Below are 115,343 nucleotides of genomic sequence, written 5' to 3' on the forward strand. Positions count from 1 at the left end.
TTACGTGCTATATAGAGGAAGAACGGAACTCCAACAAGAGCTACCATAATCCCTATCGCAAGTTCCTTAGGAGGATTTACTGTTCTTGCTCCTAGGTCAGCTACAACTAATAACATAGCTCCTAATAATGCTGACATAGGAATAATGAGTCTATAATTCACACCAACTAATTTTCTAGCAATGTGCGGGATAACTAATCCTACAAATCCAATAGAACCAACAGCTGAAACAGAAACACCTGCCAGAATAACTACTATAATCATCCCTAGTATTCTCGTTCGGTTCGTTTTCACTCCTAAATTTGTAGCAACATCATCCCCCATTGATATGAGTGAAATAGATCGCCCTAACACTATTGCAAAAATAATCGTTATAAGAATAATAGGGACTAAAAATTTCAAGTGTTCCCACTTAACCCCTGCAACACCACCAGCATACCAAAACGCTAAATCCTGGCTTAAATCATAATAAATCGCAACACCTGAACTTAATGAATGTAAAAGCGCTGCCATAACCGCTCCAGCAATCGTTAACCTCATTGGTGTTACCCCGCCTGATGTTGCTGATCCAATAACAAAAATAAGTACTGTACTTAAGACTGCTCCAATAAAGGAAACAATCATTAAATAGGAATACGGCATATGCGGAAAAAAAGCAAAACTAAGTGCTACTACAAACATCGCTCCTGCATTTATGCCAAGTACACCTGCATCAGCTAAAGGATTTCGTGTTACTCCTTGCATAACCGCTCCAGCGACCGCAAAAGCTGCCCCTACAACTGCTGCTCCAATTACTCTCGGGAGCCTTAATTCATAAATAATTTGGTGCTGCGTTAATTTCGGATTGTAATCCAAAACCGCAGTCCACACCGTTTGTAAATGAATATCCTTTGCACCAAATGAAATGGCTAAAAATATAGATCCAATTAAACATAAAATTGTTAAGCTCATGAAACATATGAACTTAATATGTATCCAGCGGTTATTACCAGCATGTACAGTAGACTTATGTAACATGTTTCATTTCATCCTTTATATTCAGTTGTTTTTTGTAATTATTTTTTATTTATAATTATTATTGATAATAATTATCATTTTCATTTAGATATTATATCCCCACTTTTTTTAAATAGCAAACTATTTTTTCACTTTTCTACAATATTAAAATACTCATTACAATTCCCTTCTAAAACTTACAAATACATGCAAAATAGACTACTGGATTATTTTTTAAATTGTAGTATACTTATTGATTATTTTGATTTTCCCAATAAAAACATCGAAGGTGACACAATGTTCTATATAAAACAACTACTACATTTCACTTACGAACAAGCATTATCTTGCTTATTCCCAGTCATTATTTTCTTAACACTAGCCCTTTCAAAAATTGTTTCAATCCCAGGGTTATACCGCTATGATTTCATACTCATCGTATGCCTTCTTATGCAGTGGATTATGTACAAGACGGGTCTTGAAACAAAAGACGAACTAAAAGTAATTACCATCTTCCACCTCATCGGCCTTTTACTAGAAATATATAAAGTACATTTCGGTTCATGGAGTTATCCCGAAGAGGCATATTCGAAGGTTTTTGGAGTTCCGCTTTACAGCGGTTTTATGTATGCGAGTGTCGCGAGTTACATATGTCAAGCGTGGAGAAGGTTGCATTTAAAAATGCATCATTGGCCGAAAGCTATTTTTGCCGTGCCGTTAGGAGCTATGATTTACTTCAATTTTTTCACACACCACTTTACATACGATTTTAGATGGATATTAACTTTACTACTATTCATTGTTTTCTCTCGCACATTTGTACAATTTTCATTACAAGGCGTTACATATAAAATGCCACTCGTTCTCTCCTTTTTCCTTATCGGATTTTTCATTTGGATTGCAGAGAACATCGCAACATTTTTCGGAGCATGGCAATATCCAAATCAACGGGAAGCATGGAGTCTCGTTCACTTAAGCAAAATTAGTTCATGGTTTTTACTCGTTGTTATTAGCATTATGATTGTCACGCAGCTCAAACATTTGAAGGAATCAAAAAGATAATGCTGATTATGTAAAAACAGTTAGCCCATCATTCATTAGAGAGTGATGGGCTAACTGTTTTTAGTAATATTTTTTAAACCTTCCTTATCAAGGGAGTTATAATTTACAAGAGTATAAGCAATTAAACATTATGAACTGCTACTAGCAGAAGATGTTGCTGCAGATGAAGCGGCAATCGTTGCCATCATGGCTGCCTGTTGTGCTTGTATGAGGACTTCTATCATTGTTTGTAAACCTGTGTTAGTAGCTTTACTTTCCTCACCTTTCTGACTTACGAACAGTTGAATAGCAATAAGAATATTTGTATCTGTATGCCAACGGAACAATTTATCCCCCTGCAATTTTTCAATAAATGCTCGAATAGAATGAATCTCTTTTTCTCCGTCCTCGAGTAACGCTAGTAGCCCGATAGCTGGGTAATGCATCTGTTTTACTTTTACCTTTTCTTGCTTTAACAAATTCCATATATTTGTACATTTTGCAACTAATAGTTCTTCCCTGACATCCTTCTTTAGTGAAAGAATATGACTCAAAAATTGAAGATCATTCCCTTTACGCAAACCAGCTGTCGCTAGTTTCTGATAAAGACGTTCCACTCGATCCATAAGTGTTTCTACATGCTCTGATTGTCCTGCTAATAAAACTGCGAGCGGATAATCATTTGTACTTGTAAGAAAGAGGTGATCCTTTTTCATGCGTTTATATACTTGCATCGAACGCTGAATATGTGTGCCATGCTGTTCATTTTCTTCTGTTAAAAGCACAGCTGCTGCGAGATAAGTAAATATACTCCGGCTAAAGCCACCAGTGACCAATTGTTCATATAAATCTAAAAACGTCCGAAAAGCTTCGTTGTAATCTGTAAAGTGAATATCTAATGTTGCAGCCACTACAAAACGATGATAAGACTTTAAGTATGAAAACATCCCTACCTGATTCTTAATATAACTACTAATTTCTAAAAAACGTCCGAGATCAAACAATTTATCACTACCTGCATACATAGCAGCAATCATCATTCCTGTTCGAGAATCACTCGTTTTCCATTTTAGTTCTCCCTTTAACTGTACATATGTATGTTTATATTGCTCCAACTTTTGTTCTAATGTAATCATAGTATTCACCCCTATTTCTAGTTCTTCTCTATTATTATACGTATATTCCATATTTAGGAATACTATAATTAATAATCACACCATAAAAATTATAAAATTCTCTTATCCTTCTTCATCAGCACCACGATGATAATCCCTAATCCTTCAAGAAGTTATACAAAAAAGGTAGATAATAATTTATCTACCTTTTTTGTATATATTATTTAACATTACAACTGTATTGCTTGTTATATGCAATTAAGACTAAAGAGCTTTAATAATACGTTCCATCGCTTTCATTTGCCCAATATGATCAGCTTCATGATAAAGCATCATACCGTAAAGCTCCCCTACTGTTTCCAATCCTAGGAATGGCTCTGGCAGTTTATTTTCAAATGCTTCTACTGGAATTTCGTTAATACGTTTTGCTTGTTCTTTTAATTGAGCCGTTAACACTTCTAACGATGGTCCTTCTGTTTTCCATTTAGATGGTCGTGATCCATACCCAAACATACCTGGATATTCAGTTGGTAATTGTTTAAATTCTTTTCCAAACATGAAAACTTCTGCTGCTGTTAACACGTGTCCAATATGCCAACGAATTGTATTGTTAAAACCCTCTGGCTGCGTATCCACAGTTTTATCATCTAACGTTTCCATAAATTTAAGTAACGCCCCGCGCGTTATTTCAAATTGTTTTAAACCCACTAGTCTATTCATTTTATCGTTCCCCTTCTTGATGTACAATTTATTATGAACTAATAATGTTCAATTTATTAAAGTTTCACCTTGTTTAATCTATCAGAAACAAATAAGAAATACATCTAATATGCTTATTAAAAATAATAAAAAGGTTCACTCCTCGTAAATATAGAATTACTTACTATGTAAATAAAAGAGGAGTGTACTTGCATGTTACATATTTTAAAACAGCAATATAATCTTATTAGCTCTACAAGAGAAACTCTATTCACATTTTTAGAAGAAATCCCATTAGAAAAATTACATAGCACTGTTCCGAATTTCGGGAGCGGTAGCATTATAAAGACACATATTCATGTAGCCGATTGCTATCGATACTGGCTTGGATCATTTGCATTCAAGCAAAAAAGAGCAGATTTTTCATTTGCTAGCGATTACGAAATTGAGCATGCAGATGTCGCGAAAGTCCGTGCTAGATTTAAATTAGTAGATGAGACTGTACAAAGTTTTTTAAATGAATACAATGATCGTTGGCTTGAAAACATAGCAAATGAAGTGAAATGGCAAAGAGAACCTTGGAGCACAACTCCGCTATGGCTTTTAACTCATACAGAGACTCATGAGTTTCATCATAAAGGACAAATTGTATCAATGGCTCGTCACCTTGGATACAATCCTCCTGATACAGACCTTAGTTAATTCAATGGTCCATGATTACCGAAAAAATTAGAATGAATACAAAACGAGCATGTTTTGAAATCCAATCAAAACATGCTCTTAAAATATTCTATCTTACAATCTCCATATCCTCATCAATACCAAATAGTCTCCGCATAATTATAAGCATCACTATTTGGTATTGCATGTTTCCCCTGTGCTTGCGCCTTTCTTGGATCTAAGTCATATACCATTGGCGTATAGCATGATGTTTGCCCTTTATTTACAACACCATTTCCTCCAGCGCTTCCACAAGTGTATGCCTTTCCATCTGTTTTTCTAACAATCCTTGCATCAGCTTCGTTATTATAAACTGCCAGGCGAGTTACAGTAACTTTTGCCCACGCTGTCTTACACGTCGTGCTAAATTTTAATTCCACATAAGAATTTGAATCAATCCACTTCTTTTCTTTCGTTACTGCAGATTGATCACAGCTGTTATAATAAGGACTTTTCCCATCATATGAATGGTCTTCTGCGTATGCTTTATCGCTATTAGTCGTGCTAAACATACTAGTTACAACGAGTAAAGATAGCAATAAACATGCACTCGTCTTTTTTAAAAGTTTCATATCATTTCACTCCTTTATTAATAACGTGCTGTTTTCCCGTAACCGTTATTAAACGTAACTGCTTCAGCATCTGCTGTGTATCCGAAATCAGCAGTTAAATCAAATACCATTCCTGTATAAGTGCTCGTTTGACCTGTTTTTATTGTGCCGTTCCCCTGATTAGAAGTAACTGATTTTTGGAATACACCATTTTTATATTTATTCACAACAGCGTACGCGTACACTCCTCCTGAAACAGCTGGTGCTGGTTGATCTAAAACAAACTTAGCCCATGCTGCATGACATTTATTACTGTAACGTAAATACACTGTCCCTACTTTTTTACTACCTTCATATACAGCTGTAGATTTTGCATTAAATCCATCTGCATCACACGTCGTACTTCCCCCGTATACTTTCGTTGTTGCTGGATTTTTCCCGTCATAATAACTACTTAAATCAGTAGCTGCAAATGTACTTCCTTGAAAACTAAATAATACACCTATACTTGCCGCACTTAACACGCATACTTTCATTAACTTTTTAAACATTTTAAATTTCTCCTCACAATAAGTACGTATACTAAAGACAAGCTATACTGCTATGTAAGTCCTCCTTTCACGCTTCCTAGAGGCATCTTACAGAAACGAATAAACGTTGTAAATTCCCTTATAATTATTGGAATATACGAAGAAATTTACGTATCCGTCTAAGAAAAAAAGTTGAGAAATACACATTTTATAGCATCCTTTATTTAAAACATAAAAGAACCGATACTTGTTATATTCAAGCATCGGTTCTTTATACAAAATTGCCATTTTTTCTTTTATATAAAATAAATATTTCTCCACTTAATCCGTTACAAAAAACTCCCTCGTTACATCAATAAATTGTCGCAGTGGCACTGTCATCCATTTGTCTTTATGCCAAGCGATTTGCGTATAAATCGGAGAGATTGTATTTTCTAAATGTAACTCTTTTATCGTCCCCTCTCGTATATCTTTTTCTACTACTATTGCTGGTAAAACGGCTATGCCTAAATCTGCAATAACACATTGTTTAATTGCTTCAACACTAACAAACTCAATTTTATTTGCTGGATATACATCTTCCCAGCGAAATAGCTCTTCAAATAAAGTCCGATACGAGCAGCCTAATTCTGTTAGTAAAAGTGTTTCACTCTCTAAATCTTTTATAGAAACTGAAGGTTGTTCAAGTAAACGATGCGTAGGAGCAGCTACTACTTTTAATTCTTCTTTCATAAGTGGTTCCACATGTAAAACATCTTCTGTTTTACATTCGTCCAAAATAAATGCAAGATCTACTTTCCCCTCCATCAATTGTTCCTTCGCATCTTTATTGGAATGTGCTGGTTTAAATATAAGTTTTATTTTTGGGAATTTTATTTTAAACCGCTTTAATATAGAAGGCAGTCTGTATGTACATTGACTTTCTTGTGCACCAATTATTAACGTACCTGCTATTTCTTCATCATCTTTCACAGCCATTTTCGCTTCGTTACTGAGTGCAATCATCTTGTCGGCATATAGTTGAAACTTCCTACCTGCTTCAGTTAAGAAAAGACGTTTTCCTAATCTTTCAAATAACGGTGTACCGAGCTCAGCTTCTAACGTTTTAATTTGCGCTGTCACGCTCGATTGAGCAAAGTTTAATTTCTTCGCAGTTTGTGTAAAGTTCAAAGTATGTGCCGCTACTTTAAATGTAATTAACTGTTTTATTTCCATTTATCATCCCTCTTTTCAATCGATATTTCCGATTGATTCCATCGAAATAATCCTCTTTGTCTATTGATATTTGTATTGTATGATAAAGAACATCTATAAACAATATAAATGGAGGTATTCCATATGAAAGCACTTTGTTTCGAAACATTCGGAGACGCTAATGTTCTACACTATAAAGAAATACACGATCCAATCATAAGTCCAAATGAAATTCTTGTCCGCACGAAAGCAATCGGATTAAACTTCGCTGATATTTATAGACGCCGCGGCGATTATCATCTTGCTGGCAATCCGCCTTATGTATTAGGTTATGAAGGAGCTGGAATTGTTGAAAAAGTAGGAGCTGACGTTACTACTATCAACCTAGGAGACCGTATTGCATTTGCGGACGTCCCATTTGCAAATGCAGAACTAGTTGCCGTTCCATCTGAAAAAGTAATCCCACTACCAGATTCTATTTCTTTTGAAACAGCCGCTTCTGTCTTATTACAAGGATTAACTGCACATTATTTAACGCACGATAGCTATCAACTAAAACAAGGTGATATAGCTTTAGTACACGCTGCAGCTGGTGGCGTCGGTCAACTTCTTATTCAAATGATTAAACTACAGGGCGGAACAGTAATTGGTCTTACATCATCAAAAGAAAAAGCAAAGATAGCTACATTAGCTGGTGCCGATCACGTATTTTTATATAACGAAGAATGGCATACGAAAGTACTTGAAATGACTAATGGAACTGGAGTAAATCTTGTATATGAATCAGTAGGTTCTACATTAGAGGAAAGTTTTAACGCTACTAAAATTGGCGGTACTGTCGTATTTTACGGAATGGCTGGTGGTAATCCTGCTCCAGTTGATCCACGTATGCTTATGGATACTTCAAAAACTTTAACTGGCGGAGACCTTTGGAACGTTCTTACCACTTATGAAGAACGTAAAAAACGATCTACTCAATTATTCGATTGGATCGCAACTGGAAAATTAAACATTTCAAATCCTACTACATTCTCTTTACAAGACGGTGCTCTTGCTCATGAATTATTAGAGAGCCGTAAAAGCACAGGGAAGATTTTATTAATCCCATAATTCACAAAATGAAAAGGAAGCTAGATTTCTCTACCTTCCTTTTCTTATTTCTATTTGAGATTTAATTATATTTCCACACTTTCTTTCCCTTTTGCAACATAACTCATATCTCCAACCGACTCGACTGTATATGTTCCATCTTGATATACAATCTTCGTCACACTAGCATTTTCCACCCCAAGTTTTGTTTTGCTACTGTCTAACATTTCTATTAAGGTAGTAATCAAAAGCCCATGAACGACAACTAAAACGTTACCGCCACCATTTCCAGCAGCTTCTTCACTAATTTTATCTATCTCAGCTTTTATACGAGTAGAAAATAATTCCCAATCTTCCGCCTGTTTTGTAGGATCTGCTACTCTAATAAGATTAATCACTTCTTGAATAGAAAACTTCATAAGTTCTTCTGGTGATGCAACGCCTGCAGCTTTTCCAACCACATCCCACATATTCTCAAGTTTTTCACCTTCAAAAATACCGAAATTTAATTCTCGCAAATCTTTTCTTTGCTCAAGTTTTAATTTTGATTGCTCACTATATTTTAATACTAAATTAGCAGTTTCAATCGCTCGGCCGCTATCACTACTATACGCATTCATAAAATGAATATCTTTTAATCCTGTTCCTAAATTTGTGGCAACTTCAACACCTTTTTCTACTAATGGAGAATCAGCCCAACCTTGCGCGCGATGATTCGTATTTAATATTGTTTTACCGTGTCTTGTAACATATAACGTAACTGCATTCTCATTGCTATCTGTTTCTCGCTTATTCATTTCATTCTCTCCCTTTACGTTTCTATATCAATTTTACCACCTCAATTATTCATTGAGCAAAATATACGTCAGTAGATCCGCTTAATAAAAAAAGCTATCTTTCTGTATATCCATACAAAAAGATAGCATCTTTTATGATTACATTTCTTAACCGTTACTCCTACTCAGCAAAAGCACTCGAATATTGTACAATTCCTTCTACACCTCGAAGAGAATTTTCTGTTAATTCCATTATCATAAATACCTCTTCAGGCACTTCAAACGGTGCTTTTATATTCCACTCACTTGCTTTCTTAAAACCAAATTTCGGGTAGTACTCTGGATGTCCCAATACTACAACTGATCCGTATCCAAGTTCTTTCGCTTTTTCTAATGCAGCTACAATCAGGTTTCCACCAATTCCTTTTTTCTGATGACCCCTAGCAACTGAAACTGGTGCAAGTGCTAACGATTCTACAGAAGTTCCATCTTGTTCTATTGTAATTTTCGATAACATAATGTGACCAACTATATCTTCATCTACCGCAACAATTGATAACTCTGGAACAAACGCGTCACATTCTCTAATACGTTTTACAAGTTCATGTTCTGTTTTATCACTAAATTCTTCCTTTAAAAATGCTTCTTTTATGACTTCTTCTGTTTTTCTATAATCATTTTTTTGTTCTTGTCTAATCGTTACCATTTTAACTTATCCTCTATTCTTTCTTATTTCTTTTTGAATTTTACGCAGTGCTTTTTTCGATCCGCGCTCAATATCGTGTTGCATTTTTCTTTCTTTATAATCAACAAATAGTGTATTTAAATCGTATCCTTCTGGATATAACTCCTTCGCTGCTACTTCTAAAGTAATACGTTTTACATTTACTTCAACGAATTCACCGTTATAATATACAACAACGTTATAAAAATTATCTTTTTCCTTATAGATGATACCAAAATCATCATGATCCAATAAATTCACACGATCGCCGATTTTGTACTCATAATGAGATTCTCTTTTTTCTTGTACAAATTTCGGTTTTCTAATTTTACTTTCATTCACTTTTTCTAAAGCGTACTCTTTATTTCCCATATACTCTTTCGCTCTTTTCAGTACATGTTCTTTTACGCTCATTTTATTCGCAATCCAAAGTGCATTACTTTCTCCTGATTTTCCGATAACTAATTTATAAAGCGGCTCTAGCGTTTCACTATTAAACTGCATCGCTGCATTCATAAAGTCATCATGCATTTCTGAGAATCGTTTAATTTCTCCGTAATGCGTACTCGCAACGGTAATACATCCCGCAAGATAAAACTCCTCTAAAATAGAAATTGCAAGTGCTGCCCCTTCATTCGGTTCAGTCCCGCTCCCTATTTCATCAAATAAAAGTAACGTATTATTATTTGACATCCTCATAATCTCAGACAGATTTTTCATATGAGACGAAAATGTACTTAGTGCATTTTCAATACTTTGATTATCACCAATATCTACGAATACATTTTCGAAAATAGCGATTTCTGTACCTTTATCTCCTGCAATATGAAGACCTGACATTGTAGCTAATGTTAACAATCCAATCGTTTTTAACACAATTGTCTTTCCGCCCGCATTCGGCCCTGTAATAATTAAACTACGATACTCTTGACCAATTTTAAAATGTAACGGTACAACTTGCCCTGTTAAAAGCGGATGCTTACAATTCACTAAATGAATGTAGCCATGATCGTTTAACTTCGGTTCTATTCCATCAATCGATTTACTAAACTTCGCTTTCGCAAATACCATATCATACTGACTAATTAGCTCCATGTTAATCTTTATATTATAAATGTTTTCTAACACCATTCCTGATAAAGTCGCTAAAATCTGATACTCTTCAACCGCTTCTTCTGCTTTCAAACCTGCTAATTCTGCATTCAATTTCGTAACCGTATGCGGTTCTATAAATACAGTAGAACCTTTTGCCGAGGCTTCAATAATACTTCCAGCAACTTGATTTTTATAGGAAGATTTAATTGGAATCGTATAACGGTCATCCTTTTTACTAATAAAGAATTCCTGAATGAATTTCTTATTTGCACTACTATTTAAAAACTTCGTTAAACGTTCTTTTATTTTCCCATCTACAGAATCGATATTATTTCGAATTCGTTTTAACTCTTTACTTGCAGCTACATCAATACTATTTCCTTTAATTGAAAAGTTAATTTCCTCTTCAATACTTTTATATTCAGTCATTGAATTTGCATAAGAAGCTAATACTGGTGCAAAAAATTCTTTATCTAACATAAACTTTTTAATCTTTCTACACCCACGTAAAAAGTCTGAAACACTTACTAATTCTTCTGGATCTAAAATCATCCCTTTTTCTAATTTTTGAATTGTACTAGCAATATTAGAAATGCCGAAGAAAGGAACATGCCCTTCTGCATCTAATATAGCTCGTGCTTCTGTCGTTTCATTCAAGCGATTTCTCACTACTTTTATACTCGTACTCGGCTCTAATTTGTTTACTAATTCCTTACCTAATCCACTTACACAATAAGATTTCACTATATCCTTTAATTCGTTATATTGTAACTTTTCAAAAGTCATCGTATTCATTTTGTTTCTCCTCACTATGATTGATTTTTATCATAAATGAAGATACCTACTCATTAGATTCCAATGAGCTCTACATTATTTAATTACCATTTTTATACATTAAAAATATATACAAAAAAGCTGCGGGGATACCGCAGCTTTTACATTTACAAGGCATGTGTAATAACGTATGAGGAAATAAGCCATAAAAATAGATGGCAGTCCCTTATTACACGCTTTATAAAGTATTGTAGGTATCTTCATAGGTTTTGAAATAAATGCATGACAAAATTAGGGGTATGATGTACATAAAAATCCCCTGGTCTTATCCGATTTATTTCATTAAATTTTTCCTATTTAATACCTACCGCACTCACAAAAAGCACCTCTCATTAATTTATATTATAGTCATTGAAATCTAATTTATTGAAATCATCATACTATATGTTACGTGAGAAGTAAAGGTGTCATACTTTAGTAGTACGTAACTATAGATTTCAATATTGCTTAAATTAGGTCTATATTCACTGAAGAGAAATTATAAGAAGCGCCTCCGCTATTGCGAATGTCATTTACTTCCCCTAATACATTTAATAATTATGACAAGCAATGATAGGAGGTTTACTATATGAGTGAAGAATATAATATTTTACATGGACCTGCTCTGGAACCAAATTTAATCGGTCCCACACTACCATCAATTCCACCATTTACATTCCCCACCGGACCTACTGGAATCACAGGACCTACCGGCGCGACAGGTTTTACCGGAATTGGAATAACTGGTCCTACCGGGGTTACAGGTCCTACCGGAATCGGAATAACTGGTCCTACTGGGGTTACAGGTTCTACCGGAATCGGAATAACTGGTCCTACTGGCGCAACCGGTTTGGGGATTCTTCCCATATTTGGAACAATAACTTCTGAAGTAGGAATCGGTTTTTCAGCAGTAGTTAATACAAATATTAATTTTACCATTCCAGGACCTGCTAGTGGAACTACCCTAAATCCATTAAATAATTCTATTACAATTGATACCACTGGCGTGTACTCTGTATCCTTTTCAATTGTATTTGTAATACAAGCTATATCGTCTAGTATATTAAATCTTACAATAAACGATTCCATTCAATTCGCAATTGAAACGCGAGTTGGTGGTGCTTCTGGGGTGAGAGCTACATCCGCCAGAACTGATTTACTACCTTTAAATCAAGGGGATGTTCTTCGAGTACGAATAAGAGAAGCCACGGGTGACATTATATATTCCAATGCCTCTCTTGTTGTTATAAAGGTCGACTAACTCTTTTATTACAATAAAGATTCAGGAAAAATAAAGTGAAACTTTAATAAGCCCTCACCAATCGGACTGACCACAAATAGCGGGATAAATATGCACAATATAAAAAGAAGAGGTAGACTTATATTTCAGTCTACCTCTTCTTTTTCATCACCAAATTACTGCTGAACATATATGGAAACTGATCCTCCACTTACTTGGAATTGTCCCCAACCATCCTTATTAATTGTTACAGTATTTGTTTGATTACCCGTAATATCGTACCATACTTCCCCTGCGTTATTCTTCCCAACATCCATCCACTTTGACCCTCCTGGTCCATCAGAGATTAATGTTGCTAAACCAGAATTAGCATGTACACTATCACCTTCTCTTGTCCAGCCAATTACATCTGGATGATCAAAATAATCCCGCTGCGTACCATATGCAAAGTTTTTTCGTGCCGTCAAAATCGGATCAATTTTGTCCTTTAACGCTGGAATTTCATAGTTACTATTTCCTTTTGTACCATAGTAATCACCATAGAAAACAGAAGGATATCCCTCTGCACGCGTTAAAATAAATGCATATGCCAACGGTTTGAACCAAGGGCTCACTACAGATTCCAATGACTGACCAGGCTGTGAATCATGATTTTCAACTAGAGTAACCGCAAGTGTAGGATGATTCGCAACTACCGTTCCTTTTAAAATATTTCTCATATCATAATTCCCATTTCCTGTTGAAGCATAGTGAAAATTATAATGAAGTGGTGCATCGAACACAGATTGATTATAATTGACCTTCGCTAAATAATTATTTAAAGTCTGGATATCATTTTGCCAATATTCAGCTACTGTAAACATTTCTTTCCCCGTTTGCTGTCTAACATGATTTACCCAATCGCGCAAATATTCATGATCAATATGTTTAACAGCATCTAAACGAAAGCCATCTAAATTTAATTCCTTCGCATACCACGTTCCCCATTTTTTCATTTCATTCGCAACATCTGGATGATCAAAATCAAGATCCGCGTACATCAAATAATCATAATTCCCATTCTCGCTAGACACTTCCCAGTCCCACGCTTTACCTATGCCCCTAAATTTATAAATTCGGTTTAATTTCTTTCCTTCATCCCAATCTGTTCCGTCAAAATGATACCATTTCCATTTGAAATTAGAATAAGAATCTCCACGCCCTGGAAAGTTAAACCCTGTCCACGCACTAATTTCATAATCACCTGATACTTCAACATTTCGATTGCTCGGGTCTACTTCAACTGCTGTGACAGTTTCCGTATAATCAGCCCCACCTTTATGATTCATAACTACATCACCGTATACATCGATGTTTTTCTTATGTAAAGCGTCAATTGCAGACTTCAATTGTGCTTTCGTCCCATATTTCGTCCGCACTGTTCCCTTTTGATTGAATTCCCCCAAATCATATAAATCATACGCTCCATATCCTACGTCATTTTGCGTAGTTCCTTTATATGCAGGTGGTATCCAAACAGATGTAATTCCTTTTTGCGCTAAATTTTCAGCATCAGTACGCAAACGATTCCAATGATCCCCATCATTCGGAGCGTACCACTCAAAATACTGCATTAACGTTCCATTGTTAACTGTATCTGCATATGCCTTACTCTCCCCATATATACTAGGTAAAAACAAAACAACTGACAATCCGACTATTGTTATTCTTTTAAACATCTGTAGACCATCCCCTTCCAAGAAAACGTTTGCATAGTTTATCAGAATTATTATAATATTCGTTCCACCGTTAGTAAAGTAGCAATCTCTCACTCTCCCACATTATTTTTAATCTCACTTCAAATATTCAACGTAGTTTTAATTTCACATCCTATTCAAGATTGTTTACAATTTACCTATAAAAACATAACGGAGGGATTTCTATGACAGACTTTCAAAAACAATTTTTCGCACGATTACATATAGAAGAAAAAGACACAGTTTCATTTGAAGATTTATCTAACATTATGTACGCAATGGCACAAACTGTTCCTTTTGAAAACTTAAATATTCTCGAAAAGAATTTTAAAGAAATATCAAAAGAAAATTTGAAAGAGAAAATTTTAGTAAATAACCGTGGCGGTCTTTGTTATGAACTCAATCCTACTATGTATTACTTCCTGAAAGATTCTGGATTCGATGTTCATCTCTTTTCAGGAACAGTTTATAACGCTGCAAACTCCATATGGGCTGTTGATTCTGGCCATATGGCAACCGTTTTAACACATCATAATGAACTTTATTTAATTGAAGTAGGATTCGGATCATACTTACCTCTTGCCCCTGTCCCTTTCTCAGGTGAAGTCATTCACTCTGTTACAGGAGATTATCGTATTCGTAAAGAAATGACCGAAAAGGGAAACTACATTTTAGAGATGCGGAAAAACAATGAGTTCTTGGATCAATCTTCTGCTGATGATTGGACGTTAGGCTATGCATTTTATATAGAAGAAGTGGATGAAGAAAAAGCAAATACAGCACAAAAAATTATCGTTGAACATGAAGGGTCACCCTTTAATAAACTACCTCTTATTGTAAAACTAACTGAAGATGGGCATGCCTCTTTAACGAAAGATAGCCTTACAGTAGCGAAAAATGGTAAAAAAACGAAAGAAACCGTTACAGACATGCAATTTACAAACCTTTTACATTCAAAATTTGGAATTATACTATAAGTATGTAAGCCTTGTTATTTTAGCAAGGCTTTTCAATTTTCAGCAGGGATTTTTTGCAATTTGTTGTATTTCATAGTTATATAGAAATATAACTACATGTTTAGAAAGGAAATGATTATGACAGAACTTAAAGATCGATTACAAGTAGCTGATATAGAAAAATGGGATTTAACAGACATTTACCATACAATTGAAGATTGGGAAAGTGATTTTCATAAAATTGAAGTATTAACGAAGGAATTACACGAGTTTAATGGCAATATTCACGATGGCAATAGTTTATTAGCTTATTTAACGAAGAGTGAAGAAATTTCTAGCATAATATCTTTAATGTTCGCTTATGCACGATTACAATCTGACCTTGATACACGCGATACTGACGCGCAATCTCTTGTCGATAAAGTATCACAATTACACGTAAAAGTAAGTGCAGCTAAATCTTTCTTTTCCCCCTTCTTACTTAGCATAGACGAAAGCACATTACATTCTTACATAGAAGAAACAGAAGGCTTACAATATTATAAAGAAGACTTATTTGAATTATATCGTTATAAAAAACACGTATTGAATAAGGACCAAGAAGCAATTTTATCACAGATGGGTGAAGCTCTTTCTTCTCCACAGCACACATTTGGTATGTTAAACAATGCAGATATATTATTTGGTGAAGTGACGACTGACGATGGAGAAAAAGTGAACTTAACACGCGGAATGTATGCAAAGTTAATAGAAGATACGAATCGTGAAAAGCGTAAAGAAGCTTATAAAGCATATTACAAACCATATGTTCAGTTAAAGAATTCCATCGCATCTACTTTATCCGCTGCTATTAAAAATAATGTTACCGTTTCGAAGCTAAGAAACTATCCATCAGCGCTAGAGAAATCATTATTTGGCGATATGGTTCCGAAAGAAGTATATGAAAACCTTATTGATACAACGAAAAAAAACATTCAAACATTACATACATACAATGAAATTCGAAAAGAAAAATTAAACGTAGATGAACTAAGACAATACGACTTAGGCGTCGATTTAGTAGAAGGTGCAAAACAAGACATCCCATATAGTGAAGCATTTGACATTATGATTGCATCACTAGCTCCTTTAGGAGAAGAATATATTGAGACATTAAAAAGTTTTAAAGATAAACGATATATAGACGTAAGAGAAACACCAGGAAAACGTTCTGGTGCTTATAACTTTGGTGTATATGGTGTTCATCCTTTCATTCTTTTAAATCATCACGATGATTTAAATAGCCTGTTCACTCTTACTCATGAATGCGGGCACGGTATGCATACGCACTATTCACATGGATACCAACCAAGAATTTCTGCACATTATTCTATCTTTGTGGCAGAAGTCGCTTCTACAGTAAATGAAGTGTTATTAATTCACTATTTATTAAAAGAAGCAAAAGAAACGAACGTGCGTAACCATTTAGTTAACCATTTTATTGAAAAATTCAAAGGTACTTTCTTTACACAAATTATGTTTGCAGAATTTGAAAAAATCACACATGAAATGGCGGAACAAGGTAAACCATTAAATGCACAAGTCTTCAGTGAAATTTATGAAAAACTATTTAAAGAATATAACGGTGATTCACTTGTATTTGATGAAGAAGTAAAATACGGATGGGCTAGAATCCCTCATTTCTACCGCCCGTTTTACGTATACAAATATGCAACTGGATTCGCATCTGCCATTCAAATCGCTGATAAACTATTAAGCGGTGATCCGAATGCTCAGAAAAATTATATTGAATTCCTGAAAGGTGGAAGTTCTGATTATCCACTAAACCTATTGAAAAAAGCTGGTGTTGATTTAACTACGCCAGAACCGATTGAAAGTGCATTGAAACAATTCACTCAACTTGTTGAGGAGTTTTCAGCATTATAAAAAGCATGCAGAGTATATGCTCTGCATGCTTTTTCATTTGAATTACTCTATTCTATATGCTGCTGCGTCACACAGTGAATCATACCACCATACGCATACAATTCATTCACATAAATACCGACAATTCTTCTTCCTGGAAACTGACCTTCAATAATTTGCAGCCCTAACTTGTCATGTTCATCACCATATACAGGAACTAATACGACTTCATTACCAATATAAAAATTCAAATATGAACCCTTACAGTCTGCTTCTTTTACCACTTTTCTTGTTACTGGTACTGGAATGAGCTGAAATGGCTTTCCATCTATATTTTTCGCTTGTCGCAATTCTTGATAATGCTTTTCGTACGCCTCCAAAAGGTATGGCTCTCCTTCACCGAAAGGATCATATTCATACAGTATCGTATTTTCATTTACAAACCGTGCCGCGCCATCAATATGATAATCCGTATCTTCATCATAATTATCTTCTCCGCGTATACCAGTTATCCATATAAAATTCGTTACTCCTAAATATTTCGTTAACTCCATTTCAATTTCTTTCTGACTTAGTGTGGGATTTCGATTTTCATTTATAATAGACGTTTTCGCCGCCATTAAGGTCCCGTTTCCGTTTATCTCAATTCCCCCGCCCTCTAGACAGACACTAGATTCAACTTTTGGAATGCGATACATTTCACTTATTTTATTCGGAATATTAGCGTCTTTTTCGTACGGATATTTATTTCCCCAACCATTAAATATCCAGTGCGTTAGGCAGCGATTCCCTTCCTTATCCGTTACAAAGATTGGTCCGTTATCTCTTATCCAAATATCATCAGTTTCTTGAATTAAGAAATCAATTTTATCCATATTTACATTAGCTTCCATTAACTTCGATTGGACATGTATTTTCTCTTCTTCATCACATACAACAATATGGACATTTTCTCCATAGTGAAGCTCCTTTGCCATCGATATCCAAATATCATCTAACTTAGCTCTATAACCTTCACCTCTATGTGCTTTATCATGTGGCCATTGGAGCCATGTACCTTCATGTTTCTCCCATTCCGCAGGCATATAAAACAAACTATTTTCTATATTTCTCATACGTGTTCACCCCTTATATGAATGTACGTACAGTCTATACTTTGACATCGTGTTAAGGTCAACAGGAATATCTTCATTTACTTGTAGCAACTTTATAAGGTGACTCTTTATTTCGCCTTTTTATTATGATAAATTGCTTTCGTACATAGAATAAGGATTGACATAATGTTAATGTCAATCCTTATTCTCATTCTATTTTCGTAACTAAAAAACAAATTTGTGTCACATACTCTTCTGCTAAACAATCACATTCAGGTCCCTTTATATAAACCTCATATGGCGAATTAACTATTACACACCCATTTTTTTCAACCCATTCTTCTAACGCTATATAAGCGTAACCTATATAGTCATAACTTCCATAATGCATAGTAGTAACGATATGATGTGGACTTAGTTGTTTCATTTCATACTTTGGTGCTACGTCTTCATCATTCCCCTGCATAACCGGAATTCTTAACTCAATATCACTGTTACTTGGAATATATTCTTCATCATAAAAGACTGCAGATGGAGAACCGACTATTTGAAAGTTATTTTTTTGTACCTCTTCATATAAGTCATAAAAATAATCATCTATATCATCTATATCTATTTTTACTCTTTGAGTAATTAGCGTTACTTCGTTCCTCATTCCCATTAATATATCGTAACTTCTATGGCGAGCAATATTTAGACTACTATTCACCATTACCATTTCATTCATTTCTGAAATAACCTGTAAATTTTGCTTCACTTCATGAGACAACTCGATAATTTGTGATTGTATATGTTGAACAAACGAATCTTGATCCGATGACTGCAAAACAATTTTAATTTTTGGAAGAGGAAATTTATACTCCCTTAGCTTTTTTATTTTCAATGCTACTTCCAGCTGCTCTTGTTCATAATACCTATACCCATTAACCGGATTCACATATGCCGGTTTTAATATCTCCTCTTTGTCATAATGTCTTAACATCCGCGTACTCATTTTACAAATCCGAGAAAACTCAGCGATGGTATACATATCAATACTCCTTGAATATATTTTCTTTTCATTACTTATTTATTAAAACCAATCAAAAATCTTCTTCATTGAAAAATCTTCATTCTGATTTTTCAATCTTCTCATTTTCGAAGGTAACAAATGGCTTGGACAATACCACGTTAAACAATTCATTGCGCCTCCCATTGTTGATATTTCTCCTACATGAATTTGAATAACTTGCTTCTCCGTATACTGTTGAATATATCGTAAAACTTCCTCATCTTTGGCTAGTCCAAACTTAGGAACATAAAGAGCATCACATGATTCTAACATATTTATATACAACCCTTTTGCTGATGCTATCTCTTGATCATATTGTCCTTTCTCTGTATATGATGAAGGAACAACTATAAATTCAGCTTCTGGCATTTGTTCTTGAATAATCTCTTGAACACTATATCTAAATTCATGATCTCCTAAAAAATCACTAATAAACATTGTATGTTCATCAATAAATTTAACCATTCCGTCTGCGTGTGCTAGTACATCCCCTTCTTCAGCAGGAATAATAATAACTCGACTCACCTCTAAATCCCATTCTAACTGCTCAATAATTTCCTCTTCTGTCCAATCATCGTTATCATCAAATATACGTTCTGTTAATATTACGGTATCTTTTTTATTCCAAATAAGATTACCACCATCTAATATTAATGGGGATTTCACATATTCAAAGTCATTCTTTTTCAACCATTTATTAAACTGTTGATCTAAATATCGCCCTTGATCATCTGGCAAATAATTTGGTCGATATTTAAATTTAACTAGATGATTTGTGACAACCGGTGCAACATCTCTTAGCCAAATATCATCATACTCAAAACAGCTCGTATGAAAGTCTTGTTCTTCAACAGATAAAGATATAAGTTGATCCGCAATTGATTTCTTTTCATTTAAACATTCATTAAAGTAAATCAAGTCTTCATAAAATGGTTGATAATATTCATTCGATTCGTCTGGTATTGCAGTAAAAATAATCCCATTATGTTTTTGTTCCATATTATTTACCTCGCTTTTTAATAGTAGTTACATAACTGATTTCACAAAGCCAACTATTCCTCAATTCATTTCTCTTTTCATTACAACTCATGAACCGCGTATATTTCATGAATGGATTATAGCATGGAGAAATATTATATATTTATATAAAAAATATAAAGCTGACGTTAAGCCTTAAATTGACTCTTGACAAGTTTTTTAAATAACCTATTTTAAAACAACAATAAATGATTAAATGATTTTTGTATCAAGATTCAAACCCATTACTTCTAATAGATCGTTTTGATTATATAAATTCACTAAATGCGCTTCTACTCCTATACAAATTCCTTCTAGCGGAAGATCATTTGGATCCTGACCAAAGGGATCTTCAATTTCAACCCCTATTGCTTCAATACCTATGAATGCAAAACTTATAAACGTAGTCGCAAGTACTGTAAACCATCCGAGACTATCAACAAGACCAATCGGTAAAGTCGCACAAAATATAATCAATAAAATTTTTATATGAGCAAAATATGCAAAAGGAATAGGTGTTGTTTTGATACGATCACATCCACCCACAGATGTAAGTAACGTATTCAAATCCATTTCCATACTAATTATCGCATTTGGATGAATTTGCCCCGTTTTCAAACCTTTTGATAGTATAGTTTTCAACATAAAAACTATACTAATCGGTAAATGATTGGACTCAACCAAAAGTGCTTTTTCCTTCTCAGAACAGACAGCGAGCAATGATTTCACTTCAGATAGATTTTTTTCCTCTCTCAAGTGTCCTTTCGCTAACTTTGGAAATGCAATTAATAAATGTAAAAATTTTATTTTTTCCTGCTCCATACTCTTCCCTTTAGAATCCCAATGACATAAAAAACTAATTGCTAAATTTCTAGTACAAGCACCAATCGTGCCAAAGAGCTTTCTACCTTCCCAGTACCGATCATAGGCAGTATTCGTACGAAACACTAATAGTAATCCTAAAGCTCCTCCGACGATTACCCAAGGAGTCTGATTTATATTTATTTCTGTATAGTAATAATTAATCACAGCTACTATCGTTGAAATACACGTATATAATACGATTTGCGGGAAAATATCTCTTATAATTGTCCCTTTTAATGTAAATATTTGATGTAAACTATTTTGATTATTGTAATGAATCATATTTACAAAAACCTCTTTCTCTATTAACCTTTTATTCTTTTAAATTATGAAAGTATACAATTAAATAATAGAATCATAAACCCTATCATTATGAGGCTGGTTAAGATTATTTCTTTCAATACCGTTACTCCTTTTTTCAAAAAGATAAAATATCTTATTTAATTCAACAACAAATGTCCACTATTCTAAATCACGACGCATCATTTTAGAATTCGCAATGAACAACGCACTAATTAATACAAAGATTGCACAGGCATATAACAATAAATCTAACGGACTATCGTGATCTATAATAATGAGACGCACAATAGCTGTTATACCTATATATATAAAATATCGTAATGGAAAATGAAAATTCATTTGAAAATACTTTATAATCATTACGATGAATTCAAAGTACAAAAAGAATACGACGATACTATCAATTAAATGATAACTAGATTCATTACCATCCAATTTCAGTTCTTGTATAAACTGAATGACTTCTTTCATAAGAAACACACTTAGAACAACTCCTAAGCAAATTAAAGCTACATTTAAAATGTACTGTAAAACGATAGGGAAATACGAAAACACTATTTTAAAATTCTTTAACACAAACATTTTTCTCCTTTACCATATAAAACGAAAAGCGAACATACACTACAATTCAATTATCATTATATTTAAATTTTATTTTTACAAATAATAAGGAACGACAAAATAGATAAAGATAAGATTTCACCTATTTTGTCTATATAAGCAGCACAACGAAATTACAATCAATTACTTCAATGCAATTGGTTGTTGTTGTGTCACACAATGTATCATACCGCCGTTTTTATACAACTCCCTCACATCAATACCGACTACTTTACGATCTGGGTATAACTTCTGAATCGTATCGTTTGCGATTTTATCATTCGGATCATTATAATTAGGCACTAATACAACTGTATTCCCAATATAATAATTGATATACGATCCCTTATAATCGAGAGTTTTTCCATTCTCTAAAGCAACCTTTTCTTTACTAAGCGGCAAGTATTCATACTTATATTTCTGTCCTGAAGCATTTTTGGCATCTAACAATGTATCCATATCTTTATTAGATAAACCCCATTCAGCTAGGTCATCTTCTTTCATCGTTACAATGGTAGATTTATTATGGAATTTAGCAAATCCATCGATATGAAAGTCCGTAATATCTAAATTAGGTACTCCGTCTAACCAAATAAAGTTTGATACCCCAAGGTCACTTATATATTTTTCAATTTCCTTTTCTGATAAATCAGGATTTCTATTTTTATTCGTTACCGCACTTCGAGTTAATAAAGCAGTCCCATTGCTGTCTAATTCAATTGCGCCGCCTTCAAGGACAAATTTCCCCCAATCAATTCTTTCAATTCCTGATTGTTTACTAACATTCTTACGTATTTGAGCATCATTTTTATAAGGTGTCTTCTTCCCCCAACCATTAAATGCTGGATCTAATATTTTGAGATTTTTGTTGCTGTCATAAACAAAAATTGGTCCACTATCCCTTGCCCATACATCATCAGTAGGCGCGATAAAGAAATCAATCTTCTCCATATTTAACCCTTCATCTGTTAAAAGGTTATTGATTCTTTCTTTTTCTTCCTGGTCATATGCAACAATGTGGACTTTCTCACCCTCAGTTAAAGCACTTGCCATCTTAACCCAAATAGGTTCAACTTCCTGCTTATACTCTTCACCATATGTGTATTCATGTGGCCATTGCAGCCATGTACCTTCATGTTTATCTTTTTCATCTGGCATCGTATATTTCCCAGCATTTTTCTGTACCTCTACTTTTTCTCCTTCTTTCCCTTTAACATTTTCATTGTTACCCTCAAAAGAGCATCCACTAATAATCGTTGTAGATAATGTAGCTATTAAACAAAACTTTATTGCTTTTTTCATTTTTCCAACCTCCTGTTCTTGTCTCCAATACTGTAAAGCTTCACATAGTGTGAAGCTCAAGCTTTTTTATCAATGTAAAAATTACCAATTGTTCTTTGCATTACTTAGCATTTAACGACCTATTTAGATTTATTCAAATGCCAATCACCTTTTTCACCTATTTATCCCGCTATTTGTGGGCAGTAAGACCCCCACCTCAAAATTCAGCGAAAGCAAAGAAGTTAGGTCGGGCCCTGCTGATTAAAGTTTCACTTTATTCAGTAAGTAAAACTTTACAAAATAAAAAAATCGGTATTGATAATTACATATCAATACCGATTTTTTTATAATTACTTTCCTTCTATTAAATCATTCGCCATTTTCCTAAATTCTTGATTAAATGCATCATTCATACCATTTTGGACGTTAGAAAATAATATGACAAACGTTCGTTTATCCCAGTTAAAATTATTAAAAGTGTTCCAGCCAGCTAATACACCGTGGTTATGATAATAATCTGGGTAAATATAGAAACTAAATCCATATTTTCTTGCAGGTGATGCAGAAAACATATCTGATACACTTTGTTTGGAAAGTAGTTTACCATCCATAATAGCTTCATCTAACTTTTTCATATCTTCAACAGTCGTATACATTTCACCACAACCATACAGCCAGTTCATTTTTAAGCGAGGCGTGGCTATTAACTTATTATCTTTTTTCGTATACCCTTCTGCTAAGAAAATATCTTCTGGGAGTGTTGCGCCCATTCCAGATTCATTCATTTCAACAGGAGTCAAAATATTTTCTTTCACATATTCAGCAAGTGGTTTATTCGATATTTTTTCTACAATATATGCAAGCACCATATAATTATAATCTGTATATTTCCATCCTGTCCCTGCTGGAAATTGTAACGTTTGTGCCCCAATCCACGTTACTAATTTTAACCGTGATGCTGCGTCAACACTACCTTGTCCCTGTTCTGGTAATCCAGACGTATGTGTTAACAAGTTTCGTAACGTAATATTTTTATCTGCTGGAAACGATGGGATATATTTATTTACATTGTCTTCAATGTTCAACTTCCCTTTTTCTTTTAGTTGCATAATAGATATTGCAACTACTGTTTTCGTAATAGACCCAATGCGATATTTCGTTCTTGGCGTTGTTAATACTTGATCTTTCACATTCGCATAACCGTAGCCTTTTCGTAAAATGACATGATCTTTACTTGCTACAAGAACACTCCCATTAAATCCTTTATCTTTTAAGTACTGATCTAGTTTTCCAGCTGCAATTTCATAACGCTTTTTCTCATTCGCATCAACTTCCTGCTTAACATCTTTTTGCTTACTATTTACATTAGAAAATGCCTTTGTATCATATTTTTTTCCTTTATTTGCATGTATTAGTGTAACAACACTTCCACAAAAAACAGCAAAAATAAAGAAAACGATTAACCATTTCTTTAACATACTAGGAACCCTCTTTTATCTAGTTTCACTTAACGTACATCCATTCTATTTTATATCTTTTAATTATCAAGTATATTATAATATTATTTAATATTCACTCTGTTAAAACTAGATTCCTTTTTCTCATTTTCAATTTTTACTACTCTCTATTGTATTTCTTTCTTGCAAAATTTCCAACATACAATCGGATGCATTAAACTATAATTTCAAATTCTTTTGTAACATTTGTTACATACTAAAAAGAATGGAGATGTAATATGAAAAACACCGATAAACGCAATCGTTTAGATGATAAGATGTTTCATTATCGGATAATAAAAAATAACATGGCATTAATTGAATATTACGAAAAACAGATTATTGTATTAAAAGGAAATGATGCTGAAAAATTTTTAAATAAAATAAATCATGCAAATAACGATAAAGAAAAACAGCTAATTATGGCTAAAATTACAGGTAATTTCAAAAGAGGTAATGAACGAAATTGAAAACGAATTTCATTTACATTTTGATTATACAACAAATAAAAAAAGAAATGTCGCTCATTCAACATTTCTTTAGACTTTCTTCATAAAAAATTTACATTGCTAACATTCCTTCATTTTCTATACTTCCTATATAAGCTAACCGCTGAAATAGTTAGTAATACAACTATGCATAACCACGCGTACGTATATCCCTTCTTATCTACAATATAACCAAATAAAGCAGGCGCAACAATAATGGCAATTTGATTTAATGTAAGTGCAAAACTTACTGTCATCCCTACCGATTCTTCACTTGCTGATTCTGAAACTTCAGCTATAAAAAGACTAAACCATCCAATTGAAAAGAACCCTAACAATGCACTCACACCATACAATACATTCGTTATTGTATGTATGCTCATTACTAATATTAGAATGAAGAAAATAGAAATACAAACAGTTATAAATAAAGGGGTCCGCCGATTCCCCTTATAAAACAAATCACTAGTAGCTGCTAATATAACCCTACCAACCATTCCAGAAAAGAACATAACGGAAAATACTTTTCCGGCTAAAATTGGTGTAATTGATTGTTCTGTTACTAAAAATTTTATAAAATGTCCAACTAACACCATTTGCAATGAAATCATACAAATACCAGTTATATAAATTGCATACAACTCTTTTTTACACATCACTTCTTTTAACTGCATCCAAAAAGAAAGTTTAATACGTTCTTGTTTAACTTTCTCCTGAATATATGGTTCCTTATAAAATATAAAAAATAAAAACCCTCCAATTATACAAATGCATGCAATACTATTTACCGCATAAGCCATATTATATTTTATTGTAAGAAACGGGATTAATACTCCCGCTAACGTGCCACCAATCGGTATACCAGCTTGTCTAATCCCTATCGCTAACCCACGATTTTCTTTTCGGAACCACTTCATTATCACCTTACTTCCTCCTGGCTGCGAAACACTATAAAATGTTCCTACTAATAAAAGTACAAAGAGTAACCCATTAAATCCGTTGACCATATTAGTCAGTAAAAACGAACCTCCTAGTAAAAATGAACTTATCGAAATTAACAACTTTTCATTGTATTGATCAAGTAGCCGCCCAACAAAAAGCATACAAAATAGCGGTCCTATATTTACAACACTTACTAACAATCCACCCTCCGTATTCGTAAGTGCATATTCTTCTTTCCAAAATAAAGCAAATGCTCCAACACCATACGTTATAAGGGTCGCTGTTGTTTGAGCAACTGTCGCAAAAATTAACATAACCCACTTATAAGTACCATTTATCCTTTCTTCCATTAACACAATAATCCCTCCATCCCCTTCCATTGTATGAAAGTTCTGATATCATATAAAATAAAGATTTATCATGTAATCCATCAAAAAAAATGATACCTTTTATGGAGGGATGATACTTGGATATAAAAGATTTAACTGTATTTTACGAAGTTGCGAAAGAAAAAAACATATCTCACGCAGCTAAAAATTTAAACTATGTACAGTCTGGCGTAACAATGCGTATGAAACAACTAGAAAACGAACTAGGTGTACCTTTATTTTACCGAAACGGAAAAGGTGTAACTTTAACTTCTAACGGTGAGATTTTATTAACATACGCTAAACAAATTATCCACTTAATGGATGAATCTGTTAAAGCAGTTCAAAGTAATGGGATCGAACCAAGGGGCACTTTAAAAATTGGATGTACAGAATCTACAACCGCTGTAAGACTTCCATCTATATTAACGGCCTATTATGAGAAATACCCAAAAGTCGAATTGATTTTAGAATCAAATACGACGGAACAATTGATTAGGCTTGTATTGGAACGAAAACTGGATGGAGCGTTTATAGCTGGCTCTACTCAGCATGCTGAACTTCATACAAATATATTTCGTGAAGAAGAATTAGTTCTCACTAGCAAAAAGCCTTTATCTTCCTTTAAAGACATAGGAGACATGAATTTACTTGCATTTAGTCACGGGTGCTATTATAGAAATTTATTAGAAAATTGGCTTCAAGAAGAAGGAATTTCACCTAAACGAGTATTAGAGTTTGGAACAATTGAAGCGATACTCGCATGTGTAAAATCAGGTATGGGCGTAGCAATTATGATGAAGTCTATTTTAAATAGTCATCAACATGACATATCATTCAATCCTTTGCCAAATAGCTTCAAAAAAGTTCCTACTACTTTTATTACTAGAAAAGATATATATCACTCTGCTGCATTACAAAAATTTATGGAGATGACTCTCAATGCGTGAAAAGAAAATACGTGGTATGAAACGAAAAACAAACACTATGATAAAGCGAATTGAGGAACATACAAAAACATTCCCTTCTACTTTCTATAACGATGAATATTGGAATATGCTATTGCCAGTTTCGCAAGCTTTTATTGCCTCTCGTAAAACACCTAGAAAAGTAAAACGATTGTGTATTCAAACCTTATTAAATCAAGCAAATCATTTAATAAATATGAAACCGAGCGATACACATACATATCGAGTTGTTGTTTTGATTTCTATAAATAATTTGTGGGATTCGCAAATCATTATATTTAAAAATGAGGACTATTTTCATAATTTCTTTAATAGAAATAGTGAATGTCAAAAATGGATCCTTCTTTCAAATGAAATTGATTTTTGGGAGACATGGGAAATTTCAGTTTATCATTCCTTCCAAACACTTCGCTTTCAAGAAATTATTTATGATGAAGATGAATGCTATGAAAAAGAGATTCTGTTTATCGGGGAGTTAAATTAAAAAGGGTATACCTAAAACACTGGTATACCCTTTTCCACTTATTTTTCCTTCAATACACTATGTAATCGATCCGGATAATTTGTAAACATTCCTGTAGCACCCCATTTGATTAACAGTCTCATATCTGGTTTCTCATTAATTGTATAAGGATGAATTAACAGTCCATTTTTCCTAGCCAGTTTCATATATGACTCATCAATAATTAGTTCTCCGTTATTATTACGTAAGTTTGGTCCAATACCAGCTGCATACTTTTTAATTTCTTGAAAATCATCATTTGTTACACTTTTCGGTTCATGTGTAATGCCAGACCATTCAACAATTTCATTGTTTTCATTTGGATAATACCAAAGCAATTGAACTAACGGAATATTTTCATTCATACTATGAATCTTTTTCAAACTATCTTTACTAAATGATTGAATCATAACACGGCTAGAAGACATGTTTTGGCCTACTAAATTATATTTTTGTAACAACGCCAACAATTTCTCTTCCATTCCTGGATACACATCTGGTGATTTTGTTTCAATATAATACTTCATACTTCTTCCATACTTTTGAAAAATTTCTTCAAGAGTTGGAACTTTTTGCCCAACATACTCTTGCTTAGCCTTTTCTGGATACGCTTTATTAAACCATGATCCTGCATCTAAACTCTTTATTTCGCTTAACGTTTTATCACGTACTTCGCCTGTTCCATTTGTAGTGCGATCAACTGCTGTATCATGCATTGCAATTAATTGGCCATCCTTTGTTAATTGGATATCTAACTCTAAATAATCCGCTTTCATTTTTTTCACTAGATTATAAGAAGCAAAAGTATGCTCAGGTGCATGTCCACTTGCTCCGCGATGTGCAATATTTAAAAACTTATTCGCATTCCCCTCATGCTTTCCTTCTGTCTTTGCATGAACAGCTCCCCCAGCAAAGATACTTCCCGTCATAAAGAAAATAACTAAAACGCTAATAATTTTTCTCATCCTTCTAACCCTTCCTACGTTGCAAATTTCAACAAGCTAATAAGATTTACACGAAATAGAAGACACACTTTCATTATTTTTATAAACCTATATTAAAATTCCAATCTTAAAAATGTTTTCTATATTATTAATATAGAAAACTAATATTATCCTATTTAATTTCCATAGCCCTCCTTTTCACATGTAACTCCCTATTATGCACGGTTCATTCAATAAAAAAAGCCATAAATTATTTAGGCTACACTCCTGTATCCCTAAATAAATTTATGGCTTTTCTCAAATATCTCCGGCCTCTATTAACTTGTCGAATTTAATAATATCAAACCTATTGAAATTTGTGAATATTTTTTTCAGTACAGTGAAGCACATAAAACAATATTTCCGTAGTTACTTAAAAATCACATAATAAATTTCTCATTACCTCTTCCAATACTATATCTGGATTTACTACCGTTTTTTCCGAACGCCATCCGATAAAGCCATCTGGTCTAATTAATACAGCACCTCCATTCCCTATACCATATAATTTGCTAAAAATATCTTCTGGAGCAACAAAGTCTCCACTTAAGCCAACACGATACCCTTTTATATTTATTCCTAATTTAGCTGAAACAGTATGTGCTGCCTCAGCCCAAGAACTATTTTTTACTCCTGTAAGTAATACAAAACTGTTACCGAATAAGTCTAATATAGAAACTTCCTTTCCTTCATACGTTCCCCATACATGTGGCGCTCGCGTTCCAGGTCTTCCGTTCAACTCTATGCTATCCATTCTATGTGGAGTGACTGAATTATCTATAATCGCCTCTGAACAATACTGATATCCAGCTGTAACAGCTAAACCATCCATATTATTCAAACTGCCTTTCTCTCTCTTCGCAGCACGAAACAGTAAACTACTTGCATAAGCTGTCGTTAATTTTGCAACAGAGTGTCTCTCTTCATGATATGTTTCTAACAATTTTGGTTTTGCCTTCCCTTTTATAACAGCCGCTAATTTCCAAGCTAAGTTATGCGCATCTTGTATTCCTGTATTTGAACCAAATCCGCCTGTTGGCGGCATAATATGTGCTGAATCTCCAACTAGAAAGACTCGATTTCCTTGAAATTTCACCGCTGTACTTTCGGCCGCTTCCCACGGTAAAACACTTAATATTTCTGACTCAATATTTGTACTTCCAATTGCTATTTGAATAATTTGTTTACAACGTTCCATCGTGAAATCCTCTGGTCCCTCTCCTTTTAATGGATCGTAGGCTACATGGTAAATCCATTTTTTTACGTTATCTACTGGGATCAGTGCACCAAGAACCTCTGGATGAAGTACCATAGAAAAACCGAATGCGTCTCCTTGTATAAACTCACTTAAGTCTGCTTCAAAATAAATATTCATATAATAGCCACCAATGGTTCCACGCCCCTCAGTTTTAATCCCTAACTGCTCACGTATTTTACTTTTCGCTCCATCTGCTGCAATTACATAGTCACAATGTATGACACTTTCTTTTTCTGTTTCACGATTTCGAATCTTTGCTTTTACCCCGTTTTCATTTTGTTCAAATGAAACTAATTCATGATAAAAAGATAGTTGCCCGCCTAGCATTTTCGCTTCTTGTAACATCACCTCTTCTAAAATAATTTGATAACACGCAGTTTGTTTTGATGGACTAATCTTTTCTATTTTTTGAAGTAACTCTTCATCGTTTCCGTATTGTGTCGCTCTCATTTGTTCCAATTCTTCTTTATTCGCCTCAGCTATTGTATGAACTGCTATTCTTCCTCGGCAGTTCTCTAATGCTTTACCTGCCAATTTAATTCTTTTTTCCAAACCTAATTCTCGAAATAACTCCATTGTACGTAAAGTAAGACCGCCTGCTTTCGGATGAATGGCAGTAGACGGATGCCTTTCAATAAGTAAGTACTCAATGTTATGTTTTGCAAGAAATAACGCAGACGCTAACCCAGATAATCCCCCTCCAACAATTAAAACTGGTACATTCATATATTTACCCTCCACATCATTGTTCTGAGCTCAGTGACATAAATATAATCAAAAAAAACATTAAAATATAGACTTATATTTCATTTTAAATTATCATATAGATAGATTACGCCCCAAAATTCCTTTTACCTTTTCATACATCTATAATCCACCTGAATTGTGTCTGTATGAAAGTGTAAAACAAAAGAATGTACTTTACGTTGAACCATGTTCTATCGTAAAAATCAAAAATAATACAAACATTATAAGCGGTCGTAACCTTATGGATTATACAAGGTTACGACCGCTTATTTTATTGTTACATCATTTTTTGTTTTTAAAACTTCATCTATTGTGTTATGTAATCCTTCCAATCCCTTTTCTATCTCCCTATAATTTTCAACAATAAAAAATTCATTCGTCTCGATTTTCTTTCTCAATATTGCACCTCGTACAACAATCATGTAGCATTACCGTATCGAAGTAATGGTTCATCATCTTAAACCTTTCGACTAATTACCTGGAGGCAAAGTGATTGAAATGAATAAACAAGAACAATTAAATATTATAAAAAAAGATTTTATTGATTCTCAAAAAGTATTATTGGCAATTGGTGATGAAACACGTCAAGCTATTTTATTAGTGCTAATGGAAACAGAATGTCAAACAGGATTACGTGTAGGAGAAATCACGAAGCAAACACACCTTTCCCGTCCAGCCGTATCACATCACCTTAAGATTTTACGAGAAGCTGGCATTATTTTAATGAGAAAAGAAGGTACAAAGAATTTTTATTATATTGATATACGTACAAAATTAGGTTTATTAAAAAATCTTGTATTAGATATTGAGAAGCTATTGCAAAACTTTTATTAAAACTTGGAGGTATAAGAAATGAAAGCAATGATAATTGATAAGTACGGAAAAGTCCCAATGCGTATGGCAGAGGTACCTACTCCTGAAATTAATGAGTATGAAGTGCTCGCAGAAATTCATGCAGCTAGTATTAATCCAATTGATTTTAAAATACGCGATGGAAAAGTGAAGATGTTGCTTAAATATGAGATGCCCCTAATCCTTGGTAATGACTTTTCCGGTGTCATCGTAAAGGTTGGGGCAAAAGTGACTAACTTTAAAGTCGATGATGAAATATATGCACGCCCAAGAAAAAATAAGATTGGTACTTTCGCGGAGTATATAGCCATTCATGAAGATGATATAGCTTTAAAACCGAAAAATTTAAATTTTGAGGAAGCTGCTTCGATTCCACTCGTTGGCTTAACATCATATCAAGCATTACATGACATCATGCAATTACAAAAAGGACAAAAGATTTTAATTCACGCTGGATCCGGTGGTGTTGGTACTTTCGCTATTCAGCTAGCAAAAATAATGGGTGCCATTGTTACAACGACTGCTAGTGAAGCTGGTGCGAATTTAGTAACGTCTCTTGGCGCAGATGAAATTATTAATTACAAAACAGAGAAATTTGAAGATATACTAAAAAATTATGATGCGGTATTTGATACAATCGGCGGTGCAACACTTGAAAAATCATTCAATATTATAAAAAGCGGAGGAAACATTGTTTCAGTTTCAGGTATGCCGAATGCTCGCTTCGGTAAAGAATTTGGTTCAGGATTCTTTAAAACTCTCTTATTTTCATTAGCCAGCAAAAAACTTACTGCACTTGAAGAAAAGCATAATGCTCAATATTCATTTTTATTTATGAAGCCAAGCGGGGATCAATTACGTACTATCGCAAACTATATTGAAGCCGGAAAAATTAAACCGGTAATCGATCGAGTTTTCCCTTTTGAAGATGCGCAAAAAGCAATGGAATATTCAGAGTCTGGAAGAGCAAAAGGAAAATTAATTGTAAAAATTAAATAATAATAAAACCTCCATTTTTAAAAATGGAGGTTTTAAATTTGCTGTTAAATAGACATAGTACAATGAAGTCCTTACAATAGATTGCAAGGGGAAATATTGTATTATACTTTTAGTTAACTTTACAAAGAATACATACGTACAAATACATAATTTAAAATACAAAAAGGAGGAGATACAATGACTAAAAATAATGAAACAGGTTGGAATTTAGATAATAGTTATATGACTTTACCACAATCATTTTATACAGAAATCCCCCCTACTCCCGTAAGTTCACCGGAGTTAGTTAAACTAAACCATTCATTAGCGATATCTCTTGGCTTGACCCCTGAAGAACTGAAAAAGGAAGCTGAAATTGCTATTTTCGCTGGTAATGCACTCCCAGAAGGAGCTCATCCATTAGCTCAAGCATATGCTGGCCATCAATTCGGACATTTTAATATGTTAGGCGACGGTCGTGCTCTTTTAATTGGCGAACAAATTACTCCTTCAGGTGAGCGTTTCGATATTCAACTGAAAGGTTCTGGCCCTACTCCCTATTCACGCCGAGGAGATGGCCGTGCTGCACTCGGTCCGATGCTACGTGAATATATTATTAGCGAAGCAATGTATGCACTCGATATTCCAACTACCCGCAGTTTAGCAGTTGTCACAACCGGTGAACCAACCTATCGTGAAACAAAGTTACCTGGAGCAATTTTAACTAGAGTAGCTAGTAGCCATATTCGCGTCGGTACATTTCAATATGCTGCAGCTCGTGGTTCAATAGAGGACCTGAAATCACTAGCTGACTATACGATAAAAAGGCATTACCCAGAAATTGAATCTCATGAAAACCGATATACTGCATTACTACAAGAAGTCATTAAAAGACAAGCCAGTCTTATCGCAAAATGGCAACTTGTTGGATTTATTCACGGCGTAATGAACACTGACAATATAACGATCAGTGGCGAAACAATTGATTACGGTCCTTGTGCATTTATGGACAATTACGACCAAGGAACTGTATTTAGCTCTATTGACACACAAGGTCGTTATGCATATGGAAATCAACCATATATGGCCGCATGGGATCTCGCACGACTAGCTGAATCTTTAATACCAATTCTGCACGAAGATGAAGAAGAAGCATTAAAAATCGCTCAAGACGAAATTTCGAAATTTAGCGTACAGTATGAAAAACAGTGGTTCCTTGGAATGAAAAAGAAATTAGGACTATTTAGCAACGAAGAACAAGATCACTCACTTATTGAGCAACTTTTAAAAATGATGGAGAAATATAAAGCGGATTACACAAATACATTCCGTTCATTAACTCTTGATGCTATCGAAAATACAGCTCTATTTGAAAGTCCTGAATTTAAAGAATGGTACAAACTGTGGCAATCTCGATTAGACAGACAAGAACAATCGAAAGAAAACGCCTACGAGATGATGAAAAATAATAACCCATCAATCATCCCGAGGAACCACCGTGTAGAAGAAGCATTAGAAGCAGCTGTTACAAATGACGACTATAGCGTAATGGAGAAACTTCTTGAAGCTTTATCAAACCCTTATGCGTATTCTACAGATCAAGAAGAATACTGCATTCCACCTGCACCGACGAATCGCCCTTATCGTACTTTTTGTGGCACTTGATTGTTTAATATGTAAAAAGATGCGTTCATATAAATTGTGTGAACGCACCTTTTTTATATCCCCCCACTCAACTAAAACTTTAAAATGCACATCCCCCGATGCCATTTCTTTAGTTCAAAACAAATTCTACACTATTCCAATAGACTTACTCGTAAGCTTGTTAAACAAATATTGAGAAATATAAAACATCATTTCTAAATATTTTTATTTTTGATACTATATTTTATAAGAATATTCAAAAAGCGAGGGGATTTCATGAACGTTCAACTACAAGGTAATGAACAAATTACAAAATTATTTAATGACTGGTATTTAGCTATGTTAAAACAAGATGTGTCCCAAGCGGCAAACTTAAAGCATGAAATTGAGGAAAAGGAACTAAACTTTGAAGAAGATGAAAACTTAGCATTATACTATTCTCTACTAAATTTTCGTTTCAAAGTTTTAACTGATGGTTTAAGTATCACAAAAGACAGTTTTAATAAGATAGATTCTTACGCGATTTCACCTAATCACCAACTTTCTTACTACTATCATTTATTTAAAGCAATTCATGCTACTTTAACAACAAATTATAATTTAGCAAGTGAACATTATGAAAAAGCTGCGAGACTACTGGTAAATGCCATTGATGATCTAGAAAAAGGGGAATTTAATTATCGAATGGCTATTTTCTATTATCATTTTTACCAGCCAATTGAGGCTATTGAATATGCAACCAAAGCGAAAGAATTCTTCATAAAAGCTGTAGGGTATGAAAAGAATGTCGCCTCTTGTGAAAGCGTATTAGGCGCAGCATTTGTATATTTAAAACAATACGAGCAAGCAGAGGAAAAATATAATTCGGCAATCAACATTTTACAGAAACAGGATGAAGAATCATTACTGTTAAGAGTACGTAATAACTTAGGGTGGCTATATGCTAATCAAAACTTATCAACATTAGCTATTCGTCATTTATCTGAAGTGACAACAAAAATGCCTACACATTTTAAAGCAATTTTCTTACAAGCAAGAGAACATTCTAAACTCGGTGAAATAAATATCGCTTCAGAATTTATTAAAAAAGGATTAAAAATTTGTACAGAACTTAACAATGAAGAATATATGCTTCACTTTAAAATTTTAGAGTCCCTTAACAATAACGAGTCAACTGAAGACTTAGAAAAAATTATTCTTGAAGGAATTACGTATTTCGACAAAGAATCTTTATATAACTATACTCAAGAATATTCAGAAAAGTTAGCTATTAAACTTTACGATGAAAATAACCATATAAAAGCAAGTGAGTATTTTCATAAAGCGTTACAAGCAAAAGAAAAAACGTTTGAGAAAGGGGCATTAAAATGATAAAAAAAATTAGTTCTATCGTTTTAGGATTATCTGTACTAAGTATTGTATCTATTGGTCTAAATAGTTCATTTACATATCAAGCAGGTCATGCGGATTTCCCGGCACCCCAAAGACCTGACCTTGTTCAATCTATTGACGTAAGTAAAGACTACAACTCAACAACAACTGAAAAAGCACTTTAAAAAATGAAAGACCTTCAATTAAGAAGGTCTTTTTAAATACGCTTATTTAGAATATTTCCCTTTCATGTAGGCTTTATTTTCTCATCAACTCCGCAATCCTCTTACTCTCCTCACTACCAACTTTCTCAAGTTTCTCCACAACTAAATTCCGTCTCTCTACAGAATGATTTTGACTTAACTTCGCTTTTCCTTCTATTTTATTTATCTTTATTTTGAATCCAACTATTCCCTTACTTAATCCTCCCATATAATTTGGATCTACATCATTAAGTGAGTAGGTGCTCTCTGGATCTTCATATTTATTTACTAAATCTTGAAGAGAATCTACTAATGTCTTCTCATCTTCAACAATTTCTAATTCACCATATACATGCACTGCAACGTAATTCCATGTTGGTACTGCATTGTTTGTTTCATACCATGACGGAGAGATGTAACTATGTGGTCCTTGAAATATAGCTAGTACTTGCTGAGTCCCAATATCTTTCCACTGTTCATTCGGTCGTGCGAAGTGACCATGTAAAGTAAGGGTCTCCCTATTTAGCAACAACGGCAAGTGCGTTGCATATGGTTCTCCGTTATGTTGAGAAAATAATGTCGCAAAGCTATTTTGTTCCATTATTTCGTACTTCATCTCTTCATCTTGTATTGCGAAATATTTTGGTATGTACATAAGCTCCCTCTTTTCCGCTCTTTTCTATTTTATTTCCTATTATATTTAGTAACCGCATCAATCAACAGGGCCAGTTTGTATTTGTTTTATAATGGCAGCTTTCTATTTCAAAACAATAGGCAGCATGTATTCCATGCTGCCTTAGTTTATTTTTTCTAATATATTTGTAATAAATACGGTCTTACCTTCAATATAACTAGATCGATTTTTCGACTCTCTTGCTAACTCTTCCTTCAAGTTTCCATACTCATTAGCTACTTTAGTATGTTCACGAAGGTAATCTCGAAACGCTATATGCCTTCTCAACTCTTCACTATTTTTATCACACACATATAAATGATGCTCCATCCAAACTGTATTTCCCCCGTTCCATGGAACGAACGTATCCTTTCTTCCAAACGCCTCTCTTCCTTTAAAGCTCCATTCTAACTGATGATAGTACCCTATCTTCTCAAGTTTTTTTACTACCTCATGAAAAATTTCGTACTCTTCTATTACAATATCAATATCTAGTATTGGTTTTGATGCAAGCCCTTTAACAGATGTACTCCCAACATGTTCAATAGATACAATGCTGTCTTCCATTACATTGTTAATAAGAGTGTGTAGTTTATTAAATTCACTTTCCCATTTGATATTATATTCTTCGATAGCAATTCTCTGCTTCAACGTTCCCCTCTTCTCAAAACAAATTATAACCGTTGAATATGAGTATCCTTAAAATCCGTCTCATATTTCAATCCATATCCAAACATTCGATCCATTCCAATATGTGCTGTCCATATTAAGCCAATCATTATAACGGTATCTATCTTAAAATAGACACCTATTAGAACAATTAATATGGATATGATATATGTATGACATACGTTATATATTTTCGCACCAACGTGATTATTGATCCCATACGCTAACATGGATAAATCCGGCGCTAAAAGGAATACAAAAAATATAATCCAACTAAACTCATATATTGAATACATATAAATCGTGGCTAAAAATACAACCATTCCTTCAAAATGTACAATACGTTTTTGCATTATTTATCATTCCTATTTTTCTATATTTATTAATACATTTTCATCGCTGAAAGTATTCTTTGCATTTTTTGACCAGATGGTTGCTAATATTGGCCCTGCAATGTTATGCCATACTGCCGCTAATACACTTGGGAGTGCAGCAGCCGGCCCAAAATGCAAAATACTTTCCAGCTATATTACTTATCGCTTCTAGTACTTTCATCCACTCAGCCCCTATCTTTTAATTGAAACACCTTATTCGGATTCAAAATATTTTGCGGATCAAGAGCTTTCTTTATTTTCTCCATTACAAATAATGCCGCCCCATGCTCTTCTTCTTGATACTTTCGTTTTCCGATTCCAACGCCATGTTCTCCTGTACACGTTCCTCCTCGTTTAAGAGCATACTGAACGATACTTTCATTTATTTCGTCTGCCTTCTTCACTTCCTCTTTATCATTTGTATCAATCATTAAAAGTACATGGAAATTCCCATCCCCAACATGACCGAGAATACCGCCAATAAGCCCTACTTTATCTAATACCTCTTTCGCATGTTGAATCGCTCTAGCTAATTCCGAAATTGGCACACATACGTCTGTACTCATTAGCTTTTTACCAGGATAACTATGCACGTAAGAGTACGCTAAGTTATGTCTTGCATCCCACAGTTTATTTCTCGCTGCTGTTTCCATCTCAAACGCAATTTCTATACATTTATGATCAAGAACGATTTCTTTCGTAAATTCAATATCTTGCTTTAACCCTGCTTCATTGCCGTGAAACTCTAAAAACAGTGTCGGTTCTTCTCTGTAACTTGTTTCATTGTAATGATTTACTTGTTTCATAGATAATTCATCAACGAGTTCAATTCTCGCGATTGGAATACCTGCTTGTAATATGTTAATTACAGCTTCTACTGCATCATTTATAGTTGGAAACGATGCCCTCGCAGCCATAACATGTTCTGGTATACCGTATACTTTTAAAGTTAACTCCGTGAAACATCCAAGTGTTCCTTCTGAGCCTACGAAAATACCATTTAAATGATAACCTGATGATGACTTCGCCGCTAAATTCCCGGTATGTATTACTCCTCCATCAGCAAGAACAACTTCTAAATCTCGAACTTGATCACGCATTACCCCATACTTTACCGCTGTCGTTCCGCTCGCATTTGTAGCTGCCATTCCTCCTAACGTTGCATCAGCTCCTGGGTCTACACTAAAAAATAATCCATACTTTTTCAATTCTTTATTAAGCTGAGAGCGCGTCACCCCTGGCTGTACTCTCACAAGAAAATCCTTTTCTCTTATTTCAAGTATTTTATTCATAAGAGAAAAGTCCATTGTAATTCCTTTTTCGTAAGGAATTACATGTCCCTCTAAACTGGACCCTACTCCAAATGGAACGACAGCTGTCCCATACTGACTCGCTATTTTCATTATCGCGCTAACTTCTTCGGTCGTTTTTGGAAAAACAACTACATCAGGTAAACTACTACTATGGTAAGATTCATCTTTACTATGTAACTCTCTTACTGTCATATTTATTACTACTCGATCTTCAGGAAGTATGCCTTTTAATTCATTTACTACATGTTCAATTGTTATTTCCATAATCAACTCTCCTTTTTAAGTTTAAAATTAGTATACCATTTTTATACAAAATAATTAGAAAAATAAGATTATTTGACGTGAACATAAAAAAAAGAACCTGCAGCACACGCTACAAGTTCTTTTTCACTACATTTTAAACGATTTCTTTATTAACAACATAAACCAAATTAAAGTAACTGCCATCAACGAATGAGAAAACCCTACAATATAAGTTAACCCTTTAAAGTCAGCTCCATTTAACTGAAGAAGCCCTCTCGCTGCTAGCGAACCTAACATTAAAGTTAATGCAATGTTATGTAAAACAAACCACTTATTAAACCCTTTCACTTCATGAAACGCGAATACTTTTGCTAATCCTAAAGCAATTAAAAAGAAGAAAAAGCCAAGTACAAGTGTATGCGTATGCAAAAGATTTAACAAAGTAGATCCTAAAATCCCTTTATACTTACCATACTCCCTAGCAAAAATCCCTGATAATAAACCGATAATCAAATACGTAAACGATGCATTATATAATTTCTTCATTATGTACCTCCTTGAGTAGAATGTGTAGTGTGTCATATTTAGTAATAATGATAGTTATATAGTAAAAACTCCTAGTCACCTAGGAGTCATTGTATAAGCATCTCACTCTTTACAATCAATCCTAATTATAAAATATCTCTCTATACAAAACAAACGAACTTTATGTGAACAAACAAAGCCCCACTAAAATATGTTGCACTTTTGTTTTACACAATCCATACTAATTATTATAACTTTTTAAAGGTGGTGTAATAATTGATAGTTCTTAAAACTGAACGTCTTAATCTTCGTTGGTTTGATATAAAAGACGCTCCTTTTATTCTTGATTTAGTAAACGATCCTGCATGGATTCAGTTTATCGGTGACAAAGGAGTTAGAAACTTAGAAGATGCAAAAAATTATATTGTAAACGGTCCTATCGATATGTATAACAAACTCGGATTTGGCCTTTACTTAGTAGAACGCAAAGAAGATCTCACTCCACTTGGTATGTGTGGCCTTATTAAAAGAGATTCATTAGAAGACGTTGATATCGGATTTACCTTTTTAGAAACATTCCGTTCAAAAGGATATGGCTACGAGTCAGCTTCTGCGATAATCGAATACGGTGTACAAAAGCTCGGCATGAAACGAATTGTAGCAATTACTTCTATAGATAACATCGCCTCAGGAAAGCTTTTAGAAAAAGTAGGATTACGATTTGAGAAAATCATTTCAGATTCAGGAGAAGATTTAAAATTATTTGGATATAACGCATAGTAAAGAAGGTCGCCGTGAATGGTGACCTTCTTCTTTCCATACAAGAAATCCTCCCTTTAAATTCACTACTTCCTTTATACTAGCTCTTTGTAAAATACTAGCTGCTATAGGGGAACGCAATCCGGTTCGACATTGCAAAACTATTGGACAATTTTTCGGGATATAATCTAATTGTTCAAATAGATTGCCTAAAGTGATATATTGCATCATGAAGGTTTCCTTCCTCCCACTCTGTTGTACTACACACATCGATAACCTTAACACTTCCACTTTTTATATGCGGATATAATTCAATCGATGTTTTTTCTTTGTAACTTTCAAATCTATTAAGTTTCTGTATTACTTTTTAGGGTGCAAAAGCAATAATATTATCTAACCCAATAGATTCAAATTCTCTAATAACTGCCTCCACTTTAACCTTTTCCTCATCTAAAATTATTAAAGTTTCTGTTTTATAATCTAATAACCATCCACATCAAGTTGTGAAAGAATTTTTATAAGGTATGTTTATTGACTTCTCAATATGACCTGCAGCAAAACTCGATACATCTCTTATATCAACTATTTGGTGAACGCTGCTCAAAATTTCTTGAAATTCTTCTACTGTATTAATAGCAGTTCTCTTTCTTTTCTTGCGAATTTTGGGACCATACTTATTTAAATTCTTCATTTTTTGTATATAATGCGATAAAATTGTGAAATTTTATCGCATTATGCAAGACATTTAATATCAAATATATTACTTTTACTATGAACTAAATGTGTTTATAGGAAGTGTATAGATAAATAAAGTGCTAAATTGACTCTTATGCAGTAATTACTGTTTAATTTATCTAAAAATTGAAAAAATATGTGTAGATATATATCATTTAAAATACATATATAATTAATTTTAATTTTCTGACACGTTTTTCACATAGTTCTTAAACCAGTTTTTTGCGTGCATTATGAAAAAATTGTACCGTGTCAATCTTAAAAAATTATATATCATAACTTTAAGAGAGGAAGGAAAACTATGAAGATGAAACGAAAAATCATGATGACAACGGCACTTGCAGCTACGTTAGCTACAGGTGCACTACCTACTACCTCGGTGTTTGCTGCAGAAAAGGAGGTTCCTATTCAACAAAAAGAGGCACAATTAAGTATTCAACCTTTTGCACAAAACAATTTGGAAACAGCCGTTCAAGCTGCCTTAAATGGTCCAGAAGTCAAAAAAATCAAAGTATTTGAACATGAATTTAATGTAAAGGAAATAGAAGTAGTAAATCTAGGTGCAGGAAAAAAATATGTTAAGGGGCAAATCTCTCATCATTTAAGTTTTCGTCCAGATGATCAATTTTATTATGAGTTTACAGTACAAGATGGAAAGGTACTAGATAAACCTGTATTTAATATTGATAGAGGTGGTTGGACACCATTTGCTGCTCCACTTTTATCAATTCTTGCTGCGTATAATGGAATTCCAGTTAATCCAAATGATTTAAATGCACTTGGTCAGCAGATTGGTAAAGTTATAGATGGAAGCTGGGAACATGCAGCCCAATCAATTGCAACTGTAGTTAGTTTAAGTTTTAATGAGTAGAATTTTTCAATTTTTATTAGCAGTGTAGAGATCCGCTTTTTGTAATCAGCCTTGTTATAAGAGATTCTAAAACAGCTATTAATAAATTTTTACCACTCAATCACATTATCTTGATTTGTTTACCACCTTATCATTCATTATATGTCACAAAATAGAAGTCTTTTTTAGGACTTCTGTTTTGTTTGTATTCAATACGATAAACAGTTGTTTTTTGGAGGCTATACTTCGAGTTTTCAAGAATCCGCTTGGCTATTAGGGACAATTTATAATAAAAAATTATTAAAGTCTCAAATAACTTACTCCTCCTATTGTTAATTATTTTTAAATACAAAAATTTATTATCTTAAGAATGAAAAACAATAAATATAGTAAAAAATCATCTAATAATTGTTTAAAGGTCAGGAGAGAAAAAATGAACAAAATAAAAATGAGAAATTTCTTTAAAATTAGCATCCTTACTTGTATTACACTAGCAAGTTTAAGTACACCATCTACTATTTTAGCTGATAGTCATCCAGGTTACTCCTATGAATCCAATATAGGGTATCAAAATCCATCGTGGATGTCGAAAATAGAAGGTTCAACAAAAATAAGTGAAATATCTATTCCAGGGACTCACGGTACGATGGCTTTACATGGAGCGAGTTTTCTTGATGAAAATTTGACAAGAAATCAAACTATGAGTTTATCCCAACAATTAAATTCCGGAATTCGATATGTAGATATGCGTGTTAAACGTGTAAAAGATTCTTTTGCAATGTATCATGGCGTTGTAAATCAAAAAGCAGTGTTTGAAGATGTATTAAAAGAGACCATTCAATTTTTAAAAGATCATCCAACAGAAACAATATTAATGCGCTTAAAAGAAGAAACTAATCCTGAAAGTGGATCTCTATCATTTGAGGAGATATTTTTAAAATATAAAAACGTTAATGCTTCATATTTTTGGGATCCTAATTCCGTACCAACTTCAGATAGAAATAACCCTACTTTAGGAGATACCCGCGGAAAAATTGTAATCTTACAAAACTTTACATCCGCTCAATTGTACGGGATTGATTACGAAGGTTTAAATATACAAGATAAATTTGAAATTGGAAGCGGACCAGACGAAATATATACAAAATGGATTGCGATAAAAAACCATCTACAAAATACAAATATTAATTTTAATAATGGAAAAATTTATCTCAACCATTTTAGTGGTACGGGAGGCGCAGCCGCATTTTTAAATAATGTATATCCTTGGTTTGTTGCAAGCGGAAAAGAGAGTAGGAATACTGACAGTAGTCCTAAATTGCTTCAAACGAATTCCACTAATGCGTGGAGTGATTTCCCTCGTGATAGAAACGGACAAGTATACTATGGGGGGATGAATACACTTGGGACCGAACTCTTACAACAAGGCGCAATTAAACATTCTGGTATCATCGCGGCTGATTTTCCCGGTCCAGGTTTAATTGATAGTATCATTAAATTAAATGGTATACATTCAAATGAAAAAGAAATATTAATTTCACAAATATCATCTGAATCTAGTCCTTTATCAGGGCAACAAAATCGATCCAGCCAAAACTTTAAAATTGATAGTTTACCTGTAGGTACCAAAGAATTAAAATGGGTTATTGAGCCTTCAGAAAAAGATTATCCTTATACTATTTCTTTCAATGTAATGATTGATGTTTCCCTAGGAATAGATTCTACTCGTTGGAAAAATATTTCACATGAATCTAGGACTGAAGCTTACACAAATACTAAATATTATATTGCAAGTCCAATTGGTGCCACTAGCAAATTCACAGTGAAAATATACGCTATTACAAATTAGAAAAAAAGAATCCCATTGGGATTCTTTTTTGATTTCATTTCGTAAATATTAGGATGGCGATTAAATTTTCACTTTATTAACATATCATTTAATCCATTAGATAATTATATTTGGAACGGCCCTTAATTTTTAAAGAGAAATCCAAAATTGTTAGCTACCTTTTTCAGCTTATCATTTATTCAAAACTGGCTTCCAAAGCGATAAGGCAAAAATCCAATTTGAGTCGCCATTTCCTTGATGATCTTGAACCGCTTCATACACTTTTCCCTCATGTACTACCCTATCACCTTTAGTATATACTTTTCTTGCATCCCATTTTTCATATGTGGAATCCTCTAACTTAGTAGTTATATTCAAAACATCACTTCTACTAGATTCATTTCCAGCTAAATCAACCGCTGTCACTACATATTTATACGATGTATTAGCCTTCAAACCTTTATCTATAAAGGATGTATTAGCTGATGTCCCAATTTTATTCATAACCCCAGCGCTTTCTCTATATACAATATAATGGTCAACATCTACATTATCTTCTGACGGACTCCACATCAAATCAACAGTTGTCGCTGTTGTACCCATACTATGTAATCCTTTTGGTTGAGTCGGAGCCTCTTTATCTGGGATTGCATGTGTTGTCTTAACCTTTAGTTTTTCACTTTCTTTTGATATGTTTCCAGCAGAGTCTAATGCCTTTATTGTATAGGTATATTCCGTATCTGCTTTTAACTTTTTATCAATAAAAGTTGTACCTGGTACCGTATCAATTACTTCTCCATTACGTAACACTTGATATTCTTTTACACCTATATTATCAGTAGAAGCCTTCCATGTTATTTCAACACTATTGGCAGAAACTTTAGAGGCATTTAATTCAGTTGGTTGACTTGGAGCTACTGTATCAGGTGTTTCATTATTTACCAAATTTACATCAATTACATTATAAAAGGCATTTGACGTATCTGCTACATCCCATACAGCTAAAATAACATGATAACCATTACGATCAGTTGGTACATTAATTGTATGTGTTAAATTATTTGATGCAGCCGAACCGTCATGTTTCACAGTTCCAATTGGTTCTAATTCAGCACGTGTTAACGGTTTGTTAGGATCCCATCCCTTTTTTGTAATGTAATAATGCCATTTACTTGTAGAATGTGCTGCTGTATATTTCCATGTAAATGTATTTTCTCCCCCCTTAATTGTGTTTTTGAACCAACGATTTGTTGTTTGTTGGTCAAGAGTTCCTCCAAATAATCCTCCTGCCGAAGCGATTTTCCCATCAATCGGTCCACCATCTGGAAACCCTTTAGGTGCTTCTAGACTTTGAGGTTCATACATTACATTTCCACAATTTAAATTTAATGCCCCATAATTCTGACTACATAAAGCAGCACGACTACTCGGTTTTTCAACAAACCCATGTGCATACGCACTTTGAGGAATCATTGTAATTGCCGTCACCCCTGCAGCCAGAAGACAAGCACCAATTCCTTTTTTACTTTTTCTTAATCTTTCCAATTTAGATGTTAATTTCAAATTCATTCTTGTCCCCCCAATATATTGTTCTCGCTAATATAATAGCAATATAGGGATAAACGAACAAATCACCAATTAATATATTAATATCTCTCATAAATTGGTACATTTATTATTATTTTTAATCTCCTATAAAAATAAAGTAAATACAATTACGCTATTTTGTAACATTATGTATTTAAAGAAGACTAAAAACTCCATTTAATTTCACAAAAAATTCAAATATTAAAACAAAAAAATTCCTCATGTAGGAAAAATAAATTTTTTATATTACAAAAAGCAAAAAAGTCTGGAAGAAACCGATTATATCCGTTTCTTCCAGACTTCCGCTACTTTTATACCACTCACAAATTCTTTAACCTTAAACATATACACTTGAGGTTAAAACCCACATAACTAATATTATCTATATATTGACTAACTTCTAGATGTTAAAATTCATAAATTAATAGTAACAAATCAAATAAAACAAGCCTTTTAACAAACACATATAATACTCCTACTAATTCAAACTAACGCTTAATTACTTATAAAATAACTTAAGGTATCTAGCTTAACTGTATTTTCTTTATTAATAGCCATTATTTTCTATCCTGTATTTCCTTATTTTAAACAGATTATCAAGAAATTGTTAATGCTTAAGAAAAGAGAAAAGGTTTAAAAATATAAAAGATTTAAAAATGCAATTTTAACTATCACATTCTAATAATTTATTGTGTTATTTTTATCTAATAAGGCACAGAAACAAAGGATGAACTTCAGTGTGCTTGAGAAAAGTTCTTAGGATGAAACGTTTAAAGGGTATTTTAGTACTGAGTTTTTATTAAATGTTCCTGTACCTAATATTTAAATTAACGTATGTCAAAATATTTTACAATACGAGTGTTAAACGTTACATATTTCTATATAAAATGATACATTTCATCAGCACGCCTCCCTAATATTTATGCTAAATATAGAAAATTCAGCTCGTTAGGATTTAATTTTAGAATTCTCATAAAAGCATATGATAGATTAGGCACGTAATTGTCACAAATTAATAGTCTATCTACTTTTTAATTACCTATGAAAACTTTATTATCGCTTTATTATTTACTCCTAAACCAAAGAACATCTATACCTACAATTTCTTAAAACTCTTTTAGATAATCTTTCAAAAGATTTGATAGTTTTATATTTTATATTTTTTTATTGTACATTTTTGCATTTGATGTTAGGATTATGCCTATTAAAATTGAATCGTAACGATTCTTCTTTATAATTTCCATATTTTAATTGTTAAATAAAAATATAGATTCTGATATATATATATTCAAAATCAGACCTACAATATCTTTATTTTACAATGATTTCATGGCATACCTTTAGAATGGAAAGATATATGCAACAACGTGTTAAGGGGTTACAGGAGGAACAAAAATGAGAGACTTTTTTGATGATAAGTACAAAAATATTGAATTGAAAAGGAGGTTAATAAATTTAATAAGTGAAATTAGCGAATTCAAAGGAAAATTAGCTGCTTATCAGGAACAAAACCCGGACATATTTAATAGCTTAGAAAAAACTATACCACTACATTACATAAAAAATTTCACAACTATTTACGAGGATATAAAAGTTCCTAATAAAAGATTAAAAGAACTTATTTTAGATGATATCGTACCTCAAAATATTTCGGAAGATGCTATTTTTTGCTATTATCAAACACTTTCTTTTGTACATAAAAACTCCTGTACTTTATTAATCAATCCAGCAACTATACAGGAATTACATTTTCAACTAATACATTACATTACCTCTGACAGTGCCAAATGGCGTGAAAAACCTTTTATTATTCCAGGAATTCCAGAACATGGAATGCACTTGAATAGTTACCGCATTCTTCCGCATGAACTTATTCCACAGTTTATGGAGCAATTATGTGATCAATACAACTCATTAAATACTAGTAAGGGGCTTCATTCACTTTTATTAATAGCTCGTTTTATATTAAATTTTTATTGCATAGTCCCTTTCAATCAAGGTAATAACAGGTTGGCATTTATGTTAATGCAATTGCTGTTAATTAGGAGTGGACACACATTTGTAAAATATGTATGTTTGGATAAATATATTAAGAAACATGAATCTGATTATTACAATTCGATTTATAAATCTTCGGTGAATTGGTACTGCGAGGAACATAATAATAGCTTTTGGTTAAAAACGTTTTTAACAATTATATTAGAGGCTTATAAAGATCTTCATAACACAGTTCTAGATTCTATATGTAAACATACTAAAGTTGAGAGAATTCAGAATTTTATACTTAAACAAAAACAACCCTTTACTAAGGAAAGTATTCGTAACACTTATCCAGACATTGCAGAGAGCACAATCAGTAAGGCTTTAAATTCCTTGCAACTGTTTGGCCATATTAAGCTAGTTACAAAAGGAAGAAACGCAAAGTGGATTAAAATTTGACCATACTTTCAAGATACCTGAGGTTCACAAATTCAATAATAACTTTATCATTGAATTTCATTTTCCTTTTAAGCTATTATTACTTTTTTAGTTATTTCTAATTCCAACAAAACAGTTTATAGGAAAAGGTCCGCTTTCCTCCGCCTTTTCCTATAATAAAATTAAATATAAACATAGAATAATTGTCGAAAAAAGTCGCATTTTAATATTTTTTCTTTATTTTCTGGTTGTAAACGTTTCACTTTCATGTTACCATCTTAATCAAACAATAGATGGTAATAAAAATGAAAGTATTTCTTTCCCTTAGAAACATATAAACGTACGGTAATATCAAGAAAATAAGGCCAAAGAAATATTTGATACCTACCAAAATAATGAATAGGAATTTTGTTGCGCTGTTTTTTCTGATAATTAAGAAAATGCATTTTGTCCCTAAACAAAATTTGTTGGTGCGCAAAATTCAAATACACTAGAACATCCAAATAAATGAAATATCCTTTTTCATTGAGTATTAAGGTATGAAAAAAGAATTCTTCCTACAAAATTTAGCTGATTAACATAAAGACATCTAAATTACTACCTTTATCGCCATCTATTGTTGACAACATATTTACCAAATAAAAAGAACCTATCGAGGGTTCTTTTTATTATAATCATTCAAATTTCAATTCTATCTTAATACTTACATTTCCACACAAATTACATCTACTTTTTGCTCTCAATTATTGAATTAATAATATAGCACATCAAATTTATTAATTCTTATCTTCAATTAGTTTAAATTAGTGAATAAAATTCAATCATATAAAAATAATAAATACAACTAATCGTTATATATTAAAGAGGTGTCAATTTTGTCCTTAAATGAAGAGACCTTAGAAACTAAGACAGATAAAACCATTGAAAAGATCCAAACAAGTAACTTAAAACAACTTAAAAATACACTAGATAATATCTTTGATATTAGTGCAGATTTAATTGAACATCCTTTGCAATTAAAAACAAACACGAATATTTTACTATATTATTTTGAAGGCCTTACAGATGGTGTTGCATTAAAAACCAATGTTGTTACACCATTATTACAAGAAGTAAATGAAGACAGTCAAATATTTAATTCTAATATTATTGCTACTCATACCAAAATAGTATATACATGGAATGAAATTAAAGAAGGATTACTTGAGGGGCAATGTGTACTGTTTATGGAGAAAGAAAAGCGGTCACTTCTAATAAATACAAAAGGCTGGGCAGAGAGAGCAATTCAAGAGCCAATTTCAGAAGTTACTATTAAAGGATCCCATGATGGATTTATTGAAAATGCCACAAAAAATATAGGTCTTATCCGTCGATATATTCCTTCTACAGAGTTAAAAATCAAAAAGCTGACGATTGGAGAACGAGCCACTTCTTTAGTCTATTTAATTTACTTAGATGATGTAGCAAACGCAGATGTAGTCCAAGAAATTGAAACTAGAATCTGTAAAATCAAAACAGATGCGGTATTAAGTATTGGAGAGCTATCTAATTATACAAAAGATCAAAATTGGACTCCTTTTCCACAGGCGTATTTAAGCGAGCGCCCAGACGCCATTTCAAATCATATACTTGATGGGAAAGTAGCAGTATTAATGGATAGATCCCCTGGTGCAATGGTTGTTCCTATGAATTTGATTGGATTTTTTCAAACCCCAGATGACTATAATATTCATTGGCTCATCGCATCATTTTTTCGCTTATTACGATTTGCAGGATTTATTATAGCTATTTTTTTACCCGCATTTTATATTGCTATAGTCTCTTTTCACTTTGAAATTATTCCTATAGACTTATACACTTCTATTGCAACATCAAGAGTCAAAGTCCCTTTCTCCCCCTTATTGGAAGCTTTTATAATGGAAATTACACTAGAAATGCTACGTGAAGCTGGCATTCGCTTACCACAACCAATTGGACAAACTATTGGAATCGTTGGAGGGATTGTAATTGGACAGGCGGCTGTTCAAGCTGGTCTTGTTAGTAACGTTATGGTTATTATTGTATCTATTACAGCCATTGCTTCATTTATTGTTTCTAATTATGATTTATCAAGTTCTATACGCCTTATCCGTTTTCCAATGATGTTATTGGCTTACTTTTATGGGATTGTAGGTATTGTTAGTGGATTAATGCTCTTATTTGCTCATTTTGTTTCACTAACTTCCTATGGTTCACCATACGGAATGCCAATCGCACCATTTCGTCTCCAAGAGTTAAAAGATTCTTTTGTAAGATTTCCTATTTCGATGATTACCACCCGCTCGAGTACAGGACAGCCGAAACAAAGAAAGAAAAAAGAAGGTGGTTAACATGGGGAATCTTAAGTTCCAAAAAGTAACTTTATTCGAATTTATTATTTTCATTCATTCGCTGCAACTCGCATCTGGTATGTTAATTATGCCAAGCCCACTTGCTACTACTGCTGGTACAGATGGCTGGATTTCGATCATTCTCGGATGGATAGTTACTTCTATAATCGGTGTATTTATTATATTAATGTTACAAAAAAATCCTAACAAAAATTTCTCACAAATCTTAAAAACATACTTTGGTAAATGGATAGGGACAATTCTTTTTCTTGCATATGCCTTTTATCTATTTTTTGCTGGATTTAATACTTTATTAAAGGCAACTGATATTGTAAAAGTGTGGATATTCCCTTCCACTCCTGCTTATCAAATCACCATATTATTACTATTACCTTTTATTATTTTAGCCCTGAGTGGGTTAAGGGCTCTTACTAGTTATTCTATGCTTGTTTTCTTCTTCACTACTTGGATGCCGCTATTTCTTCTTTTTTCACTAAAGACTAACTACAATCCTTTACACCTACTACCTATATTTAAAGAAGGATTATACCCTATTGTAAAGGCAACAAAAGAAACTATTACTCCTTATGCTGGCCTAGAAATTGCATATTATATATACCCATTCTTACAAAAAAAACAAAAAGCCATAAAAGGACTACTAATAGCGAATACTGGAACCATGTTTTTCTATCTATATGTTACTATCCTTTCTTATATATACTTTAGTCCAGAAGGGATAAAAGATGTAATCTGGCCAGTATTTCATCTGTTAAAAGGGGTTCGTTTTTCTTTCATGGAACGATTAGAAATTATATATATCGCTTACTATTTAATTGTATTTTCCACTACAATATATCCGTATTTATTTTTCAGTTTTGAATCTGTGACCATTTCACTTCAAAAAAACGCCCGCAATTGGGCGCTACTTGCTTTTATGTTACTTATAGTTGGCCTATTTATTTTCCTAAATCCCGATGTGGATCAATATTTGTTTATATATTCTCTTATGGATATCTTAAATGTCGTTTTCTTTATTCTATTACCAATCTTATTTTTCGCTTACAGTATTCTTTTTACTTGGATTACTAGGAGGAAACAACTTTGATTCGAAAATGGATATGGATTGTAATTTGTTGTGTATATATAATTGGTTGTAGTCAGAGAATTCCTCTTGAGAAGGTTTCATTAATCCTGTTAATTGGCTTGGATAGAACCCCTAATGGAGACATAAAAGTTGGAACAAGCATACCACTCTTTCATCATAAACAACCAAAAAGTACTATAGAACATTGGACACAAGCATCAACTGTATATACTGGATTCAGTAAGATAGATACGAAGTTAACAGGCTTTATGACAGCTTCCAAAGCTGAAATCATTTTAATTGGGAAAAAATTAGCGCAAGAAGCAAATTGGTTGCAGGAGCTTGATTCTTCTTACCGTGATCCTTACGCTACCATTAATGCTAAAGTAGTACTTGTAGATGGACCTGCAGAAGAAGTTTTTAAAATTCATAAGCCTAGTAAACCATCACTTTCATCTTATATAAATGGTGTAATCGAATCGTCAATTCAAAATAACCAATCCGTCTCTTCTACAATTCAACAATTAATGAGAGAACAAAATGAAGAAGGAATGACGCAAACTGTTCCAATTATCAAAAAAACAAAGAATGAAATCGACACAGTTGGAATTGCATTTTTAAATCAAAAAGGGAAATATTTAACTCATATCCCTAAAAAAGATGTTAAATTTTTCAATCTTATAAATAAGCAAAAAAGTAGCGGGCGAATGATACTACACCTTGCGCTTCCTCCTAAAAAGTCCAACAAAAAAACAAACACTTCTATCTTCGTACAGAACGCGACAAGGAAGGTAGTTGTTAATTTTCAAAACGGAAAGTTTGTATTTAATCTCGATATATATGCTAATGTAGCTTTAATAGAAAAAACCAATGCGAATTCAATTAAGGGACACTATGATAATAAAAAAAATATAAATAATTTAAAAAGTGCTATTCAAAAAGAAATTAATAATAATTTACAAAATATGTTGTATGAAATACAGCAGAATAAAATTGATCCAATCGGATTATCCCTATATGCTAGAGCATTTCAATATAAAGAGTGGAAAAAAGTAAAGGGAGATTGGTTGCAAGCGTTAGCAGAGGCTAAAATAAATGTAAAGACACACGTCAAAATAAAAGATACTGGGACCATTAGAAATTAGACTGGGATTTAATAGCATTACTCAGTAGTATTTTTTCTCTTAAATAATTATTATGTAAAAAATGCTAACGTAAAAAAATCTTTCCGTTCTTTTAAAAGAGAAATAATTCAACTACGGTAATCAAATATCAGTTTCTAATTTAATGAGCTGAAGAAATTATAACTCTGTTGTAGTAGATATGCCCGATTCCATTCCGATTGTAATCCATGACATAGCGTCAAAGCCTAAATTCCTAAATTAAGGAATTTAGGCTTTTTGAGTTCGCAAGAATATCTTGGTTTTAGTTCTATGTACCTTACTACAATAATTACAGGGTCTTTGTTTATTTTATTTGCTTTTAGATAATACACACCCAATTTCAGTTAAAATTGTTTAAATGTTAATTAATTTTTAAAATGATATATCTATAAGCTCTTTTAGCAAATATAATATTATACGTATATAACCAACTTGGGGACTATTATTAGTTTTCTAAATACAGACTTAATTAACACTATACAAATAGTGTTAATTATCTTAATTGAATATTAGTAATAGTAAGTATAAACATTATCAATTTACTATATATTACATTTATGTAAAAATAGATGTATGTTAAGCTTATTCAAAATCTTTCCCCTAATAAAGATTTGAAGTAGCATTTCATGATTCTCCTTACTGTTAATATGCCTTGAAAAAGAACCCTATAGGGTTCTTTTTCTTTTCATTATAACCTCAGTAAGTCCTTATTTAACATGTAAAAAGGACTGCTAATTACTTGCAGCCCTTTTACACGTTAATATACACTTGTATTAAATACTTAATACTTTATTGTATTAAGGCGTTTATAAAAACTAAACATGCCATTATCATTTAAATATATAACACTTCAAAGTTTAGAAGTATACAATAACAAATCTTTCCCAGCTTCCAGCTACATAACTAGTAGCTGTTAATTCTCTACCACCATTTGCTGATATATATCTACCATTACTTAATGCTTGTAATACATATATCCTATTGTCTCCACCATTATATAAGATAAACTTTTCCCATGCCCCAATTGATGTACGATCTGCTACTACTCTACCATTTGGCTCAAACGAAACATACTTCCCATTACTTTTAGCTTTTAAAGCGTACGTATATAATTCCCCAGTCGGAATTAATTCGAATTTCTCCCATTCATTAACTGCATTACGATTTGCTATTACATTTCCAAAAGGCTCAGCGGAAACATATTGTAAATTTGCTGCCTGGATAGCAACTGTCCAACTTCCATTAAATAAATTCACGCCTTTTAGTGAACCTCCTTTTGATAGGTTGGCGGCCGATACATCATTCGATGGGGTAATCATCAATATCATTAAAACCATCGACAACACCATTAAAACTAACTTTTTTGAGATTGCATTACCACTTGCACGTGTTATGAACCTTTTCATTCCCATTCCTCCCTTAATATACAGAACTCATATACATCATACTAAATATGTAAAATATTGTAATATAAAAGTTGATTTATCAACAAATACCTTACTATTCTGTTTCTTTTTTCTCAAATCTATAGCACTTAAACATGTATCCATTCTCAAGCACATTTTTTAAATTATTTTCTCCTGATAAAAGAATGTAGCAGTTGATAGCAACGAGAGTATATACAAAAGAGAGAATATTTTCATTTCACTTCTCTTTAAATAAAAGCCAAATAGCCGTTCATAATGAACGACTATTTGCATCTAACTAATAATTAGAATGTTTTTCATGTTACTCTATTTTGTTTAATCCCGTTGAAGTAACTTGATAGGTTCTTTTTTTGCCCATATATTCTTGTTTATTATTCTCAAGATTAATAAGTATAGCGCGTGTTTTTTCTTTTACTGCTTCCCCTTCTATATGGGTAAACTCAATGTAATCTCCCACTTTTACGGGCACGGTTTGGCTTTCAGCAGTTTGCTGTCTATTTCCCACTATTCCCTTATTGTACAAAATACTACCGGTTGAATTCTTTACTGTAATACTTGCATACGTATTATTAAAGTAAGAATGTGGTACGCCCGCTTCTAAATTCACCTGCATTTTCTCTGTTGTCTTATTATAATCTACCTTTGCGATTTCTCTATCACTATATCCTTTGAATGACCACCCAAAATGATTTCCATCTAAAACCGTTGTTTCTGGCATTGTTTCTACTTTCTTCAAGCCTTCTTTTGTAACTTGATATCTTGCTGTTTTTCCAATGGTTTCATTTTTGTTATTTTCAAGGTTAATTAAAGTTGCTCGCGTTTTTTCCTTTGTTGCTTCTCCTTCTATATGGGTAAATTCAATGTAATCCCCTACCTTGACGGGCACAGTTTGGCTTTCAGCATTTTGTTGTTTATTTCCCACGATTTCCTTATTGTACAGAACGTTACCAGAAGAATTCTGGACCTTAATACTCGCATACGTACTAGCAAAATAGGAATGTGGTACACCTGCTTCTAGTTTTACCTTCATCTCTTCTACCGTTTTATCATAATCTACTTTTGCAATTTCTCTATCACTATATCCTTTTAATGACCATGCAAACTTGTTTCCTTCTAAAATTGTTGCTTCTGGCATTTTTTCTACTTTCTTCAGACCTTCCTTTGTAACTTCGTATATGGCTTTTTTTCCAAAGCTCTCTTGTTTACTATTATCTACATTTGTAAGAGTAGCTCTATGTACACCTTCTAGATGTGTTAACTCTATATAATCGCCTACTTTGACTGGAACTTTTTGCGATTCAGCATTTTGCTGTTTGTTTCCATAAATCTCTTTGTTATAGACCACTTTACCTGATGTGTTTTGCACTTTAATACTTGCATATGTACTATCAAAGTAGTCATGTGGTACACCTGCTTTTAGATTAATTTGCATTTCTTCTGTTGATTTATTTAAATTTACTTTCGCAAATTCGAAATCTCCAATCCCTTTCAGCGACCATGCAAATTCATTACCTTCAAAAATGTTTGGAGATTCATTTTTGATTTGTACCTTTTTCTCAACAGTTTGATCAAATATATCCGTTAATACAATCTTTGCATAAGCATTTGTTGGTAATGATATAGATTGACTGATTCCATTTTGATAGGATTTAATATCATTAATTACGTTAATAGGTTGGCCCGTCATATTTTCATTGTTATAAATTTCAATTTTCCCCTTAAATTGCGGTGTACTATTTTCTTTTAGTTTCCAAGATACATTTAATTTTTCATTTTCATAATATATAGATTGGATATCAAAATCTAGTTTTCCTATTTCAGGTTGAGTAGGTTGATTTAGCGTGAATATTTTTCCTGCCCCAATAGTAGACTGCGTATTACCTCCTGCTTTGACCCATACATATTCTGAAGTAGAGCCTCCATCATATTGATAAGTATTATCATGCGTTCCAGAAATACTTTGATTATTCCAAGAACTCCATTGTTTATCAACTAATTTTCGGCTATAACCATTTTTTAGGCGCGCTTCTCGAACATTCTGTCCACTATCAGCCCAGTCTTCTTGAAACATTCCTAATCCATGATTAAATGCAACATTAGCAACCGGAAAGTCCATAATTGCAATTTGATGCCATTTATTCTTTGTTACATCTTTCATCCATTGTCCAAATTTAGTATGACCATTTTCTTGCCATGAACGCATTGTCATTGTGTACCAATTGTAGTCTTTCCAACCATAAGTTGTTTGAACCTTCATTCCTGTTCCTTCTCCTCCAAAGGGTCCAGCTTGCGAATTCGGAGATAAGTATTCGGCCTTTATTGCTTCTTTAGAGGAAATTGGATCCCATAAGGCAAAATGTAAAGTACGTTTTCCATTTTCATCAAACCCACTTTGTTGTTGAAAACCAGCATATCCTCCAGCTTCACCACCTGCATTCCAGTTGTGTACAGCCCAGTACGTATAAGGTGGAGTCTGAACTGGTGACCAGTCTATACTAATAATATCTGAGGCAGGTATATTTTGGGGACTCACATAAACTGCTGGAGCAGCTGAATGTGTTGCAGCTTTAGTGTGCCAAATAGACGTTCCAAACATAGAAAACATGCTACATGCTGCGGTCATTATAATAACTTTATTAAATCTTTTCTTCGTTTTCTGACTAATCACTAATCTACATCCTTTTCTAATTTTTATTATTGAATAATAACTTAGTAGAGAAATCTATCAAAATTCAAACAACATCCAGTAAATCTTTAAAATACTGCCCCAATTTTATGTTGTTCTATCTTCACATCTGATTCTTACATGTTATTTGATTGTAAGTGGTTTCCATAAAGATAACGCAAATATCCAATTCGGGTCACCATTTCCTTGATGATTTTGAACCGCTTCATACACCGTCCCTTGATGTTCTACTTTATCGCCCTTTGTATATGCCTTCTTTGGATCCCATTTTTCATAAGATACATTTTGATCTTTGGTTTTTACCGGAAGAATTTCACTTTGAATTGATGTATTTCCAGCTGCATCTACAGCCTTCACTGCATATTTATATTCCTTATTAGCTGTTAAGTTTTGATCAATAAATGTCGTTCCTTGTACGGTTTGAATCAATTGTCCATCACGTAATACCTGATATTCTTTTACACCTATATTATCTGTAGAAGGATTCCATTTTAGCTCTACACTGTTAGAAGTAAGATTGTTTGCATATAATCCTTGTGGCTGTGTGGGAGCTTCTGTATCTGGTTTCGGATTAACAATTTGATTTACTTTTTTCAGGCCATCCTTTGTAACTTCATACATTACTTTTTTATCAAGACTTTCACGTTTATTATTATCTAAATTTATTAATGTTGCCCTCTCTCCGCCTTCTAAATGTGTAAGCTCAATAAAATCGCCGGTCTTTACTGAAACTTTTTGTGTTCCAGCATTTTGCTGTTTATTCCCATAAAACTCCTTGTTATATACTACTTTACCTGATGTGTTTTGCACTTTAATACTTGCATATGTACTATTAAAGTAGTTATGTGGTACACCTGCTTTTAGATCAATTTGCATTTCTTCTGTTGATTTATTTAAATTTACTTTTGCGAATTCAAAATCTCCAATTCCTTTCAGCGACCATGCAAACTGGTTTCCTTCTAATATATTATTTACATTAGGCATATCTGGTTTAATTGGATTAGCATCCGTACCCTTCCAAATCTCTGCTGTTAAAATTGGATATCCTAATGCAGCTACTTTTTGAATGGTATCGTTATTTGGACGTAATCCCCACTTCTCAAAGAAAGGAATCAAATTTTGTTTGGCTACTTTTGATGCTGAAATCATAAATAATTGTTTTTTATTTTCATCAGTTTGTGGAAGTTCACTTGAAGGCATGTCTCTATACAATTGATGCAATTTAGGATAGAAATCCTCTCCATACGCTAACTGTAGTTGCCAAAGCATAACAAGCTTTACAAAAACATCGCTAATTTCATCATAATTTTTATTCACTTGCTCTAGATATTGAAATGCTTTTGGATAAATTCCACTTTTCTCTAAGTTGGATGGTTGATTAAATGCTTTTTCTACAGAAAGGCTGTATATATTATTTTGTACTTCTGTCATATTATAAAACTTCCAGGGCGATTGTTGTCTCAAATGTCCTGCCTCATGCCAAGGGCCCCAGCCATCTGTTATAAATTTATTAATATCTAACACGTATTGGATTGCATCTCCTACATATGCTGTTCGATAAGAAGTTGCATACATATAATAATCAGGAGAATGATTTTCTTCTACGTAATGAACATAATGTTTATCTACTTGTTCTTCAGATAATCCAGCTACTTTGTCTTGAATTCGAGTAGCTTCATCCATCTTTTTTAAGAGTTGTACAGGATCTGTATTAGAACCCAACAAATATTTCTTAACACGTTCAGGGCTGGCCGTAATTAATACACGTTCGCCTTTTAACTCCACTGCATGTGCATTAGGATATTGGTCCAGCATGTTTATTAAATCTTGTTTCGTATGCTTTCCTAGTTCAAAGAAAGGCGTAGTCGTTCCACCTGTTGTGATTGTTGTTCGAATGGTACCACCTTGCTGTTTATTATAAAAATAAATCAGCCCCCCATTTGGAGATTGGATTGTGTTTATACCAGGTTTTAATGTAAATGATTTTATCTTAGAATCTTCTCTCCAAGAAGCATCATACGAATACGTTCCAATATATACCTGAATATCTTGATTACCTTCTACATTAATCGTTATTTGTTCATTTGGCTTTGCATATAAACCAGTTGGTTCATACGGACTAAATGCCATACTTTTTCTTTCCTGTTGTTTTAATACCTCAACATCCCCTTTTCCTGGGACTGTAAATGTTCTATTTTCTGATTTAACTGACTTTTCACTTTGCAGTGATGTCGATAATTTTTTTTGCTGCTCCTTTTGCTCTGCAAAGACATCTGATGAAGACATCATTCCAGTCGCAAGCATAGTTACTGTAGCAGTAGCTGCAAGTATTTTTCTAGTTTTATGTTTTGAATTATTCCCCATATTATCTCCTCATTTTTCCTTAATACTTTTAAGGATTTTTTTATTTTCTTCTTCATGTTTTTACACTCTAAACTATTCATACTATTTAAGTTGTGTCTATTACTCTATATTTTTTCATAAATATCTCCTTTTCTTTATTTATTATTGTATATAAATGTTATTTGATGACACATTAAATAACAACTTTACGATAAACTCATCGATAACAGCTTATTATGTTTTGATTCTGTATTCTAAACTTCCATCCGATTGGAGAAATATACCCAATTGGAGAAATAAGTAAATAATTTTCAGCATATAAGGATTGAAATCTCACGAAAAATTCATAAAACTTTTTTACTTTAAAGGTTAATACAATTGCAACCACATTTGTTTAAGTCTCCACCTTTTTTGAAAAAAAAGCATCTAATTCCATTTGAATTAGATGCTTACTTTTAGTCCTTAGGACAAATATTCTAAACTATTTATGTGCTTGTAAATCGTTTTTTATTACTTCCCAGAGTGAATTATCTTGAGGCATCGGTTTACCCTCTTCATCCCATTTTATTTTTCCGGTTCCCAATTCATAATTCATCCCTGTCCATGTGTCTTCACGGAATGCATAGAATGATTTATGCCAACCTTTTTGGTTGAAGATAGAAATAAGATCTTGCATGTATTGGGTAGCTCCTGGAACAGTACGGTTAATTCCAAACTCCTCTGCAATAATTCGATTAGATGATACATGATTTTTCTTAGACCATTGTTGGATTGGCTTCAAAAATTTCTCTAATCCCTGCTTATTCCACATTACAGGTTTCTCTAAATCTCCTACTTTTACTAATCCTGGATATTGATACTCCTTGTTTTGTTTTTCACCTTGACTCGTTAATTCATATGGTTCATACATATGAAATGCATATAGTGTTTTTTTATCATTTACTGGTTTTAAATATTTAAAGGCCCATGGAGTAGCATATAAACCTGAATCTAAAATAATCGGCGTTTCCTGGTCTACTTCACGAATGGAATTGATCACTTTTTGATACAATCTGTTTAAATCGGCTGTCGTTCCCTTCACTTTTGAATACCATTTCTCATAATCTTCCGTCCAAAAATCATTATATCTATTATTTTTAGCTGTTTCTGGATGTGGTTCATTTATAATATTATAACCAACCACCGCAGGGTGATCTTTTAATTCCAGAGCAAGATCCTTCCAAAATTGACTTGCTTGTTCTTGATACTTCTCTTCTTCCCATATTCTGTCGTCATTCTTGTTATTATTAAATTGGCGCCATCGATCACCAGGTAAGGATAACATTGTAAGAACAACTTTCATTCCTTGTGATTGTGCGGCATCTAAATCCGCCTTTAATTTTTCTAAATCCTCCTTTACTAATCCCTGATAGTTATCTGCATTACCTATCAGAAAATCCTTTCCATAAGTATCTGGTTTATCCTCAAATAGAAAACCTTTATCTTTTGCCCATTTATCAGGTGCTAAACGTACATATTCAATATTAGCTTCTTTTGCACTTTTATAGTTTTCAGGTAATGACGTACTATTCATGAAATTAGTACCCTTTCTTTTCGAATCCCAAAAACTAATTTTTGAATCGCCCTTGTGGTATGTATCAGCTCTTACATTCATTTCCTGTACTCCAAAACTCATCATGCCTAATAACGCAACAATTGGCAAAATTTTTTTCACAACTTTTCCTTCTTTCTCTTTATATTTAACACACATAACATACCTTTGTTTTGTTACAGGAATATGGCAATTTCCCAAAAATTCCTTTTTAGTTTATAAGATCACAGCGCATTCATAAAAATGAAAGAGATAATTAGAACATTGCTTCATTTTCAAAGAAACAAAAAAGGAATCCTTTACGGATCCCTTTTTGCAATGCACTCTTTTTCAAATGGTACATTTTGCACCTATTTTTAGTATACCTTATAATTCCTATAAAATAAATAAGATTAAATGAAATTCACTTCAAATTGTGATAGAAAACATAATTAAGAAGCGCAGATAACTAAATATTATCCCTTTTATTAAATAAAAAAGATTAAATAATTCTCCCTCCAAACTAGGGCCCCTTTACACTTTTTACAAATATTGTTATAATTAGATAAACCAGAGCATTACCCCATTAACAAAGGGACTCCATAATTGGAGTCCCTTTGTTAATTAGCTATTAAAAATGATAGCATGTGATTATTGTATAATTTCTTCCTTTTTTAGATCTGCATATTCTTCTACGAAATCCCCTAAACCTTGCTTTTCGAAGCAAGAAATACTTTTTTCACTTCTTCTAAGAGTTTAATTGCTTCATCTTCATTAAGAGAACGTAAAATATTGAAATGATATACATACTCTTCATTTCCTAATCCCATACAAACTGCTAATCCTTTTTCAAATTGCTTTAAGAATATACAAGCTGTCCCTAATGCGTTTTCACAAGAAGCAATTTTCATCTCATATCCCATTAGCCCAAAATACCAGGAATATAGATACTTATTTTACTTTCAAAGGCTGAAACCTTGCTGCATAACTACTGAAAATAAACATAAGAAAGACGTTCAAATCCATATGGATAGAACGTCTTTTCACTTTACTTTATACAGATACTGATTTTTCACTTATTCATTTTGCATTGTACTTAAAAAATCGATAAATTCATCTTCATTTACAGGTTTACTGTAGTAATAGCCTTGAATTAGATAACATGCATTACGTTGCAACACTGTTAATTGTTCTTTCGTTTCTACCCCTTCTGCTATCACTTTCATGTTTAAAGTATGAGCAAGTGAAATAATGGTTTGTATAATTTCATCTCCATCAGTAAAAGTTCCGATCCTATTAACAAATTCTTTTGGAATTTTCAAAGTATCAATTGGATAAAGAGGCAAATACGCTAGTGAAGAATAACCTGTACCAAAATCGTCAATTGATAAATGTACACCATATGATTTTAATACTTTTAACTTCGATAAGGTTTCTTTTTCATCTACCATTGCTATTCGCTCTGTTAATTCCAAATCAATTGAATTAGCAGGTACTCCTATCTCTTCTATGGTAGATATCATTGTTTGAACAAAATCTTTCTGTTCAAACTCTATAGCTGATAAATTTATCCCCATCTTTAGATTTGAATAGCCCGCAGAATACCATTCTTTCAGTTGTCGACACGCTTTCTGTAACGTCCACTTCCCAATTGAAATAATCTGCGCCGTTTCTTCTGCGATAGGTATAAACTCAAAAGGAGAAATCAGCCCAAGCTCTGGATGTTGCCAGCGTATTAAAGCCTCTGCACCAATAACCTTACCTGCCTTACTATCAATTTGTGGTTGATACAATAAAAACAACTCATTATTTTCAATTGCATTTGGTAAATCCTGTTCTAATCGTAATCGACGAGTTACTTTTTGTGATAATGTCTCGTCATACATACAAACAGCATTGTTACCTTTTTCCTTTGCGCTATACATAGCGATATCAGCGTGTTGTAAAAGTGTAGTAGTATTTATTCCTCCAAATGGATACACTGCTATTCCTATACTAAGAGATAAGTAAAAACTATGCTGATTTACTACAAATGGTTCTTCAGTTATACGAAATAGAGTTTTACACAAATCCAATAGCTGTTGCTCCGTTTGGTTATGGACAATGATTGCAAACTCATCTCCACCTATTCTTGCTAGAGGAATAGTCGGTGACAGACATGTCCTAAAACGTTTGGCAACTTCTTTTAAAACTCTGTCACCAATCGAATGACCCAATGTATCATTAATGGTCTTAAAGCGATTTAAATCAATATACAGGAGCCCGAACTTATCCTGTGTTTTTTGTGCACGCTTAATGGATCTATCTAATTCTTGTTGGAAGAATATACGATTTCCAATCTCCGTCACCGTATCATGGAATGCAAGATAATTTATCTCATCCTGTTGTTGTTTCATCCTCGTTATGTCTTTTACCATTACATAACTCCCAAAGGTTTGTCCTTCTATCATAATAGGAACTATAGTGACATACCAAAAGAGGATATCCTTCTCATTGTTATTTTTCACACGTAACTGTAACGAAGATGAACTACATCGTTTCCCTTTCTTTATAGCCGATTCCAATTCAGATTTATCTTCATCTAAAAAAATAGAGAAGCACTCTTTCCCTATTAATGCAGCACTTTCTTTTCCTAATAACATACTTCCAGCCTGGTTTATATTTAATACGATACCATTTGAATCAATCGTTAAAATAGGATCTGGATGATACTCATATAAAGACTTAAATCTCTCTTGATTTTTTACCAAATCATTAGATTTGTTTATTAAATCCCGTGTTCTTTGAATTACTGTTCGTTCTAATTGATTATTAAACACTTTTAAGGCCTCGGTTAAATCCTTGTTTTGCATTCGTACAATTGTATGACGAATCAGTACAAATACAAAAGCAATACAATTTCCCGTAATCAATGTAGCTGAAGAAGTTTGTTCTTTCAAAGTAAAGCCAATTAAGACTGCAACTGCAAGATAAGGAAATATGACAAGAAGTTTCTCTCCAAATGTTGGATTGACAATAAAATAATTTCTTTTAGAAGAAGTATTCTTTGGAATTGTAGCAGCAATAGCGATAAATAATAGGAAAACTCTATACAAACACCTTAATAATATAACTGAACGATCTGACAAATCATCTTGTAAGTAAAAATATAAGTAGTCCGTAATAGCCAATCCAGTTAATACTAGGATAAAAATAAACAATTTACTTTTTGCATTGAAAATAGCAGGTCGAAAGATTAGTGTAACTCCAAGTAATAGAAGCAATAAATCTATAATCGGAAAAATAAATGAAAGAAAAACATCTCCAATTGAAAAGAATAAGATATTTGCAGAAGGTTTATTAAATAGGTACCACTCTAATGTAAAAATAGCAGTAACAACAATGCATAAATCACAAAGTAAATACGCTTTCTCCCATTTGTTACATTCCATCATAATTTTATAAAAAAACGCAAAGAGAAAGAAAAATAAGAAAAACAACAAAAATACATCAGAGATACTAAAATTTTGGATTGGTAATTCTACATTAAGTACTTGAAAAGCAGATATGAAATTTCCTATCAGGAAACACCCTATCGCAATAATTATGCAAATCCAGAATACTCCTAACTTAATTTTTCTGGATAATATAGAATACAGTAATGAAATAAATACAGTAGTTTCAACAACTAAAGATGATAGCCGGATATTAAAATCTGATACGAAATAATGATTCGGAAGAACAAATAAAAATATACAGCAAAAGCTTATATAAGCTATTAAAGCCAATATCAATACATAAAATTGCACATATGCATGTTTACGCAATGGACTCACCTTCTTGAGTTTTTTCTATACTTTTATTAAGAAATGTCTTGATAGTGGCACAACTCCTACTAATTAAAATGTGTGCTACCTATTATCCATATTATGACCTTTTTAAAAGATTTTTTTCTACATACAACAGTCTTATTAACTTTTTGTAGATTTTTACAATTTCCAATACTGAGGATTCCAAAAAGGATCAGTTAAAAAATGTAGTTTTTCAATTATTTGTGCATCGTAAATTTGGATTGTACAACTTATCTACTCTTTAAATATGAGATAAAATCTAATCCTCTATTGAATTATAGTTAGTTGCTAACTGTCACACTTAAAAAGGAATGAAAATATACTATCTTTAACATAGAAATTCGAATTAGTTTTCGAAACTAACTGTAACAATTATAGTTACAACTTAGATTGATGTCAATTTCATCTTTCCTCCTTACTCAAAGAATTATAAATAATCTAGGATTAGGTGAAGCTGAAGCTGATATTGCATCTCTCTAAAAAGAATGTTACTCTAAAAATAGAATTATGAAAGGAATGATGGATGAATAATGATTAACTAATTTATATTTTAAGTTGAATTTTATAACTTCAAACTACAAAATATAGGGTTAGTCTATCCATTTTTAAAATTCAGTTCATACTTTATTTGTCATGATTCAAATGATTAATAAGTACTTATTAAGTATAGACGAAAGACTAATCCTTCCGATTACAATTGGGGGATTTTTTTATTCCCGTTTATGTTAGTTGGAACTTATTAATTGTTAAATGTACCTAACAAATAAAGGAGCGAGAAAAATGAGTACTTCAGACACTATTGTTACACATGTAATGCTCTATATAAGTCGTTAATATCCATCAAACTTATATAGAGCAATTAAAAAATGGATGGATGTTCCGACTTTATACGAAACGTTTCGATATATAAAGGAGGAATTATTATGTCAATGATAAAAGTCCAAGATTTAACTTTTTCATACCCAGGTAGCTTTGATAATATTTTTGAAAGTGTAAACTTCCAAATAGATACGGATTGGAAGCTAGGATTTATCGGTAGAAACGGACGAGGTAAAACGACATTCTTTAATTTATTGTTAGGGAATTATGAGTATGGTGGGAAAATCCTTGCTTCGGTAGAATTCAATTACTTCCCCTACTCTGTTGCAGATAAGAACAAATTCACTCATGAAATCCTTGAAGAAATTTGTCCCCAAGCAGAAGATTGGGAATTTCTGCGTGAGATATCCTATTTAAATGTTGATGCTGAGGTCATATACAGACCATTTAAAACATTATCAAATGGGGAACAAACAAAGGTGTTGCTTGCTGCACTGTTTTTAAATGAGGGCCAATTCCTATTAATTGATGAACCAACAAATCATTTAGATACTGATGCACGAAAGATAGTCTCTGATTATCTAAGGAAGAAAAAAGGATTTATTTTAATTTCACATGACAGAATCTTTTTAGATGGGTGCGTTGACCATATCCTATCTATAAATAGAGCAAATATTGAAGTTCAGAGTGGTAACTATTCTTCTTGGAAGTTAAATTTTGATAGACAGCAAGAGCACGAAGAGGCTACAAATGAGCGTCTACAAAAAGACATAGGGAGATTAAAACAGTCTTCCAAGCGTTCAGCAAGTTGGTCTCATGATGTGGAAGCTTCAAAAAATGGAACGAGGAATTCAGGCTCTAAGTTGGATAAGGGGTTTGTAGGTCATAAAGCAGCCAAGATGATGAAAAGAGCAAAAAACCTTGAATCAAGACAACAAAAAGCTATTGAAGAAAAGTCAAAATTACTAAAAAATGTGGAGAAAACTGAGTCCTTAAAATTGGAACAATTACAATTTAAATCAAATGAATTGATTACTTTGGTTGATGTGTCCGTTAAGTACGATGACCAAATTGTGAATGATTCGATTAGCTTCATAGTTGAACAAGGTGACCGAATTGTACTTGATGGAACGAATGGGAGCGGAAAAAGTAGTATCCTAAAACTAATTCTAGGACATCCGATACAGCATACAGGCTTAGTTATTTTAAGTACAGGACTCATCATTTCCTATGTCCAACAAGATACTTCTCATTTAAGGGGATCGCTATCAGACTTTATTGAACAGCACAAGATTGATGAGACCTTATTTAAATCCATCCTACGTAAGATGGACTTTGACCGAATTCAATTTGAGAAAGATATATCTCATTATTCTGGTGGACAAAAGAAAAAACTGCTTATCGCTAAAAGCTTATGTGAAAAAGCTCATATATATATATGGGATGAACCACTAAATTTTATAGATATCTATTCCCGTATGCAAATCGAAGAGCTTATTCAACAATTTAATCCCACAATGGTTATTGTTGAGCATGATAAAGCATTTCAACAAACAGTTGCAACAAAAACTATATCTATGTAGCTCAAAACGAATACTTGAAAATATAATCAGCAAATTGAGTCATTGAATTATAAATACTTTAATGACGTGTTGAAAAAAGCCTAATTTCTCTACAATACATTGAGAAATTAGGCTTTAAATAGTAATAATAGAATTCATATACACTGAATAATTTACACGTTAGGTTTATCTGTTAATGCAGTAACAATTCTGTCCACTAAGTCTTCTGGCATCCATTCATGATTTGTATCATTCGTTTCATTTGGCCCTAAAGAATCAATAAACTTTTTAAACTTTGGAAATAAAACAATAGAAGTGATCCAATGTATCGTATGATTTATGGAGAAGAAATGAAAAACTTCTTGCTTTTCACCCTCCTGTAATATTTCTTTTAACTGTTCAAAATTACCTATGAAATACGGTTTAATCTTTTCTAATCGTGCACTTTCCTTAATAATCTCCTCATATGCCAACGATCCAATTTCAGGGTTCTCTTTTATATGTATAGTAAAAACCGTTAAATATTCTCTAAGGGCATCGATAGGATCAAATTGATTCTTCTCAAGAAAATTGGGTAGCTCATTAGCAAGGCCATATTTCTTAAATACCTCATAATATAGGTTTTCTTTCCCATTAAAATAGTAAGAAGCCATAGCAACATTCACTTTCGCTTCTTTTGCAATTTCTTGTATGCTCGTACCTTCGTAGCCACGCTCTCCAAATTTTTTCTTAGCAGCCTTTAAGATATTTTCCATCGTCTGCTCTCGAGATTTCCCCATTTCACACACCTCAAATAGTATATATTTCACTTCAAAAACCCAATAAGGACTTTGAATAGAGTATCTTTTTAATGAAATTTAATTATATATTTAAAGTGATAACTTAACAACCGATGAGGTTCTGATTACTTTAAACAATATCCCCTTGCGTAGCATCAATAGCTTTCAACTACTTTACGCTCTTTTCTAATTGAGTAAAAGAATAGACAAAAAACATCTAATTTCATCTTAATTTCGTGCGCGAATAAAAACATAATAAGGACCAAAGTTTATTTATTTTATAGATAAACTTTGGTCCTTTCGTTACATTATACAGATTTAAAATAAAGTGAAACTTTAATCAGTGGGGGTTTTGTTCATCCACCACTGATTATTAGGTGAACCAATCGGGCTGCCCGTTAATGCGGGATAAACTAGTATACTCGTATCTTGATGAGATAATTATCCATCAATCGTCCATCATTTTCTGACTAAATCTGTTTAATCTCGATATAAGGTCCTTTAATGTTTAATTTGTTAATATCATTAGATATATTGCCTACAGTTGATTTTTCATTAAAAGTATAGACCTTTTCACCATTTACAAAGATACCCCAATTTTTATCTTCGTAACTGATACCATAACCAGCATTGCTAGACGTAGCTTTGAGTTGATTTCCATTTATTGAAAGAGATAATTTCCCTTTTCCTTTGTTAAGTTTATCATTCACGCTGTTGATACTATTCATTTGTTCTTCAAGGGCTTTTTGGTTATCAAGAGTAACTTGATGGTTTTTCCAGTCTAATTTATAGTGGTTCGTAAAGAATTCATTATATGTATCTTTATTATTTGTTCCCCACCATTTTGAACTTACCCATTCGATATTGTACTGATCTGAAACTCTACGATTTGTTATTTTTAAATCTGATGTAGTTTCTGTTTTATCAGCAGTAATAACCGCTACTACGTTTGGAGAAAAACCATAGCCTGTTAAAGCTGGTACTGTATCTTTTGAAACAAAATTATTCGTTCCTTCATTATAACTACGTGATTTCATAAATAGTTGATTACCATAGAAAGTATTGAATGAATCACGATTATAAATTCCCCATTCTGGGAAATTAAATGATTGGAATCCTACTTTCCAATTTAATTTTTTATCTGTGTGAGTCTCTAATACCGTTTTATAATCTACTTGATCATAAGATACACTTTCTTTCCAAGCAAAGCTACCTGTGATACTTGCATCGGCATTTGGCCCTTTATCATTTACTCCTACTTTAACACTTCCACCAAGTGTATACCCTACCTCAGAAGTGACCTTTGCTGAAGTCATTGTATTAACTGGGGCAGCTTTATGGAATTGAGCACTATCACCACTTGTTATTTCTGCTTCAGTATGATAGGCTGATGGCCATTTTAAACCTGCGTTATAGTATCCGCTATTAATTGTATATTTAGCATCTATATTACTACCATCAGTGGTAACAATTGCAATCTTTTTATCTGCGTAAGGATCCTCAATAAAAGAAACTTTTACTGAATTTTTGATATTCTGCTTCATGTCATAAGTAGTTTTAAAACTATTATAGACCTTCCCACCATTTTGAAGATTTTCTACAGTTCCTTTAGAATCTGCAAATGCAGATGTTGCTTGTAAACCAAATGATCCAGACATAATAACGGACGCTACCGCAACGCATTTAGCTATTTCTTTTGCTTTTTTCATACAGACAGCCACTCCTTCTTAAACATTTAAAAGATATAAATATATTATTTCTAGTTCACAAAAATAGAGATAGATTCATAGCCATACAATATAGAAATTCATTAACTTTTATGACACTAACTAAAAACACATGTTTCACTAATCTTCCTCTCACTATTATTGATAACTATTATCAACATTATTAAAACATAAAATAACGATTTAAACAACAATTTTAAATACAAATTTAAAATTGTTGTTTAAAAAACTGCAAAAAAATTATAGAATTCTTCATTTCGAGAATTACTATATTTTCAATTACTTATTACAGCCTATATTCAGATACATTATTTCCTTTCCATTCATAATAATCTAAAATTCCTTCATAAATGGCTTCTGCTGCAATTTGTCTGCCATTTTCCGTAGATAATTTACTGTAATCAATACCATTATCTATAAACGCCAGTTCCGTCAACACAGCTGGCATGTCATTTTCTCTTATAACATGAAGGTCTCCATGTTTAACTCCTCTATCTCGTGTTTGAAGTGCCTCTACTAAACGTGTTTGAATTTTTTCCGCTAAAACACGACTTTCTTCCACATGAGGATTTGTTTTTTCGGATTTAGAAGATTTATAGTAATATGTTTCTGTCCCTTTTGCATTACCATTAAAAGCATTTGCATGTACGCTTATAAAGATATCACCCTGATTTTTCTTAGCAAATTTAACACGTTCCTGTAAAGAACTTTTTTGATCATGTCCTGGTCTATTATCAGATTGACGAGTTAATAAAACTGTAAATGGTGTATGCTTTTCAAGTAATTGTTGTAGACGTAAAGAAGTGTCTAGTACAATCTTACTTTCAGGTAATCCCTTTGTGGATTTCCCAGGATCTTCGCCACCATGTCCAGGATCAATAATGATTATTTTGCTTTCTAATGGGTTTTTTGGACGATGTTGCATCATATCTGTTTTTGCAGTAAGTTGAGCAGCTTCAGCACGTGTTATAAATCTATTTGGTTGCCAACCGTTCTCAGTACCATTAGAAATTTTCAAACCGATTAAAATATTGGCATATTTTTCTCCCCAATGGCCTTTTAAATCTTCAAATTTAACCTGCTCGTTATGATTTGGTGTGCTTTGTAGTTTATATGCATTTACTAGCATCGTAGCCATAGCAGCGCGAGTTACTTTTCCGGATGGATTGAAGATTCCATTACCCTCACCTTTAACAATACCAGCTTTTTCAGCAGCAGCAATATACGGAGTAGCCCAGTGGTTTTGTGAATCTGTAAATGATGGTTTTGCATTAGAGTCAATTTGTATATCTAAAACTTTTGTCATAATTTTTGTAGCTGAAGCTCTGTCTAATGAGTCATTTGAACCGAAAGTTCCGTCTGGATAGCCATTCAATACCTGTTTATCAACTAAATAATTAACGGATTTGTCCGCCCATGCAGGAACATCTGGGAACTTATGAGTATTTGCAAATGTATTAGATGAGTAGGATAATAAACTTCCAGCAAGAATTCCTGTAGCAATTAATTTGTATTTCAAAATGAACACCTCTATCAAGTTATTACAATTTGGTAAATATATCATTTATAATTAATCTTTAAATAATACGACCTTGAATAAAGAATAGATTAATTCGTTTATATTACTATATAACGGATAATGAATTTTAAATCGAACTATTACTCTAAAAATAATCCTCGGACATACACTTATAGATAGAGATTATTAAATATACTCACCAACATCGTGTAACCAGTATAGTTACTTATACATACGAGTGTCAATTAAAATAACCTTACAATTTTGTAAGATAACCACCTTAATAGTAAACCAAGTAATTATTAAATATTATAAATAGTTACTAGATATAATAAAATAACAATCTTAAATTTTGAACAAAGACTAATTATTTTAATAGGAAAATAACTTATAACCACCGCATTTTCAACAATGCTTTTGAATCCTACTTTACTCTATAATTCTCTGTTATATCCCAACGTGAATGCTCCTATAATATAGGCGATTGCTGCAATGAATACTAGTATTTCCTCAAAAAAAATCTCTAGAAGCCACCTAAAGTAGCCTTTATTAATACACTCACACAATCCATCTTTTCACTCCCTTAAGACATCCTCAAATTTTACAAGGACTGAAAAAAGAAGAGGGATACCTTCCCTCTTCACCAAAAAAATTAAAAAACACCTTAATTTATATCCCCTGCCTTTTACAATCTCACGTCTATTGATAGCCAGTTTAATTCTTCAATTCTATTTTCATAGATTCATGTATTCTTCTAAAGTCTGCTTTTGTTTATATATATTTTCAGCAATATCTCCTACATAGCGAATATGCCAAGGTTCATATGCATAACCTGTAATACTTTCCTTTCCCTTAGGATAACGAATGATAAACCCTGCGCGATGCGCGTTTTCTTTCAGCCATTTTCCTTCCTTCGTATTAGCAAAGGATAACTCTAGTTCATTGTTCGCACTTTTAGAAGAAACGTCCATTGTTAACCCTGTTTGATGTTCGCTATGTCCTGGTTTTGCCGAGAAGCGATCCGTATGCTCTTGTCCTTTTCTTTTCACATTGTTTGTATACAATCGTTGTTGATAGTCATAGGAACGAAATCCCGAAACAGCATTTAACTGAATCCCCTCCTGCTTTGCTAAATCAAATAACTTTTCCAGTGCTTCTGCCGCCTCTTTACGGAGGTGGCTCTTTTCTACCGTTCCACTAAATGAGAATGGTACATTTGGTACAACTAAATCCTCTGGTTTATAGTCTTCTGGTAATCCATATTCCTTATTAACTACAGCCTGTATACTAGCAAAAGAACTTTCATTGTATTTTGATTGCCCTTTTCCTCTACTATCTTTCTCTTTATTTATGGAGTTTTCACGAGATTCATAGTTCGTCTTATCTGGTTCTTTACCAATAGATTGATTGGTGTAAATTATAAAGATACCTAACATCATAATTACACAAATGAAAATTCCTACTAATTTAAGTCTCATTATTCATTTCCTTCCTGCAACTCTTACTATTTCTCGTTCATAATATCTCAACCATATCAAATTCATATTAATTTGAAGTGAACTTTTGTTCTTACCATATTTCTTAATAGAAAGACTGTATATCCTTCTATTTGTTTGACATCATTAAGATGCTCACAAATATAAATAAATTCTATTCCTACATATAGATAAAAAATCTAAAAATTTATATAATAAGATTAGAAGTGTAGCGTATTATTATTGAAGGGTCTTGGTATAATGCTAGGCATTAATGTAAAAAAAACAAATGAAGAGTTAATTATTTCATGGCAATTGGCGGAGATTACAATTCCATTACGTGATGTGATTGAGATTACCGAAGATGCTACCTATGCTGGTGTTGAAGAAGTAGATGTCATACGTATTGGAACAGCTTATGGGACAACAGACCGTATTTTAATTAAAACAGTAAAACAAAATTATGTATTATTTACTACAAATAAATTTGCTATTTTAAATGCCATTCACGCTTGAATATAGGAGTCTTCTTGGCTAAAATGATAAAAATAAGCACATCTTGTTATAAAAACAGATGTGCTTATTTTTTAATTTCTATGCATTTTTACGTTTTAAGAAAATCACTCCACCAACAATTAACAGTAATGCGCCTGCAGCCATAGAGATCCAACTTGTAAGATTAGTACCTGTTTGCGGTAACCATCCAATTTTAGATTGAATTTCTTGCTTAGGTTGTGGTTGTTCTTTTACTTGCTCGTTAGGCTGCTCTGGTGTTGGAGTATTTTTATCTGAATTTGGCTGTTCTGGTTTAGGTTGTTCCGGCTTTACCTCTTTAAATTTCACTGTTTGTCCCTTATCTTCAATTTCAGCGTGAATAGCTACTAATATATTATCTTGATACAGTTCTTCAAACACGACTACTTCTTTACCTTGTAATGCAGAAGCATTAAATGTGAAATCTAGTGTGATAGAACCATTCTTCTCTTTAGCAATAAACTTAGATTCTACTGTTACTTCTTTACCATCAACTAATAATGGCTTGTTTGTTGCTTTATCCATCAGTTTACCTTTTACAACATACTCTTTACCCACGATTAAGTCTTTGTATTCCACTGTATCTTGGATTGTTACAGATTTAGAAGCGTCTAACTCTTTAGAACCATCAGCTTTGTTTGTTGCTGTCGTTTTAATAGAAGGTTCTACAAATCGAACTGTTTGACCTATATCGTTAATGTCAGCATGTGTTGTAATTACTTGCCCTTCATGTAATAAGTCTTCAAACACGACTACTTCTCTTCCTTGCTGTTCAGCACCAACAAAAGTAAAGTCTAATGTTACAAAACCGTTCTTTTCTTTTGCAGTAAACTTCGTTTCAGCTGTTACTTCTTTTCCATCAATTAATAATGGTTTGTTAATAGCTTTGTTCATTAGTTTACCTTTTACAGTGTACTCTTTACCTACAACTAAGTTAGTATACTCCACTTTGTCTTGGATAGTGATAGAATCCTTTGAATGAATCTCTTTTCCACCATCAGCTTTGTTTGTTGCTGTCGTTTTTACTGATGGCTTAACGAACTTAACTGTTTGACCTTTATCATTGATATCAGCATGTGTTGTAACAGTTTTTCCTTCTTTCAATAACTCTTCGAATACTACTACCTCTTTTTCTTCTAAACCAGTTGCATCAAATGTGAAGTCTAATGTAATAGAGCCATTTGCTTCTTTTGGTGTAAACTTCGTTTCAGCTGTTACTTCTTTACCATTTACAACTAATGGTTTATTAGTCTCTTTATTCATTAATTTACCTTTTAAAGTGTATTCTTTACCTACTTGTAGGTCTTTGTATTCCACTTTATCTTGGATTGTTACAGACTTAGACGTGTGCATTTCTTTTGTACCATCTGTTTTATCAGTAGCTGTTGTTTTTATTGAAGGAATCTTTTCATCTTTGACAATGTGTTTAATGATTTGACCATTCTCTTTAATTTCAAAAGAGAACGTTTCTTCATTTAATACATAACCTTTTGGCGCAACAGTTTCTTTATATGTGTATTTTCCAAATGGTAATTTTTCAAATTTAGCGATTCCTTTATCGTCTGTTTTTCCTTTTACTACTTCTTTTCCTGCTTCGTTATAAATCGTAAATTCTGCATTTGGAAGCTTGTTATTTCCATCAGCTACATCTACCTTTGTAATTTCTAGATCACCTTTGATATGATGATTAACTGCCAATAACTCAATAATCTTCCCATGTTCCTTTATTTCGAACATAATTGGTTCTTTAACAAGAACGTAACCATGTGGAGAAGTCTTTTCTACAAATGAATATTTACCATACGCTAAATCTTTGACGTTAATCTCGCCATTTTTATCTGTCTTATATTCCCCAACTACTTTTCCACTTTCATCTTTCAATTCAAATACTGCACCTTCTAATTTTTTGCTAATATCTTCATTATCTACTTTTAGTAATTTTACACTACCTTTCACTTCGGTATTTTCCACTGTAAAAGTAAGTGTTTTATTGTGCTCTTTAATTTCAAAAGGATACTTTGTTTTATTTCCAATATATCCATTAGGTGTTTTTGTCTCTAAGAAATAATACTTACCATACGTAAGACCTTCAACGTTTGCAATTCCATTTTCTTTTGTTACTACTTTTTGCACTTCTTTTCCATCTTCAGTAAAGACTGTGAATTCAACATTTGGTAAAACCTTTCCTGAATCACTGAGCTTTTTAATTTCGATGTTACCTTTTACTTTGTTATTTACTATTTGGACAGCTCCTGTTTCTCCTGTCTTAACTTCAATAGTTTGTGGTTTATCATCTGAAACATAGCCTGTTGGTGCTTTAATTTCTTTTAATGTGTAAGTACCAATTGGTAAGTTGTTTAATTCTGCCATACCATCAGCACCAGTCGTGATTTTTCCAACTGATTCATTATTTGCATTAAAGACCTCAAATACTGCACCAGCTAAAACTTCTCCATTTTCTCCAACCTTTTTAATTTTTAAAGAACCAGCTGCTTCCCAATTTACTGCAAGATCACTACTAAGCTTTTCTTCATTTCTTTCTAATAGTACTGTAGCATTCTGAACAGTATCCGTACCACGGTAAGCAATTGCTTGAACTTTAGTTAAATTAGCAGCAACACTTAAATTAAATTCACCCGTTTTTGTATTCTTAGGAATTTGGATACGAAATTTTTCTCCAACTGAAAGCTGATCTTTCACTTCTCCATTTTCACTTACAATTCTAACTCCATTAGGTGCATTTTTCGCTACTACCTTATAAGAACCACTCTTAGCATTTGTTTGTACTGAATATAGATTTGTTTCGAAGAATTCACCCTTTAATTCTGCTTTTTGCTTTTCAGCAGGAATGACATTCATAAAAACATCTTGAGTCTCTTCACTATTATTAGCATTACTAATAATAGCCTTAGCTGCTTTTTCAACATTTTTATTCTCATGTTTTAATTCATTTACATCGAGTTGACCTAATGCATTCCAAACCGCAAGTTGCGTTGCATAATGCGCTTCATTCTTATTAGCTACTCCCAGCTGTTCAGCACTTTTTTGCGGGAAACCATTTAATAAGACTCTATATACTACATTATCTGTTTTCCCCATTTCAGGAAGATCTTCACCATTTGGTGATTTTAATCCAAGGGTTAAGCAATAAGCAATTTGACCACTTGAATTTTTAATCATTTCAGTGCGAATGTACTTACCTAGACTATTACTATAACTCCAGTCCATTGAATATTTCTCATGCGTCATAACCTCTGCACTAGCCCTAGGTAAAAATACATTAAGGAATAATGCCAGTACTGATAATAATGTAAAAACTCTTATAATGACTCTCTTACCCAATTTTGTAACCTCCCTAGAATAAATTAATCCGAGTATATATCGCAATATCTAAAACATTCACGATCGACCCGATTATCATTATAAAACAATAAATTACAAATATTAAATAATTTTAATTAAATAGTCAAAAAATTTACACATTTTATTATTTATCAAGTTTTTTAACGAATTTACTATATACAAATTCTAAAACACGCCTACAATTTAAAAAACAAATATGTATGTTAAATATATAAATAGCAATTCCTTTACTCCAGTTATTAAGCTTTCCCCCTATTAAAAATATCCTCTTCATTTTCTTGTTAACCTGAGTAACTTATACACCTCTTTTAATCTATTACACTCCTCCATTTAAATATAAAGGTGACTTCTCGTCCAAAGAATAAAGTGAAACTTTAATCCTCCCGATTCCCATCTAACTTCTTTGCTTTCATTGAATTTTTGGGCGGGAGTCTTACTGCCCCAAAATAGCGGGATACATTATGCAATATTGCATTTGATAATCATTTTCATTGTAACTATAATGATTACAGGATTACTATTAATCCAATATTCTACATGGAGGTTTTATTATGTTTAAAAAAATTATTGTATCTTCTATGGCGCTTACTATGTTCGGTGGAGCTGCAACTATACTAGAGGCACCTACTGCTCAAGCAGCTTCTTATAACTCAACGTCATCCTCTTACTTTGATGTCACTCCTGAAGAGGCCGTGGCTTTCTATCAATCTCAAGACTATAAAAAATTAAAAGTATTTTTGGATGACTTTGAAGCAAGAAACCCTTATACTCCAGGTGGAGGCTACGCTCAAGGGAGTGTACGTATGCAAAAATTCAACGATGCTCTTAGAGATGCTAAATTAACAAATGTCTACCAAGAATTTATTAGAATCTCATACTACAATCATTATCCAGAACCAAAATAATAACAACGGATTAAATGTTTATTATTTCTATAACTTAGCCTAATTTTAAATGTATAACCTAAAAATAATTACTAAAAACCACTCATATAAGAGTGGTTTTTCTATTTCCCCATATAATTTAGCGGAATGTTACATCATCTTTATTTTGATATCTTTTATAGTAGACATTCTCTCGTTGACACAATCTAGTAGGTTAGCAATGGAAATATCAAAATGTATTTATAATTGTTTTCTGTTTAATAGCAAAAAACGAACAGCCTCTCACAATTAGATAAGGTGCTCGTTTTCATTTTTATCGGTAATTCTCAATTCAATTTAGCTTCTTTCCAATAAGTAAAGATTAAATTAACTTAAAAGCAAAGCGTTTTAAATTTAATTCATAGATCTTACTGAAACTTGGAATTGCCCCTTAGAACCATCATCATTTGAAACGTAAATTTTATATGTTCCATTCGGTAATGGAGATAAAGCATTCCGTACATTTGTAACATTAATTCGTTGTTCTCCAGGTTTTATATAACCACCAACAATTAGCTCTGTATTTGGACCTTTTACACTATATCCCATTGTATTTTGACCATTATTTTTCATAGAGAAGCTTAAGTCAGTACTCCCATCATATACGAAAGAAGTTTCAGCCTCGCCACTATAATCCATTGTTTGGGTTAATAATAAGTCTGCAGAAACATGTTCAACTACATGAATTGGATCATTCGTTTTGTGTACTTCTTCAGCATAAGTATTATTCCCTAACACACCAAGTGTTAATGCTGAAACTACTCCACAACTAAGCACTAGTTTATTTAACTTCATTTTAAGTTCCCCCTTGATGTTTGTATTCTATTACCATCATACATCCTTTTCCAAGTGCGTTTTTATGTAATAATTCATATCTATAAACCTATATATCTTAACTCTTCACCTTAATAGTTATTGAGAAACCCACATAGATAAAGTTACAATATTACGCTTCATAAAAAACATGTAAATTTTAAATTCTTTTTCTAACAAAGTTTTATACGAGTAAGTACTAAAATACTCACATAAATAGCATTTCTATTTCAGATAAAATGTACTAATAAAATTTTTCTAAAATTTCACTTTGTAATTTGATATATTCCATGTTAATATAACGAAGGCTACAAACAGGAGTCACCACGCATATCATTTTCACAGAATATTCATACTTAAAAACCTTATTTTATCAGTAACTCAATCTAAATTTTACCTATACAAAAGTTAGTTTATAATTTCATATGTACATAAATTTAAATAGATTTTTTCTATTATCCTTATCAATTTTAATACGAGTAATATAACAGCATGTTTTTCAAGTACCCTTCCTTTTTTAGATAAAAAGTCTACTAATACTAAACATCTATGTCCAACTCATACATAATTCTACTTACAAACTATCGGAGATGCAAAACTATGGGAATTTCTACTCTTTTATTAAATACCTTTATTATAATAATTTGTATCCTTAGCTATCACGTATTTTGGCTAGAGTTTAAAGAAAAAACAATATGTAATAATATATTATTTTCTACCCTTTCCTCCATTGCTATTATTTTTTGTATGACTTTTCCTTTTCATTTACATGTGGGATTTATTTATGATTTACGTTTTATTCCTATAATATTAGTTTTTCTATATGGAAATACAAAAAACATTGTTTTTATAGGAATTTTATATCTTTCTTATCGGTTTTACTTAGGCGGAAATGGCGTTCTTCCATCATTTATTATCTTCACTATTATTTTTGGTATAACAATGCTCTTTCGTTACTTATTACCTATGTATGTTAAAGAAAAAAAAGTATTATTAAGCTTACTCCTTATTTTAGTATGTACAACTTCACTTTCTATTTGCGGTATTGTAACTCAAATACATACAGGAGGGAAAATAGACTCTACTCTCATAGAATTTTTATTAAATTACATAATCATTAATATTTTCACAGTATTATTATCAGTTTATTTAATAGAGGGAATGATTGAGAAATATAAAATGAAAGAAAAGCTACAACGAGCTGAAAAATTTTATATAGCTAGCGAACTAGCAGCGTCAATTGCACACGAAATCCACAATCCACTAACCACGGTACATGGATTCACTCAATTATTAAATGAAAAACATGCCTCTAAGCTATCTCAGGATCAATACTTAGAAATCATGTTAATTGAAATGCAGCAAATACAATCTACTATTAATAACTATTTATCTTTAACCAAACCACAGAACACCCTAAAAGAGAAAATAGATATTAATCACATTTTAAATCAAGTGAAAGATACTATTTCACCACTCGCTCTATCATACAAAGTTGAAATCAAACAAAATAGTACAGATTCCTTTTATATAAATGGGGACCCCGAAAAATTCAAACTCTGTCTAAACAACATCATCCAAAACGGAATTGAGGCTATGAAAAATGGTGGATTATTACAAATAAATATACAAAAAGTAAAAGGAAATATCATAATTGATATTATTGATTCAGGAATTGGGATGTCATCTCAACAAATAAAACGAATTGCTTTGCCATTCTATTCAACAACAGAAAAAGGAACTGGGCTTGGTACTATGATTGCTTATAGTATTATTAGAGAATTAAACGGAGATATAGAGATAGAGAGTGAATTGGGTAAAGGGACACGCTTTTCTATTAGTATCCCTTGCTAATGCGACAAAAATTTTCTGTTTAGTTAATTACATAAGCACATTTTAAGAATCCTGCTAGCTAACTTACTTATTAATTATCTTAAATTTATGTGCGTTAATTAAAAACAATAAGGATCAGAGCTTATCTATTGTTACAGATACACTCTAATCCTTTAGTTTAATTACATTAAACGCACTTAATATTTATAACTATTCTTACATCGTGATGAAAGAATAGTTCATCGACTTTATCTCATTTACTGATTAGATTTGTTTAATGTAAATATAACATCTCTCGGCACTTAATTTGTTATTATCATTATAGACATTTCCTACAATTGTTTTTTTATTAAAGTACAGACCTTATGCCATTCATTGAAAAAGACAACTCCCTTTTTACTACTTTACTTCCACCGTATAATTCCCTGTCCCCCCGCTATACTGATACACATGTAAATAATACTTCCCTGGATACGTGTAGTAACTACCTACTAGTTTATTCCCTTGTTGCTGAGCATACGTAACATAATTATTTAAATCTGCTTCAGAATAAAGTACCCAGTTCATTCCGATATTATTTTCATTCGTTACGTTAATTTGAAGGTTTTTAGCAGTCTCCACATTAATTTCAAAGAAATCACTTGTATCGCCATTTCCTAAACTAGCACGTAAAACTTGATTTAACTGCAGTTTGTTTGCTGTTTGGAATGAGTTATTCGGTTCTTTTTCTACACTGTTATCTTCTTTCTTTTGAACAGTTACAGTCGCTGTAGCAGTATTAGTTGCTCCTTTATCGTCTGTTACTGTTAATTTCGCCGTATACGTTCCTTCTTTTATATATACGTGAGTTGGATTTTGCTCATTACTTACAGTACCGTCTCCAAACTCCCATTTATATGAAATAATTTTCCCGTCTTCATCTTTTGATCCGTCGCTTTTAAATGAAATTGCTTCATTTACATTTCCACTATACGGACCGTTTATAACCGCAACTGGCGCTTTATTCTCTGCACCTTCTTCTGTATTAATACCGTGGAACACAACATCATATTCAAATTGTCCTGATGCATTCACGCGATAATTTACGAAGTATGCTGTTACTGTTTTATAACCTGTCCATTCTTTTGCACTTAAACGTTTTAACGTATCATTAACGTTTTGTGTAATTGTTTTCCAGTCTTCATATTCTCCTTTTGCTGCAGTTCCTGTATATGTTCCTTGTAGTGTGAATGTATTAAAGAACTGTGATTTATTTTTCTTCACTGATACATTTTTCAATTTTGCTTCCGCCGTTATTTCTGCCGCAATATCTGAAACTGGTTTCGGTGCATGATTTGCTAAATAATCGTCTGATACTAATGGCACGTTATATTTCTCACAATTATCAACTAGCATTTGCATATAGTCTTGATATTCTTTATTTAAATTCGCATCTTTACTTAATGTAGAGCGATATGCATCATATGCTGTTACATCATTTTTCCTAATAAGATCATGTATTTTATCAAACATATCATATCTCTTATTGTACATATAAGATTGTAAAGCAAAGGAATAATTATAGAAATCCCACGTTCCATACTTTGCATTTAACGTTCGCTCTGCCGTATAACGCTCCGCTGGGTTTGAAGATAATCCTCCTATAATACTCTTTCTCGGTACAACATTATCCGTTCTCGTTGCCCCTGCAAAAAATTCAGCATTCCCTTCTTCAAACCAAGATAATCTTTCATTTTCATATATTTTCCCTTGTCCCCATAACCCTGGTACTTCATATCTACCTTGTAAATAATGCGTGAACTCGTGTCTGAATAATTCTTCTAAACTATAAATACTTTCTTCTGGCGTACGCTCATAAGTAAAGAACGTACCTGTTCCTTCTATATAAAGACCACCGTTATTCGTTTCATAACCGTACAATTGACGATTAAATTGATATTCTGCTGGGCTATTATAAATAACCATCGTTAGTACATCATCAGGATTTCCTTTTTCTAAAGGTTGATCACTTTCAACCGTACGATGGAATTGTGCCTTGACTTCTTTTGCCGCCCAATATAAACGTTTTACTTTTTCTTCTGTCACTTTATCTCCAGCTTTTAAAACAATTGCCCCATCATCAAACGTATACGTTTTTGGCAAATATTTTTTCTTTCCATCTTCTCTTATTTGATCTAAATTCACCACTTTACCATTTGCATCTTTTCCGCCATAATTCGTTGCGATTTGCTCAGCAGCTACGAAATATTGCTCCCCTAAATACGGATAAATTTTCATCGCATCTGTTACAACTTGTAACCCTTTCGTTCCTGTACTATGGAACGTACCGAGTCTACCTGTATAATAAATGCCATTATTAATAAGCCAACCGTTTTTTGCTGTAATCGTTCCCATTAATGCAAAACGACTTAGTTCATTAATATAACTATCTATTTTCTGATACCATACTGTATCTTTCGGTGCTTTCCTCGTATCGTACAAATACGATTGAATGTCGTAATCAACACCTTGCATAATATCGTAAATAGCATTTCCAGCTGAAAGATTATCTACTAATGTAGAAAAATTATCATTATATTGTTTAAAAATTTTTGCAGCTGATGTTATCGTTTCCACATCACTCGAAGCGTTTCCTATTAACTTTCCGTATGATGATACCACTCTATTTTGCTCTAATGTACCCAGCTTGAAATTTGAATTGTTAGCTATCGTTTTTAATGCAGGTAAGCATTTATCATGATAACTCCGTTCATTTAATTTACTAAGTTCCGAATTATAAAATCCTAAATAAAATCCTGAACGTAATACCTCTACTAATGTCTCAATCCCTTTTGAATCATCCTTCGTATAGGCTTGTCCTTGCTGCTTCAATTTATCAATAATCGCCTGCATCCTACTATCATTTTGATAGAATGCTAGACTGTCTGTATTAAACTGAAATAGCCCCGTAATTTGCTCCCAATCAATTGTTACAAGTAAATCTACTAACTGCTGATTGCTTAATTGATTTAATTCAGCAATTGTATAAGTTTTCGCTACAGCTAATTGCTTATTTTCTTTTTTCACCTCAGGTGGTCTTTGTGATAAATCGGCAAATTGTAGCCTTTTCTCAAAAGACTTACTTTCGAGCACTTTCGATGAATGAGCTAATTCTTGTACTGGTAGTTGTACACCGACTGGCTCCATTTTGAGCACATTTCGATAAGAAACTTGCTCTCCCTTAGTATCTTCTGCCAAACTGCCCCCTTGAAAACTCCCTAACATTAAACTAGCAAAACTTACCCCTACTAACATTTTCTTTGAATAGCCTTTCATACTCTCCCCTACCTTACATTTTTAGTGCCCCGCTCCATTATTTTACTATTTTTACTTTTTGTCCTGTATTGAGAAAAAATAAGGTAACGTTCACACATATATTCATTTCATGTAAAGTTAACGCTTGACTTTCCGTGCATTTTATATCAAAAAAGATAGATAATAGCAAAATTCCTGCTACATCTATCCTCGTTTTCAACACTATGATTTTAACTTTATAAACGTAACTTCCGGTAATGTTTGCATATGCTGAATAAACTCATTCTTTTCTTCTGACGATATATTTTTCAGTTGCATCCCTACCTTATAAACAGTTTCTGTACCTTGCTGTGAAGCTTCCACCTCATATGAGAGTATTGGGATGCCTTTCACTTGTAGTGTTTCTAATATTTGTTGTATCGCTTCATGTTTATTTACAAACATTTGCACTGTTATATTTTGTGGAAATAAAAATTGCACCTTAAAAATACGACTTACAATTTCTAAACCAATTAAAACGAGAATCGTCGCTCCAATGCCTACTACATACATTCCCGCTCCAATTGCTAATCCTATGCCGGCAGTAGCCCATAAACCAGCCGCGGTCGTTAATCCTTTCACCGCCTGTTTTTGAATAATAATTGTGCCTGCACCTAAAAAGCCAACTCCACTAACGACTTGTGCTGCAATCCGACTTGGGTCTAGAGACATATGCTCTTCATACACAATATCTGAAAAGGCATATTTCGAAACAACCATTATTAACGCACTTCCTACCGCTACGAGGAAATGAGTCTTTAATCCAGCTTCTTTCGATCGAATTTCTCTTTCAATACCAATCATTGCTCCTAACAAGCCAGCAACACCGATTCGTATAATAAAATCAAAATCTACACTCACGGGCACTTCCCCCTTTCATTCATTATAGATAGATAAAACAAAAATTATCACAAACATCCATTTATCAACATGAAAGAATACCACTAAAATAAACTTAATACTCCGACCGTTTTATGTTAATATTTTAAATATTAACATAAAATAAATAACTTCTAATTTTAAACCTCCACTAATTTTCTAAAAAAACAAAGGTGGATTGCATGAAATTAGGTTGAGAAATTTTAGAAAACGCTTTCACTTTGTTTCATAATTTTTTATAAAAACTACATAACTAAAGGAGCTTACTAACAATGAACCTCTCATTACTTACACCTACTACTGATTTACAAGAAGAATACTTAGATTTCTATAACGAATGGAAAGATAGCGGTGAAACAATGATCCCGTGGGTTATCACAAAAAATCCTGCCAACTTCCCAGCTATGGTTCAAGAACTTCTCGATGCGCATAACGGAATAAATATCCCTGAAACTTGGGTACCAGATTCTACATATTGGCTTGTTACAGATGAAAATAAAATTGTGGGAGCTGTTAATATACGTCATAGTTTAACCGAACATTTATTTAACGCTGGCGGTCATATTGGTTATGGCATTCGCCCTTCTGAAAGAAGAAAAGGTTATGCTACAAAGTTATTAAAATTATCGCTAGAAAAAACGAAGGAATTAAACATCGAGAAAGTACTTGTCGTTTGCGACGCAGTGAATACCGCTTCTGAAAAAACGATTTTACATAACGGTGGACTTCGTGATGATGATTTCACTGAGGAAGATGGAAATGTAGTAAGAAGATTTTGGATTGAGCTATGAAGAAGCCATCTAATGAAAATAATCTTATTATAGAGAAATATAGTAGAAGTAACGAGCTAAAAGTAAAACAACTTATTGATTTATATAATGAAGACTCTTATCTATTTAACTTATTACGAGATAGTAAAACAAAATGTGCGTATGTTGCCTGCTATAAAAAAGATGTAGTAGGCATCTTTCTCACCTGGAACAGTAGCTTCCATCCATACTGCACATACTTTCGAATATACACGAACCCTTTCTATTCAGAGCTACATATTGAACAATTCTTATTTACTGAGATTCAAAAACGAGAACAATTTAATTTACCATTCCAAACTTCTATATGGGAAACGTCAGCTCATTTAAAAGCTTATTATGAACAAAATAATTTTATTGAAATCCGAAGAACATATATGCCAATATTAGACTTACAAAAAATAGTTCCTATCGATATAGTTCCTAATTCAAATTATCATTTACAAACTTTATCAAACATCGTATCTAATAGTAACTTACTAGAAAAATTAGCCTACTTAGTAAAAGGCATTTACGAGCAAACCCACTTAGCAAATCCCGTTGCCTTATATCCTCTCGAAACTTGGAAAAAAAAGATCTTAGCTGATGACGTGTTATTAGATGGGAGCTTTCTAATTATAAGTGAAGAGAACGAAATTATTGGGTACTCTTTCCTCCATACATCGGAAAAGGATAATACGTTAGAACTAGGATGGTGCGGAACTCACACTACAGACAATTTACCATTACTAAAAATTCTCGTTTTCGAACAAATTATGTATGCAAATAAACACGGCTATTCTTTCATTCAAGGTGAATTCGATTCAACTAGTATATATGCAATGGAAATATTAAAATCCTTCCCTTTTAACCCTTGTGCTACTTGGATTACGTATCAAAAAGAAGCTAGAAAGTGATTAAACACTTTCTAGCTTCTTTTATACTGCTTCTATTTCAAACTGCACTGTAATACCACTTGGATCTACCACCGCAAACCCATTTGTAGTTTCATTTATTTCATGTTGTTTTTCTATTAATCTTTCTTTCACTTCATCTAACGCTTCTTTATGCGGTAGTACAATCGCATATACCTTTAGTCCAGTTGCATGTACTGGTGGGTGTGGATTGTTTACTCCGTTCCACGTATTTGCACCAATATGGTGATGATATCCCCCTGCTGAAATAAATAAGCAATCCTCTTCACGCTGTTGTACTTCAAAACCTACTGTTTCCACATAAAATTCATGTGATTTCTCTACATCAGCTATTCGTAAATGTACGTGCCCAACGACAGTATTAGCAGGCAAACCAGCAAACTCATAATCAACGAGTGTTGCCAATTCTTTTAAATCAAGTGGTGTACTTCCTCCTGGCCCTTCTCCCCATTGATCGCGCGGACGGTCTGCATAAATTTCAATACCATTCCCCTCTAAATCTTGCAAATAAAAAGCTTCGCTATATGTATGATCACTTGCACTATTAAACCTTGAAATTGGTAAAATTTCATTTGAATATGTATAACGCCCTTCTTGCTCAGCCGGGCTGTCAATTACATTCTTATTACGAAGAACCCCAAATAGCGCAGAAGCAAAAGCTTCACGAGTCGGAACTAAAAAGGCTACATGATATATACCAGTCGTACGCGGTTCTTGCAGTACCCCGTCCTCTAACTTTTCAAGAACAAGTAACGCGTTCTTTCCACCTTTTCCAGATAAATATGCTTTATTTCCCTCTTGCTTAATTACCTCTAAGCCTACAACATTTTCATAAAAAGCAATTTGACGCTCTAAATCTTTCACTTTAAATTCAACATGACCAATACGTGTTTTCGGATGAATTTGTACCATGAATAACTTCCTCTCTAGTTTCCTTTAATTTTTTATATCAGTTGATAGGCGATAACTCCATTCAACGAATACACCTTAATTTTGTTTTTTCGTAGCATCAACTTTTAGCCATTTTTTCGATATATCACTTAATGTGCCATCTTTTTCTAATTCTTTCAACGCTTTATTTATATCTTCTAACTTTTCACTCTTTTTTGCAAATGGAAATGCAATCTCTCCCCATTCAAGTGGACCAAATCCTATTTTGACGTTGTCCAATTTCGCCTTTGTTATAGTTGTTTCTACTTGAACTTTATCATTATAATAGGCATCGACGCGTCCAAGTCCTACTTCATTCAATTCCGCTGTCGGTTCCTCTGAGAACGTTTTAATTGTAAAAGCATTATTTTTATTTAATGCTTTTAATTCTTGCTCTCCAGCTGTACCAAGCCCGACACCTACAGTCTTACCTTTTAAATCTTCTAGCGATTTAATGGTATGATTATCTTTCTTCACCGCGAATACAGAACCAGAATACACGTACGGAATTGAAAAATCATATTTCTTTTTTCTTTCCGGAGAAACTGATAGTTCATTTGCAATTGTATCAATTCGTCCTGAATCTAATAAGCCAAATAATCCCTCAAAATCAGAAACATTCCATTCTACTTTATACCCAGCCTTTTTAGCAGCCGCTTCAATAATTTCAGCATCAAAACCTTTTACTTTCTCACCCTCTTTAAAAATAAATGGACTACGACCTGCAGATGTCCCAACTTTTACTACTTTTTCATTTGTTGTTTCGCTTGCTGTATTTGAACCACAAGCTGATAAAACTCCAACTGATACTGTTAATACTAATGTTAGTAATAATGATGATTTCCTCACAATTCTTCCTCCTAAATAACGAAATGATTGCCTTCTTCTGAAGCATTCAATTGTCGTAAAAACTTTTTCGTACGTTCATTTTGTGGGTTTCGGAAAATTTCTTCTGGTGTTCCCTGCTCTACAATAATGCCATCAGCCATAAATATAACGCGATCCGCCACCTCTTTTGCAAAATTCATTTCATGTGTAACAACAACCATCGTTATGTGCTGTCTTGCCAAGTCTTTAATAACTTGCAATACCTCATTCACCAATTCTGGATCAAGTGCGGAAGTCGGTTCATCAAACAATAATACTGTGGGATTTAAAGCCATTGCCCTAGCAATCCCTATCCTTTGCTGTTGCCCTCCTGATAACATTGTTGGATAAAAATCTTCTTTATCAGCTAAGCCTACTTGTTTTAATATTTTTCTCGATATTCCCTTTGCCTCTTCTTCACTTTTTTTCTGTACAACCGTTAATGCCGTTGTAATATTTTGCAATGTTGTTTTATTTTTAAATAAATTATAATTTTGAAAAACCATTGCCGTTTTTTGACGCAATTGTATTATTTCTTTTTTATAAAGTCTCTTCGCATGAATCTCTAAATCTTCAATTCTAATACTGCCATCATTCGGTTGTTCTAATAAGTTTAAACACCTTAATAATGTCGATTTACCCGAACCAGAAGGTCCAATAATGACTACTACTTCTCCCTTATTTACAGTAAGTGAAATCCCTTTTAGTACTTCATTATGTTTGTAAGACTTATACAAACCTCTTATCTCAATCATATATATCACCTCATTTCTGTTACAAATATGGTGCATCAAGTTTCTTTTCTAACTTTTTCTGTCCCCAGCTAATTACGATTGTAATAATCCAATATACTATCGCTACCGCTAAATAACTTTCCATATAACGATATGATTGTGCCGCTAGCATTTTCGCTTGTGCTAAAATTTCAGCCACCCCAAGTGCAAAAGATAACGAAGATTCTTTTAACAATCCAACAAAATTATTTCCAAGTGACGGTACTGCGACACGAATAGCTTGCGGAAAAATAATTTGTCGCATCGCTTGCGCCTTTGTCATTCCAACTGATAAACAGGCATCCATTTGCCCTGATTCCACAGCATTTAATGAACCTCGAATAATCTCTGATAAATAAGCAGCATTATTTAAACTTAGGCCAATTAAAGTTGCTTGCATAGCTGTAAGCACTGTAAATGTCGGAAAGATTTGTGGTAATCCGAAATATAAAACAAACAATTGAACTAATAACGGGGTTCCTCTAAAGAAAGAGATATACACTCTTGCAATTGAATATAAATATTTCGTTTTATTTTTCGTTATGATCGCCAAGCCGATCCCTATAACGAAGGAAATAATCATTGAAACTACAGTAATCCCTAAAGTTATGTATACATATTTAAATAATTGCGGAAAACTTTCTAAAAAATACGTTACATCAAACTTCACTCTATCCCCCCTCTCTAAACAAAAAACTCTTCTTATGCATATAAGAAGAGTTAAATGTGAATCCATTTCTCCTCATCTTTCAAACGCCTATTGCGTTCGCTGGAGTTAGCACAGTACTTTGATACAGCCTGTTGCTGAGATTTCATCGGGCCAGTCCCTCCATCTCTCTTGATAAGAAAACCAATAAATTTTTCCATTTATTTAGTTGTTATTATGAAGAATACACCCCATTACTAATAATGTCAATAAGAAAACTACGAATTAAATTTAATGCTTTTTTTAGACTGTCTTACTCCTATTAAATTTCCTCCTGTTCATTATATCTTGAGGTGTAATATTGATTGCACAAAAAAGCCATTAATTCTATCAAACTTAGAAATAATGGCTTTTTTATAAAGGTATTATACTTATCTCATTTTATGTACTTCAGCAACTAGCTTTCCACCCTGAATGCCCATATAAAGCTTCACAGGTGCATCATTCGTATTTTCAAATACTAAATCTAAATATGGATATGCAATTGTAGCATCTCTTCCTTGTGGAACATAACCTACCGTTTTAGAATGTGTAGTTCTCTCCACCATTTTCAGGCCAGCTTGATCTGCTGCATTGTATAAAGTTGAAGATGTTTGACAAACACCACCGCCATATCCATCTACTAATTTACCATCAACTATTTCTTTCCCTAATTGATATCCTTTATCTGGTGTCGTATCACCGATTAATGAATTAAAAGAGAAACGATCTCCTTTTGCTAACACAACTCCATTTATGCTCGCTGCTGACAAACGAATATTCTCAATACGGCCACCTGTTGAACCACCTAAGTTCGTTTCATATCTACCAATTACCGTACCATTTCCTTGCGCATCACTTAATGTTGCGACTGGTTTTTTCTCCACAATCGGCAACTGATACGTAGCATCCCACATACCAACGTTTAACAATTTATCTACTAATTCTTTTTCCATTAATTCATAAGAAGGTTTTCCTTCTTGCCAACTTCCATCAGGTGCTATACGTGAAGGAACCATTTTTTTGTCGACGCTTTTTCCAACCTCACCAACAACCTTTGTTACAGACTTTTTAAATTTCGCTTCATCTTCAAAATAGCCTAAACCAGATAAATCTAATTTTTTCACTTCAGTACCAGTTCGACCATCAACTAAACTAATAGTATCTTGCACTTCTGCTTTAGCCTCTACAGTGTGCCCACCAATATCACTTACCAATGCAACATCACTTACTTTTGCACCACAGCCACTCACTACAGCTACACATAACACCCCAACTAATATACCCTTTACTTTACGGAACAATATACTCTCTCCCTTTCCCCAACATCACTATTATGTATTTATTTCATTTTTATGTATGTTTTGTTACAATCATTTTACAATATGTTTATAAAATGTTACAAGTTATTTTTCACTCTATATAAATTACTCTTTTCTTTTATAAATGTCTATACATATTTACATAAAAGTTTGAGTTTGATAGAATTGTAACTTTTATGTAAACTCTTTCTTTTATCCAGTATATACCATCAAGCAAAAGAAATACAAATCAAAAACCCTCAAGCTATTTTTTATAAAGTGAAACTTTAATCAGTGTGGTCTTACTGCCCGTTAATGCGGGATAAAGAGAAATCCCGTCAACATAAATAGGTATTTGCCGTGCCACCGCTCCGCTTTTGCACATACATTATGGTGAATTCAACCTATTTTAAAGAAATGGAGGATTTTATTATGTATCCCTACAATCCATATGATCCATATAATCAATATGCGTACCAACAACCACAGTATGACTTACAAGCACAATATCAATCTTATATAGATCAAGCAGAGCAAACGAATCCATATGACCAAAATAGACAATTCCAACTTCCAATCTCTTTTCCTGGCACTGGAAATCGTCAATTAGAGAGACGCGTAAATGAGCTTGAACAAAGAGTACGTCAACTAGAAAATACAGTTGAGCGCCATACACGTAGACTAAACCGCTTAAACCAACGTTTACGTACGGTAGAAAACAGACTAAACATTCCATTCGCAGCATTAGAAGACGGATTTTAATCGGAAAAATAAAATTTATATAAGGAAGGGGCTCCCCCTTCCTTATATAAATTGACGAAAGTTTTTTCCATCTCTATACTGATAAGAGTTAATGAAATGAAACAAGGTGATAAATATGGATTTTGAAATAAATTATCTTTCCTTTTATGTTGTACAAGTAGAAGGAAAAGGTGAAGCAGTTGATAAACGCTACAAACATTTTCAAACTTTAGACGCTGAAGAATATGAAGATAGCTCCTTAAAAGAATTTTTGAATGGTGAGTTATTAAAAATATCGAAGCGAAAAGTAGAACGTCATGCAAAAACAGAACAAGCCCCAACAAAAATTGGTCGCTTTATTGTAGAGGAGGGGCACGAACTTGATTCAAACCCTCATTACAACCTTTTTAATCGTATTCGCTTTGCAGAAACAAAGGACAACTTTAAAGATATGAGCGAACCTCTCGTTTATACATATCTTGACACAAGCGCTGTACGCGGTGGTGTATTTTTAATTGCTCAGGCAAAACTACGCAAATACTTTGATGACCCATTCGTATTCGTAATGAAATGCGACTTCGAACCAAAGGTTGCTTCTATTTCTGATGAATCCACACTGATTCGTAACGTTGAAATGGCCATCACAACAAAGAATATGAAATCTATCCAATACCCATACATGCCTGAAGAAGGTATGGTTGAAGTAGGCGAACTAAAAATACACCAAGCATCACATGCCCGCTACTTTGAAGACTTCTTAAAATTCGTCGAATATGAACGCTCTATGCCTGAAATTATGAAAACACAAGTAATGGACATGGTATACGACCAAATTGAAGATGTATTTAAAGAAGGTACGGAAGAACGCGAACAATTCGACCAAGCGATGGAAGTATGGGCTGCCAGTCCGAAACGCGAAATTATGGAACAATTTTCAACCGAAGAAGTAATGGAAGCAACTGCCCAAATCGTCGAGCACGCTCCTGAAGTGGAATTAAAACTAAAAGCAGATCATATCTCTGTGAAGGCGTTGCTTGCGGATTTCGGGGATCAAATACATATTGCGAAGGTAAATGATCGATACGTATTAATGATTGAGGCTGATACACTTACATTTGAGAAGGGCTTCTCTCCGATTGAGTTTCTGAAGCCAGATGAGCTGCAAGATGTGATTGAGCGGATTGAGAATAAGCAACAGTATTCGTATGATCCGAACGGGATTGAATAAATCCTTCCATATATCTGTTTTTACTGGGCGCTTTTAATAAGCGCTCTTTTATTTTGAGCTTAGTTGATGTTTATATTAAAAAACGATTCTTAATAGAATCGTTTTTCCTGATTTATAACAAAAATATGCTTATTTTTAAAAATTATTATTGATCCAAGATATCAATTGTCGCAGAATCAAGTAAATTCCTTCCTTGTTGTACAAGCGTATTTCCATTAGAGTAGTCACTATATATGTTGGTAAAATGAAAACTTCACTTCACTACCTCAAATTTATTATACTCGTAAAAAGATAATTGAAAACGATATTCCGGATGCTCTCTCACCCAATCGTAGGCTTCTTCTAAAATTTCCATTTTGTTTTGTAGGTCATTAAGTTCACTACATTTGTCCTTTTTCTGTTTGCACAGAGGGCAGAATCCATTTACTATGTCGGCACTTGTCGCCCTAATAGTTTTACTTTTTAAGTCAACTACTAAACGAAGAAGAAGAGAATGCTCAGCTTTTGTAGTCACCGTCATTTCAGCAACCCCATCCTCATTCCAAAAGACACCGTTTAATTCCATCTGTACGGTGACGTCTTTAATATCCAAGTCTATCACTATCACACCTCCCTTGTATAAAACTCATATTTTACTCTTCGATTTTAATCTTTAATACACCACGCTTTAAAGATATATTAAGCTTTTTCCAATTCTTCTTCTTTGCTATGAAAGGAAGTATAATTACTGCTGATAGCGTGGTAAATATTATCCCCAAAACTACAACTGTTACAATGTTAAAGATTGCTTCCATTTAACTCTATCCTCTTTCATTTCTATGGGCTCTAATTTTATGAATGTATTTAAAAATTCTTACCACCCCTTAATTTTCAAAGCAATTATAATGGCCCAATCACAACAAATCAATTCCTATTTAATATGAATACTTTATTCATCCATCAGTATAATGATGTTAAATTTATGTAGCTAGAAATAAAGGAGAATGTCATTTAACCTCTACATTCTCCTCCATCTCAGCCAAATACCTAATCTGCCGTTCCGCTTTTCTCACTGCTGTACGAAAATGTTTTTTCAGGAGTTCTACTGTATTTTCACTTATATAATATCTTTCCGTTATACTTTCCCACGTGTCACTACTTTCAAATGTACTCCATTCAAAAGGGCGTTCTGTATTTTTCTTTAGTTCTTTAAACACCCATTTTCGCATCTTTTTTTTCGCTTTTTCCGTTAGTTTCCCGTTCTTTACAAGTTCAAGTTCACCATGTCTTTTGTATCGCTTATTAATATCTCTCTCGCTATACACTTTAAGAAGTATATTTGCTGTATTTTCGGCATCTGCTAAAGCACGGTGCTGTTTCCCTTCCCACGTTAAAGCGAGCTGTTCTACCGCAAATTGTAAACTTGGCGGATGTTCAAACAATTCCTCATATGCTTGGAAAACAAATTTTTGCAAATCAATTCTACTTTCTTTTTCTATACTGGGGCATTCAACATCATGTAATGTACAATCATGAGATAGAAAGCGATAATCTTCTTTTCCCCATGAAACAAATATAGAATCTTCTCCGATGAACTGAATAAATTTCTCTATAATTTGAGGGAATTTTTCTACATCCATTAAATCCTTCTTTGTAATACCGGTTAATTTTGTTGTATGACGAGTTAATCGTGCACTTGGTTTTACTAACTCTGAAAATTCTTCAATTATCTTCATTGTACCTATTTCTATTTTTACAGCTCCGATATCAACTATTTCTGACGGATCTTCTGATTTATACGGTCTGAAATTCCTCTCAATATCAAACACAATAAAATGTGTAGCGTTTTTCAATTTATTTACCTCTTTCTAAATTCCTTTTCACACAAACACTTTATTTTCAGTATTTATTTATTCATGTACTTTATACAAAAATACTCCGGATAAATAAATGAAAATTCAGTCTTGTTATGATATGTAAGTAGGAGGACATCTATAAAAATGCAAAAAAAAAGAAGGGCGAGCCCTTCTTTTTTCAAAAATTACTTCTTGTTTACGTTAGTAGCTTGAGGTCCACGGTTACCTTGTTCTACTTCGAAAGTAACTTCTTGGCCTTCTTCTAAAGTTTTGAAGCCTTCGCCTTGGATAGCTGAGAAATGAACGAATACGTCTTCTCCGCCTTCAACTTCGATGAAACCGAAACCTTTTTCTGAGTTAAACCATTTTACTTTACCGTTTTGCATGAAAAAAATCCTCCTACAATGTACCTATATGTACATATTCATTTTCAACCACCTTACAATAATAAGCCAGATATTAAAAAACTGCAACCCCTGAGGAGATTTAACATTGCTATCCTCCTCGGAAGTTACAGCTCATTTAAATCTCTATATTATTAAAAGTAAAATGGTTTAAACATACTATATCATATCAATATAATAAAAGTAAAGTTTTTTCTTAAATTATTTTTTGTTCCCACTGCATTGCTTTTAATTCACCTGATCCAGCTACTACATAACCATCTTTTTGATTAACAATGCGCCATCCGTGCCCTTTAACTGAATCACATACTGTAACAATACCTTCGTCAAGAAGTACACGGCACACACTACTAATACCCGCCTTATTTTGCGTTGAAGTTGTATATAAGACATGTTGGTCTACACTTAAGTCTAAATAACTACTTGCTTTCTGCTCACTTTGACATGTATGCCAATATATTTTTTCACTCGCAATACTGTCATCTATTTTACAATAAGAAATATTCCCGCTAACTCCCTTGCACGATCCACTTGCCGCTACTAAATAAGAATTGTGTAAAGTCAACGCAGAGATCATTTGATTCATCGTAATTTTAATCCTCTTTAATTTACGTGTCTTCAAATCAAAGAGCCAAACACCACCATACTTAGCATGTATTTTCGTACCAATAAATAAGTAATGTTTATATAAAAATAATGATCGAATAGACGGCGCCGCACTGCCATACTCAAGAAACGGATGAATAGTCTCCCATGTCGAACCGAAATTATTAGAAAGATACAGCGTTTTTTCTCCATGAGCAACAACAGTTCCTTGTACATTGCTACATACATTCCAACTTGTTGCTTTTGTTGGAAAACGCTGAATTGTCCAGTTCTCTCCACCATTCATACTACGAATAAAAATCCCTTCGTCACCTACACCATAAACTACATTATCTTCGCTATGTAAATCCCTAATTCGTTTTTGAAAACCATTTAAAATTCGTTTCCATTCTCCGTCTTGTTCAACAAATAAGCCATTATATGTAGTAGCTAACAACAGTTTTCCATCTCTTAACTTTGTAATAGCAGTTGCACTTAACATCGTCTCCACGTTGACACTCCCATTCTTAGAACTTCTCAGCAAATGCAATTGCAAAATTACTGCATTTTTCAACATCCTCTTGATCTTCTGGAGCTAATTCAATTTTCAGCCCTTCTTGTACAAGCTCTGCACCTCGTTCTACAAGGCGTTCTTCAAATATCGTTACCGCTTCACAAAACAGTTCATACGCCGTATCACCTGATCCGAATACCGCTACCTTTTTCCCAGCTAAATCTATATTTTCTAAGTCCTCATGAAAATCTTCCGCTTCAAATGGTAATTCACCATCGCCCCACGTATAAGATCCTAAAATGATTCCATCATAAGCTAATAATTCTTCAGCATCCATGCCTTCCATCTCTTGCAATACTACTTCATGATCAAAAGCATCTAAACTAACTTTAATTAAATCAGCAATACTCTCTGTATTTCCTGACATACTTGCATAAGCTATTAAAATTTTTGCCACTTTGGCATCCCCCTCTAACAATAAATGATTCTCATTCTCATTATATTAATAATGAGAATCAATTTCAATTGATTTTTTCTACTTTTCTTTACATTTCACATTACTTATTTCAAATAAAGTGAAACTTTAATGAGTCCTCATCAATCAGGATTTTTCAGACAGCTCACAAATAGAGGAATAAATAAAAAAAAAGCACAGATGACTATACAATCATCTGTGCTTTTTTTTACTTTTTAAAAATACCAAAAGGCTTCCCTACTGGTAAAACAACTTTTCCGAAGTGTGTGTTTAACACTGCTGCTGCTGAACCATAGAAAGATAATAATGAAATAAGAAGTTCAGAATATGCTGCTAAATTATGCATTGCGTGCGGCATAACACCTAAAGTACTTAATGAAAGACCAATAAATAAGAAATCAATAAGGACGAAGATCATAAATAATACTTTATGTGTTTCCATTGCACCAATCGTCATAAAGATTGTGAAAATCAAATATCCGATAAAGGCTACACCAAGCTGTTTTGAATCTGCAGCTTGTGCTAATTTTTCGCCAAATACTCCAAGTTGAATTAACCAAGTCATTCCAACACCTAACCAAAATAGGCCGTACGCACCAAATGCTGTCGTACCGAATGTATTGTTATGCTTTGCATCGTGAATGCAAGCAAAGATTTGTGCAAATCCTCCTAAAAAGATTGCCCATGGTAATACAAGTGAAACGCCATCTGTTAAGCCTAACTTTTGAGATGATGCTACAAGTGTTACCATCGCTAATCCAAATAGACCAATTCCAGATGGATCCGCTGTTGTCATTTTCACATGATGTGTAGTAGTTTGATTGCTCATATAAACCTCCTGATTATAAACATACTCGAATACAATACTTAAATCAGAAGCCTATGTCAATGGTTTTTTTTGTATGTTGTCAGACGTTATATTTTATAATAATTAAATATATTTCCGACCACTTCATAAGGTTTTATATTCACTTTTTCCAACTCGTTTATCGGTAGCCATAACGGAATATAACTTCCTCTACCTTCCCGCTGAAATTCCTCACCTGTTCCGCTTCCGAACACTCCGCCTGTAATATAGGCGCCATAATAATATTCATTTCCTTTATATTTTAACTTTGCAATAAGGTGCTCCACTTGTATATATACCCCTAATTCTTCGTATACCTCTCTTTTCGTTGCTTCTTCAGGCGTTTCACCTTCCTCAATCCCTCCGCCAGGAAAAACATAATATGTTTCCTCTTCTCGAATACGTTTTATAAGAGCGATTTTTCCTTCCTGTACAATGATGGCCGCCCCGCGATTTCTTATCATTTTATTACCTCAATACGAATCGCAACTGTTCCCCACTCTTTTTCTTGTTCTTTCGTATATATTTTGTATGTACTTTCTAACATTTCCTCTAAACTATCATTTTCACAATCCAATAATTTTTTATCAATTTGTTCATACATAGATTTAAAGCTCTCGTATCGCTTTATTTCCGTTACTTTTACCGTCATCATTTCTGTTGTCGTAAGATTCGTAAATACGATTTCATCGTCTTTGTTTATTAGTTGACGTTTTTTATCGTATAGGCGTACTTCATATACTTTTTTCCCTGATTGAATTGACTGAAACGGTTTATTATATAAACCCATTTCGTATCGCATACATCCCACTCCCTTTTGTTCATTTCACCTATTAATACAGTTCACATTACTACATCTTGCATATAATATTCCATACGTATCGCTTAATTGAGAAAGGAGGCTGAAGAAGCATGTTATATTTAAATCAAAAACCTGAATATAATAAATATGATATTGGTGATTATACTTATAGTAAAGTAGGGCCAACCATTTTTTCTTGGAACGATGAAACAAAATTAAAAATAGGTAAGTTTTGTTCATTAGCAGAAGAAGTCGTTTTCATACTTGGCGGTGAACATCGCGCAGACTGGATAACGACTTATCCATTTAATGCACTTTTTGATGAAGGAGCACATATTACTGGTCACCCTTCTTCAAAAGGTGATATCGTAGTCGGCAATGATGTATGGATTGGTTATCAATCCTGTATTTTATCTGGTGTTACAATTGGTAACGGGGCCATTATCGGCGCCAGGAGCGTTGTTACAAAAGACGTACCCCCGTATGCAATTGTAGCTGGTAATCCTGCAAAATTTGTTCGATATCGTTTCCCACAAGAAACGATTGACAAACTAGAGAATCTCGCATGGTGGGACTGGGACATTTCTGTTATAAAAGGAGCCATTCCATTACTACTCTCCGACAAAATCGACGAATTTTTCACCTCGCCCGAAAATGAATCTATATGATTAAAACAAAAAGAGCATCCAATTATTTTTCAGGATGCTCTTTCTGTTTTTATTTTTTATGTCCATGCAAATGATTACACGGAGAACATTGAAATGGAATCTTATCTAAGCAATTAAAGTTTGTTTCGCAAATTTGTTCAATCGTTGGAACAAATGGAATGACAACTATGTTACTTTCTACTATTTGTGTAACAGGTGGCAATACTGTGCCTACTTGATGTTCAAAACGAATACTCGCTTGATTTATATAATTTCCTGAACCATTTGGCGCGCTCTGTACTGCTACTTGGAACGAAACTGTCCTTGCTTCACCAGGATTTAAACTTCCGATAAGAAACCCTACTGCCGGGCTTACATTCGGCACTGGCGTATTATCAACTGTTACACTTCCAGGAACAAATCGAACACTACTATCTAACATATCTTGAAAACGAATATTTTGCATTACAGTATCACCCGTATTTGTGATGACTGTCGTAAACGTAATGACATCTCCAATTGTTGCTACCTGTAAATCTGCCGTTTTTACGACTGTCGTTGAGACATTTTGAGGAATAAACGGGATAACAACTGTATTACTATCACCTTCAACTACTACTGGCGGCTCATTCGGATTTACAGTTGCAAGCCCATTCGCTGTAGCAGTATTTGTAACTAAATTATTTACTTGCCCTCCTATTATTACAACTTGGAAATTAATAATTGCTGCATCATTTGGCTGAAAATCACCTAACGGAATACCAGTATTCGGATTAGCAAATGGAAGAGCTACATCATTTACCGTTACCGTACCATTTATAAATAGCGTATTCGGATCAATGATATCTGTTAACACAATATTGGTCACAGGAACTGTACTATCATTTATAACAGCGATTCCGTAAGTGACAACATCCCCTATCATTGCTACTTCAAAGTTTGCTCCTTTTGCAACAAATAAGATTGCAGTATTTACCGTCACTATAACTGTATTGCTTGTATCCATCACTGTAACTGGCGGATCCCCTGGTACTAAAATATATTCTGCTAACGCCCCAGCAACGTTCACTACTGTACCACCATCCGGAAAACTTGTAATCGTAGCTTCATATGTTACAAGTGCCGTCTCACCAACTGGTATATCAGGTATCGTAAATCCAATCTGCGGATTTAACCCCGGTTGCGGAATCCCATTTATCGTTACACTATTTGGAACGAAATCAGCTTCCTGAGATAGCACATCGATAAATTGAACATTCATTGCATCAGCAGTACCAGTATTTAATATACGAACAGTATACGTTACCGTTTCTCCTACACCAACAACTGAATGGTCTACTTCTTTTAGCATATCTAAGCTGCCTCTATTTACCGGCGTAACCGTCGTATTACTTGAATTTGTAATTGTAGACGGAGGTTCTCCTGGAATCAATTCGAAATCACCCGTTACTCTTGCTGTATTCATAATGCTACTAGAAGGCGGAACTGCGATTACATTTACTTCAAATGTAATTAATACACTATCCCCTACTGCAAGATCAGGCAATGCAAAGCCTACAAATGGATCTAAACCTACTTGCGGAATCCCATTTATTTGTACACTTCCAGGAACGAATTCTAAACTAGGTGATGGAACATCGATAAACTGAACATTCGTTGCTGTTACCGTTCCCGTATTTGTAACTTGCACACTATACGTTAACGTATCTCCTAATCGTGTCGCTTCTTTATTTACAGATTTTATAACGCTGAATCGTCCTCTATTCACTCTAGTTATCGTCGTATTACTCGGCTCTGTTACTACAACTGGTGGTTCTCCTGGCACTAAAGTAAAGCTTCCTGTTATATTTGCAACGTTCGTAATTGTTCCTGATGACGGGATGTTTGTAACTGTCGCTTGAAACGTCACTATAACTATTTCACCAACTGGGATATCTCCAACTCCAAATCCAGTAATCGGATTTAAGTTTGGTTGCGGGGCTCCATTTATCGTTACACTATTTGGTACAAATGACGCTCCTGCTGAAATGGTATCAACAAACTGAACAGCATTAGCTGTTACTGTTCCTGTATTTGTTATTTGAACCGTATACGTTAATATATCTCCAACGAGAGTAGCAACCCTATTTACTTGTTTAATAACATTAAATTGCCCTCTATTTACAGTTGTAAGTGTTGTATTGCTCGGCTCTGTTACTATAACTGGTGGTTCTCCTGGTACTAATACAAAACTTCCAGTTACATTTGCCGTATTGGCAATTGTTCCGTTTGATGGCGCACTAACAACGGTTACTTGGAAGATGACTTCTACACTTTCACCTGGATTTATATCTGGAAGCGGGAATCCGTTATTCGGATTGAATCCAGGTTGTAACACACCATCTATCGTTACACTGTTCGGCACGAATGCTATAGAGGAAGGTAATACATCACTATATTGAACATTCGTCGCTGGCACTGTCCCTGTATTTTGAATTACTGTTGTATATGTGATTGTATCGCCTACTGCAACAACCGGCTGACTTACTGATTTTAAAACATTCAAACCAGGCTCATTGATTTCTGTTAATGTCGTATTACTTGTCGTTGTTTCCGTAATAGGCGGTTCTGTTTCACTTACAGCAAATGTAGCTGTAACGTCTACAAAATTAACAATCGTTCCACCTTCTGGTATGCTTGTAACCACTTCCTGATATGTGACAAGTACAAAATCATCGACAGGTATATCTGGAACTGTAAAACCAATGAAAGGATCTAATCCTGGTGCTGGTACCCCGTTTATGCTCACACTTCCTGGTACAAATGCTACACCCGCGGAAGTAGTATCGATAAATTGAACATTCGTCGCTGGCACTGTTCCGAAATTAAAAATCAATACATCATACGTTAATATTTCTCCTACCGTCGCTACTTCTTTATCTACTAGTTTCAATGGAAAAATAAACGCTATATTAATTGTCGTAACGACTAAATTTGTTAATATCGTTTCCGTAATCGGTGGTTCCTGCGGATTTGGTTGTGAAGTAAATGTAACATCTGCATCATTTAATATGACTTCATTATCTGGAATTTCTGTAATCGTCACTTGGAATGTGACCTCAATACTTCCACCAGCGATTAATAATGGAGTAACTGTAAATCCTATTTCTGGATTTAAACCAAGTTGCTGCACTCCACCTATCGTTACACTATTGTCAACAAACGTCGTTCCTTCTGGTATGACATCTTGGAAGAACACATCTGTAACAGGGATAATTCCTACGTTTGAAATGAGCACAGTATACGTTAATACATCCCCAACGGCCCCAGTTGCAACATCAACTGTTTTTGTTGCAGTTACTTCACCAGGAGGAGGTAACGGTATTGTAACTACCGTTGTATTACTTGAATTCGTTGTTGTTACAGGTGGCTGTAAAGGATTTAATAAGAAAGTGGCTGTAGCAGATGCTGTATTTAATACTGCTCCACGTGTAGACGGTGCAACTACCGTAACTTGGAACGTTACTGTCAATGATGTTCCAGCTGCAATATTAGGAAGCGGGAAACCAACATTTGGGTCAAATCCAGGTTGTGGCGTTCCATTTATCGTTACACTATTTGCTACAAAAGTTGTTTCTAAAGCAATTGGATCAAGGAAAGAGACATTCGTTGCTGTTACTGTACCGTTATTTCGAATGACAACAGAATACGTGTAAGTTTCTCCAAGTGCTGCTTGTTGTACAGATGAAGATTTTTGTATATTTAACTGTGCTGTGTTTACTTGCGTCACTACAAAATTACTATTTGTAACAGTCGTTATTGGAGGGTTTGCTGGATTTATAAGAAAACTTGCAGTAACGTTCGATTGGTTTCTTATATTTCCACCGCTCGGAACACTCGTCACTGTAACTTGAAACGTAATCGTAGCCGTTTGCCCGACCGGAATATTTGGTACTGGGAAACCTAGCATAGGATCCGCGCCTTGCTGTACGACTCCATTTATCGTCACACTATTTGCTACAAAGGCAGTACCAGACGGAATTGGATCTTGAAAAACAATATTCGTTGCAGGAACAGTTCCTGTATTTTGAATAAGAATCGTATACGTTAACGTATCTCCTACACCGGCTTGTGGTGTATTTACACTCTTCATTACATTAAGTGATCCTACATTCACTCGCGTCACAACAATATTACTAATCGTTACAATTGTAATTGGTGGCTGAAGAGGACTTACTTGGAAATCAGCAGTGACATTCGCATTATTCGGAAGAACTCTATTTGGTGGTACACTCGTGATTGTCACTTGGAAAGTAACTGTTACCATCCCTCCTACTGGAATATTAGCAAGTGGAAATCCAGTTGTCGGGTTTAAACCTGGTTGAGGTGTCCCGTTTATTGTTACACTATTCGCTACAAAAGTGGTTCCAACTGGAATCGGATCAAGGAATGATACATTTGTCGCTGTCACCGTTCCACTATTTTGTATACGAACTGTATACGTTAACGTATCTCCTACACCGGCTTCAGTAGCACTTACACTTTTCATTACATTTAACCCTGAAGAATTCACGATCGTCATAACAGTATTACTTGGTACTGTTACAGTAATCGGCGGCTCTGTTGGATTTACAAGGAAATCTCCAGTTACATTCGCATTATTTACAACATTATTTCCTTGGGGAATTTCATCAATTAATACTTCAAATGTAACAATAACACTGGCGCCAGTAGGCAAATTATTTAATGGGAATCCAAGTTCTGGATCTGCCCCTTCTTGTAAAACACCATTCACAACTACACTATTTTCAATAAATAATGTCCCTTGGGGAATTGAATCTTGGAAAAATACATTCGTAGCTGGTACACTACCTGCATTTATGACTTCTATTGTATATACTAAAATATCCCCTACTGTTGCAACATCCGTATTGACTGCTTTCACAACTTCAAAGTTTCCTGATTGTACTGTCGTATTCACAACATTACTCGGTACATTGATTGTTACTGGTGGTTCATTCGGATTCACTTGAAAGCTTGCTGTTACATTTGCTTGATTTAAAATATCTTCATTTTCTGGATTCTGTACAATTACTACGTCAAATGTGACTACAACCGTTTGAGCCGCAGGAATATTCGGAAGAGAGAATCCTGTATTCGGATTTAGTCCACTTTGCTGTACTCCATTAATTGTTACAGAATTTGCAACAAATGAAACAGCAGAAGAAATAGGGTCTTGGAAAAATACATTTGTTAACGGAACATTCCCTGTATTTTGGACGGCAATTGTGTACGTTAAAGTATCCCCTACCGCCGCTTGCGTTGTATTTACTTCTTTTATTACATTTAAACCGCCTGTATTAACTTGTGTCACAACTGTATTCGTTTGTCTATTAATTGTTATCGGTGGCTGATTCGGAATAACGACGAAATTAGCAGATACATTTCCGCGATTCGCAATCGTACCTCCCGATGGTGTAGATGTTACTCGTACTTGAAATGTAACAGTCCTACTTCCGCCAGGAGATATATTAGCTACTGTAAACCCAGTCGCTGGATTTACCCCAGGTTGTGAAACCCCATCCACAGTCACACTATTTGCGATAAATGTCGTTCCAATTGGGATCGGATCTTGAAAAATAACGTTCGTTGCAAGTACATTTCCTGTATTTTGAATTGTTACCGTGTACGTAAGAACGTCGTTAACCGTTGCAAAAGCTTTATCCACTGTTTTTCTCGTTGTTATATCAGCTATATTAATTGTTGTAACTACAGTATTACTTGTCGCTTGCCCTGAAACTGGTTGTTGACCAGGCACTGGAGTAAAGTTAAATGTTACACTCGCACGGTTTGGAATTGGATTGACAAGAGGGTTCGATGTTACTCGAACTTGAAAGCGCACTACAGTCGTTTGCGATGCATTAATACTTCCAAGATTAATACTACTTGCTGGATTCGCTCCTGGACGCGCTACTCCATTTACCGTAACGCTATTTGCGACAAATGTTGTTCCAGCAGGGATACTATCAACAAAAATAACATTGTTCGCAGTGACGTTTCCATTATTTGTGACATTAACTGTGTACGTTAATACATCATTAAGTGTTGCCGTCTGTAAATCTACAGATTTTTGCATACTAATAGTTGCTTGGTTCACTGTCGTTTGTACTGTGTTTGAAGAAGACGTACTTGTAATAGGAGGACTACCAACGAAGGGACGGAATTGATATGACACCATTGCACGATTTAAAATAGGATTGGGATTCGGGAATGATGTTATTCGAACTTGAAATGTAACAATTCTTTGCGTGTTATTTGGGATTGTACCTAAATTAATTCCATTAGCAGGGTTTGCATTCGGCTGTGTTACTCCCCCTACCGTAACACTACCTGCAACAAACGTCGTTCCGTTCGGAATACTATCACGTAATACAACGTTTTCTGCACTTCCTGTTCCTGTATTTGGGACCGTAATTGTATAAGTGAGAGTATCCCCTACCCCCGCGACTGTTCTATTAACTGATTTAACAGGATTAATAATTGGACCTGTTGCATCAATTTGAACACCAAAACCAGCTGCTGCGTATCCATCTCCATTTGTAACAAATCGAACCGTTGCTGATGTTTGACTGTTTACTAAAGATGAGGAGGCATCTACATTCGTAATATCCCACCCTTGTCTTCGGACGGCCAAAGCTACCCCTAACGGCTGATTCAAATCTCCAAACGTGCCGCTCGTATCTAAATTTCCACTATCATTACAAATTTGTGACTGAAAGAAATTATTCGCAGGATTTCTCGGTCCGAATAATGCAACTGTAGCATTTGCATTCGGCCCAAAGCGAAGTTGATCTCCAACAATGTTAGAATCACCTTCTTGAGCAGTTACGAGCACTCTTCCTGTAACAGCTCCTGTTGCCGGCGTAGCAAAACCTGAAATTGTAGCATCAACTGGCGGGGATGAAGCATCGATAATTTCTTGACCTGCATATACTGACAAATTTCGAAGTGGTAAACTTGCATTTTGATACACAACCTCAAGCGTCCATCCAGCTGAACGACTGATTGTTGGGTCGGCTGAAGTTCTTGCAGCTGGCACAGCACCCGTTGTATATGTGCCTGCTCCACCTGCACTAACAAGATTTGTTACATTGGCAGAGCGAGCATAATAAAACTGATTTCCTACTGAACCTTGCTGCGCGGTAGCAGGATCTGGCGTAACAGAAAACGTCCCTGCTGGCGTTGTAAATGTAATGTTATCATTTAAAAATGGTAACACATCTTCCGTATCAGTCCGGAAAGTACCAGCCCAAACTAATTCTGCATATAATACACTGCTTCCCGCTGGAAGATTTAAAATTGCACTTGAAGAATTCAATTGCCATTCATCTGTTGTCCCTGCTGGGAACCCTGGTACTTGCAATGCTGTATTTACTGTCGTAAACACAGCAAGTGTACCAAAAATATTACCTGGTGCAGGTGATGTAGGGCTAAGTCCCAGCGTATTCCCAGTAAACGTGACGGCACCAGGTACTGTTGTCGTAAACCTATTTATAAAAGGCACACAATCATCTCATTTCAATTATAGTAAAAAGTGCTCTATACTATAAAATGTAGACAAACTATACAATGTACGTTGTCCAACAAAATTCCGCACATATGGGAGGGGTTTATAAAACTATGCGCTACGTTATCATAACAGGAACTTCACAAGGTTTAGGTGAGGCAATCGCTACGCAATTATTAGAAAAAAATACAACTGTCATCTCTATTTCTAGAAGAGAAAATAAAGAGCTTACAAAACTTGCAGAGCAATATAACAGCAATTTCATTTTTCTTTCCCTAGATCTTCAAGATGTACATAACTTAGAAACTAACTTTAAAGAGATCATTTCATCTATTAAAAAAGACAATGTATCCTCTATTCATTTAATTAATAATGCGGGTACAGTTGCACCTATGAAGCCAATTGAAAAAGCTGAAAGTGAACAATTCATTACGAACGTTCACATTAATTTACTTGCACCTATGATTCTTACATCTACATTTATGAAACATACGAAAGACTGGAAAGTAGATAAACGCGTTATTAACATTTCATCTGGTGCAGGAAAAAACCCTTACTTTGGCTGGGGCGCTTATTGTACAACGAAAGCTGGTGTAAATATGTTTACACAGTGCGTAGCAACTGAAGAAGTAGAAAAAGAATATCCAGTAAAAATCGTCGCTTTTGCACCTGGTGTTGTTGATACTAATATGCAATCACAAATTCGTGAAACAAATAAAGAAGATTTCATAAATTTGGACCGCTTCATTGCATTAAAAGAAGAAGGAAAACTATTATCACCTGAATATGTTGCGAAAGCTATTCGTAACTTACTAGAAACTGAGGACTTCCCTCAAGGCGAGATTATTAGAATTGATGAATAACAAAAAGGTGTGCTAAAATTGCACACCTTTTTGTTTTACTTCTCTAAAAATATAAGCACAGACTCCGCAATTTGCTCATAACCAATTTCTTGATAAATTTTATTCGATATCGGATTCGCTAAATCAGTATATAACGTAGTCGTCTTGTATCCTTCATCTAACATACGTTGACTAAGTGCCGCTACACAATTAGATGCGTATCCCTTTTTCCTTGCTTCTTTCGGCGTGTATACGAAATTAACTGTTATATTATTTTTAGTTGGTCTCGTTTTTGCAGCTACAGAAACAAGTTTCCTATCTACTTCCAAACCAAACAGTCGATTTGTAGTTATTAATGTATGCGCAGTTTGTTTTGCTTCTTCTTTCGTAGTAGGAAGCTTTACGTCTTCACAAAATTGATATATCCACTGTTCTATTAATGGTAATTCATCATTATTTACCGCCCGGAAAAGTCCGTTCGCATTACACTTCTTCTTTACTCTGTTCAGCTCATACACACCTTGCTCCATTGCAACATTCATTTTCTTATTTTCTAATACCGCAATCTCTTCCGCTAATTTCTGTACAATTTTCTTATTACCGATCAATCCAGGAATATCTGGATATACTTTCGTTAACTCTTTTGCAAGTTCCTCAATAGCTACTCCCGAAATTTCAGAAGTTGCAACAATGATTTGTTTCTTCTCTTCTGTTTGCAGAAATACAACCGCAATGTCTTCTCCTTGTTTCGCTATCCCCATAAATATCGGTTCTTGAACCATTTGTAATACACCTAATATGAGATTGTTTTCCTGCTCATTCTTTTCTAGAAATGGTGTAACATCTTCTTTAAAATGAAAAATCTCTTCATATACATGTAATTGAATCATCGACAATCTCTTCTCTCTATTTATATTTTAATTAAGTATTGGCGATTAATTCATTAAATCCCTCTTTTACGATTCAATAATATTCAAAGCTAATGTATTCAAGGCATTTTCAGCTTGTAAAATTCTCTGTTTTTCCTTTTCAAATACATCTTCTTCTTTTCGAAAGGACTCTTTTCGATTTTTAATCATACGCTTCATTTCTTTTTTACTCGGTCCACCGTATACATTTCTTTTTTGAATAAAAGCTTCTGGCGATATAATTTCTTTCCACTCTTTTTCTAATAAATTTATTTTAAAATGTTCTTGCAAATACATATTTACATCTTTGAAGTGTAATTCATGTAGTTCTTTTTTCTGCTCCAATGACATATTTGCAATAGCACTTGCTGCATGATGAGCATGCCGAAATGGAATTTCATAATTTTTCGTTAAAACATCAGCGAAATCCGTTATCGTTATTGCATGTTTATAGGAACGACTTTTTAACGTTTCTTCTTCTACTTTCATCGTTAGGATCACTGCATTCATCATACAAAAAACACGAATCGCCTTTTCAATCCCTTTATATAAATATGGCTGCAAGTCATCTTCCGTATCGACAATATCACCAAATGGTGTATTATGAATCATTTGAAATACTGTAAATGCTTCTCCTAAAGCACTACTCGTAATTGCACGAGCGTGTTCAATTGAAACCGGATTTCGTTTTTGCGGCATAATACTACTAATTTGTACATATGGCTTTGCAACAGTAATACCGTCATATTCTTTCGTTGCTAACAACAAAAAGTCATGAATCCATCTACTCGTATTCGTCATCATTACCATAAGTAGCGAGCTAACTTCTAATATATAATCCGCTCCGGCAACAGCATCATATGAGTTCTCAATTACAGTTGTAAATCCAAGTAGATGAGCAACTCGTTCTCGTTTAATCGGGAAACTTGTTGTAGAGAGTGCAGCCGCCCCCATTGGAGACTGATTTAAAAGCTGGTACGTTTTTTTCATTCGTTCTAAATCTCTTTGCATCGTATCATAAATTGCTAAAGTATAATGACCAAATGTTGTTGGCTGTGCCGGTTGTGTATGTGTATAAGCTGGCATGATCGTTTCCTTATGATCATCAGCAAGTTGCAGTACACTTTCTTGCAATAGCAAATAATGTTCCATTAATCGTAATATATACCGCCTTAAGCTCATGCGATACATCGTTACACCCATATCATTTCTACTTCTACCAATATGCATATTACTTACAAAATCGCATTTCGCTTCTTGAGAAATTAAATGTTCGATTAAAAAAAAGAGGTCTTCATGCTGCTCTGTATATACCAATTTATCTTTTGGTATTCGCTCTACTTTTCTAAGTGCGTTTAATATAACTTTAGCTTCTTCTATTTTCATTAAACTTTCTTCAGTCAGCATCGTAATATGTGCTTTATGCACTTGAAACATATCTTTCAATAAGTAATTTCGTTGAAAATCAAATACATGTTGTAATACACAATCCACATATGTTTTTCCAGGGAAATCAGCGCCTTCACTCTTTATAAACTCTTCCTTACTCTGTTTCATCACCTTTTCCCCTCTCACCTAAGTATTACTACCCATCATACCCATTGATAGAAAAAAAGTGCCTGTACATAAAAATAAACTCGGTGCTCTCTGCACCGAGTTTATTTAATAAAAGTCGCATCATACTTATCACTTTGCAACACTTGGAAATGTAAGTTTGCTAAATGTTTCCGTATTTCTGCACTATCGTCTTCATTTAAATTGTTCGCCAAAAACACAATTTCTGTACAGTTTCCACGTTTATCCATAGCGTAAACCGCTTTTGTAACCGTCCATGGTGTGTAACCATTCTTTTGTCCAGCATGTCTAAATGTTTTACGGTATTTCTTAGCACTCATGTCTGTTTCAACGATATTTGCCCACACTTTTTCTTCAGCTTCTGTCAAGCCACCTTTATGGTTTGCCTTTTGAAGTAATACCATATAATCATTTGCAGAAGCTGCTGGTAATCTATCTGACCAAATTTTGTCGTAACGTTCCTCTAAATAAAGCGGAATTTCCTTCTGTAATAATGGTCCCTTCTTCTTTAAGCGTTCATGAATAATCATCGAATATTCACGATATTGCTCTTGAGACATTTCTTTTAACTTTTTCTCTATTTTATATTTTGGAACATGTAATTCTTTATGCAAATATCCCGGGATATACAAAGATGAAACGATTGGAAATAGTGGTTGATGTGCAGGAAGTGATAAACTTTGTAAATTTCGATTGATGTTGTCTAATCCTAACAATTCCATTAAGTATTCAGCATTTGCATTCGAACTAAACTTAACCATTCCTTTTGCCACTTCTTCTAAAGAAACCGCTCCTTCAGTTATCTTGCCTGTCTTCTCCAAATACTTTTGCCATCTATCTTGTGCACCACCATCTGTATTCGGCACATAATAGCGATTCACATCGTTAATCGACACAAAACTAGACGAATCAATTTTCCCTTCAGTAACTTGTTTCGTATATTCAAGCGCCACAATTAATTTCATCGTACTTGCAACTGGCAATACAACATTTGGGTTTACAGAATAAACAACTTTATCATTTCTCTTTACTAGAAGCGCACTATTTTTTTCATCTTTATGTTCTTCAATAAAAGATGCAATATACTGTGCATCATCATTATTTGAACTCCACACTTTTTTCACTAAAAAGTTACCCGATATTAGCAAAACAAAAATACCCACAATTACTGCGCATACTATAGTTTTTTTCAAGTAAAATTCCTCTCCTATTGTGTAACTCTTCTCTATTTATCATTTAAAAAACAAAATAATGGAGATGGTCATTTAAATAACCATCTCCATTATTTTAACTTGTATGCTCCTATTATGTCTACGTCATAAATTTCACAAAATCCTCAAGAAACTTTTTATAATGTAACGACCAACCAATTCGCACCCAATTTTTTAATGCTTTTGCATCAGGTTGAGGCCGAAAATCAGCAATACTCTCTCCTTTTGCAATTCCAGCTGTATCTACATCGACACGACGATATACATAGTCTAAAAGAGATGGATTTGCCGCAACCATCATTGTAACGACGTCATGTACTGGGCTTCCTTTTATTTTCGGATTTAACTTTCTATAAGCTTTATAATAATACGTAAATATCGGCTCGATTAACTTATTAAAACTCGTTTTAGAGTGTTTCGTAATATATTTTACCATTTCCGGCGTAATAATTGCTTCAGATGTAACGTTAAGTGGTACTAATGTCACATTTTTAGCATTTTGCATAACTAATTGCGACGCAATCGGATCACCATGAAAATTCGCCTCTGCGACTGGTGTTACATTGCCAGGCATTAAGAAAGCACCGCCCATTATATAATATTCTTTCACATACTTCATCATCGGCTTTTCTAAAATAAATGCCGTCGCTAGTGTTGTTGATCTACCAGCATCGACTATTATTAATTCCCCTTTATATTTTTCAAGAAGATCAAAAAATGCACAAAAAGGCTTTATATTTGGCGAAAAAGTTTTTGGAGGTTTAATTGGCCCTAAACCGTCTGCCCCATGAATTTCTGGATAATACGTTGTAACATCTCCGGATAAAGGAATTTTCGCACCATTAATAACAGGTATATCTTCCCGTCCTGCCATTTGCAATAAATATGCGGCATTACTTGTCGCCTTTTCTTGTGTTACATTTCCATATCCCGTTACTACTCCAACAATATCAATATCAGGATGCAACAATCCATACATAATTGCTAAAGAGTCATCAATGCCTGGGTCTCCTAAAAATAACACTTTTTTCATCGACCTCAACTCCATCCCCTCAGTTGTTATTAATTTATGAATAAACGTGGATATACAGAATAAAAAAGAACAAATTCATACGAAAAAACGCAGTCTTATAAGGACTACGTTCTTCAGCTAACCTATACTGTTTTTTTTACAGCACTCATACTTCCAATAACATAAGCGATAAACGCAAAACAAATTGGGAAGACAACTGTATGTATACCGAACGGATTTGGATAGAAAAGATGAATACACATATATGAACCTACTCCAACGAAAATGGAAGCAAGCGCTCCTGTAGCATTTCCTTTTCTCCAATATAACCCTAATACGATTGGCCAAATGAATGCTGCTTCTAATCCACCGAAAGAAAATAAATTTAGCCATATTAAAAAATCTGGTGGTTTAATCGCCGCTGCATAAACGAGTAGCCCTACAATACCAGTAATCCACAAACTTCCTTTTTTTATCGTACTGTCTGCTGCATCTTTATTTATGTAATTTACGTATATATCTTTAATAATTGACGAGCTTACAAGTAATAATAAAGAGTTTACTGTAGACATAATCGCCGCCATTGGTGCAGCTAAGAAAACTCCAGCTAACCAAGGTGGCAACACTTCCATCGCGAGTAGCGGCATTACTTTATCTGGTACCGTTATACCTGGAAGTACTACTCTTGCAAATACACCTGTTAAATGCATACCAATCATAATTGTACCAACGACAACTGTTCCAATTATTAAAGCTTGGTGCATAGCTTTTGAATTTTTATAAGACATGGCACGCACACTAATTTGCGGTAAACCTACAACGCCAATTCCAATTAAAATCCAAAATGATGTAACATATGATTTCGTTAAACTGCCATCTGCTCCGAATGGTGTAATTAAATTTGGATTAATTTGAACAAGTTCCTGCATAATCTTTTCAATTCCACCACCAGCAATGACAGTAGCAATTAAAATGATTGTCGTTCCAACTAACATAATGATTCCTAATAATGTATCTGATAGCGCGACTGCACGAAATCCACCAATTAATACGTACACAAGTACAGAAAAAGTAAATAAAAATAGTGCTGTTGTATACGATAGACCCGTTAGTGACTCGATTAATCGTCCACCGCCGACCCACTGGGCTACTGTCGCTGAAAATAAAAAGATAATAATACATAACGCAGAGAGTATAACAACTGCTTTATTATTGTATCTCCCTTTTAAATAATCGATAAGAGTAATTGCTTCCATCTTCCTAGCAATAATTGCAAACTTTTTACCGATAACCGTTAAAACGATATATCCTGTTACAACTTGAATCGCAGATAATAGTACCCATCCAAGCCCCATATTGTAAGCAATACCGGGACCACCAATAAAGCTACTTGCACTACCATACGTAGCAATCATTGTCATCGCTAATAATAAACCGCCTAACTCACGCCCACCAAGAAAATATTCTTGTAAAAATTTATTATGTGCTGTTGCTTGCACGCGTCTTGAAGCATATACACCAATTAAAAATACAACGATAAACGAAATTATCATTGGAATGATTACATACCAATTCATCTATTATTCCTCACTTTTTTCTTCCTCATCGAGTGAAATATCTTGAAATACAAAACGAACAACTAAACTAAGTAAAATAACCATAACGATAAATCCAACGATACAGCTATAAAAAAACCATGCGGGAAAACCTAATACATATGTATATTCACTCGGATCTTTACTACCAAGCCCATAAGCAAATCCGTACCATATTATAAAATTAATAATAGCAAGTCCAAGACCAATTAACGCTTCTCTATGGGCTATTCGAAAGCGTGGATCATCATGATAATCTTTCATTTTTCCCCCTCCTCTCACGATGTATTATTGTACCATTGTTCTTCTAGTTTTTCCTACTAGAAAGCAAAAACAAGCAGGATTTTTTATAATCATATAGAAGCTTCTCTTACATTACATATTTTTTACAATTGTAACACAAATGAAATTTGAATTTTCAGTATTTATTAATTATGATTTTAATTAGAGGCTTTCCATCTAGTTTCCACATCCTTGATTTCGGAATAAGCGCCGTCTCGTACTGCGTTTACATTATATTTTCAAGGGGGTTATACAATGAGTCAACTAGCTGTAAATCTTCATGAAAAGGTAGAAAAGTTTCTTCAAGGTACAAAAAAGTTATATGTGAATGGATCTTTCATTGAAAGCGCTTCCGGCAAAACATTTAAAACACCTAACCCAGCAACTGGTGAAACACTTGCCGTCGTTTCTGAAGCTGGTCGCGAAGATATTCATAAAGCTGTAGTCGCAGCTCGTATGGCTTTTGACGAAGGTCCTTGGTCTCGTATGAGCACTGCTGAGCGAAGCCGTCTCATGTACAAGTTAGCTGATCTAATGGAAGAACATAAAGAAGAGCTTGCACAGCTCGAAACATTAGATAACGGAAAACCAATCCGTGAAACAATGGCAGCAGACATACCACTTGCAATTGAGCATATGCGCTATTACGCTGGATGGGCTACGAAAATCGTTGGTCAAACAATTCCTGTTTCCGGTGATTACTTTAACTATACACGCCATGAAGCTGTTGGTGTCGTTGGTCAAATTATCCCTTGGAACTTCCCGCTTCTTATGGCAATGTGGAAAATGGGAGCAGCGCTTGCTACAGGATGTACAATCGTTTTAAAACCTGCAGAACAAACTCCACTATCTGCTCTATACTTAGCTGAATTAATTGAAGAAGCTGGATTCCCGAAAGGTGTTATTAATATCGTACCTGGATTCGGTGAATCAGCTGGACAAGCTCTCGTTAATCATCCACTCGTTGATAAAATTGCATTTACCGGTTCTACTCCTGTCGGTAAACAAATTATGCGACAAGCATCCGAATCATTAAAACGCGTTACACTTGAATTAGGCGGTAAATCACCAAATATCATCTTGCCAGATGCTGATTTATCTCGCGCGATTCCTGGTGCACTTTCTGGTGTTATGTTTAACCAAGGACAAGTATGCTCTGCTGGGTCACGCTTATTTGTTCCGAAGAAAATGTATGATAATGTCATGGCTGATCTCGTCCTCTATTCTAAAAAACTAAATCAAGGTGTCGGTCTTAACCCTGAAACAACAATTGGTCCTCTCGTTTCTGAAGAACAACAAAAACGTGTAATGGGCTACATCGAAAAAGGGATTGAAGAAGGCGCTGAAGTACTTTGCGGAGGTAGTAATCCATTCGATCAAGGCTACTTCGTTTCTCCTACAGTATTCGCTGACGTAAATGATGAAATGACGATCGCAAAAGAAGAAATTTTCGGTCCAGTTATTTCTGCAATACCATTTAACGATATTGATGAAGTAATTGAACGTGCAAATAAATCACAATTCGGCTTAGCAGCTGGTGTGTGGACAGAAAGTGTTAAAACAGCACACTATGTTGCAAGTAAAGTACGTGCTGGTACAGTATGGGTAAACTGTTATAACGTCTTTGATGCAGCATCTCCATTTGGAGGATTTAAACAATCCGGTCTTGGTCGTGAAATGGGATCTTATGCATTAAATAACTATACAGAAGTGAAGAGCGTTTGGCTTAACTTAAATTAATGAGAAAGAACCTGACCTATCCGGTCAGGTTCTTTTCATTATGTATTCCTTTAAACTTGCAGTCCTCCGCTCACATTTAAT

Annotated in this window: 95 protein-coding genes, 2 pseudogenes and 1 riboswitch (2 of these 98 cut by a window edge); of the genes and pseudogenes, 32 read left to right on the plus strand and 65 right to left on the minus strand. The window is 33.7% G+C overall.

What is annotated here, in order from left to right:
• Positions 1–1,016, minus strand: the 5' portion of a protein-coding gene (locus CQ064_RS18140; protein WP_000902728.1) for a FecCD family ABC transporter permease. It extends 19 nt beyond the left edge of the window; the window shows 1,016 of its 1,035 coding nt (coding positions 1–1,016); its start codon is at positions 1,014–1,016; the stop codon falls past the left edge of the window.
• 276 nt (positions 1,017–1,292) lie between these two features.
• Here CQ064_RS18140 and CQ064_RS18145 point away from each other — a divergent pair, with 276 nt between their 5' ends.
• Positions 1,293–2,057 (plus strand): DUF817 domain-containing protein, encoded by a 765-nt coding sequence (locus tag CQ064_RS18145; protein ID WP_000499377.1) that lies wholly within the window; start codon positions 1,293–1,295, stop codon positions 2,055–2,057.
• 128 nt (positions 2,058–2,185) lie between these two features.
• On the opposite strand, the gene CQ064_RS18150 is transcribed toward CQ064_RS18145, so the two are convergent.
• On the minus strand, positions 2,186–3,223 hold the full coding sequence (locus CQ064_RS18150) for a DUF4003 domain-containing protein (protein WP_003271092.1): 1,038 nt from the start codon (positions 3,221–3,223) through the stop codon (positions 2,186–2,188).
• A gap of 192 nt (positions 3,224–3,415) precedes the next feature.
• Positions 3,416–3,871, minus strand: coding sequence for a DinB family protein (locus CQ064_RS18155; RefSeq protein WP_001081125.1), 456 nt, complete (start codon positions 3,869–3,871; stop codon positions 3,416–3,418).
• Positions 3,872–4,063: 192 nt separating this feature from the next.
• Between CQ064_RS18155 and CQ064_RS18160 the strand changes: the two genes are divergently transcribed.
• Positions 4,064–4,552: a DinB family protein gene (locus tag CQ064_RS18160; RefSeq protein WP_000902416.1), complete on the plus strand. Its 489-nt coding sequence runs from the start codon at positions 4,064–4,066 to the stop codon at positions 4,550–4,552.
• A 113-nt stretch (positions 4,553–4,665) separates the two neighbouring features.
• Here CQ064_RS18160 and CQ064_RS18165 read toward each other — a convergent pair whose 3' ends face one another.
• The 3 genes from CQ064_RS18165 to CQ064_RS18180 form a co-directional block, all read right to left on the minus strand.
• On the minus strand, positions 4,666–5,142 hold the full coding sequence (locus CQ064_RS18165) for a DUF2690 domain-containing protein (RefSeq protein WP_000771162.1): 477 nt from the start codon (positions 5,140–5,142) through the stop codon (positions 4,666–4,668).
• A gap of 17 nt (positions 5,143–5,159) precedes the next feature.
• On the minus strand, positions 5,160–5,672 hold the full coding sequence (locus CQ064_RS18170) for a YjfA family protein (RefSeq protein ID WP_000473732.1): 513 nt from the start codon (positions 5,670–5,672) through the stop codon (positions 5,160–5,162).
• Between the two features lie 300 nt (positions 5,673–5,972).
• Complete coding sequence (locus CQ064_RS18180; RefSeq protein WP_000403896.1) at positions 5,973–6,866, minus strand: LysR family transcriptional regulator; 894 nt, start codon at positions 6,864–6,866, stop codon at positions 5,973–5,975.
• Positions 6,867–6,989: 123 nt separating this feature from the next.
• On the opposite strand from CQ064_RS18180, the gene CQ064_RS18185 reads away from it, so the two are divergent.
• The gene (locus CQ064_RS18185) at positions 6,990–7,955 is read left to right on the plus strand and encodes a quinone oxidoreductase family protein (protein ID WP_000645266.1); all 966 of its coding nucleotides are present in this window, start codon (positions 6,990–6,992) and stop codon (positions 7,953–7,955) included.
• A 65-nt stretch (positions 7,956–8,020) separates the two neighbouring features.
• Here the strand turns inward: CQ064_RS18185 and CQ064_RS18190 are convergent, their stop codons facing one another.
• The 3 genes from CQ064_RS18190 to CQ064_RS18200 all read right to left on the minus strand — a co-directional run bounded on the left by CQ064_RS18190 (position 8,021) and on the right by CQ064_RS18200 (position 11,324).
• Positions 8,021–8,731, minus strand: a complete 711-nt coding sequence (locus CQ064_RS18190; RefSeq protein WP_001042044.1) for a histidine phosphatase family protein — start codon at positions 8,729–8,731, stop codon at positions 8,021–8,023.
• Positions 8,732–8,891: 160 nt separating this feature from the next.
• The gene (locus CQ064_RS18195) at positions 8,892–9,416 is read right to left on the minus strand and encodes a GNAT family N-acetyltransferase (RefSeq protein ID WP_000256462.1); all 525 of its coding nucleotides are present in this window, start codon (positions 9,414–9,416) and stop codon (positions 8,892–8,894) included.
• A gap of 6 nt (positions 9,417–9,422) precedes the next feature.
• Positions 9,423–11,324, minus strand: coding sequence for an endonuclease MutS2 (locus CQ064_RS18200; RefSeq protein WP_001095202.1), 1,902 nt, complete (start codon positions 11,322–11,324; stop codon positions 9,423–9,425).
• Positions 11,325–11,931: 607 nt separating this feature from the next.
• Here CQ064_RS18200 and betA point away from each other — a divergent pair.
• Positions 11,932–12,603, plus strand: a complete 672-nt coding sequence (gene betA / locus CQ064_RS18205) for a collagen-like exosporium glycoprotein BetA (RefSeq protein WP_001288317.1) — start codon at positions 11,932–11,934, stop codon at positions 12,601–12,603.
• A gap of 155 nt (positions 12,604–12,758) precedes the next feature.
• Here betA and amyS read toward each other — a convergent pair whose 3' ends face one another.
• On the minus strand, positions 12,759–14,300 hold the full coding sequence (amyS, locus tag CQ064_RS18210; protein ID WP_000476397.1) for an alpha-amylase: 1,542 nt from the start codon (positions 14,298–14,300) through the stop codon (positions 12,759–12,761).
• Between the two features lie 203 nt (positions 14,301–14,503).
• On the opposite strand from amyS, the gene CQ064_RS18215 reads away from it, so the two are divergent.
• Both CQ064_RS18215 and pepF read left to right on the plus strand, forming a co-directional pair.
• Complete coding sequence (locus CQ064_RS18215) at positions 14,504–15,295, plus strand: arylamine N-acetyltransferase family protein (RefSeq protein ID WP_000129189.1); 792 nt, start codon at positions 14,504–14,506, stop codon at positions 15,293–15,295.
• A 117-nt stretch (positions 15,296–15,412) separates the two neighbouring features.
• Positions 15,413–17,200 (plus strand): oligoendopeptidase F, encoded by a 1,788-nt coding sequence (gene pepF / locus CQ064_RS18220; RefSeq protein WP_000137534.1) that lies wholly within the window; start codon positions 15,413–15,415, stop codon positions 17,198–17,200.
• A 47-nt stretch (positions 17,201–17,247) separates the two neighbouring features.
• On the opposite strand, the gene CQ064_RS18225 is transcribed toward pepF, so the two are convergent.
• From CQ064_RS18225 to CQ064_RS18260, 7 genes are all read right to left on the minus strand, one after another.
• Positions 17,248–18,294: an agmatine deiminase family protein gene (locus tag CQ064_RS18225; protein ID WP_001244187.1), complete on the minus strand. Its 1,047-nt coding sequence runs from the start codon at positions 18,292–18,294 to the stop codon at positions 17,248–17,250.
• 187 nt (positions 18,295–18,481) lie between these two features.
• A complete protein-coding gene (locus CQ064_RS18230; protein WP_000287981.1) occupies positions 18,482–19,303 on the minus strand; it encodes a MerR family transcriptional regulator in 822 nt (273 codons plus the stop codon).
• A gap of 42 nt (positions 19,304–19,345) precedes the next feature.
• Positions 19,346–20,323 carry an agmatine deiminase family protein gene (locus CQ064_RS18235; protein WP_000435522.1) on the minus strand — a complete coding sequence of 326 codons (978 nt, stop codon included), beginning with the start codon at positions 20,321–20,323 and terminating at the stop codon, positions 19,346–19,348.
• A 231-nt stretch (positions 20,324–20,554) separates the two neighbouring features.
• The gene (locus CQ064_RS18240) at positions 20,555–21,487 is read right to left on the minus strand and encodes a bestrophin family protein (RefSeq protein ID WP_000582243.1); all 933 of its coding nucleotides are present in this window, start codon (positions 21,485–21,487) and stop codon (positions 20,555–20,557) included.
• A gap of 180 nt (positions 21,488–21,667) precedes the next feature.
• Complete coding sequence (gene psiE, locus CQ064_RS18245) at positions 21,668–22,084, minus strand: phosphate-starvation-inducible protein PsiE (protein WP_000916570.1); 417 nt, start codon at positions 22,082–22,084, stop codon at positions 21,668–21,670.
• Positions 22,085–22,252: 168 nt separating this feature from the next.
• Complete coding sequence (locus tag CQ064_RS18250) at positions 22,253–23,410, minus strand: agmatine deiminase family protein (RefSeq protein WP_000709187.1); 1,158 nt, start codon at positions 23,408–23,410, stop codon at positions 22,253–22,255.
• 329 nt (positions 23,411–23,739) lie between these two features.
• Positions 23,740–24,867, minus strand: a complete 1,128-nt coding sequence (locus tag CQ064_RS18260; RefSeq protein ID WP_000915203.1) for a serine hydrolase domain-containing protein — start codon at positions 24,865–24,867, stop codon at positions 23,740–23,742.
• Between the two features lie 257 nt (positions 24,868–25,124).
• On the opposite strand from CQ064_RS18260, the gene CQ064_RS18265 reads away from it, so the two are divergent.
• Positions 25,125–25,355, plus strand: coding sequence for a hypothetical protein (locus CQ064_RS18265; protein WP_000798784.1), 231 nt, complete (start codon positions 25,125–25,127; stop codon positions 25,353–25,355).
• A 110-nt stretch (positions 25,356–25,465) separates the two neighbouring features.
• Here CQ064_RS18265 and CQ064_RS18270 read toward each other — a convergent pair whose 3' ends face one another.
• Positions 25,466–26,695 carry an MFS transporter gene (locus tag CQ064_RS18270; protein ID WP_003271158.1) on the minus strand — a complete coding sequence of 410 codons (1,230 nt, stop codon included), beginning with the start codon at positions 26,693–26,695 and terminating at the stop codon, positions 25,466–25,468.
• 86 nt (positions 26,696–26,781) lie between these two features.
• On the opposite strand from CQ064_RS18270, the gene CQ064_RS18275 reads away from it, so the two are divergent.
• Both CQ064_RS18275 and CQ064_RS18280 read left to right on the plus strand, forming a co-directional pair.
• Positions 26,782–27,633, plus strand: coding sequence for a LysR family transcriptional regulator (locus CQ064_RS18275; RefSeq protein ID WP_000351678.1), 852 nt, complete (start codon positions 26,782–26,784; stop codon positions 27,631–27,633).
• Positions 27,626–28,135, plus strand: a complete 510-nt coding sequence (locus tag CQ064_RS18280) for a DUF3916 domain-containing protein (RefSeq protein WP_001208334.1) — start codon at positions 27,626–27,628, stop codon at positions 28,133–28,135. Before CQ064_RS18275 ends, CQ064_RS18280 begins: the two co-directional genes overlap by 8 nt.
• Positions 28,136–28,173: 38 nt before the next feature.
• Here CQ064_RS18280 and CQ064_RS18285 read toward each other — a convergent pair whose 3' ends face one another.
• The 3 genes from CQ064_RS18285 to CQ064_RS34095 all read right to left on the minus strand — a co-directional run bounded on the left by CQ064_RS18285 (position 28,174) and on the right by CQ064_RS34095 (position 31,539).
• Entirely contained in the window at positions 28,174–29,118 is a 945-nt protein-coding gene (locus tag CQ064_RS18285) for a glycerophosphodiester phosphodiesterase (RefSeq protein WP_001226356.1), read from the minus strand.
• Positions 29,119–29,509: 391 nt separating this feature from the next.
• The gene (locus tag CQ064_RS18290) at positions 29,510–31,120 is read right to left on the minus strand and encodes an FAD-dependent oxidoreductase (protein ID WP_001102485.1); all 1,611 of its coding nucleotides are present in this window, start codon (positions 31,118–31,120) and stop codon (positions 29,510–29,512) included.
• Positions 31,121–31,407: 287 nt separating this feature from the next.
• On the minus strand, positions 31,408–31,539 hold the full coding sequence (locus CQ064_RS34095) for a hypothetical protein (protein WP_001227549.1): 132 nt from the start codon (positions 31,537–31,539) through the stop codon (positions 31,408–31,410).
• Between the two features lie 91 nt (positions 31,540–31,630).
• Here CQ064_RS34095 and CQ064_RS18295 point away from each other — a divergent pair, with 91 nt between their 5' ends.
• The 5 genes from CQ064_RS18295 to CQ064_RS18315 all read left to right on the plus strand — a co-directional run bounded on the left by CQ064_RS18295 (position 31,631) and on the right by CQ064_RS18315 (position 36,171).
• Positions 31,631–31,975 (plus strand): ArsR/SmtB family transcription factor, encoded by a 345-nt coding sequence (locus tag CQ064_RS18295; protein ID WP_000571870.1) that lies wholly within the window; start codon positions 31,631–31,633, stop codon positions 31,973–31,975.
• Positions 31,976–31,993: 18 nt separating this feature from the next.
• The gene (locus CQ064_RS18300) at positions 31,994–32,992 is read left to right on the plus strand and encodes an NADP-dependent oxidoreductase (RefSeq protein WP_000646415.1); all 999 of its coding nucleotides are present in this window, start codon (positions 31,994–31,996) and stop codon (positions 32,990–32,992) included.
• Between the two features lie 177 nt (positions 32,993–33,169).
• Positions 33,170–34,636, plus strand: coding sequence for a protein adenylyltransferase SelO (locus CQ064_RS18305; protein WP_000164906.1), 1,467 nt, complete (start codon positions 33,170–33,172; stop codon positions 34,634–34,636).
• Positions 34,637–34,891: 255 nt separating this feature from the next.
• Positions 34,892–35,986 carry a Rap family tetratricopeptide repeat protein gene (locus CQ064_RS18310; protein WP_001102704.1) on the plus strand — a complete coding sequence of 365 codons (1,095 nt, stop codon included), beginning with the start codon at positions 34,892–34,894 and terminating at the stop codon, positions 35,984–35,986.
• Positions 35,983–36,171: a Phr family secreted Rap phosphatase inhibitor gene (locus tag CQ064_RS18315; protein ID WP_000592010.1), complete on the plus strand. Its 189-nt coding sequence runs from the start codon at positions 35,983–35,985 to the stop codon at positions 36,169–36,171. The genes CQ064_RS18310 and CQ064_RS18315 overlap by 4 nt, the downstream gene beginning before the upstream one ends.
• A gap of 73 nt (positions 36,172–36,244) precedes the next feature.
• On the opposite strand, the gene CQ064_RS18320 is transcribed toward CQ064_RS18315, so the two are convergent.
• The 6 genes and pseudogenes from CQ064_RS18320 to CQ064_RS18345 all read right to left on the minus strand — a co-directional run bounded on the left by CQ064_RS18320 (position 36,245) and on the right by CQ064_RS18345 (position 40,007).
• Positions 36,245–36,844 (minus strand): FMN-binding negative transcriptional regulator, encoded by a 600-nt coding sequence (locus CQ064_RS18320; protein ID WP_000275796.1) that lies wholly within the window; start codon positions 36,842–36,844, stop codon positions 36,245–36,247.
• Positions 36,845–36,985: 141 nt separating this feature from the next.
• Positions 36,986–37,513 carry a GrpB family protein gene (locus CQ064_RS18325; RefSeq protein ID WP_000813517.1) on the minus strand — a complete coding sequence of 176 codons (528 nt, stop codon included), beginning with the start codon at positions 37,511–37,513 and terminating at the stop codon, positions 36,986–36,988.
• Positions 37,514–37,536: 23 nt separating this feature from the next.
• A complete protein-coding gene (locus CQ064_RS18330; RefSeq protein ID WP_001172063.1) occupies positions 37,537–37,884 on the minus strand; it encodes a DUF4260 domain-containing protein in 348 nt (115 codons plus the stop codon).
• A 12-nt stretch (positions 37,885–37,896) separates the two neighbouring features.
• A pseudogene (locus CQ064_RS18335) lies at positions 37,897–38,040 on the minus strand (bile acid:sodium symporter family protein); the annotation flags it as partial.
• A 50-nt stretch (positions 38,041–38,090) separates the two neighbouring features.
• Positions 38,091–39,482, minus strand: coding sequence for an FAD-binding oxidoreductase (locus CQ064_RS18340; RefSeq protein ID WP_000406574.1), 1,392 nt, complete (start codon positions 39,480–39,482; stop codon positions 38,091–38,093).
• Positions 39,483–39,608: 126 nt separating this feature from the next.
• Positions 39,609–40,007, minus strand: coding sequence for a DUF2871 family protein (locus CQ064_RS18345; protein ID WP_000737891.1), 399 nt, complete (start codon positions 40,005–40,007; stop codon positions 39,609–39,611).
• Positions 40,008–40,262: 255 nt separating this feature from the next.
• Between CQ064_RS18345 and CQ064_RS18350 the strand changes: the two genes are divergently transcribed.
• Positions 40,263–40,766, plus strand: coding sequence for a GNAT family N-acetyltransferase (locus CQ064_RS18350; protein ID WP_000636432.1), 504 nt, complete (start codon positions 40,263–40,265; stop codon positions 40,764–40,766).
• Here CQ064_RS18350 and CQ064_RS18355 read toward each other — a convergent pair.
• Positions 40,746–41,448: pseudogene (locus CQ064_RS18355) on the minus strand (rhodanese-like domain-containing protein); the annotation flags it as partial. The gene CQ064_RS18350 and the pseudogene CQ064_RS18355 overlap by 21 nt on opposite strands.
• Positions 41,449–41,781: 333 nt before the next feature.
• On the opposite strand from CQ064_RS18355, the gene CQ064_RS18360 reads away from it, so the two are divergent.
• Positions 41,782–42,351: a hypothetical protein gene (locus CQ064_RS18360; protein ID WP_000782803.1), complete on the plus strand. Its 570-nt coding sequence runs from the start codon at positions 41,782–41,784 to the stop codon at positions 42,349–42,351.
• A 412-nt stretch (positions 42,352–42,763) separates the two neighbouring features.
• Complete coding sequence (locus CQ064_RS18370; RefSeq protein WP_001033593.1) at positions 42,764–44,179, plus strand: phosphatidylinositol-specific phospholipase C; 1,416 nt, start codon at positions 42,764–42,766, stop codon at positions 44,177–44,179.
• Between the two features lie 171 nt (positions 44,180–44,350).
• Here the strand turns inward: CQ064_RS18370 and CQ064_RS18375 are convergent, their stop codons facing one another.
• Positions 44,351–45,727 (minus strand): lytic polysaccharide monooxygenase, encoded by a 1,377-nt coding sequence (locus CQ064_RS18375; RefSeq protein WP_001049835.1) that lies wholly within the window; start codon positions 45,725–45,727, stop codon positions 44,351–44,353.
• A gap of 1,413 nt (positions 45,728–47,140) precedes the next feature.
• On the opposite strand from CQ064_RS18375, the gene CQ064_RS18380 reads away from it, so the two are divergent.
• The 4 genes from CQ064_RS18380 (at position 47,141) to CQ064_RS18400 (ending at position 52,761) form a co-directional block, all read left to right on the plus strand.
• Positions 47,141–48,184: a Fic family protein gene (locus CQ064_RS18380; protein WP_001204212.1), complete on the plus strand. Its 1,044-nt coding sequence runs from the start codon at positions 47,141–47,143 to the stop codon at positions 48,182–48,184.
• Between the two features lie 854 nt (positions 48,185–49,038).
• Complete coding sequence (locus CQ064_RS18390) at positions 49,039–50,532, plus strand: spore germination protein (RefSeq protein ID WP_000055706.1); 1,494 nt, start codon at positions 49,039–49,041, stop codon at positions 50,530–50,532.
• A 1-nt stretch (position 50,533) separates the two neighbouring features.
• Entirely contained in the window at positions 50,534–51,637 is a 1,104-nt protein-coding gene (locus CQ064_RS18395; protein WP_000527368.1) for a GerAB/ArcD/ProY family transporter, read from the plus strand.
• Positions 51,634–52,761 carry a Ger(x)C family spore germination protein gene (locus CQ064_RS18400; protein WP_000619980.1) on the plus strand — a complete coding sequence of 376 codons (1,128 nt, stop codon included), beginning with the start codon at positions 51,634–51,636 and terminating at the stop codon, positions 52,759–52,761. The genes CQ064_RS18395 and CQ064_RS18400 overlap by 4 nt, the downstream gene beginning before the upstream one ends.
• 875 nt (positions 52,762–53,636) lie before the next feature.
• Here the strand turns inward: CQ064_RS18400 and CQ064_RS18405 are convergent.
• The 6 genes from CQ064_RS18405 to CQ064_RS18430 form a co-directional block, all read right to left on the minus strand.
• Positions 53,637–54,185 (minus strand): fascin domain-containing protein, encoded by a 549-nt coding sequence (locus CQ064_RS18405; RefSeq protein WP_000819428.1) that lies wholly within the window; start codon positions 54,183–54,185, stop codon positions 53,637–53,639.
• Positions 54,186–54,507: 322 nt separating this feature from the next.
• Positions 54,508–56,874, minus strand: coding sequence for a putative mucin/carbohydrate-binding domain-containing protein (locus CQ064_RS18410; RefSeq protein ID WP_000625380.1), 2,367 nt, complete (start codon positions 56,872–56,874; stop codon positions 54,508–54,510).
• Between the two features lie 141 nt (positions 56,875–57,015).
• Entirely contained in the window at positions 57,016–59,256 is a 2,241-nt protein-coding gene (locus CQ064_RS18415; protein ID WP_000527917.1) for a M60 family metallopeptidase, read from the minus strand.
• A 460-nt stretch (positions 59,257–59,716) separates the two neighbouring features.
• Entirely contained in the window at positions 59,717–60,985 is a 1,269-nt protein-coding gene (locus tag CQ064_RS18420) for a glycoside hydrolase family 5 protein (RefSeq protein WP_014482097.1), read from the minus strand.
• Positions 60,986–61,509: 524 nt separating this feature from the next.
• Positions 61,510–61,728 (minus strand): hypothetical protein, encoded by a 219-nt coding sequence (locus tag CQ064_RS18425; RefSeq protein ID WP_003271145.1) that lies wholly within the window; start codon positions 61,726–61,728, stop codon positions 61,510–61,512.
• A 153-nt stretch (positions 61,729–61,881) separates the two neighbouring features.
• Entirely contained in the window at positions 61,882–64,611 is a 2,730-nt protein-coding gene (locus CQ064_RS18430) for a sensor domain-containing protein (RefSeq protein ID WP_001225479.1), read from the minus strand.
• A 947-nt stretch (positions 64,612–65,558) separates the two neighbouring features.
• Between CQ064_RS18430 and CQ064_RS18435 the strand changes: the two genes are divergently transcribed.
• Positions 65,559–67,037, plus strand: a complete 1,479-nt coding sequence (locus CQ064_RS18435) for an Lsa family ABC-F type ribosomal protection protein (protein WP_000061791.1) — start codon at positions 65,559–65,561, stop codon at positions 67,035–67,037.
• A 152-nt stretch (positions 67,038–67,189) separates the two neighbouring features.
• Here the strand turns inward: CQ064_RS18435 and hlyIIR are convergent, their stop codons facing one another.
• The 4 genes from hlyIIR to CQ064_RS18455 form a co-directional block, all read right to left on the minus strand.
• A complete protein-coding gene (hlyIIR, locus tag CQ064_RS18440) occupies positions 67,190–67,795 on the minus strand; it encodes a hemolysin II regulator HlyIIR (protein ID WP_000520481.1) in 606 nt (201 codons plus the stop codon).
• A 470-nt stretch (positions 67,796–68,265) separates the two neighbouring features.
• Complete coding sequence (gene hlyII / locus CQ064_RS18445; protein ID WP_000709369.1) at positions 68,266–69,504, minus strand: hemolysin II HlyII; 1,239 nt, start codon at positions 69,502–69,504, stop codon at positions 68,266–68,268.
• A gap of 304 nt (positions 69,505–69,808) precedes the next feature.
• The gene (locus CQ064_RS18450; RefSeq protein WP_000875658.1) at positions 69,809–71,041 is read right to left on the minus strand and encodes an N-acetylmuramoyl-L-alanine amidase; all 1,233 of its coding nucleotides are present in this window, start codon (positions 71,039–71,041) and stop codon (positions 69,809–69,811) included.
• A gap of 734 nt (positions 71,042–71,775) precedes the next feature.
• Positions 71,776–72,519 carry a M15 family metallopeptidase gene (locus CQ064_RS18455; protein WP_001237442.1) on the minus strand — a complete coding sequence of 248 codons (744 nt, stop codon included), beginning with the start codon at positions 72,517–72,519 and terminating at the stop codon, positions 71,776–71,778.
• A gap of 258 nt (positions 72,520–72,777) precedes the next feature.
• Here CQ064_RS18455 and CQ064_RS18460 point away from each other — a divergent pair, with 258 nt between their 5' ends.
• Entirely contained in the window at positions 72,778–73,032 is a 255-nt protein-coding gene (locus CQ064_RS18460) for a SunI/YnzG family protein (RefSeq protein ID WP_000900689.1), read from the plus strand.
• A 78-nt stretch (positions 73,033–73,110) separates the two neighbouring features.
• Here the strand turns inward: CQ064_RS18460 and CQ064_RS18465 are convergent, their stop codons facing one another.
• Complete coding sequence (locus CQ064_RS18465; protein WP_000520161.1) at positions 73,111–76,392, minus strand: VaFE repeat-containing surface-anchored protein; 3,282 nt, start codon at positions 76,390–76,392, stop codon at positions 73,111–73,113.
• A gap of 572 nt (positions 76,393–76,964) precedes the next feature.
• On the opposite strand from CQ064_RS18465, the gene CQ064_RS18470 reads away from it, so the two are divergent.
• Positions 76,965–77,318, plus strand: coding sequence for a hypothetical protein (locus tag CQ064_RS18470; protein WP_000473479.1), 354 nt, complete (start codon positions 76,965–76,967; stop codon positions 77,316–77,318).
• Positions 77,319–77,690: 372 nt separating this feature from the next.
• On the opposite strand, the gene CQ064_RS18475 is transcribed toward CQ064_RS18470, so the two are convergent.
• A complete protein-coding gene (locus tag CQ064_RS18475; protein ID WP_000773518.1) occupies positions 77,691–78,131 on the minus strand; it encodes a hypothetical protein in 441 nt (146 codons plus the stop codon).
• Positions 78,132–78,749: 618 nt separating this feature from the next.
• Between CQ064_RS18475 and CQ064_RS18480 the strand changes: the two genes are divergently transcribed.
• Positions 78,750–80,003 (plus strand): sensor histidine kinase, encoded by a 1,254-nt coding sequence (locus tag CQ064_RS18480; protein WP_000513021.1) that lies wholly within the window; start codon positions 78,750–78,752, stop codon positions 80,001–80,003.
• 378 nt (positions 80,004–80,381) lie between these two features.
• Here the strand turns inward: CQ064_RS18480 and colA are convergent, their stop codons facing one another.
• On the minus strand, positions 80,382–83,297 hold the full coding sequence (gene colA, locus CQ064_RS18485) for a collagenase ColA (protein WP_000679508.1): 2,916 nt from the start codon (positions 83,295–83,297) through the stop codon (positions 80,382–80,384).
• Between the two features lie 201 nt (positions 83,298–83,498).
• On the minus strand, positions 83,499–84,176 hold the full coding sequence (locus CQ064_RS18490) for an MgtC/SapB family protein (protein ID WP_000109724.1): 678 nt from the start codon (positions 84,174–84,176) through the stop codon (positions 83,499–83,501).
• A gap of 290 nt (positions 84,177–84,466) precedes the next feature.
• Here CQ064_RS18490 and CQ064_RS18495 point away from each other — a divergent pair, with 290 nt between their 5' ends.
• Both CQ064_RS18495 and CQ064_RS18500 read left to right on the plus strand, forming a co-directional pair.
• Complete coding sequence (locus CQ064_RS18495; protein ID WP_001054137.1) at positions 84,467–84,985, plus strand: GNAT family N-acetyltransferase; 519 nt, start codon at positions 84,467–84,469, stop codon at positions 84,983–84,985.
• On the plus strand, positions 84,982–85,899 hold the full coding sequence (locus tag CQ064_RS18500) for a hypothetical protein (RefSeq protein ID WP_000743239.1): 918 nt from the start codon (positions 84,982–84,984) through the stop codon (positions 85,897–85,899). The genes CQ064_RS18495 and CQ064_RS18500 overlap by 4 nt, the downstream gene beginning before the upstream one ends.
• 21 nt (positions 85,900–85,920) lie before the next feature.
• Here CQ064_RS18500 and CQ064_RS18505 read toward each other — a convergent pair whose 3' ends face one another.
• From CQ064_RS18505 to CQ064_RS18525, 5 genes are all read right to left on the minus strand, one after another.
• Positions 85,921–86,829 carry a VOC family protein gene (locus CQ064_RS18505; RefSeq protein ID WP_000249875.1) on the minus strand — a complete coding sequence of 303 codons (909 nt, stop codon included), beginning with the start codon at positions 86,827–86,829 and terminating at the stop codon, positions 85,921–85,923.
• Between the two features lie 75 nt (positions 86,830–86,904).
• Positions 86,905–87,696 (minus strand): amino acid ABC transporter substrate-binding protein, encoded by a 792-nt coding sequence (locus CQ064_RS18510; protein ID WP_001232346.1) that lies wholly within the window; start codon positions 87,694–87,696, stop codon positions 86,905–86,907.
• A gap of 11 nt (positions 87,697–87,707) precedes the next feature.
• Positions 87,708–88,469, minus strand: a complete 762-nt coding sequence (locus CQ064_RS18515; protein WP_000570167.1) for an amino acid ABC transporter ATP-binding protein — start codon at positions 88,467–88,469, stop codon at positions 87,708–87,710.
• Positions 88,470–88,488: 19 nt separating this feature from the next.
• Positions 88,489–89,157 (minus strand): amino acid ABC transporter permease, encoded by a 669-nt coding sequence (locus tag CQ064_RS18520; RefSeq protein WP_000667177.1) that lies wholly within the window; start codon positions 89,155–89,157, stop codon positions 88,489–88,491.
• Positions 89,158–89,226: 69 nt separating this feature from the next.
• Positions 89,227–89,335: riboswitch (SAM riboswitch) on the minus strand.
• Positions 89,336–89,564: 229 nt separating this feature from the next.
• The gene (locus tag CQ064_RS18525; protein WP_000488980.1) at positions 89,565–90,476 is read right to left on the minus strand and encodes a VanW family protein; all 912 of its coding nucleotides are present in this window, start codon (positions 90,474–90,476) and stop codon (positions 89,565–89,567) included.
• Positions 90,477–90,905: 429 nt separating this feature from the next.
• Between CQ064_RS18525 and CQ064_RS18530 the strand changes: the two genes are divergently transcribed.
• Both CQ064_RS18530 and CQ064_RS18535 read left to right on the plus strand, forming a co-directional pair.
• Positions 90,906–91,235, plus strand: a complete 330-nt coding sequence (locus CQ064_RS18530) for a hypothetical protein (protein ID WP_000283711.1) — start codon at positions 90,906–90,908, stop codon at positions 91,233–91,235.
• A 115-nt stretch (positions 91,236–91,350) separates the two neighbouring features.
• Positions 91,351–92,442, plus strand: coding sequence for a DUF3900 domain-containing protein (locus CQ064_RS18535; protein ID WP_000345038.1), 1,092 nt, complete (start codon positions 91,351–91,353; stop codon positions 92,440–92,442).
• A gap of 253 nt (positions 92,443–92,695) precedes the next feature.
• Here CQ064_RS18535 and CQ064_RS18540 read toward each other — a convergent pair whose 3' ends face one another.
• The 9 genes from CQ064_RS18540 to CQ064_RS18580 form a co-directional block, all read right to left on the minus strand.
• A complete protein-coding gene (locus CQ064_RS18540; protein WP_000566111.1) occupies positions 92,696–93,043 on the minus strand; it encodes a hypothetical protein in 348 nt (115 codons plus the stop codon).
• 31 nt (positions 93,044–93,074) lie between these two features.
• The gene (locus CQ064_RS33650) at positions 93,075–93,236 is read right to left on the minus strand and encodes a hypothetical protein (RefSeq protein ID WP_000387294.1); all 162 of its coding nucleotides are present in this window, start codon (positions 93,234–93,236) and stop codon (positions 93,075–93,077) included.
• Positions 93,237–93,428: 192 nt separating this feature from the next.
• Positions 93,429–94,274, minus strand: a complete 846-nt coding sequence (locus CQ064_RS18550; protein WP_000786413.1) for an exonuclease — start codon at positions 94,272–94,274, stop codon at positions 93,429–93,431.
• Positions 94,275–94,462: 188 nt separating this feature from the next.
• Entirely contained in the window at positions 94,463–94,663 is a 201-nt protein-coding gene (gene cspB, locus CQ064_RS18555; protein WP_001179150.1) for a cold shock-like protein CspB, read from the minus strand.
• Positions 94,664–94,877: 214 nt separating this feature from the next.
• The gene (locus tag CQ064_RS18560; RefSeq protein ID WP_000449497.1) at positions 94,878–95,777 is read right to left on the minus strand and encodes a WD40/YVTN/BNR-like repeat-containing protein; all 900 of its coding nucleotides are present in this window, start codon (positions 95,775–95,777) and stop codon (positions 94,878–94,880) included.
• A 16-nt stretch (positions 95,778–95,793) separates the two neighbouring features.
• Complete coding sequence (locus CQ064_RS18565) at positions 95,794–96,237, minus strand: flavodoxin (protein ID WP_001062759.1); 444 nt, start codon at positions 96,235–96,237, stop codon at positions 95,794–95,796.
• A gap of 226 nt (positions 96,238–96,463) precedes the next feature.
• Positions 96,464–97,084, minus strand: a complete 621-nt coding sequence (locus CQ064_RS18570) for an acetate uptake transporter (protein ID WP_000070938.1) — start codon at positions 97,082–97,084, stop codon at positions 96,464–96,466.
• Positions 97,085–97,170: 86 nt separating this feature from the next.
• Positions 97,171–97,566: an NUDIX hydrolase gene (locus tag CQ064_RS18575; protein WP_000620832.1), complete on the minus strand. Its 396-nt coding sequence runs from the start codon at positions 97,564–97,566 to the stop codon at positions 97,171–97,173.
• The gene (locus CQ064_RS18580) at positions 97,563–97,904 is read right to left on the minus strand and encodes an ASCH domain-containing protein (RefSeq protein WP_001268359.1); all 342 of its coding nucleotides are present in this window, start codon (positions 97,902–97,904) and stop codon (positions 97,563–97,565) included. The genes CQ064_RS18575 and CQ064_RS18580 overlap by 4 nt, the downstream gene beginning before the upstream one ends.
• 110 nt (positions 97,905–98,014) lie before the next feature.
• Between CQ064_RS18580 and CQ064_RS18585 the strand changes: the two genes are divergently transcribed.
• The gene (locus CQ064_RS18585) at positions 98,015–98,572 is read left to right on the plus strand and encodes a CatB-related O-acetyltransferase (RefSeq protein WP_000966308.1); all 558 of its coding nucleotides are present in this window, start codon (positions 98,015–98,017) and stop codon (positions 98,570–98,572) included.
• A gap of 49 nt (positions 98,573–98,621) precedes the next feature.
• Here CQ064_RS18585 and CQ064_RS18590 read toward each other — a convergent pair whose 3' ends face one another.
• Positions 98,622–106,094, minus strand: coding sequence for a DUF11 domain-containing protein (locus CQ064_RS18590; RefSeq protein WP_001115928.1), 7,473 nt, complete (start codon positions 106,092–106,094; stop codon positions 98,622–98,624).
• 116 nt (positions 106,095–106,210) lie between these two features.
• On the opposite strand from CQ064_RS18590, the gene CQ064_RS18595 reads away from it, so the two are divergent.
• Entirely contained in the window at positions 106,211–106,960 is a 750-nt protein-coding gene (locus CQ064_RS18595; RefSeq protein ID WP_001271067.1) for a (S)-benzoin forming benzil reductase, read from the plus strand.
• Between the two features lie 35 nt (positions 106,961–106,995).
• Here the strand turns inward: CQ064_RS18595 and CQ064_RS18600 are convergent, their stop codons facing one another.
• The 6 genes from CQ064_RS18600 to CQ064_RS18625 form a co-directional block, all read right to left on the minus strand.
• Positions 106,996–107,829 carry a GNAT family N-acetyltransferase gene (locus CQ064_RS18600; RefSeq protein WP_000615371.1) on the minus strand — a complete coding sequence of 278 codons (834 nt, stop codon included), beginning with the start codon at positions 107,827–107,829 and terminating at the stop codon, positions 106,996–106,998.
• Between the two features lie 66 nt (positions 107,830–107,895).
• Entirely contained in the window at positions 107,896–109,404 is a 1,509-nt protein-coding gene (gene argH / locus CQ064_RS18605; RefSeq protein WP_000813971.1) for an argininosuccinate lyase, read from the minus strand.
• Positions 109,405–109,505: 101 nt separating this feature from the next.
• The gene (locus tag CQ064_RS18610; RefSeq protein ID WP_000751368.1) at positions 109,506–110,615 is read right to left on the minus strand and encodes a serine hydrolase; all 1,110 of its coding nucleotides are present in this window, start codon (positions 110,613–110,615) and stop codon (positions 109,506–109,508) included.
• A 118-nt stretch (positions 110,616–110,733) separates the two neighbouring features.
• The gene (locus CQ064_RS18615) at positions 110,734–111,666 is read right to left on the minus strand and encodes a nucleoside hydrolase (protein ID WP_000756465.1); all 933 of its coding nucleotides are present in this window, start codon (positions 111,664–111,666) and stop codon (positions 110,734–110,736) included.
• Positions 111,667–111,788: 122 nt separating this feature from the next.
• On the minus strand, positions 111,789–113,222 hold the full coding sequence (gene panF / locus CQ064_RS18620) for a sodium/pantothenate symporter (protein ID WP_001104824.1): 1,434 nt from the start codon (positions 113,220–113,222) through the stop codon (positions 111,789–111,791).
• A gap of 3 nt (positions 113,223–113,225) precedes the next feature.
• Entirely contained in the window at positions 113,226–113,504 is a 279-nt protein-coding gene (locus tag CQ064_RS18625; RefSeq protein WP_000656237.1) for a YhdT family protein, read from the minus strand.
• Positions 113,505–113,777: 273 nt separating this feature from the next.
• Here CQ064_RS18625 and dhaS point away from each other — a divergent pair, with 273 nt between their 5' ends.
• On the plus strand, positions 113,778–115,262 hold the full coding sequence (dhaS, locus tag CQ064_RS18630) for an aldehyde dehydrogenase DhaS (protein ID WP_000080280.1): 1,485 nt from the start codon (positions 113,778–113,780) through the stop codon (positions 115,260–115,262).
• Between the two features lie 50 nt (positions 115,263–115,312).
• Here the strand turns inward: dhaS and fabG are convergent, their stop codons facing one another.
• On the minus strand, positions 115,313–115,343 hold the 3' portion of the coding sequence (gene fabG, locus CQ064_RS18635; RefSeq protein ID WP_000395352.1) for a 3-oxoacyl-ACP reductase FabG. The gene runs 710 nt beyond the window's last position; the window shows 31 of its 741 coding nt (coding positions 711–741); the start codon falls outside the window, past its right edge; its stop codon occupies positions 115,313–115,315.

The sequence above is a fragment of the Bacillus sp. MYb78 genome (assembly GCF_002975115.1).
Lineage (GTDB): Bacteria > Bacillota > Bacilli > Bacillales > Bacillaceae_G > Bacillus_A > Bacillus_A cereus.

Coding starts and splice junctions, on each gene's coding strand:
- CQ064_RS18375 (WP_001049835.1), bottom strand. CDS start 45,727: ATGAATTTGAAATTAACATCTAAATTGGAAAGATTAAGAAAAAGTAAA.
- CQ064_RS18615 (WP_000756465.1), bottom strand. CDS start 111,666: ATGAAAAAAGTGTTATTTTTAGGAGACCCAGGCATTGATGACTCTTTA.
- CQ064_RS18165 (WP_000771162.1), bottom strand. CDS start 5,142: ATGAAACTTTTAAAAAAGACGAGTGCATGTTTATTGCTATCTTTACTC.
- CQ064_RS18185 (WP_000645266.1), top strand. CDS start 6,990: ATGAAAGCACTTTGTTTCGAAACATTCGGAGACGCTAATGTTCTACAC.
- CQ064_RS18250 (WP_000709187.1), bottom strand. CDS start 23,410: ATGAAAAAAGCAATAAAGTTTTGTTTAATAGCTACATTATCTACAACG.
- CQ064_RS18395 (WP_000527368.1), top strand. CDS start 50,534: ATGGGGAATCTTAAGTTCCAAAAAGTAACTTTATTCGAATTTATTATT.
- CQ064_RS18240 (WP_000582243.1), bottom strand. CDS start 21,487: ATGATTCATTACAATAATCAAAATAGTTTACATCAAATATTTACATTA.
- CQ064_RS18285 (WP_001226356.1), bottom strand. CDS start 29,118: ATGAGAAAAATTATTAGCGTTTTAGTTATTTTCTTTATGACGGGAAGT.
- CQ064_RS18360 (WP_000782803.1), top strand. CDS start 41,782: ATGAAGATGAAACGAAAAATCATGATGACAACGGCACTTGCAGCTACG.
- CQ064_RS18370 (WP_001033593.1), top strand. CDS start 42,764: ATGAACAAAATAAAAATGAGAAATTTCTTTAAAATTAGCATCCTTACT.
- CQ064_RS18150 (WP_003271092.1), bottom strand. CDS start 3,223: ATGGAATATACGTATAATAATAGAGAAGAACTAGAAATAGGGGTGAAT.
- CQ064_RS18330 (WP_001172063.1), bottom strand. CDS start 37,884: ATGCAAAAACGTATTGTACATTTTGAAGGAATGGTTGTATTTTTAGCC.
- CQ064_RS18345 (WP_000737891.1), bottom strand. CDS start 40,007: ATGAAGAAATTATATAATGCATCGTTTACGTATTTGATTATCGGTTTA.
- CQ064_RS18575 (WP_000620832.1), bottom strand. CDS start 97,566: ATGATAAGAAATCGCGGGGCGGCCATCATTGTACAGGAAGGAAAAATC.
- CQ064_RS18315 (WP_000592010.1), top strand. CDS start 35,983: ATGATAAAAAAAATTAGTTCTATCGTTTTAGGATTATCTGTACTAAGT.
- CQ064_RS18265 (WP_000798784.1), top strand. CDS start 25,125: ATGAAAAACACCGATAAACGCAATCGTTTAGATGATAAGATGTTTCAT.
- CQ064_RS18425 (WP_003271145.1), bottom strand. CDS start 61,728: ATGGGATATGAGATGAAAATTGCTTCTTGTGAAAACGCATTAGGGACA.
- CQ064_RS18470 (WP_000473479.1), top strand. CDS start 76,965: ATGTTTAAAAAAATTATTGTATCTTCTATGGCGCTTACTATGTTCGGT.
- CQ064_RS18305 (WP_000164906.1), top strand. CDS start 33,170: ATGACTAAAAATAATGAAACAGGTTGGAATTTAGATAATAGTTATATG.
- CQ064_RS18280 (WP_001208334.1), top strand. CDS start 27,626: ATGCGTGAAAAGAAAATACGTGGTATGAAACGAAAAACAAACACTATG.
- CQ064_RS18200 (WP_001095202.1), bottom strand. CDS start 11,324: ATGAATACGATGACTTTTGAAAAGTTACAATATAACGAATTAAAGGAT.
- CQ064_RS18455 (WP_001237442.1), bottom strand. CDS start 72,519: ATGAGACTTAAATTAGTAGGAATTTTCATTTGTGTAATTATGATGTTA.
- CQ064_RS18195 (WP_000256462.1), bottom strand. CDS start 9,416: ATGGTAACGATTAGACAAGAACAAAAAAATGATTATAGAAAAACAGAA.
- CQ064_RS18515 (WP_000570167.1), bottom strand. CDS start 88,469: ATGATTGAGATAAGAGGTTTGTATAAGTCTTACAAACATAATGAAGTA.
- hlyIIR (WP_000520481.1), bottom strand. CDS start 67,795: ATGGGGAAATCTCGAGAGCAGACGATGGAAAATATCTTAAAGGCTGCT.
- panF (WP_001104824.1), bottom strand. CDS start 113,222: ATGAATTGGTATGTAATCATTCCAATGATAATTTCGTTTATCGTTGTA.
- CQ064_RS18310 (WP_001102704.1), top strand. CDS start 34,892: ATGAACGTTCAACTACAAGGTAATGAACAAATTACAAAATTATTTAAT.
- CQ064_RS18180 (WP_000403896.1), bottom strand. CDS start 6,866: ATGGAAATAAAACAGTTAATTACATTTAAAGTAGCGGCACATACTTTG.
- CQ064_RS18235 (WP_000435522.1), bottom strand. CDS start 20,323: ATGGAACAAAAACATAATGGGATTATTTTTACTGCAATACCAGACGAA.
- pepF (WP_000137534.1), top strand. CDS start 15,413: ATGACAGAACTTAAAGATCGATTACAAGTAGCTGATATAGAAAAATGG.
- CQ064_RS18215 (WP_000129189.1), top strand. CDS start 14,504: ATGACAGACTTTCAAAAACAATTTTTCGCACGATTACATATAGAAGAA.
- CQ064_RS18380 (WP_001204212.1), top strand. CDS start 47,141: ATGAGAGACTTTTTTGATGATAAGTACAAAAATATTGAATTGAAAAGG.
- CQ064_RS18495 (WP_001054137.1), top strand. CDS start 84,467: ATGAACCTCTCATTACTTACACCTACTACTGATTTACAAGAAGAATAC.
- CQ064_RS18155 (WP_001081125.1), bottom strand. CDS start 3,871: ATGAATAGACTAGTGGGTTTAAAACAATTTGAAATAACGCGCGGGGCG.
- CQ064_RS18460 (WP_000900689.1), top strand. CDS start 72,778: ATGCTAGGCATTAATGTAAAAAAAACAAATGAAGAGTTAATTATTTCA.
- CQ064_RS18190 (WP_001042044.1), bottom strand. CDS start 8,731: ATGAATAAGCGAGAAACAGATAGCAATGAGAATGCAGTTACGTTATAT.
- argH (WP_000813971.1), bottom strand. CDS start 109,404: ATGAAACAGAGTAAGGAAGAGTTTATAAAGAGTGAAGGCGCTGATTTC.
- CQ064_RS18170 (WP_000473732.1), bottom strand. CDS start 5,672: ATGTTTAAAAAGTTAATGAAAGTATGCGTGTTAAGTGCGGCAAGTATA.
- cspB (WP_001179150.1), bottom strand. CDS start 94,663: ATGCAAAACGGTAAAGTAAAATGGTTTAACTCAGAAAAAGGTTTCGGT.
- CQ064_RS18225 (WP_001244187.1), bottom strand. CDS start 18,294: ATGAGAAATATAGAAAATAGTTTGTTTTATATGCCTGCGGAATGGGAG.
- CQ064_RS33650 (WP_000387294.1), bottom strand. CDS start 93,236: ATGGAAGCAATCTTTAACATTGTAACAGTTGTAGTTTTGGGGATAATA.
- CQ064_RS18570 (WP_000070938.1), bottom strand. CDS start 97,084: ATGAGCAATCAAACTACTACACATCATGTGAAAATGACAACAGCGGAT.
- colA (WP_000679508.1), bottom strand. CDS start 83,297: ATGAAAGGCTATTCAAAGAAAATGTTAGTAGGGGTAAGTTTTGCTAGT.
- CQ064_RS18145 (WP_000499377.1), top strand. CDS start 1,293: ATGTTCTATATAAAACAACTACTACATTTCACTTACGAACAAGCATTA.
- CQ064_RS18625 (WP_000656237.1), bottom strand. CDS start 113,504: ATGAAAGATTATCATGATGATCCACGCTTTCGAATAGCCCATAGAGAA.
- CQ064_RS18300 (WP_000646415.1), top strand. CDS start 31,994: ATGAAAGCAATGATAATTGATAAGTACGGAAAAGTCCCAATGCGTATG.
- CQ064_RS18505 (WP_000249875.1), bottom strand. CDS start 86,829: ATGGTACAAATTCATCCGAAAACACGTATTGGTCATGTTGAATTTAAA.
- CQ064_RS18340 (WP_000406574.1), bottom strand. CDS start 39,482: ATGGAAATAACAATTGAACATGTAGTAAATGAATTAAAAGGCATACTT.
- CQ064_RS18415 (WP_000527917.1), bottom strand. CDS start 59,256: ATGGGGAATAATTCAAAACATAAAACTAGAAAAATACTTGCAGCTACT.
- CQ064_RS18585 (WP_000966308.1), top strand. CDS start 98,015: ATGTTATATTTAAATCAAAAACCTGAATATAATAAATATGATATTGGT.
- CQ064_RS18600 (WP_000615371.1), bottom strand. CDS start 107,829: ATGATTCAATTACATGTATATGAAGAGATTTTTCATTTTAAAGAAGAT.
- CQ064_RS18160 (WP_000902416.1), top strand. CDS start 4,064: ATGTTACATATTTTAAAACAGCAATATAATCTTATTAGCTCTACAAGA.
- CQ064_RS18435 (WP_000061791.1), top strand. CDS start 65,559: ATGTCAATGATAAAAGTCCAAGATTTAACTTTTTCATACCCAGGTAGC.
- hlyII (WP_000709369.1), bottom strand. CDS start 69,504: ATGAAAAAAGCAAAAGAAATAGCTAAATGCGTTGCGGTAGCGTCCGTT.
- CQ064_RS18420 (WP_014482097.1), bottom strand. CDS start 60,985: ATGTGTGTTAAATATAAAGAGAAAGAAGGAAAAGTTGTGAAAAAAATT.
- CQ064_RS18595 (WP_001271067.1), top strand. CDS start 106,211: ATGCGCTACGTTATCATAACAGGAACTTCACAAGGTTTAGGTGAGGCA.
- CQ064_RS18320 (WP_000275796.1), bottom strand. CDS start 36,844: ATGTACATACCAAAATATTTCGCAATACAAGATGAAGAGATGAAGTAC.
- CQ064_RS18535 (WP_000345038.1), top strand. CDS start 91,351: ATGGATTTTGAAATAAATTATCTTTCCTTTTATGTTGTACAAGTAGAA.
- CQ064_RS18230 (WP_000287981.1), bottom strand. CDS start 19,303: ATGTATACCATCGCTGAGTTTTCTCGGATTTGTAAAATGAGTACGCGG.
- CQ064_RS18475 (WP_000773518.1), bottom strand. CDS start 78,131: ATGAAGTTAAATAAACTAGTGCTTAGTTGTGGAGTAGTTTCAGCATTA.
- CQ064_RS18405 (WP_000819428.1), bottom strand. CDS start 54,185: ATGAAAAGGTTCATAACACGTGCAAGTGGTAATGCAATCTCAAAAAAG.
- amyS (WP_000476397.1), bottom strand. CDS start 14,300: ATGTTTAAAAGAATAACAATAGTCGGATTGTCAGTTGTTTTGTTTTTA.
- CQ064_RS18290 (WP_001102485.1), bottom strand. CDS start 31,120: ATGAATGTACCAGTTTTAATTGTTGGAGGGGGATTATCTGGGTTAGCG.
- betA (WP_001288317.1), top strand. CDS start 11,932: ATGAGTGAAGAATATAATATTTTACATGGACCTGCTCTGGAACCAAAT.
- CQ064_RS18580 (WP_001268359.1), bottom strand. CDS start 97,904: ATGCGATACGAAATGGGTTTATATAATAAACCGTTTCAGTCAATTCAA.
- dhaS (WP_000080280.1), top strand. CDS start 113,778: ATGAGTCAACTAGCTGTAAATCTTCATGAAAAGGTAGAAAAGTTTCTT.
- CQ064_RS18500 (WP_000743239.1), top strand. CDS start 84,982: ATGAAGAAGCCATCTAATGAAAATAATCTTATTATAGAGAAATATAGT.
- CQ064_RS18480 (WP_000513021.1), top strand. CDS start 78,750: ATGGGAATTTCTACTCTTTTATTAAATACCTTTATTATAATAATTTGT.
- CQ064_RS18260 (WP_000915203.1), bottom strand. CDS start 24,867: ATGTTAAAGAAATGGTTAATCGTTTTCTTTATTTTTGCTGTTTTTTGT.
- CQ064_RS18270 (WP_003271158.1), bottom strand. CDS start 26,695: ATGGAAGGGGATGGAGGGATTATTGTGTTAATGGAAGAAAGGATAAAT.
- CQ064_RS18530 (WP_000283711.1), top strand. CDS start 90,906: ATGTATCCCTACAATCCATATGATCCATATAATCAATATGCGTACCAA.